This window comes from Plantactinospora sp. B5E13, from assembly GCF_039871775.1.
Taxonomy (GTDB): domain Bacteria; phylum Actinomycetota; class Actinomycetes; order Mycobacteriales; family Micromonosporaceae; genus Plantactinospora.
In genome coordinates this window covers 1-84016 of the sequence record NZ_JBDPLT010000032.1, presented here as the reverse complement: position 1 = coordinate 84016, position 84016 = coordinate 1, and the positions used below count along the sequence as shown (strand labels likewise).

Sequence of the window (84016 nt, the reverse complement as noted above, 5' to 3'; positions counted from 1 at the left end):
CCCCTGGACGACCGGCCCGCTGCCGGGGAAAGGAAGATCTTGGACAGCTACCTCTGGACGGTCGTGATCGCGGTCGGCGCGGCGGTGTTCGCGCTCGTCGTGGTGGAACTGGTCCACCGGATCGTGCGCCGGCTCGGCCGGCGCTCCGTACTGCTCGCCGAGTTGTCCGAGCACGCCCACCGTCCGTTCCAGGTGGCGGCCACCGTGGTCGCGCTGCAGTTCGGCATCCGGTTCAGCACCGGGTACGGCGTCGGCACACACTGGCGCCGGACCCTGCTGCACCTGCTCGTCCTGGCCGTCATCGCGACCGTCGCCTGGCTGGTCGCGTCGTTGCTGCTGGTCACCGAGGACACCGCGCTGGCCCGGTTCCGGATCGACGTGCCGGACAACCGGCAGGCGCGCCGGATCCGGACCCAGATCGTCATGCTGCGCCGGATCACCATCGCGGTCATCGTGGTGCTCACCGTCGGCGTCATGCTGATGACCTTCCCCGGGGTCCGGGGCATCGGCGCGAGTGTGCTCGCCTCGGCCGGGGTGATCGGCGCGATCGCCGCGCTGGCCGCGCAGAGCGTGCTCGGCAACGTCTTCGCCGGGGTCCAGCTCGCGTTCAGCGACGCGGTCCGGCTCGACGACGTGGTGGTGGTCGAGGGGGAGTGGGGGCGGATCGAGGAACTGACCCTCAGCTACGTCGTGGTGCAGATCTGGGACGACCGGCGGCTGATCCTGCCGACGTCGTACTTCACCACGAAGCCGTTCCAGAACTGGACCCGTACCCAGGCCGCCGTGCTCGGCACCGCCGAGTTCGAGGTCGACTGGTCGGTGGATGTCCAGGCGATGCGGGAGGAACTGCGTCGCCTGGTCGAGGGGACCGAGTTGTGGGACGGGCGGACCTGCGTACTGCAGGTCACCGACGCGGTCGGCGGTGTGGTCCGACTGCGGGCCCTGGTCAGCGCGGGTGACGCGCCGCGGCTGTGGGACCTGCGCTGCCTGGTCCGGGAGCACCTGGTCGGGTGGCTGCGTGACCAGCGGCCGACGGCGCTGCCCCGGCTGCGTACCGAGGTCGGCGACGCGTCCGGCCGGCTGCCCTGGCAGTGGACGCGGCCACCGGCCCCCACCTCGGCGCCGTCCGGACGCCAGCCCGCCGGACGGCGTACGACGGAACACGAGCCTCCGGACGACGCCCGCCTCTTCGGTGGCGACGACGACGGCGAGGCGCGCAGCAGTGCCTTCCTCGGTCCGGACGAACCGGCGGAGGCCCCGCCGCGCTGACCCGCCCCGCCGCGCCCGGTTCGCCGTACCACCCTTCCGACCTGCCCGATCAGCCGTCATCGGGCCGGTCCGTGGCGGACACTTACGACAACGGAACTCCGCGGGGCGGTCCGGACCGCCCCGGGCGAGGCGGAGCGGCGAACCGGGGGTGCCGGGTGTGCTGTCGGCACGCCGCCTCCCGGTCCGGACATCAGGATTGAACGGCGGGCGACCGGGGCATACACCCCAGGGACCGGATGAGGAGGACAGCATGGCTGATGTCGTACGCGATTCCGCCCGACCGGTCGCGGAGCAGTCCACCGCGGAACTGGTGCAGCGCGCGACCGAGCAGCTGTCGCGGCTGGTCCGCGACGAGTTGGCGTTGGCCCGGATCGAGCTCGCCGAGAAGGGGCGGCAGGCCGGGATCGGGGCGGGGCTGTTCGGCGGTGCCGGGGTGCTGGCCCTCTGCGGGCTCGGCGTGCTGGCCGCCGCCGCGGTGCTGGCACTCGCGCTGGTGCTGCCCGGTTGGGCGGCGGCGCTGGTGGTGGCGGGAGGACTGTTCCTGGTCGCCGGTGTGGTCGCGTTGACCGGGCGACGGCGGCTCCGTCGGGCGGTGCCGCCGGTGCCGACCGCGACGGCGGACAGTCTCCGGGCCGACGTACGGGTGGTCGCCTCCGCGGTGCGGGACAGGGGACAGGCATGAACCGCAGCAACGGAAGCGGCAATCCCGAGGCGCTACGGGCCGAGATCCGGCAGACCCGGGCCGAACTCGGCGAGACGGTGCAGGCGCTGGCGGCCAAGGCGGACGTCAAGGCGCGGATCAGGGGATCGGCGGCGCAGACCCGCGCCCGGATGCGACAGCGGGCCGCGCGGACCACGACGTCGGTCCGGACCTCCGTGCACGACGCCGGATCGGTGGCGCTGCGGCATCCGGTGCCCTGGGTGGTCGCCGCCGCCGGAGCGCTCGCGCTGGCGGCGTTGCTGCTGGTGGCCCGGGCAAGACGAGGGTGACCGGCCCGGCCACCGGCGGTTGAGGTATCCGACCGGCCCGGGCCCGTCGGATGAGGTATCCGACCGACGACCGGTCGGTCCGGGTGGGGCCTGAGGGAGGGCACGCGAATGAGCAGGACGGTCAGCAAGGTGGCCTACCGACCGGTGGGCATCCTGCTGGGCATGGCCGCCGGGGTGGCGGCCGGTGCGGTGTTCCGACAGGTGTGGAAGTTCGCCTCCGGCGACGGTGACGCCCCGGACGCCACGGACGAGCACCGGGGCTGGGGCGAGATCCTGGCCGCCGCGGCGCTGCAGGGAGCGATCTTCGCGGTGGTCCGGGCCGCCGTGGACCGTGGCGGCGCGGTCGGCGTCCGGCGGGTCACCGGTCGCTGGCCCGACTGACCGTCGGCGGCTCCACCGGTCGCTGGACCGGCCGACCGGGCGGTCGTGAGTACGCTTCGGCTATGCGACGATCCCTCGCGCTCGCCGGGGCGCTGTCCCTGCTGCTCGCCCTCTCCACCGCCTGCACCGGGGACCGGACGCCGGCGCCGGCCGGGGAGACCGGCGCCGCCTCCTCGCTGCCGCGGGCCGACGAACTGCTGACGGCCGCGGCGACCGAGTTGAGGACGGTGCGGAGCGCGCGGTTCACCATCACCACCGACGGCTCGGCCACCCTGCTCGACATCAGCTCCGCCGAGGGCGTGCTCACCGCCGACGGTGAGGCGGAGGGGACCGCACGGCTCAGCCAGGCGGGTGCGCCGCTGCGCCTGTCGTTCGTGGTCAAGGGCGACAGCCTGTACGTCAACGGCCTCACCAGGGGCTGGCAACGGGTGCCGTTGTCGGTCGCCGCCAGCATCTACGACCCCTCCGCGATCCTCTCCACCGACCGGGGGGTGGCCAACCTGGTGGCCACGGCCAGCGGCAGCACCGAGGCCCGGGAGAGCATCGACGGCGTACCGGCGTACCGGATCCGTGGCACCCTGCCCGGTGCCGCCCTCGCGACACTGGCCCCCGGGGTCGACGGCGACGTCGTCGGCACGCTCTGGATCGGCGTCGACCGGCCACTGCTGCACCGGGTCACGTTCCCCGGGCCGGGCGGGTCCGGCACGGTGACCGTGACCTTCTCGGACTACGACATCCCGGTGACCATCCGCACCCCACGGTGACCGTCGTTCCACCGTTTACCAGCAGCTTCGGCACGGGTTCGGCGGGCGTACGCCCTGCCCTCCGGTCGATGGCCGGCGGGCGTCCGACGGTCTTCTCAGGTCACATGTCGGAGAATTTCGTCGGGTAGGCTATGCGAAGTTTTTGCGTACGTGGTTTGCTGTTCCACGCTGTTGAGACAGTGTGGGTCGAGGGAAGTCCTCCTTCGTGGGGGCCGACTCAAGGCGCCGCTGCTCGAAAACGGCCAACCGGCCGCACGGCGTGCTCGGCCGCCAGTTTTAGAAGGAGATACACATGGCGCAGGGAACCGTGAAGTGGTTCAACGCAGACAAGGGCTTCGGCTTCATCACCGTCGACGGCGGGGGTGCTGACGTGTTCGTCCACTTCTCGGCCATCCAGACCAGCGGCTACCGCACGCTGGAGGAGAACCAGCGGGTGGAGTTCGAGATCGCTCAGGGCCAGAAGGGGCCGCAGGCTGAGCAGGTTCGCCCCATCTGATTCCGTGACGGCCGGTGCCCCGGCCTAGGGTGACGATTCATACGGATCCACGTCGAGCCCCGCAGGTGCGGGGCTCGACGCGTGTCCGGGGGCCGGATGTCCGGAGCCGGCCGGATCGTCCACTCAGGACGTGGAGCCCGGAAACGCCGAACCCCGGGACGGCGGACCGTCGGCGCGGGCGCGCAGGCCGACCCGGAGCAGGACCACCCCGGCGGCCACCAGCAGCGGGCCGACGACCGCCAGCACCGTCTCGCCGGTCAGCACACTGCCGGCCAGCCGGCCCAGCCCCTGCAGGGTCCAGAGCGCGCCGACGACGATCGCGAGCAGCCCCAGCGTGAGCGGGAGCCAGCCGCGCATCGTCGTCCCCTCTCCGGCCGGGGCGGGCCCGGCGTCCTCCGGCGTACTCACCAGCGGTGGTGGACCTGGGGGCGGATCAGCTCGTCGTAGACGTTCGCGACCGTCTTCACCGCCTCGGCCGGCAGTGGGGACAGGTCGGCGGCGGCCACGTTCGCCCGGGCCTGGTCGGCGTTGCGGGCACCGGGGATCACCACGGTGACGCCCGCCTGGTCGAGGATCCACCGGAGGGCGAACTGCGCCATCGTGGCGCCGTCCGGGACCAGCGGGAGCAGCCGGCGTACGGCGTCCAGCCCGGTCCGGTAGTCCACTCCGGAGAAGGTCTCGCCGACGTCGAACGCCTCGCCGTGCCGGTTGTAGGTGCGGTGGTCGTCGGCACCGAAGGTGGTGTTCTCGTCGTACCGGCCGGAGAGCAGCCCGCTGGCCAGCGGGACCCGGGCGATGATGCCGACCCCGGCGGCGGACGCGGCGGGCAGGACCCGCTCCAGCGGCTTGTGGCGCAGGGCGTTGAGGATGATCTGCACGCTGGCCACCCCGGGCCGGGCGATCGCGGCGAGCGCCTCGTCGCAGGTCTCCACGCTGACCCCGTACGCCCGGATCCGTTCCTCGGCGACCAGGGTGTCCAGGGCGTCGAAGACCGCGTCGGTGTGGAACACCGGGGTGGGCGGGCAGTGCAACTGCACGAGGTCGAGGACGTCGACGCCGAGGTTGCTTCGGGAGCGGTCGGTCCAGGCCCGGAAGTTCTCCAGCGTGTACGCCTCGGGGGTCTGCGGCACCCGGCGGCCCATCTTGGTGGCGACGGTGAGCCCGGCGTCGGGGCGCTGGCGCAGGAACCGGCCGATCAGTTGCTCACTGCGTCCGTCGCCGTAGACGTCGGCGGTGTCCAGGAAGGTGACGCCACCGTCGACGGCGGCGTCCAGGATGGCCAGGGCCTCGGATTCGCTGACCTGGCCCCAGTCGGCGCCGAGTTGCCAGGCGCCGAGTCCGACGACGCCGACCAGACGGTCCAGGCGTGCAAAGTTGCGTTGTTCCACGGCGGGAAGCCTATCCCGGGAGTGGTGCCGGACGGTCCGGGGCCGGACGGCGTACGCTTAGCAAGACGTACGTACGGTATGGCATGGTCCGGGAGCTGGGAAATCTACCGGCGCGGAGTGGAGGACGTCATGTGGGATCCGACCAGTTACCTCAGGTACGGCGACGAACGGTCCCGGCCGTTCCACGACCTGCTCGCCCGGATCGGGGCGCAGCGGCCGCGTACCGTCGTCGACCTCGGCTGCGGCCCCGGCAACCTGACCCTCACCCTGGCGGACCGGTGGCCCGGTGCCCGGGTCCTCGGCCTGGACTCGGCCCCCGAGATGATCGAGGCGGCCGTCGCCCGGAAACGGCCTGCCGCGTCCGCCGGTCGGATCGAGTTCTCCGTGGCCGACGTCCGGGACTGGGTGCCCGGCCCCGACGTCGACGTGGTGGTCTGCAACGCCGTGCTGCAGTGGGTTCCCGGTCACCGGGAGTTGCTGCGGCGCTGGGCCCGGGACCTGCCCGCCGGCGCCTGGCTCGCGGTCCAGGTCCCCGGCAACTTCGACGCCCCCTCGCACCGCACGCTGCGCACCCTCGCCGCCGAACCCCCCTGGCGCGACGTGGTCGCCCCGGTGCTCCGCCACGGTCCCGCCGGCGGGACCGGCCTGCCGGATCCGCACCCGCCGGTCGCCGTCGGATCCGGTGACCCGGTGGGGCGGGCGTCCGGATCCGACGGGCCGGTCGACGACGCGGAGGGCTACGCCACGCTGCTGACCGACGCGAACTGCCAGGTCGACGCCTGGGAAACTAACTACGTGCACCTGCTACCGGCTCGCGACGACGCCGTACACCCGGTCCTGAGCTGGTTGGAGGGGACCGGACTGCGGCCGGTCCGAGCCGTCCTCGACGACGCCGCGTGGACGGACTTCCGCCGCGTGCTCGGCGACCGGCTCTCGGCCGCCTACCCGGTCCGAAACGGGTTGGTGTCCTTCCCGTTCCGCCGTATCTTCTTCGTCGCCCGTACCGGCGCCCGATCCTAGGGAGAGATCTCCGTGACCGACCTGTCGGCCTTCATCGCCGGACTACCCAAGGCCGAACTCCACGTCCACCACGTCGGTTCCGCGTCGCCACGGATCGTGGCGGAACTCGCCGCCCGGCACGAGGGCCGGACCCGGGTGCCGGCCGATCCGGAGGCGCTCGCCGGCTACTTCGAGTTCCGGGACTTCGCCCACTTCGTCGAGATCTACCTCAGCGTCGTCGACCTGATCCGCGACCAGGACGACGTCCGGCTGCTCACCTTCGAGGTGGCCCGGGAACTGGCCCGGCAGCAGGTCCGGTACGCCGAACTGACCGTCACGCCGTACTCGCACGTGCACCGGGGGATCCCGGCGCCGGCGTTCTGCGAGGCGATCGAGGACGCCCGGGTCGCGGCCGAGGCGGAACTCGGCGTGGTGCTGCGCTGGTGCTTCGACATCCCGGGCGAGGCGGGACTTCCGGCGGCCGAGCAGACCCTGCGGATCGCCCTCGACGAGCGACCGGACGGGCTGATCAGTTTCGGGCTGGGCGGTCCCGAGATCGGCGTACCCCGGCCGCAGTTCAAGCCGTACTTCGACCAGGCGCGGGCGGCCGGGCTGCGCTCCGTACCGCACGCCGGCGAGACCACCGGGCCGGAGACGGTCTGGGACGCGCTGCGTGAGCTCGGCGCCGAGCGGATCGGGCACGGCATCTCCGCGGCCCGCGACCCGCGACTGCTCGAGTACCTCGCCGAGCGGCAGATTCCGCTGGAGGTCTGCCCCACCTCGAACGTCCGGACCCGGGCGGTGACCACGATCGAGAATCACCCGCTGCCCCGGCTCGTCGAGGCCGGTGTGCTGGTGACCATCAACTCGGACGACCCGCCGATGTTCGGTACCACCCTGAACGACGAGTACGCGGTCGCCGCCCACCTGCTCCGCCTGGACCCTGCCGGGCTGGCCGGGCTGGCCCGTAACGCGGTCACGGTGTCGTTCCTGCCGGAGCCGGAGAAGGCCAAGCTGACCGCCGAGATCGACGCCTACCTCGCCTCGGCCTGACGCCCGTTTCGACCGTCCTGGTCCGCCCTGCCGTCGGGAGGGGTCGCTTCCGCGTCGCCGGCCAGCGCCCGGCGCCAGGAAGGGCCCCTTCCCGGCACCGAACACGTAGGCTGGCCCGGCGCGGGGTGCTGCGGGCGGCCGCGCCGGGCCAGCGATCAGGGGGGCGACACTGCCCGTGGCGGCGGTCGGTGAACGACGCCGCCGGTGTGGTGCTGATCGCGCGCGGCGGGAACCTGGTGTGGGGGACCGTGTCCCCGCCGCGCGCGTGACTCCCCGGGCCGGGTTGGGGCGGACATCTGTGGGTTGTGGCCCGGTGGAGCGGGATGGGATCGCCTCTGATCGTGCCAGCGGGCGGGCCGGGGTGGTCCGTCGTTAAGCCAGTCCTAAGGAAGACTTGCGGCCAACCAGAACTTTGCTCGGTTCAACTGTCCGAGCCCTGCCGACCCCAGCGCCGGCGGGTGCCGGAATCCCGTTCCCGGGCGAGCCGTCCGACCAGCCCGAACCGGCTCACCTGGCGCGGCGCCGCGTCCGGATCGGCCAGCAGCATCACCACACTGGCGCCGCCGAGCCGGGCCCGGTCGATGCTGACCGAGCCGTGCGCCTGCTGGGCCACCCGGCGGGCGATGTCCAGCCCCAGCCCGGTCGAGCCCTGGTCGCTGGCGCCCCGGCGTAGCGCCCGGTCCGGATCCGCGATGCCCGGTCCGGCGTCGTCGACCCGGATCGCGACGTAGCCGTCCCGGCGGGAGACCGCGACCTCGAAGGCGGTGCCCTGCGGGGTGTACCGGAACACGTTGCCCAGCACCGCGTCCAACGCCGCCGCCAGCTCGGCCCGGGGGACCGGGACCGGGATCCGGGTGTGCGCGCCGAGCACCCGGTGGTCGCGGTTCTGGTCACCGGCGAGCGCGGACCAGAACACCATCCGGTCCCGGACCACCTCGCTGGCGTCGCAGTCACCCGGCGCCGCCTCCTGGGTGATCGTCTTGCGGGTCGTGTTGATCAGTACGTCGATCTCGCCCTCCAGCGTCACGATCGCCTGCCGGATCCGTCGGATGGTCCGTCGGCGGTCGAGTTCGGCGGCGCTGAACGAGCCGACACTGGTGTCGTCGGAGTCGAGCGCGTCGGCGTCGAGGCGCAGTACGGTCAGCGGCGTACGCAGCCGGTGTGACAGGTCGGCGACGAGTTCCCGTTCGTCGGTGCGGGAGACGACCAGCCGGTCGGCCATCCGGTTGAAGGCGTACCCGGCCTCGGCCAGTTCCCGGGGACCGCTGGGCTGGATCCGTACCCCGAGGTCACCGTTCCCGACCGCGAGTGCGGCCTGGACCAGCCCCCGGGCCGAGGCGACCGCCCGGGCGGCCAGCCGGTCCACCACGATCACCGAGGCCACCACCAGCCCGATCGCGACCAGGATCAGGATCAGCCAGGTGCCCCCGGTCCCCGCGGTCAGCGCAGCCTCGGTGACGAAGACCTCGACGACCAGGACCCGGCCGGCGACCGGCACCGGCTCCAGTCGGACCACCCCGCCCGGCACGTCCGCGACGACCGGGGTGCCCTCCCGGACCGCCCGGTCGACGTCGGCCGCCTCGGCGCGCGGGGTGCCGCCGGTGTCCAGGCCGTGCACGACCGGTGGGGCCGCCGCGTTGGCACCGGCGGTGCTGATCACCTGGCGTACCGCCGCCGGGTCGGCGCTGACCGACAACGCACCCCGGACCAGCGCGCTGCGTCGGGCCGCGTCGCCGAGCGCCTCCTGCCGGGCGTCGCGCTGCAACGCCGTACCGAGGGGGATCAGGAAGGCCAGTGCGACGATGGTGGTCATCCCGGCGCCGAGGTACGCCAGGGCGAGCCTCAGTCCGGTACCACCAACCGGAACCCGACCCCCCGCACGGTGCGCAGGTAGCGCGGCTTCGCCGCGGACTCGCCCATTTTGCGGCGGAGCCAGTACAGGTGCACGTCGATGGTCTGATCCTCGCCGACCGATGGCTGCCGCCATACCTCCTCCAACAGTTCCCGGCGGGACACGACGCGGCCGGGTCGGGCCGCGAGGTAGGCCAGCAGGTCGAATTCCTTACGGGTCAGGGCCAGCGGCACCCCGTCCAGGTGGGCGCTGCGTTCGCCGACGTCGACCCGGAGCCCGCCGACGGCGTGCACCGCCGGCTCCACCGTGCGGCTGGCCCGGCCGACCCGGCGCAGCACGGTGGTGATCCGCGCGTCGAGGTGCGCCCCGGTGAAGGGTTTCACCATGTAGTCGTCGGCGCCGGCGCGCAGCAGCCGGACGATCGCCTGCTCGTCGTCGCGGGCGGTGGCGATGATGATCGGTACGTCGGTGATGCCACGCAGCATGCGCAGCGCGTCGGCGCCGTCCAGGTCGGGCAGCCCGAGATCGAGGACGACCAGGTCGGGGGTCTGGGCGGCTACCCGGCGCAGGGCATCGAGCGCCGTACCGACCGCGTGCACCGCGTGCCCGCGGTCGGCCAGGGAGCGCAGCATCGCTCCGCGTACGACATGGTCGTCTTCGACCAAAAGCACCGTGGCCACCTGATGACCGTACTGCCCATGGCAAGTCGGGTGAATCGGCGGCCGGCGGGTCGGGGCGGTCCGGGGGCCGGCCCACCCCGACCGGCCCCCGGACCAGGGGCGACGCCCGGTCCGGGGCCCGGGTATCGACCCGGATCAGCCCAGACCGCAGGGCTGGCCGTTGAGCGTGACGTCGGTGGGCGGTGGGTTGACCCCGGTGTGGGTGCCGCTGAACCCGATCCCGACGGTGGCGCCGACGGCCAGGTTGCCGTTCCAGGACTCGTTCGTCGCGGTCACCGTCGTACCGGACTGGGACCACCGCGCCGACCAGCCCTGGACCATCCGCTGCCCGGTCGAGGGGAAGGTGAAGGTCAGGGTCCAGCCGGTGAGTGCGGTCGGGCCGGTGTTGCGGATCGTCACGTTCGCGGTGAACCCGGGATCCCACTGGTCGACCCGGAAGGTGACCTGGCAGGCCGGCCCGCCGGTCGTGGTCACGCTCGCCGTCGGCGAGGGCGCCGAGACGTTGCCGGCGGCGTCGACCGCGACCACCTGGAACTGGTACGTCGTCCCGGCAACCAACCCGGTGACCTGGTACGTCGTCCCGCTGGCGGTGCCGAGCAGGGTCTGGGTGCCGCCGCTGGTCCGGTACACCCGGTAGCCGGTGACGCCGACGTTGTCGGTGGCGGCCGGCCAGCTCAGGGTGGTGCCGGAGGCGGTGGTGCCGGTGGCGACCGGGGTGCCCGGAGCGGTCGGCGCGCTCGTGTCGACCGGCGGTTCGGGGTCGGAACCGCTGTCGTAGCCCAGCCCGAAGCCGTACGGGAAGAGCGGGGTCTTGCCGTCGCCGTCGTTGATCGGCTGCTGGCTGGCGCTCGTCATCCAGCTCACCGGCAGCCGGCCGGTCGGGGCGTACCCGCCGAAGAGTACGTCGGCGACGCCGGCTCCCTCGGTGCCGGGCAGCCAGGACGCGAGCAGGGCGGCCCAGTTCGGCACCTGCCCCGCGACGTCCAGCGGCCGGCCGGAGACCAGTACGACGATCACCGGCACCCCGGCGGCACGCAGTGTGTTCAGGGTGTTCAGGTCGGTGCTGTCCAACCCCATCCCGCTCGGCCGGTCACCACGCCCCTCGGCGTACGGCGTCTCGCCGACCACCGCGATCGCCGCCCGGTACGAGTTGTCGATCCCACTGCCGGAGCTGCTGTACGTGACCGTGGTCGACGGGTCGACCGCGTTGCGGATCCCCTGCAGGATGGAGGTGCCCGGGGTGATCGCCCCGCTGCCGCCCTGCCAGGAGATGGTCCAGCCGCCGCTGGCGTACCCGATGTTGTCGGCGCTCTTCCCGGCCACGAAGATCCGGTTGTCCGCCGGGTCCAGCGGCAGGATGTCGCCGTCGTTCTTCAGCAGCACCTGTGACCGGGCCACCGCCTCCCGGGCGAGTGCCCGGTGGGCGGCGCTGCCCACCGTCGGGGTGAACGACCGGTCGGCCAGCGGTCGTTCGAAGAGGCCCAGTTCGAACTTCTTCGTCAGGATCCGCCGGTTGGCGTCGTCGATCCGGGCCTGGCTGACCCGTCCGGCCTGCACCTCGGCCCGCAGCTGGGTGATGAACTGCCGCCAGCCGGTCGGCGCCATCACCATGTCGATGCCGGCGTTCACCGCCTGGCGTACCTCGGCGGCGGTGAAGCCGGTGGCGCCGTCGAGCTGGTCGATGCCGTTCCAGTCGGAGACGACGAAGCCGTCGAAGCCGAGTTCGCCCTTGAGCACGTCGTTGATCAGGTACGCGTGGCCGTGCAGCTTCTGTCCGTTCCAGCTGCTGTAGGAGATCATCACCGAGCCGACGCCCCGGCGGACCGCCTCGGCGAACGGCGGCAGGTGTACGGCCCGCAGTTCGGCCTCGGAGAGCTGGGTGTTGCCCTGGTCGGTGCCGTTGGTGGTGCCGCCGTCGCCGAGGTAGTGCTTGGCGGTGGCCAGGATCGAGCCCGGGGCGTCCAGGGTCGCGCCCTGCAGCCCGTCGACCACCGTGGTCATGGAGCTGACCAGGTCCGGCCGCTCGCCGAAGGACTCGTAGGAGCGGCCCCACCGGTCGTTGCGGACCACGCAGAGGCAGGGGGCGAAGGTCCAGTTGACGCCGGTGCCGGCGACCTCCTCGGCGGTGGCCCGGCCGATCCGGCGGACCAGGTCGGGGTCGCGGGTGGCGCCGAGGCCGATGTTGTGCGGGAAGATCGTCGCGCCGACCACGTTGTTGTGCCCGTGCACGGCGTCGGAGCCGTAGATCATGGGGATGCCCAGCGGGGTCGCCAGCGCGGCGTTCTGGAACCGGTCGTACATCTCCGCCCAGCTGGTGGCGGTGTTCGGGGTCGGTGCGGAGCCGCCGCCGGAGAGCACCGAGCCGAGCCGGTAGGTGGTGATGTCGGCCGGGGTGACCGAGGCCCGCTCGCCCTGGGTCATCTGGCCGATCTTCTCGTCCAGGGTCATCCGGGCCAGCAGGTCGTCGACCCGGTCCGGCACGGCGCGGCCCGGGTCCTGGTACGGCAGGGCGGCGGCGTCCGCCGGCGGGGCGGGTACGCCGACCCCGACCAGGGTCAACGCGGTGACGATCAGCAGGAGGCGGGGGAGCGCGACGGTTCGCGGGCGCACGGGAGGTCCTCTCGGGCGGGCGGGTTTCCGCACGTCCGGCGCCGCTCCCCGTCGTACGGGACCGCATGGATCGACAACTGTCGTTCGACCGGCTCGGACCGACCATATTCGGGAGCGCTCCCAGGGTCAACTGGGGTGTCGCCCGCCCGCCGCGGCCCCTGGCCCGGGCCGGCCGGTCACCGGGCCGGCGGCAGTTGCAGCACCCAGCGGTACGCCTGGACCAGTCCGGTGTCGAAACCGGCCGCCGAACCCCAGAGGAAGAGCCGGAACCGCCGGTACAGCGGCTCGCCCCAGCGTCGGGCGATCTCGTCCCGGGCGTCGTCCAGCCGACGCGCCCACTCCCGGCACGTCAGGTAGTAGTTGTGCCGGTCGTCGACCAGGCTCAGCAGCTCGAACGGGGAGTGCGCCACGTGCCGCAGGTACTGGTGCAGCAGCAGCGGGGCGGAGGCGCCCGGATAGACGTACCGCTTCATGAAGGTCGAGACGACGTGCTTGCGGCGCATCGCCAGCGCGTCGAGGTAGACCCGGCCGCCGGGACGGAGCAGTTCGGCGTACTTGCGCAGGGTGGTCCGGTAGTCCGGCAGGTGCTCGGTGACCCCCATGTTGACGATCGCGTCGTACCGTTCACCGGGCGAGTAGTTGAAGATGTGCTGCCGTACCACCTGGACCGGCAGCCGCTCCCGGGCGAACAGGTCGACCAGGTAACGCTCCGACTCCGCCGCCAGGGTCGTGGTGGTGACCCGGATGCCCCTGCGGGCGGCGTGCTCGGCGAAGGCGCCCCAGCCACCGCCGACCTCCAGCACGTGGTCGCCGGGCTTGACCCCGATCGCCTCCAGCGCGAGGTCCATCTTTCGGGTCATCGCGTCCTCGAGCGGCTCGTCATCCGAGGCGAACACCCCCTCGGTGTAGCACCGGTGCCGTCGGTCGAGGAAGGTCAGGAAGAACTCGGAGTCCTCGTCGTAGTGGTGGGAGATCGACCGTCGGTCGTCCTCCCGCCGGCCCCGCACCAGCGCCGGGACGAACCGGCCGAGGAAGGCGATCGGGTGGCGGTCGCTGAAGAAGGACCGGATCCGCAGCGCGGCGGCGAGGTCGCCGTCCACGTCCAGCGAACCCTGCAGGTATGCCACCGCGACCGCGAACTGGTCGAGCGCGGCCAGCGCCTTCGCGCCACGTTCGTCCTTGATCACGATGGTGAACTGGGGGTCGCCGGTGCCGAGGGTCCGGGCCGGCCCGCCGGCCGGGGCGACCGCGAACGGCACCCCGGGCTGGCTGGCGAAGAAGGTCTCGTATCTGCGTTGCAGCGCGCTGATGGCGTCCACGGCGGTCACGGCGTCAATCTAACGCCGAGGTCACGGTGCCGGCAGGAGGAAAACGCAGGACCGATAGCATCTCCCACAGCCGGGGAACCGGTGTGGTCCGATTCGTCCAGATCGAAGGAGCCGTCGTGTCCGAAGCCCGTACCCCTGTCGTGGCCGACCCCGTCGTCGTCGCGGCCGGGACGACGGCGGCCGACGCGGTGGCCGCGGCCGGACTGCCGGCCAGCGGCCCCGGAGCGATCGTGGTGGTCCGCGACCCGGAGGGAAACCTTCGCGATCTTGACTGGATCCCGGACGTCGACACCCCGGTCGAGCCGGTCCGGCTCGACTCCCCGGACGGCCTCAACGTGCTGCGGCACTCGACCGCGCACGTGCTCGCCCAGGCCGTCCAGGACATCTTCCCGGAGGCGAAGCTCGGCATCGGGCCGCCGATCGACAACGGCTTCTACTACGACTTCGACGTCGACCGGCCGTTCCAGCCGGACGATCTCGGCAAGCTCGAAAAGCGAATGCAGGAGATCATCAAGTCCGGCCAGCGGTTCCGGCGGCGCCGGTTCGACAGCCTGGAGGAGGCCCGAACCGAACTGGCCGACGAGCCGTTCAAGCTCGAACTGATCGACATCAAGGGCGCCGGTGACTCTACCGGTGGCAGCGGGCTCGACGCCGGCGAGGTGATGGAGGTCGGCGCCGGCGACCTCACCATCTACGACAACCTCGACGCCGACAGCGGCAAGGTCTGCTGGTCCGACCTGTGCCGGGGACCGCACCTGCCGAACACCCGACTCATCGGCGCGTTCAAGCTGATGCGCTCCGCCGCCGCGTACTGGCGGGGCAACGAGCGAAACCCGCAGCTGCAGCGGGTCTACGGCACCGCGTGGCCGACCCGGGACCAGCTCAAGGCCTACCTGAAGCTGCTGGAGGAGGCGGCCCGGCGCGACCACCGCAAGCTCGGCGCCGAGCTGGACCTGTTCAGCTTCCCCGACGAGATCGGCTCCGGCCTGGCGGTCTTCCACCCCAAGGGCGGCATCATCCGCCGCGAGCTGGAGAACTACTCGCGGATCAAGCACGAACAGTCCGGGTACGAGTTCGTCAACTCCCCGCACATCACCAAGGCCAACCTGTTCGAGACCTCCGGCCACCTGCCGTACTACGCCGACACCATGTTCCCGCCGATGAAGCTGGAGGGTGCGGAGTACTACCTCAAGGCGATGAACTGCCCGATGCACAACCTGATCTTCAGGGCACGCGGGCGGTCGTACCGGGAGCTGCCGCTGCGGTTCTTCGAGTTCGGCACCGTCTACCGGTACGAGAAGTCCGGCGTGGTGCACGGCCTGACCCGGGTACGCGGACTCACCCAGGACGACTCGCACATCTACTGCACCCGGGAGCAGATGCCGGGTGAGCTGACCACGCTGCTGGCGTTTGTCCTCGACCTGCTCCGCGACTACGGCCTCGACGACTTCTATCTGGAGCTGTCGACCCGCGACGACTCGCCGAAGTTCATCGGCTCCGACGCCGACTGGACCGAGGCGACCGAGGCGCTGCGGACCGCCGCCGAGGCGTCCGGACTGGAGCTGGTCCCGGACCCGGGCGGCGCGGCCTTCTACGGGCCGAAGATCAGCGTCCAGGCCAAGGACGCGATCGGGCGGACCTGGCAGATGTCCACCATCCAGGTCGACTTCAACCAGCCGGCCCGGTTCGGCCTGGAGTACCAGGCCGCGGACGGCACCCGGCAGCAGCCCGTCATGATCCACCGGGCGCTCTTCGGCTCGATCGAACGCTTCTTCGGCGTGCTGACCGAGCACTACGCCGGCGCCTTCCCGGCCTGGCTCGCCCCGGTCCAGGTGGTCGGCATCCCGATCCGTGAGGAGCACGGGGCGCACCTGGCCGAGTTCGTCGCCGCGCTACGCGCCGAGGGGATCCGCGCCGAGGTCGACACCTCCGACGACCGGATGCAGAAGAAGATCCGGACCGCCCAGCAGCAGAAGATCCCGTTCATGGCGATCGCCGGTGACGCCGACGTGGAGGCGGGCGCGGTCTCGTTCCGCTACCGGGACGGGTCGCAGCGCAACGGCGTACCGCTGGCCGAGGCGGTGGCGCACGTGGTCGAGGTGGTCCGGTCCCGGACCAACTCCGGCCCCAGCGCCGAGCCGGTGGTGGCCGCCGACGTGTGCGCCGGGCCCGGGGCGGGTGGTGGGGGTGGGGGGGGGCGGGGGGGCCCCGCTCTGGGCGGTCAGGCTTGATCCCGACGCGGGTCACCCGGCCCCGCCCCGGTTCCGGCTCGGCGGTGGGCGCCGGGCCGGGGTGAGTCGCCGATCCGAGGGCGGTCGTAGGATCGTCGGCGTGACAGGCGCGGCGCCCCACGCGGAGATCGGCACAGCCGACGGACTCGACCGGCTCTGGACCCCGCACCGGATGACCTACATCGCCGGTGACGACCGACCGGGGGAGGGGCACGAGAAGCCGACCGGCTGTCCGTTCTGCCTCGCCCCGGAACGGGAGGGCGACGACAACCTGGTGGTGCACCGGGGCGAACGGGTCTTCGTGGTGCTCAACCTCTATCCGTACAACCCGGGGCACCTGCTGGTCTGCCCGTACCGGCACGTCGCCGACTACACCGAGCTGGACGTCGCCGAGACGGCCGAGCTGGCCGCCTGCACCCAGACCGCGATGCGGGTGATCCGACAGGTCAGCAACGCCCACGGGTTCAACCTCGGGATGAACCAGGGCGGGGTGGCCGGCGCCGGAATCGCCGCCCACCTGCACCAGCACGTGGTGCCGAGGTGGGGCGGGGACGCCAACTTCATGCCGGTGATCGGTCGTACCAAGGTGCTGCCGCAACTGCTGGCCGACACCCGTACGCTGCTCGCGGCCGCCTGGCCCGCGCGGGTCGACTGACAGCGCGGCTGCCGGACGGCCACCCCGGATCGGTCATTCGGGCCGGATCCGCGCGATCCGGTGACACGGCACGCAGCCGTCACAGCCGCTGCCTCCGTCCTCGGCTCCGCCGTCTCCCTGGCCGGAGTCAACCCGCGCAGCGCCGGATCACCGCGGAGTTCGAGGCGCGCGGCGCCCGGGACCCGCGCGGTCCGGACCATCCTCGGAGCGCGTGCTCACGGCCTCGCCAGGGACAACCGATCCCTGGACGGGCCGCACCTGGTTACCGGTCAACCCTGGTGCGACCGTGGGCTCCGCAACGAAGGAAACATCGTCCAGCAGGGAGTTGTTGTGAAGGACGTGACCGTACCCGATCTGACCGGGAAGCTCGCCGTGGTGACCGGCGGCAGTGACGGACTCGGGCTGGGGCTGGCGAGGCGGCTCGCCCAGGCCGGTGCCGAGGTGGTGCTTCCGGTTCGCAACCCGGACAAGGGGGCAGCGGCTGTCGAAAAGGTGCGCGCGGTGGTGCCGGGGGCGGAGATCTCGACGCGGAGCCTCGACCTCGCCTCACTCGCCTCGATCCGGGCATTCGCCGACACCATGCACGCGGAGGGCCGTCCAGTCCACCTCCTGGTCAACAACGCCGGAGTGATGGCACCGGCTACCCGGCACACCACCCAGGACGGCCTGGAGCTGCAGTTCGGGACGAACCACGTGGGCCACGTCGCGCTCACCGCCGGCCTGCTGCCGCTGCTGAGCGCCGGGCAGGCCCGGGTCACCACGATGTCGAGCAGCGCCGCCCGGTTCGCGAAGATCGACTGGACCGACCTGCAGAGCGAGCGGAAGTACTCGGCGGTCCGGGCATACAACCTGTCGAAGCTGGCCACCCTGCACTTCGGCCTCGAACTGGACCGACGCAGCAGGACCGCCGGCTGGGGCATCAGCAGCAACGTGGCCCACCCCGGCACCACCCTGACCAACCTGTACGCCTCCGGCCCCAACCTGGGCCGGTCCCGGCCCTCCCGGCAGGAGGCCGTCATGCGACGGCTGCTCCGCTGGGGCCTGTTCGTGCAGGACGTGGAGGCTGGTCTGCTGCCCGCCCTCTACGCCGCGACCAGTTCGCGGGCGCGAGGCGGCAGGTTCTACGGCCCGGACGGCCTCGGACAGTTCACCGGAGGGCCGAAGGAACTGGCCCTCTACCGTTCCGCCCGGGACGAAGCCGAGGCGGCCCGGCTCTGGGACGTCTCGGAACGACTGGCCCAGGTGGAGTTCGTCCGCTGACACACGGAGCCGAAGGAGCGATCATGGAGCGTGAACGTCTCGCCGAGTTCCTCCGGACTCGACGTGAGGCCCTGCAACCGGAGGATGTCGGGCTGCCCCGGGGACACCGGCGGCGGCGTACCGGCGGGCTGCGTCGCGAGGAGGTTGCCGCGCTCAGCGACATGTCGACCGACTACTACAGCCGGATCGAACAGCAGCGCGGTCCGCACCCCTCCGAGCAGGTGCTCGCCGGGATCGCCCGTGGCCTACGGCTCTCGCTGGAGGAGCGGGACCACCTGTTCCGACTCGGCGGGTACGCCACATCGCGCCGGGTGCGCCGCGCCGACCACGTCAACCCGGGGATGATGCGGATCTTCGACGGGCTCGACGGCGCCGCCGCCCAGGTGGTGAGCGATCTCGGCGAGACGCTCCGGCAGACCCGCCTGGCCCGCACGCTGCTCGGCGACGAGACCGGCTACTCCGGTATGGCGCGCAGCCTGCACTACCGCTGGTTCACCGACCCGGACGCCCGTCGGAGTTACCTTCCAGAAGACCACGCCGCGCACGGTCGACTGCTCGCCGCGGACCTGCACCGGGCGTACACCCGGGACGGGGCGAGCTCGGCGGCGGCCGCCGTCGTCGGGACGCTGCTCGCCGCGAGCCCGGAGTTCGCCGAGCTCTGGCAGAAACATCCGGTACCGGGCCCGTACTGCGGTCCGAAACGCATCCACCACCCTCAGGTCGGCCTCCTCGAACTGCACTGCCAGGTGCTGGTCGACCCCGACCAGTCCCAGCTGCTGCAGGTCTTCACCGCCACACCGGGAACCGAGAGTCACGAGAAACTCCAGCTCCTCTCGGTCGTCGCCGGCCAGCAGATCTGACCGGCCGGAGCGGATCCACGCCCGGCCGGGTGGCGACCTGGTCGGAGGAGGGCCCGAGCACGGGAACGGCCGCCGAGAGGATCCCGACGGCCGTTCCGAGCGACAGCTTCCGGGTCAGCGCTTCGTCCCGAACACCTTCCGGTTATCGCCGAGGCGGAGGAAGACCGTTTCCCCGGTCGCGTCCTGCACGGCGTCGTTGTCGGTGATCGCGTACACCCGGCCGTCGCCGGCCACGGTCAGTCCCTCCAGCTTCTCCTGGGTCCAGCCGTTTGTCGCCCGCAGGTCGGGCAGGACGTCGTAGGCCAGGGTCTTCGGCAGCACCCGAAGCGGACCGGGCGCCGCCGCGGTGCGCGGCAGTCCCACGGTGTAGATCCGCTTCAGCTTTGCGGCCGGGCCGTTGAGCTTGTCCCGTTCGATCACCGCGAGCCGGTCGCCGACCACGGTGATCTCGGAGAGGCCGATCCAGTCGCCCGGCGTGGTCGTGCTCTCCAGCCGGTAGCCGTACCAGCTCCAGGTACCGGCCGCCACGTCGTAGCGGCCGAGCCGGACCACCCCGGTCGGGTCGCCGGCGACCTCGCGCTGCAGCGCCACCCAGACGATCTCCCGGCCCCGGCTGTCGGTGGTCGCGGTGACGCCCTCGAGGCCCTGCTTGCCGAGGCCGGCGGCGACCTCCGCCGGCAGTGCCACGACCTGCCGGGTCATGCCGGCGGCGTCCAGCCGGACCAGCTGGTTGCCGGCGCCGGTGGCACCCTCGACCGCGAGCCAGAACCCGCCCTGCGGCCGGGTGAAGATCCCTTCCGCGTCGTAGCCGACCGGGGTGCCGTCCGCCGCCTTCACGGTCAGCTCGCCGATGATCCGCGCCGGCTCCCGCCTCGGGTCGACGGTCAGGATCCGGGTCGGTGAGTACGCCGCGTCGGTCACGCTGTGCAGCAGGTGCGGCTTGCCCGGTACGGCGGAGAGCGCGCCCAGCGCACCCCAGCCGATCGGCACCCCACCCCGGGGCGTCGGCTCCGACACGATGGTCGGGAAGCTCGGCGCACCCTTGCCCAACCGGTAGAGCGTCACCGAGGCCCGGACGTTGACCGAGGCGTCGTCCTCCTCGCTGGAGACCGCGAGCAGGTTCCGGGACGGGATCGGCAGCAGCCCCTCCGGGCCGTTGGTCGCCGGCAGGACCTGCCGGAACACCGGCGCGGTCGGCCGGCTCAGGTCGTAGACGGCCACGAAGTTGCTCCGCTCCGAGCCGACGAAGGCGTACCGGACACCGTTGAACTCGGCGACCGCGATGCCCTCCGGTTCGGTGCCCTTCTTGCCCGACCGGTCCTCGTTGAAGAGGCCGTACTCGACCGCGAGCCGTTCGAAACCGTTGCCGGCGTCCCATACGACTCGGCCGGTCCGGCTGTCGAAGACCGACCAGCCGCGGCTGCCGCCCCGCCAGTCGCCCTCGTTCGCGGTGGCCAGGTAGCGGTCGTCGATCCAGGCGACCGCGTCCGGTTCGCGCGGCATGTCGGTGATCGAACCGGTCAGGTTGATTCCGCCGTCGTCCTCGGTGTCGATGCCCCGGACGGTGGCGGTGCCGGCCCCGAAGACCGTGGTGATCCGGCCGCTGGGCAGGTCGACCAGGGCAACGCCGTTGTTCTCCTGCAGGGTCACCGCGAGTTGGTTCCGGTTGTTGATCGAGACGTACTCCGGCTCCGGGTCGGTCGGTCCGGCCAGCCCGGCGGCGGTCAGCGCCGGCAGCGCGGTGCCGTCCGGGTTGGTCAGCGCCACCTTCCGGGTACGCCAGCCCGTCGGCGTACCGCCGGTCAGGTCGACGATCTGCACGAAGCCGGCGGGCGCCTGCGGCAGGTCGCCCTCCTCGCCACCGGCCGGGGTCGCTTCCTCGTCCCGCTCGTTCTCGATCGCGATCGCGGCATACCGCCGGTCGTGGCTGATCGCGATCGAGTCGGGCTGACCACCGAGGTCGAAGCTGGTCACCCGCTTGCGGTCGGCGAGCCGGATCACATCGAGCCGACCGGACGGGTCGGTGTAGTCGGCGCTGGTGTTGACCACCACCAGGACATACGGCCCGACCACCGCGACGGAGGTGGGCTCGTCCTCGGCGTCGCCGAGTTCGGTCAGGGAGAGCGTGCCGAGGCCGCGCGGCCGGTCCGGATCGGTGATGTCCAGGAAACCGATCCGCCGGGCCAGCGCGTCGGTGTAGATCAGGGTCCGCCCGTCGGCGCTGACCGTGGAGATCTCCGCGACGGTCGGGCTGGCCGGGTCTTCGCCCGCCGGCCGGTTTTGGAACACCGGGTAGGTGGCCGTCCGGTCGAAGGCGAGCTGCGGAGCCGGGTGGTGCTTGCCGGCGGGGGCGGTGCCGGCGCCGGCCACGGTGGTGGTGGCGCCGGCCATGGTGCCGGCGGCGACCGCCACCGCGGCCAGCGCCCCGTATCTCTTCTTCGAGGGCATCACTTCTCCGTTGACGTTGGGCTTCCGGCTCGGAAGGTGACACGGAGGAGCGAGCGGCAGCCGGCCGTGAGATGAACGGCAAGCAAAGATCAACAGCGGGGCGCGGGGCGTCCCCGGTTGGCGCAGGGAATCAGGCGGCGAGTCCGGGACGTGGCCGGTGGCGGCCGGCACGCAGCCCGGACCGGATGGTCCGGGTGATCTCGGGTTGGCCGAGCCCGGCCCGGTACGCCGCGTCGGCGAGCACAACGGCGATGCTGTGCTCGTCCAGCAGCCGTGCCGCGGCGAGCTGGCCGAGGTGGAAGGCGGCCCGGAACAGCGTGGTGTTCCGGGTACCGACGGCCGCGCCGGCGACCAGCTCGGCCTCGGCGACGAGCGCGGCCTGGGCGTACCGGTCGGGTCGGCAGAGTTGTGGAGCACGACCGCCGGGTCCCCCGTCAACAATCCGGGGCGGTGGCCGCAACAGGGCGGCCAGCGGTGCGGGGCAGTCGGGCAGCGGCGGGGTCGGCCGGCGTACCCAGCGGTATCGGGCCCCGCTCGCGTGCCGGGAGGGCGGCGCGACGACGTACCCGCCGGAGCCGCGCCAGTCGACGCCGGGCAGCAGGGCGGTCCGGTTGCCGGCGCCGGTCGGACGCAGGTAGAGATGCCAGCCGCCGGAACCGGTACGAACCAGGGGTCCGGCGACCGGTGCGTCCCGGAGCAGCTTCCGCAGCCGGGGCACGGCCTCCCGCGCGTCGACGTCGCAGACGTCGAACCGGATGCCGGTGCGGAGTCCCACGTTGGCCCCGGGCCACCGGGCCCACCACCGCTGGATCATGTCGGGTCGGGTCGTGGCGTCGTGCAGTCCGTGTCGGAGCAGGGTGTGGTGCCAGCGGGGATGCTTGCCGGGCCGGTCACAGCCGGGCCGGCCGCAGCTGCACCCTGCCGCGCCGACGCTGTGCAGGGGGAGCACGGGTACGCCGTCGGCGGCGTACGCCAGCGCGGCACGCAGCAACGGTGACATGCGCCCGACCTCCGGCAGCGAGGGTGGAGCAGGCGGCTTCCTCCCTCACGCCTCCTTGCGAATCTGGTCGGCGAGCTGCGGTGGCATCGGCTCGTAGCGGGCGAACGACCGGCGGAAGGTACCGCCGCCGGAGGTCATCGAGCGCAGCTCGACGGCGTACCGGAGCAGTTCGGTGGCCGGCACCTCGGCCCGGACCAGGGTGTGGTCGGTGCCCTCCGGGTCCGGCTCGGTGCCCAGCACCCGGCCCCGCCGACCGGACAGGTCGCTCATCACCGCGCCGACGCTGGCGTCCTGCACCCGGATGACCACCTCGTCGACCGGTTCGAGGAGGATCACCTGGCCCTTGTCGGCGGCGTCCCGCAGCGCCAGCGAACCGGCGGTCTGGAACGCGGCGTCGGAGGAGTCGACGCTGTGCGCCTTCCCGTCGACCAGGGTCACCCGTACGTCGACCACCGGGTAGCCGGCGACGATGCCGCGCTCCATCTGGGTCCGTACGCCCTTCTCCACCGACGGGATGTAGTTGTGCGGTACGGCGCCGCCGACCACCCGGTCGGTGAACTCGAAGCCGGCACCCCGGGGCAGCGGCTCCACCTCGATGTCGCAGATCGCGTACTGGCCGTGCCCGCCGGACTGCTTCACGTGCCGACCGTGCCCCTTCGACGCGGCCGCGAAGGTCTCCCGCAGCGCCACCCGGACCGGCTCGGTCTCCAGGTCGACCCCGCCGCCCCGGAGCCGGTCCAGTACCACCTCGGCGTGCGCCTCGCCCATGCACCAGAGCACCAGTTGGTGGGTCTCCGGGTTTCGCTCCAGCCGCATCGTCGGGTCACCGGCGACCAGTCGCGCCAGGTTCTTGGCCAGCGCGTCCTCGTCGGCCCGGCTCTTCGCCACGACCGCGACCGGCAGCAGCGGCTCCGGCATCTCCCAGGGGGCGATCAGCAGCGGCTCGTCCCGGCCGGAGATCGTGTCCCCGGTCTCCGCCGTACCCGACTTGGTGATCGCGCAGATGTCGCCGGCCACGCAGTACGGCACCTCGCGCAGCGCGGTGCCGAGCGGGCTGTAGACGTGCGCGATCCGCTCGTCGGCGTCGTGGTCCGGATGGCCGCGTTCGGCCATGCCGTGTCCGGAGACGTGCACGACCTGGTCTGGCCGGAGCGTGCCGGAGAAGACGCGGACCAGGGAGACCCGGCCGACGTGCCGGTCGATGGTGGTCTTGACCACCTCGGCGACCAGCGGCCCGTCCGGGTCGCAGGTCAGTGGCGGCCGGGGCGAGCCGTCGACGCCGGTGACGGTCGGCAGGTCGTGCTCCTGCGGAGTGGGGAAGGCCGAGGTCAGCACCTCCAGCAGCGCGTCGATCCCCAGCCCGGTCTCGGCGCAGACCGGCACCACCGGATAGAAGTGGCCCCGGGCGACGGCCGTCTCCAGGTCGTCGATCAGGACGTCGACCTCGATCTCCTCGCCCTCCAGGTAGCGGTCGAGCAGGGTCTCGTCCTCGCTCTCCGCGATGATCCCCTCGATCAGCTCGTTACGGGCGTCGGCGATGGCCGGCACGTGCTCGGGATCGGGGTCGCGGACCACCGCCGGCAGCCCGGCGGAGTAGTCCAGGATCCGGCGGGTGATCAGGCCGATCAGCCCGACCACGTCGGTACCCTCGTCGTTGAGCATCGGCAGGTAGAGCGGCTGTACGTTGTCGCCGAAGACCCGCTGGCAGAGCGCCACCGTCTCGTCGAGGTCGGCCCGCTGGTGGTCGAGCCGGGTCACCGCGACCGCCCGGGGCATGCCGACGGCGGCGCACTCCTGCCACAGCGCGGCGGTCGCGCCGTCCATCCCGTCGACCGCGGAGACCACGAAGAGCGCGGCGTCCGCCGCCCGCAGGCCGGCGCGCAGCTCACCGACGAAGTCGGCGTAGCCCGGGGTGTCGAGGAGGTTGACCTTCACGTTGTCGTGCACCAGCGGGGCGCAGCAGAGGTTGATCGACCGCTGCTGGCGTACCGCCGCGGGGTCGTGGTCGCAGACCGTGGTGCCCTCGGTGACGGCGCCGGGTCGGGAGATCGTCCCGGTCGCGGCGAGCAGCGCCTCGACCAGGGTCGTCTTTCCCGCCCCGGAGTGGCCGACGAGCACCACGTTGCGCACCCTGCCGGGCTCGTCCACCACCGGCGCCGGGCCGGTGAGCCCCTTCTCGTGATTCTTCTGCGCCATCGGGCGCACCTCCCTAAGCCGGTGGATGGTGGCGACCGCCGCGCGCGACGGGGGAGCTGCCCTGGCGACTCCGCGGCGATATCCTCGGGTGGCCTTCCGTGCGTCGGGGACGTGCCGGGTTGCGGAGTGAGCGGCGTCACGTCCCCTGCCCCGATCTCACACCCGGACAAGACCTGACACAAGCCCGTGGCGGGAAGTGTGCGCCACCGGGCGTACCGCCTCCGTACGCCGCCCGTTATGGTGGGACCGCCATGGCGAAGATCTTCCAAGTGTCGGCCCGGGCCGGCATGACCCGCGTTGTCGAACCGATCGCCCGGACCCTGCTGCGGGTCGGGGTGACGCCCAATGCCGTCACCGTCACCGGCACCCTCGGGGTGCTGGTCGGCTCGATCGTGCTCGGTGCCCGGGGTTACCTGGTCGCCGGTGCACTGGTGGTGACCTTTTTCGCGCTGACCGACCTGCTCGACGGCACGATGGCCCGGATGAGCGGCGGCTCCACCCGGTTCGGCGCCTTCCTCGACTCAAGCATGGACCGGGTCTCCGACGGCGCCGTCTTCGGCGCCGTCGCCTACTGGCTGGCCACCCGCGACGACCACGTCGGGGTCACCGCCGCGCTGATCTGCCTGGTCGCCGGTGGGCTCGTCTCGTACGTCAAGGCGCGCGCCGAGGGACTCGGGATGACCTGCAACGTGGGGATCGCCGAGCGGACCGAACGGCTGCTGATCGTCGGGGTCGGCGGGCTGCTCACCGGCCTCGGGGTCAGCTGGGCGCTGGTCACCGCACTCTGGCTGCTCGCCGCCGTCTCGCTGTTCACCGTCGGCCAACGGATGGCACACGTCTACCGGCAGGCGCAGGCCACCAGTCTGGGCGTGGACGCGTGAGGCCGGGCGACCGGCGGTGGGCGCCCCGGTGACTCCGGTCGAGTTCGCCTACCTGGCGGGCTGGCGCCTGGTGCGTGCCCTGCCGCGGCCGGTCGCCGTGGCGGCGTTCCGGGCCGCCGCCGACCGCGCGTACCGCAGACGCGGGCGGGGCACCACCCGACTCGCCGGCAACCTGCGCCGGGTGGTCGGTCCGGAGCTACCCACCGACGAGTTCGAGCAACTGCTGCGTCGGGCGATGCGGTCGTACGCCCGCTACTGGCTGGAGATGTTCCGGCTGTCGTCGCTGAGCCGGGCACAGATCCGGCAGCACTTCCGGCTGGACGGCGCCGACCTGCTGGCCGCCGAGATGACCACCGGCCGGGGCGCGGTGGTGGCCCTCCCGCACGCCGGCAACTGGGACGCCGCCGGTGCCTGGGTCGCCGCGATGGACTGGCCGATCGCCACCGTCATGGAGCGACTCAAGCCGGAAGGGGTGTACGAGCGCTTCCTCGCCTTCCGGCGCCGGCTCGGCATGGAGATCCTGCCCACCCACGGGGGTGAACGGGCCCCGTTCGACGTACTGGCCGAGCGGCTCGGTGCGGGTTACCTGGTTCCGCTGCTCGCCGACCGGGACCTGTCGGCGCGCGGCATCGAGGTGCGGTTCTTCGACGGGCGGGCCCGGATGCCGGCCGGTCCGGCACTGCTCGCGATCCGGACCGGCGCCCCGCTGTACGTCGCCAACATGTGGTACGAACCGGACGGCCCCCGGGGGCGGCTGGTCGGCCCGCTGCCGGTGCCGGATCCGGACAGCGGTCCGCTCGTCGACCGGGTACGGATCCTGACCCAGGCGATCGCGGACGAGTTGGCCGCCGGGATCGCCGCCCATCCGGAAGACTGGCACATGCTGCAGCGGGTCTGGATCGACGAGCCGTCGGCCGGCGGGTCGGAGACACCGGCGGGTCCGTCGACCCCGGCCGGGCTGGTCTGAGGGGAGGGCCGGTGCGGATCGGCATCGTGTGTCCGTACTCCCTCGACGTGCCGGGCGGCGTGCAGAACCACGTGATGGATCTCGCCGAAGCGTTGATCGGACTCGGACACGAGGTCAGCGTGCTGGCGCCCGCCGACGACGACGCGCCCCTGCCGCCGTACGTCGTGCCGGCCGGCCGGTCGGTGCCGTTTCCGTACAACGGCTCGGTCGCCCGGATCACCTTCGGCCCGGTCTCCACCGCCCGGGTCCGGCGCTGGCTGGCCCGGGGCGAGTTCGACGTCCTGCACGTGCACGAACCGCTGGCGCTCAGCCTGTCGCTGCTCGCTGTGCTCTCCACCCGGGGACCGGTGGTGGCCACCTTCCACACCGCGATGACCCGGTCACGGGCGTTGGCGGTCGCCCAGGGGGTGCTTCAGCTGGTGCTGGAGCGGATCACCGCCCGGATCGCGGTCAGCGCGCTGGCCCGCAAGGTGCAGGTGGAACACCTCGGCGGTGGGGCGGTGGAGATCCCCAACGGGGTGGCGGTGGCGAAGTTCGCACACGCCGAGCCGCTGCCGGGCTGGCCCGGGCCGTCCGGCCCCGGCCGGGGCGGCACGCTCGGCTTCCTGGGCCGGTTCACCGAGCCGCGCAAGGGGTTCGGGGTGCTGCGGGAGGCGTTCGTCGCGCTCGCGCCGCGGCGTCCGGGGCTGCGGCTGCTGGTCGCCGGCCCCGGTGACCTGGCCGATCTGCACGAGGGCGTCCCGCCGGAGTTGCGGGACCGGATCACCTTCCTCGGTCGGGTGACCGAGGAGGAGAAGGCGCGGATGCTGCGCAGCGTCGACCTCTACGTGGCGCCGAACATCGGCGGCGAGTCGTTCGGCATGATCCTCACCGAGGCGATGGCGGCCGGCGCGGCCGTGGTCGCCAGCGACCTGGACGCCTTCCGGCGGGTGCTGGACGGCGGACGGGCCGGTCAGCTCTTTCCCACCGGGGACGCGGAGGCGCTGCGGCGTACCCTCGACACGCTGCTCGACGACCCGGTCCGCCGCGCCGAGCTGTCCGCCTGTGCGCGCGAGGTGGTCGCGGCCTTCGACTGGCCGACGGTCGCCCGCCGGGTCCTCGAGGTCTACGCGACGGCGATCGAGGCCACCGACGGCCGGGTGCTGGACGAGGAGTGGACCGGCCTGCCCTGACCACCGTCGGTGCCGTGCCTGCCGCCCGGTGACCGGATCGACGCCGGTGACGCGCCAGGGGGCCCGCAGCACGACCGCACTACGATGCCGGGCATGTGGTGGGTGGTGGGCGCCGTCGCCGCGGCCGTCCTGGTAACGGTGTACCTGACCTGGACCGCGGCCCGGGTCGACCGCCTGCACTCCCGGGTGTGGTCGGCGGCCCGTGCGCTCGACGCGCACCTGCTCCGCCGGGCGGCGGCCGCGGCGGTGCTGGCCGAGGAGCGGTATTCGGTGGAGTTGTACGCCGCGTCCCGGATCGCGCTCGACGCCGAGGGCGACGAGCGGGAGGCGGCGGAGAACGACCTCACCCGGCAGTTGCGGCTGACCCCGCTCGATTCGGACGATCCGGCCACGGAGGCGGTGATCGGGGCGAGTCGCCGGCTCGCCCTGGCCCGCCAGGTGCACACCGACCTGGTCCGCGACGCCCTCTCGGTACGGCGTCGTCGGCTGGTCCGCCTGCTCCGACTGGCCCGCAAACACGAACAGCCGCGCTACTTCGACATCGACGATCCGACCCTGAACACCCGGCCGGGGCTCTCCGTCGGCTGACAGAGGCGAGGTGAGCCCGGCCACAGGGCAGACCACCCGGGGTCTGATTGGCTGTCGGTGTGGCGTTGCATTCCGCGTAGCATCGAATGCGACTTCAGCCACCCGAACGTGTCGAGGAGCGAGAACACCGTGTCCGAATCCACCATCCAGTCCGGTTCCGACCCGTCGACCGAGTCGCAGGCCGCCGCTCCGGTGGTCGGCACCGCGCGGGTGAAGCGGGGTATGGCCGAGATGCTCAAGGGTGGCGTGATCATGGACGTGGTCACCCCCGAGCAGGCAAAGATCGCCGAGGACGCCGGCGCGGTCGCCGTGATGGCGCTGGAGCGGGTCCCGGCGGACATCCGCGCCCAGGGCGGGGTATCCCGGATGAGCGACCCCGACATGATCGACGGGATCATCAACGCGGTCTCCATCCCGGTGATGGCCAAGGCCCGGATCGGCCACTTCGTCGAGGCGCAGGTCCTGCAGGCGCTCGGCGTCGACTACGTCGACGAGTCCGAGGTGCTGACCCCGGCCGACTACGCCAACCACATCGACAAGTGGGCCTTCACCGTGCCGTTCGTCTGCGGCGCGACCAACCTCGGTGAGGCGCTGCGCCGGATCACCGAGGGCGCGGCGATGATCCGCTCCAAGGGCGAGGCCGGCACCGGTGACGTCTCCAACGCCACCACCCACATGCGGAAGATCCGGCAGGAGATCCGTCGGCTCAGCTCGCTGCCGGCCGACGAGCTGTTCGTCGCGGCCAAGGAGCTGCAGGCGCCGTACGAGCTGGTCAAGGAGGTCGCCGAGACCGGCAAGCTGCCGGTGGTGCTGTTCACCGCGGGCGGCATCGCCACCCCGGCGGACGCGGCGATGATGATGCAGCTCGGCGCCGAGGGCGTCTTCGTCGGCTCCGGGATCTTCAAGGCCGGCAACCCGGCCCAGCGGGCCGCCGCGATCGTCAAGGCGACCACCTTCCACGACGACCCGGACGTGCTGGCCAAGGTGTCGCGTGGGCTCGGCGAGGCGATGGTCGGGATCAACGTCGACGACATCCCGGTGCCGCACCGGCTCGCCGAACGGGGCTGGTGAGCCTTGGCGGAGGTGACCATCGGGGTCCTCGCGCTGCAGGGTGACGTACGGGAGCACCTGGCCGCGCTGACCGGTGCCGGTGCGACCGCGGTGCCGGTGCGCCGTCCGGAGGAACTGGAACGGGTCGACGGCCTGGTCGTACCGGGCGGCGAGTCGACCACGATCAGCAAACTGGCCGAGGCGTTCGACCTGCTGGACCCGATCCGCAAGCGGATCGGCGCGGGCCTGCCGGTGTACGGCTCCTGCGCCGGCATGATCACGCTGGCCACCGAGGTCCTGGACGGCCGTCCCGACCAGCAGAGTTTCGGCGGGATCGAGATGACCGTCCGGCGCAACGCCTTCGGTCGGCAGGTGGACTCCTTCGAGGCGCCGGTCGAGCTGGCCGGCGTGCCGGGGCCGAGCTTCCACGCGGTGTTCATCCGGGCGCCGTGGGTGGAACGGGTCGCCGACGGTGTGGAGGTGCTCGGGCGGGTGACCGAGGGGCCGGCGGCCGGTCGGATCGTCGCGGTCCGGCAGGGCAACGCGGTCGCCACCGCCTTCCACCCCGAGCTGACCGGCGACCGCCGGCTGCACCGGTGGTTCGTGGAGCTGGTCCGGGGCGCCGCCGATCCCGTCGGATAACGCTGGTCCGGGGCGCTGCCGACCGAGCCGGGTGCCGGCCGCCGCCGAGCCGTCCGGGAGCACCGGTCCGGCGGACGGACGGGACGGTCGGGCCCGAACCGGCCGTCCGTCCGGTGCCGGGTGTGAACGGACGGCGACGGCGTCGGTAGGATTGGCGCCGGTTCGGCGGTTCTTCGTCCACATCCGGTGCGCGGTGTTTCCCCGCACCCACCGGGTGGTGATGGCGGGTGGTCGACGCAGACGGCGGGTAGTAACGGAGGTCAGGTATGTCCGGCCACTCAAAGTGGGCGACGACGAAGCACAAGAAGGCGGTCATCGACGCCAAGCGCGGCAAGATGTTCGCCAAGCTGATCAAGAACGTCGAGGTCGCGGCGCGGACCGGCGGCGGTGACCCGGCCGGCAACCCGACCCTCTACGACGCCATCCAGAAGGCGAAGAAGAACTCGGTCCCGAACGACAACATCGACCGGGCGGTGAAGCGCGGCTCCGGCCTGGAGGCCGGCGGTGCCGACTGGCAGACCGTGATGTACGAGGGATACGGTCCGGGCGGGGTTGCGCTGCTGATCGAGTGCCTGACCGACAACCGGAACCGCGCCGCGACCGAGGTCCGGACCGCGTTGACCCGTAACGGCGGTTCGCTGGCCGACGCCGGTTCGGTGTCGTACATGTTCTCCCGCAAGGGCGTGGTGATCGTCCCGAAGGCGGGGCTCTCCGAGGACGACGTGCTGCTCGCCGTCCTCGACGCCGGTGCCGAGGAGGTCAACGACCTCGACGAGGCGTTCGAGGTGATCTCCGAGCCGGGTGACCTGATCGCCGTCCGGACCGCCCTGCAGGACGCCGGCATCGAGTACGAGTCGGCCGAGTCCTCCCTGGTCCCCAGCGTCACCGTGCCGCTGGACGAGGACGGCGCCCGCAAGGTGTTCAAGCTGATCGACGCGCTCGAGGACTCCGACGACGTGCAGAACGTCTACGGCAACTTCGACGTCTCCGACGAGATCATGGCGGCGGTCGGCTGAGGCTCACCAGCGGGTGATATACGCGCCTCCCGGGTATATATTTGTCCGGGAGGTGTTTCTCGTGGCGAAGACGCTGTTGGATCTTGATGAAGAGCTGCTTGCCGAGGCGACTGCGGCCCTCGGCACCTCCACCAAGCGGGAGACCGTGACGGAGGCCCTCAGACAGGCGGTCGAGTCCAGCCGGGAGCGCCGGCAGCGTGCGCTGGCGGATCTCCAGGAGGTCGCCGACGAGGGGGGCTTCCAGTTCGACCGACTTGACGAGCTGGACCGATGAAATACCTGGTCGATACGAGTGCGCTTGTCCGCATGGTGCGCCGGCAGGTTGATCCCCAGTGGTCCGAACTGGCGACCCGCGGCCTGATCGCCCTGTGTGACCCCGTGCTCGTGGAGACCCTGAGCATCGCCGACGCCAAGGCGTACGACCGGGTCGAGCGCGGACTACGGGATCTGTACCCGTGGGTTCCGGTTCCCGACGATGCCTGGCAGGTCGTGCGGGCGGTGCGGCACGAGCTCGCCAGCCAGAGCGCCCATCAGGGATTGTCCGTCGCCGACCACCTGGTGATCGCGACCGCCATCCGACTGAAGCTCGTGGTACTCCACCAGGACGCCGACTTCGAGACGGTGGCCCGGCTCGTGCCGCAGCTGAGCGAGGAACGGATCGGATGACGCCCGGGGGAGTGGCATCGGCGGTCGGGGTGGTCCGGGAGTTCGACGCCGACCGGGGCTGGGGCGTGATCGACGCGCCGGAGACGCCCGGCGGCTGCTGGGTGCACTTCTCCGCGATCGTGGCGCCCGGCTACCGGCGGCTGGTCGCGGGCCAGCAGGTCTCCTTCCGGGCCGAGCGGGCGGAGCAGGACGGCTTCGGCTACCGGGCGGTGAGGGTTTGGACCGACGGGGCCGCCGAACCGCCCGACCCGGTGCCGGACCCCTCGACCTCGGCGGCGTACCACAGCACACTGACGCTGACCTTCGACGACCCGGAAGCTTCCGGGGTTCCCGCCGGGCCGGCGGTCGGGTCCCGCACCGACGGCTGACCGAGGGGCCGGTCCGTTCAGCGTTCGGTGTCCCGGTCGAGGACCGGCTTGACATCCACGACCGGGGTGCCGTCCAGCGCCTCCAGGTCCCGTACCCGGACCCGCAGGCCGTCCACCTCGACGATGGTCACCCGGTGCAGCCCGACCGGGTTGGGCCGGTCCGGGGACCGGGTGCTGAACACCCCGGTCGGCGGCCGGGTCGGTTCACCCCGGGGACGCACCACCAGGACGTCCCGGTGTGCCCGGTCGAGCCAGGTCAGCAGCAGCACGTCGGTGCCGACCCGAAGGTCGCGCAGCCCGTCCCGGACGTCGGGCTCAAAAACCAGCCACGCCTCGGGCGCCCCCTCGTCGCCCTGCCGGGGCGCGCTGGCCCGGTCGACCAGCGGCGACTCCACCCGGCCGATCGGCCGGACGACGTACCGGTCCGCTCCGGACAGGATCGTTCCGGGACGGTCGTCCGAACTGGAATCCTCAGTCATGATCCGCTCCCTCCGGGCTGCCGGATGAGCGTAGCGAGCGGGCCGCCGCCCTGCTGCCCGGTCGTCGACCGGTGGGGGACGGGCGGCTCAGCGGGTCCAGTGCAGGAACCGGTCGAACAGCTCCGCCGGGGTGGCGTCGGGCAGGTCCCGGGCGGCGTCGTAGACCCAACCGGCGGCGTGCTGGGCCAGGTCGAGCCGGTCGATGGTGAGCAGCAGCAGCGTACGGGCGGTCGGGCAGGGCCAGCGGCCAGCCCCGCAGCTGCAGCTCCACTGCGGACGTACGGCGGCGTGCCCGATCGGTGTGGCACCCTGGACAGCCATCAGCCTCCTGCCTCACGCCTCGACGGCACGGGGGAGGGCCGGGCACCAGTGTGCCGTACCGACGTCCCTCTGGTTGACTTCCTCGCCGCCGGATCGCGTCCGTGTCGTCGCCTGCCGAACTCAACGAGGCGCCGGGGCACGGCGACGTCGGTAGAACTTCCATATCTGCCGAGGTCACCCGATCGTGCCGACGGCACCTCCGCCGAGGGGACCGGGTGGCCGCCACATCGGCCACAGTGGCGGACCGCCGTCGGGCAGCGGGAGGCAGCCGTCCGGGTGGTAGCCGTACCGTTGGAGTGCGTCGCGGCTCCACTCGTTGTCGGTCACCAGGTACCCGGGCAGCCGGGCGGCGTCGAGTAGCCGGTGGTGGTGTGCCAGCAGCGCGCCGGCGAGTCCCTGGCCGCGTCGGGCGGGGCGTACCCCGAGGTGGGCGAGGTGGTGGTGGGCGCCGCCGGGGTGGTAGGCGGACAGTAGGTGGTCGAGCAGCTCGTACCGGCCGGCCCAGCGTCCGGTCGCGGCACGCAGCCGGTCCCGGTACGCCGTCGGGTCCGCCGCCGGCCGAATCCGGTCCCGCCACACCGCGACCCCGGCCAGGTCGTCGGTGACCTGCACCAGCCCGCCGGGTACGGCGGCGCCGAGGACCACCGTGAGCAGGTCGCGGTTGACCGCCAGTCGCTCGTCCGGATCGGGTACGAGCCAGCCCGCCACCGGGTTGGCCTGGTACGCCTCGGCGAGCACCCGCGCGAGCCAGTCGACCTCGTCCGCCCGCGCCGGCCGTATCCCGGGAACCGGGGTGACGGTGTCCGCACTGGGATATGACTCCACTGGAATTCTCCCTTTGGGACGTCGAGAATTGGGGGGTTACTTTCTGGTCCATTGCAGGAATCGTTGGAACAACTCCGCCGGAGTGAGCTCGGGAAGGTCCCGGGCGGCGTCGGTCATCCAGTTGGCCGCGTACATCGCGAGGCTGATCCGATCGACGGTGAGCAACAGCAGTTCCCGGGCCCGGGGGCACGGCCACCGTCGGTCGCCGCAGCTGCAGTGCCAGGTGGGACGTACCGGGGAGTGGTCGTCGGGCGTCGCGGTGTGCGCGGCCATCAGCATCCGACCCTTCAATTTTGGGACGTTACAAAATGGAAATGATGGGCCGGGGCGGGGGTCGGAACGAGGTTGCCGGAGGCTTTACCCCCGCCCCGGCTTTCGCCACCGCCGAGGGGAAACGGCGGCGTGCACATGATGCTGACTTTCCCTCTGGCCGTTCGCAATACTGCGCGGGAGGATCGTGGACCAAGGGATGAGGTGCCTTACGCGACGACAGAACGGGAGATGACGTGGAGGAGACGGGGAGTACCGTCCCGCGTAGGCAACTGGGGAGATATCTGAGAGACCTTCGGGAACACGCGCATGTCACCGTGGTCGCCGCCGCCCGCGAACTCGAGTGGTCGGCACCGCGGATCTGGCGTTACGAGACCGGCCAGGTGCCGATCCATCCGAACGACGCGGAGGCGATGTGCCGGCTCTACGGCGCCTCGGCGGAGACCATCCGGACCATGCGCAAACTGGCCCGGGAGACGAAGGCGCGCGGCTGGTGGCACAGCTACGGCGAGGCGATCAAGGAGTGGTTCAAGCTCTACATCGGTCTGGAGTCCTCGGCGACCCGGATCCGGACGTACGAGCCGAACGTGGTGCCGGGCCTGCTCCAGACCTTGGACTACGCACGGTCGATCGTCGCTATGGACCAGCCGCAGATGTCCGAGGCGGACCGGGAGGCGAAGGTCGAGGTCCGGGTGCGCCGGCAGGGCCTGCTGGCCCGGGTGGTCCCACCGGCCCCACTGCTCGAGGTGATGCTGAACGAGGCGGTGCTGCGCCGTCCGCCACGCAACCGGGTGACGATGGCCCGGCAGCTCGACCACCTGGTCAGCGCCAGTCGCCGGCACAACGTCCGGCTCCGGGTGCTGCCGCTGGCCGCCGGGCTGCACCGTTGGGCAGTGGCTGGTGGCTTCACCATGCTGGACTTCCCGCAGGAGAACGTCCGGGAGCCGGAGCCGACCACGATCTACATGGACGGGCCGTGCGGAGCAATCTATCTGGACAAACCGCACGAGATCGAGGTCTACGAGGATGCCTGGCGCTCGCTCAGCGAGCTGGCGCTGGACGAGGATGGGTCCCGGGAGCTGATCACGGCGATTGCGAAGGAGATGCATGGTGCGGAGTGACGGGAGCTGGCGGACCTCCAGCCGGTCCGGCGGCGAGGGAAACTGCGTCGAGGTGGCCTGGTCGCCCGGTGCCGTCCGGGTACGCGACAGCAAGGATCGTTCCGGTCCGGTGTTGACCTTCGCCGAACCGGCCTGGCGGGCCTTTGTCCGGACCACCCGACCGGAGAGCTGACCCCGGCGGACCGGACCGTTGCCCCGGCCGGCGTACGCCGGCCGGGGCACGTCGGCTGCCTGCCCTTTTCGAATGAAGACCTGCCGTCAGGCATCACGGTGACTGCGTGGCGCCCGTCGGGGGCCGGGCGGTGGGCCCGCCAACGGGTTATCGCGGCCGGTCGGCTCGATCGCCGGGCGGCGAGAGTGGCCAGTCCAGCGCTGGTCGGATGCTCGTGACGATCATGTCGTGCAGGTCGACCGGCTCCAGCGCCGCGCGGGAGGCCGAGAACATCAGGGCCGCTTCGCCGCACCCCTGCCACGGACTCAACGACGCCGCGCCGCCCCGGCTCACCCGGGGACCCGGACCAAGGTACGGCCGCCCGTCGTCGCCCGCGCGGCGGTGGTCGGGCCGGTAGGTGTCGGCACACACCTCGAAGACGCAACCCATCGCCGCCACTCCGAACGGGTTCTCGTGTGCCTGGATCGTGGCCTCGTCACCGAACACCCGCAACAGGTCTGTCCGCTGGTCCGGTGGACGATTGCCGCGCCAGGTCAGGGTGGTGGTGCCGGCGCGGGCGGCGTACTCCCACTCGGCCTCGCTCGGCAGTCGGAAGGGCATCGCGGCCAGCATCGCCTCCAGCGACCCGGTGCTGTACATCGTGGCGGCGGTGTGCTCGTCCGCGCAGCCGTACTCGTCGCGGTAGCCGGGCCGGAACGACCGTGCCTGGGTGATCGTCAGCGGGTGCCGGGCCAGCAGGAACGCATCGAGGCGCACCGTCCGGACGGGCCGGGAGCGGTCGGCGTACTCGTCGTACCACTCCAGGTTCGCGCCGCTGACGAGGGTGTCGATCGCGGCCAGTTCCTCGTCGGAGAATCCCATTTGGAACACTCCGGCCGGGATCAGCCGGAACACCACCCCGGACCGGTCGTGCCGCCACGCGGGCCGTCCCGCCACGACCTCCTGGCTGAACCCGGGGTGCACGGTCTGATCCACGGTTGCGAACCGTACCCACATCCGGCAACCCGGTCAGCCGCATGAGGCCGCTTGCTCCCCGATCGGCTCGTTCCGGTGGGGCCGGTACGCCCGGACCAGTGGTCACGGGCGAGGTACGGCTCCGGCTCGTCGGAAGCCGAGCACGGCGACGACGAGTACGGCCAGTCCGACGGTGGCGAGTCCGGACGCGAACAGCGTGCCCGCAGCGCCGAGCAGTGCCACCAGCGGACCGCCGAGCGCAGCGCCGAGCGGGGTCGCGGCGGTGGTCACCGCGCTCCGGGCGGCGAGCACCGACGGCAGGTCGGCCGGCGGTGCCGCGTTCTGGAACAGGGCGAAGGTGAACGCCGGGAACGGTCCGTAGGCCAGCCCGCCCAGGGCGAAACAGGTCAGGGTGAGCCAGGTCGACGTGCTGAAGCCGAACGGCAGCAGGACCAGACCCCAGCCGGCGATGACCGCGACGGTGACCGTCCACTGCCGCGCCTCGGTGAGCAGCCCGCCGAGCAGCCCGCCGAGCACCGCGCCGCAGCCGAACACCGTCCAGTACGCGCCGAGCAGGCCGGCGCCGGCGGCCAGTTCGTCGGCGACGTACAGCGGCAGGGCGACCTCGACCGGGCCGTACAGGAAGAAGAAGACGGCGGTGACCCCGACCAGGCCGAGCAGTGCGGGTCGCCGGGCGAGGATCCGGAAACCGGTACCGGTCCGGCGGGTCTGCCGGTCGGCGGCCCCGGTCGTCGGTGGCGGCTCGACCCGGGCCGCCTGGACGGCCAGCACCAGGTAGCTCAGCGCGTCCAGGCCGAGTACCAGCGCCGGGTGGAGGACCGCGACCAGCAGACCGGCCAGCGCCGGTCCGGCGATGAAGGACACCTGCTGGCTGGTGTTGACCAGAGCGTTCGCCGGCAGTCGACGGTCCGGCGGAAAAAGTTGACTGATCAGGGTGTAGGTGCCGGCGCTGCCCCAGGCGGCCAGCAGCGACGAGACGGCCAGCACCGCGACGTACCGGCCGGCGGTGAGTTCCCCGCTCAGGTGCAGGCCGACGACGGTGCCGAGGGCGACCGCCCGCAGCGCGGCGTTCGCGACGACCAGCCGGCGGGCCGGGACCCGGCCCAGCCAGCGCGCGAACAACAGCGCTCCGACGGCGGCCGGCAGGGTGTACGCGGCGAGCGCCGCGCCGATGACCAGGCCGGCCCGCTCCGGCGGGGCGAGCCGCAGGGCCAGCCAGGCGACGCCGACCATGCTCATCCCGTTGCCCAGGTGCGAGATCACCAGCCCGCCGAGCAGCTGTCGGAACGCAGGTACGGCGAGCGTCGTACGGTAGGTCGCCGGCACCACCCGGGTCAGCGTCATCACCCGCAAACGGTGCCAGTTGAAGTCGGGTTGAGGTCAACAGCGGGAGGACGGACGCTGTCGATCGAGGCCGTGCTGCTGGGCTGGCGGGGCGGTCGAGGCGGGGATCCCGACCCTGCTGGTGCCACCGTTGACCAACTCGACCGAGCGGCGTCTGCGTCTGGTGCTGGCTGCCTGCGGCCTCGCCGGCTGATTATTCCCGTCGGCGGGCCGTCGGTGAGTCGACTCACAATACGATACGAGACGGTGCCGTTTCGGTTCTCTTCTCGCTATCGTCGGTGCGGTCAGAACACCTCCCGCGCGCCAGACCCACTGGCCGGACGCGGGATTTCGGGGGGACACAAAGGCATGCAGTTAACCCAGAACACCGGACACCCGAGGCGCTGGGCCATCCTCGGGGTCCTCGTCGTCAGCCTGCTGGTTGTCGTACTGGACAACACGGTCCTCAACGTCGCACTGCGGACGCTCGCCGACCCGGTGCACGGACTCGGCGCCAGCCAGGGTGACCTCGAGTGGTCGATCAACTCGTACACCCTGGTCTTCGCCGGTCTGCTCTTCACCTTCGGAGTGCTCGGCGACCGCTACGGGCGCAAACTCTTCCTGCAGGCGGGCCTGGCCATCTTCGGCCTCGCCTCGCTGCTCTCCGCCTACGCGCAGAGCCCGGGACAGCTGATCGGCACCCGGGCCCTGATGGGCCTCGGCGCCGCCGCCGTGATGCCGGTGACGCTGTCGATCATCTCGAACGTCTTCGACCCCCGGGAGCGGGGTCGGGCCATCGGCATCTGGGCCGGCGCGGTCGGCCTCGGCGTGGCGATCGGCCCGGTCCTCGGCGGCCTGCTGCTGGAGCACTACTGGTGGGGCTCGGTCTTCCTGATCAACGTTCCGGTCGTGGTGCTCGGCATGATCGCCGCGGCGATCCTGGTACCGGACTCGAAGGACCCGAAGCCGGGCCGGATCGACATCGTCGGCGTACTGCTGTCAGTGGTCGGCCTGGTCGCGCTCTCGTACGGGATCATCGACGGCGGCGACCACGGCTTCGGCCGGCCGATCGTCTGGGTCGGCATCGTCGGCGGCCTGGCGGTCCTGGCCGGGTTCGTCCTCTACGAGCGGCGGATCGAGTTCCCGTCCCTGGACGTACGTCTGTTCAAGGTGCCCCGGTTCGCCGCGCCGGTCGCGGTGATCGGCCTGGTCTTCTTCGCCGCCATGGGCGTGATGTTCTTCAGCGCCTTCTACCTGCAGCTCGTCCGCGACTACAGCCCGCTGGAGACCGGTCTGCTGATGCTGCCGTTCGCGGTCGCCCAGCTGGTCTTCGCCCCGCGCAGCGCGGCGATGGTCAAGCGGTACGGCGGCAAGGCGGTCGCGACGGTCGGTCTGCTGCTGACCGCCGGGGCGCTGGCGATGTTCGCCTTCGCCGGCACCGACTCGCCGATCTGGTTCATCGAGGTGATCTTCTTCATCCAGGGCGTCGGAATGGCGAACATCATGCCGCCGGCGACCGAGTCGATCATGTCGTCGCTGCCCCGGGAGAAGGCCGGGGTGGGCTCGGCGGTCAGCAACACCGTCCGCCAGGTGGCCGGCGCGCTCGGCGTCGCGGTGCTCGGTTCGGTGCTCTCCGGCGTCTACCGCGACCAGATCGCCCCGGCGGCCAAGGCCCTGCCCGAGCCGGCCTCAGACGCCGTCCGTGAGTCGATTTCCGCAGCGTACGGGGCTGCCGAGCGGCTCGGTCCGGCCGGTGTGTCGGTGATGAACGCGGCCAACGACGCCTTCGTCAACGCCATGCACTGGGCGGCGGGCATCTCGGCGGTCATCGCCGCGCTCGGCATCGTGGTGGTGCTGCGCTGGCTGCCCGGCCGGTCGGCCGAGGACCAGGTGCTGCCCCCGACGCCGGCGGTCGACCCGGATCCCGAGTTGGTCGCTGCGTAACGGCAGCGGAACAATGGTTGACATGACCGACACGACGGATGCTCCGCGGGCGCCAGGGCGACCGCGGAGCATCCGCGCGGACGAGGCGATCCTGGAGGCCGCGCTCGACCTGCTCGCCGAGGGTAGTGCCGTCGAGACGCTCTCCATCGAGTCGATCGCCAGCCGGGCACAGGTGGGCAAGGCGACGATCTACCGGCGGTGGTCGGGCAAGGAGGCGCTGCTGCAGGACGCGCTGCGCCGCCTGAAGCCGCCACCGCCGGAGCCGCCCGGCGACTCCGTCCGCGAGGACCTGATCATGCTGGTCAGTCCGACCGCCCAGAACGCGGACCCCCGGATCGGCCAGATCATGCCGTGCATCATGCCGACGCTGAACCGCAGCCCGGAGCAGTACCGGCTCTACCAGGACGTGGTCGAACCACGCCGGCGGATGCTCCGGGAGGTGCTGCGCCGCGGGATCCGGCTCGGCGAGATCCGGGCCGACATCGACGTCGAGCTTGTCGTGTCGCTGCTCACCGCCCCACTGGTCATGCAGCGGGTGCTGCGGGCCAACCCACACCTCGACGAGACCGACCTCCCGATCCGGATCGTCGACACCGTCATCGCCGGGATCGCCGCCCGCTGACGCCCGGGTACGCCGTCGCCTGCTGCGCGGTCGGCCGGCGCCCGGGTACGCCGGCCGCCAGCCGGTCACGCCGGCCGGTCAGCCCGGCCGCTGGTGGTCACGCAGCCGGTGCAGCCGCAGCGCGAGCTGCACCTCCAGCGCCCGCTCCGGCTTCTGCCACTGCGGGCCGAGCAGCTGCCCGACCCGCTCCAGTCGCTGGGTCACCGTGTTGACGTGGACGTGCAGCAGCTCCGCCGCCCTCGCCAGGCTGCCACCGACCCCGAAGTACGCCTCCAGGGTCCGGACCAACGCGGTGCCCCGCCGGGCGTCGTAGTCGACGACCGGCCCGACCGTGTCGGCCAGGAACCGGGTCACGTCCCGGTCGGAGCCGTCCTCCACCGCGCCGAGCAACAGCCCGACAAAACCGAGCTCGGCGCTGCTCGCCCCCTCGCCGGGCCGGCCCAGCGCCCGGAGCGCGGTCAGACACCGGTCCGCCTCCCGCGCCGCCTCGGCCAGTCTCGCCGGCCCGGTCGACGGTCCACCGGCACCCGCGGTCACCGGCCGGCCGGTCACCCGGGACAGGTCCCGGACCACCGCCCGGGCCGCCCCGCCCGCGTCGTCGCCGGGCAGCATCAGCACCACCCGCCCGTCCCGGGCCGCGGCCAGACCGCCCTGGGTCGAGGCGTACGTCGCGGCCCAGGAGACGATCCGCTGGCGTACCGAGGCGCTGTCCGCCATCGGATCGTCGACGACCGCGACCACGACGTGCGGGGCGTCCAGGTCCACCCCCAGCCGACGGGCCCGGGCCCGCAGCGCGGCCGGATCCTGCACCGGCCGGGCGATCAGGTCGTCCAGCAGCTCCCCCCGGACCCGCCCCTCCGCCTCGGCGACCGACTGCCGGAACAGCAACAGCAACGCGGTGACCAGCGCGGCCCGCTCCAGGATCCGCTGGTCGGCGTCGACCAGTTCCTCGTCCGGCCGGAGCACCAACGTGCCGAGGTTCTCCGCGCCGGCGACGACGGCGGCGTACCAGAGCTCACCCCGGCGCACGCTGCGTCCCTCGGTGCGGGACGCGGCCACCGCCTCGTGCCGGGCCGCCCGGTCCGGCTCGTCGAGGTGTCCGACCTGGGCCAGGACCCGACCCTCGGCGTCCAGCGCCAGCAGGGCACCGCCCAGCACCCCGGTCACCGCCGCCGCGACGTCCTCCACCCCGCCGCCGCGCAGCACCAGCGCGGTCATCCGGTCGTGCGCGGCGGCGGCCCGCTCCACCGAGGCGCTGTGCGCCCGGATCGTGGCGTTCGCGGCGGAGAGCTCGGCCAGCGCCGCCCGGGTCTCGGCGAGCAGCCGCGCCGTGTCGATCGCCACCGCCGCGTGCGCGGCCAGCGACAGCAGCAGGGACACCTCCTCGCGGGCGAACGGCCGGGCCGACCGGTTGGCCGCGTAGAGCACCCCGATCACCCGCGCGCCGAGTCGCAACGGAACGCCGAGGATCGCGACCAGCCCCTCCTCGCCGACCCCGGCGTCGATCTCGCCGGTGTGGTGGAACCGGTCGTCCTCTGGATAGTTCGCGGTGGCGTACGGGCTGCCGGTCTGCGCCACCAGCCCGCCCAGGCCGGCACCCATCGGCAGCCGCAGCCCCTGGAACCGGGCCGAGACCGAACCGTCGGTGACCCGCATGTACGTGTCACCCCGCTCGTCGTCGACAAGCGTCATGTACGCCACGTCGGTGCCGAGCAGGTGTCGCGCCCGGCGCACGATCGCCCGCAGGACGGCGTCGGAGTCCCGCAGCCCGGCGAGGTCGTTCGCGGTGTCGTACAGGCCGGAGAGTTCCGCCTCGCGCCGCCGCCGCCGTTCCAGCAGCGCCCGGACCCGCAGCGCCACCACCTTCGCCTGTTCCAGCTCGCCGAGCCGGTCGGCGGCCAGCCCGGCCTCCCGGGCGGCGACCAGCGGCCCCTCGAACTCGACCGGCGCGGCCTCCCGCTCCAACAGTTCCAGGAACTCGATCGGCGACGACACGGCGTCCATTCTGCGCGACCGGTCGGCTCAGTTCGCCGTCCAGCCCCCGTCGAGCGGGATCGAGGCGCCGGTGATGAACGCGGCGGCGGGGGAGCAGAGGTAGGCGAGCAGCTCGGCCACCTCCTCCGGCTCGATCAGGCGCTTGACCGCCGCCCGGGCCAGCATGATCTTTTCGACCACCTCGTCCTCGGGGATGCCGTGGTGGGCCGCCTGGGCGGCGATCTGGCCCTCCACCAGCGGGGTACGCACGTACGCCGGGTTGACGCAGTTCGCGGTCACCCCGTGCGCCGCGCCCTCCAGGGCGACCACCTTGGAGAGTCCCTCCAGCGCGTGTTTCGCCGACACGTACGCCGACTTGTACGCCGAGGCACGTAGCCCGTGCACCGAGGAGATGTTGACCACCCGGCCCCAGCCGCCCGCGTACATGTGCGGAAGCGCCCGGCGGACGAGCCGGAACGGCGCCTCCACCATCACCCGGTGCAGGTGGGCGAAGCGGTCCGGCGGGAACTCGTCGACCGGGGCGACGTGCTGCAGTCCGGCGTTGTTGACGACGATGTCGACCTCGGCGTCGATCCCGTCGACCGCCCCGGGGTCGGACAGGTCGGCCCCGACCGCCCGGCCGCCGATCTGTGCGGCGACCGCCTCGGCCCGGTCGGCGTCCAGGTCGACCACGGTGACCGCCGCGCCGGCCGCGGCCAGCCGTACCGCGCAGGCCCGACCGATGCCGCTGCCACCGCCGGTGACCAGTGCGGTCCGCCCGGACAGGTCCAGCCGCACCACGTCCGGGACACCTGCGGCGACACCCGCCGCGAGCCGCGTCGTCGGGCCGTCGGTCCCGCCCGGATCCGTCGCCTCGGGCCGCTGCGTGGGCTGGCCGTCCCGCCCGGGTTCTACCGTCATGGCGCAAGAAGCTACGAGTTCGCCGGTCGGTCGCACATGGGCGTCGGACACATACTCCGGTCCCTGGCTATGTGGTGGATCCGGCGGTGCGGCAGGGTGTCGGGTGGTGACCGTGGGGCGGGCGTGTCGGCGTTCCGGCCGTCGGTGCCGGCGATTAGGGTGTCGAACACACGTACGTGTCGGGGGCAGGGGAGGGGGCGGCGTGCGGACGGACGGTGTGGCGGCAGGCGACGTACGGGCAGCCAGCGGCCCCCGGAGCAACGGTGCCCCCCGGGCGACCGCTGTGCGGGTGCTCGGCATCGACCCGGGACTGACCCGGTGCGGGGTCGGTGTGGTCGAGGGGATGCCGGGGCGCCCCTGCACGCTCGTCGCCTACCACGTCGTCTACACCGACCCGGAGGACGAACTGCCGCTGCGCCTGCTGCACCTGGACACCGCGCTGACCGCGCTGGTGGCCGAGCACCGGCCGCACAGCGTCGCCGTGGAGCGGGTGTTCAGCCAGCACAACGTGCGGACGGTGATGGGGACCGCCCAGGCGAGCGCGGTGGGCGTACTGGCCGGTGCCCGGGCCGGTCTGCCGGTGCAGACGTACACCCCGAGTGAGGTGAAGGCGGCGGTGACCGGGTCGGGTCAGGCCGACAAGGCGCAGATGACCGCCATGGTCACCCGGCTGCTGCGGTTGGACGCCCCGCCCCGGCCGGCGGACGCGGCGGATGCCCTGGCCCTGGCCATCTGCCACATCTGGCGGGGCGGCACCCGGGCCAGACTGTCGGCCGCGGCGAGCGCGGCCCGGCGCGGGTCGACGACGAGGCGGCCGGGGGGCCGGCGGCAGGGAGGAGCGGCATGATCGCCAGCGTGCGCGGAGTGGTCGCCGGGTTGTCCCCGGACAGTGCGGTGATCGAGGTCGGCGGCGTCGGGCTCGCGGTGCAGTGTGCGCCGGGCACCCTGGCCGGGCTGCGGGTCGGTGCACCGGCCCGGCTGGCCACCAGTCTGGTCGTCCGGGAGGACTCACTCACCCTGTACGGCTTCGCCGACGACGACGAGAAGCAGCTCTTCGAGTTGCTGCAGACCGCCAGCGGGGTCGGTCCCCGGCTCGCGCAGGCGGTGCTCGCCGTACACAGCCCGGACACGGTGCGCCGGGCGATCGCGGGCGGTGACACCGCCACCCTGACCCGGGTGCCGGGGATCGGCAAGAAGGGCGCCGAGCGGCTGGTCCTGGAACTGCGGGACCGGATCGGGCCGGTCCCGGTCGGCCCGGACGGCACGGCCGGGGTCACCGCCGGGGCCTGGACCGAGCAGGTACGCCAGGCGCTGGTCGGGCTCGGCTGGACCGCCGCCCAGGCCGACCAGGCGGTGGCCGCGGTCGCCGAGACCCTCGACGGCGAGGTCCCGCCGGTTCCGGTGCTGCTCAAGCAGGCCATCCGACTGCTCGGTAAGACCCGATGACGGGGCAGGGGGAGTACGTCGAGCCGGGTGAGGGGCTGGTCTCGGCGTACGCCAGCGACGCGGAACGGGACGCGGAGGTCAGCGTCCGTCCGAAGCGGCTCGCCGACTTCATCGCCCAGCACCGGGTACGCGACCAGCTCGACCTGCTTTTGCAGGGCGCGATGGGTCGCGGCACCCCACCGGACCACATCCTGCTCTCGGGCCCACCCGGCTTGGGTAAGCCGGTTTCGGTCGAGGCGCTGGTACTGCTCGCCGACGGCACACGCCGACGGCTGGGGGAGATCGTTCCGGGGGACCGGGTGATCACCCGTACCGGGCAGCCCGCTCTTGTCGAGGCGGTCCACGAGCAGGGAGAGCTCGACTGCGTGCGGATCCGGACGGCGACCGGCCGGGAGGTGGTGGCGGCACCGGACCACCCGTTCTGGACGGCCGAGGGTTGGGTCAAGGCGGGTGATCTGACCGACCGGGACGTGCTGGCGAATGTGCTGTGCCCAACACTGACCCCGGACGGGACCGAGTCGAGTGACGAGTTCCGGCTGGCCGGATATCTCATCGGGGACAGCTGCACGTCGAACCAGGTCACCTTCACGAGCGGCGACCCGGACGTCCTGGCCGACTTCCGGTCGACGTGTGACCGGATGGGGCATCGGCACACCACCCGGGCGAACAGCGCGGGTAGCTCGCTTGTGCGAGTGTCAGGCCTGCGGGACTGGCTCGCCACGCACCAGTTGCTGGGTAAGACGGCCTGGCTGAAACGGGTGCCGGAATTCGTCTACCAGGGCGACGCCTGGCAGGTCAGCGCCTTCCTCGGGGCCTACTTCGCCGGTGACGGTACGGTGAGCCGCCGAGGGCGAGACCGCTACGACGTGGTGGTGGAGTTCTACAGCGTCTCGCACGGCCTACTCCAGGACGTGCAGCACCTCCTCCTGCGGCTCGGCATCCAGTCGCGTCTCAAGCTCAAGCGGGGCCGCTACCAGGGCCGACCGCACGAGTCCTGGCGGCTGAGCGTCACCAGTCAGGACGACGTGGCCAGATTCGTCGAGCGGATCACGGTCATCGGTGAACGTGGAAGGCGTCTGGCGGAGTGGGCGCCGCGCCGGGACCGGTTCGAGGAGTCCCTCGCCGCCGATCGGGTCGTCTCGGTTGAGCCGGCCGGACTACATGAGTGTCGATGCCTCACCGTCGCCGACGACCACACCTTCACCGTCAACGACCTGGTCGTACACAACACGACCCTGGCGAACATCGTCGCCGCCGAGCTGGGCGCGGGGATCCGGGTCACCAGCGGTCCGGCGATCGAACGGTCCGGCGACCTGGCGGCGATCCTGACCAGCCTCGCCGAGGGTGACGTGCTGTTCATCGACGAGATCCACCGGATCGCGAAGCCGGCCGAGGAACTGCTCTACAGCGCGATGGAGGACTTCCGGGTCGACGTGGTGGTCGGCAAGGGGCCGGGCGCGACCGCCATCCCGCTGGACGTGGAGCCGTTCACCCTGGTCGGCGCCACCACCCGGTCCGGGCTGCTCACCGGGCCGATGCGGGACCGCTTCGGTTTCGTGGCGCACCTCGACTTCTACACCCCGGACGAGTTGGACGTGCTGCTGCAGCGGTCGGCGCGGATCCTCGGGGTGCCGATCACCCCGGACGGTTCGGCGGAGATCGCCGGCCGGTCCCGGGGCACGCCCCGGATCGCCAACCGGCTGCTGCGCCGGGTGCGGGACTTCGCCGAGGTCCGGGCCGACGGCACGGTCACCCGGGAGACCGCGCGGGCGGCCCTGCGGGTGTACGACGTCGACGAGCTGGGGCTCGACCGGCTGGACCGGGCCGTGCTGACCGCGTTGGTCGACTCGTTCCGGGGCGGCCCGGTGGGGCTCTCCACCCTGGCGGTGGCGGTGGGGGAGCAGCCGGACACCGTGGAGGAGGTCTGCGAACCGTTCCTGGTTCGGGCCGGGCTGCTGGCGCGTACGCCACGGGGGCGGGTGGCGACCGCAGCCGGTTGGCGTCACTTGGGGCGTACGCCCCCGAATGGTACATTTGGTGCTGACGTGCCGGCGACGCCCGACCTGTTCACCGCCGGGTCCTCCGAGGTGTGACCGGAACGTGATCCGTACCGCATTCGGTGATTCTCAGCCGCAGGGACTAGACTCGCCGCGGTTTGACAGGACGTGAGATCCTGCCTCCGCTCCGGCATTCCCATGTCGTGACGAGGCCGATGGGAAGGTCATAAACAGTGCCAGTCGTGGCAGCACAATCCAGTGGCGGCGGGCTCGGCGGTCTGATGCCGATCCTGATGATCGTCCTGCTCTTCGGTGTCATGTACTTCATGATGATCCGGCCGCAGCAGAAGCGGCGCCGCGAGGCGGAGACCATGCAGTCCTCGCTCTCCGCCGGCGACGAGGTGGTCACCATCGGCGGCCTCTACGGCACGGTCACCGGGGTCGACGACGAGACCGTGATGATCGAGGTCGCCCCCGGGGTGCAGACCCGGTACGCCCGTCCGGCGATCGCCCGGGTCGTCAAGCAGGTGGAGCGGATCGAGCAGGTGCCGGACGAGGTCGAAGCCAAGGAGTGACCGACCCGGACGACGGGGCACCTTGGCATCGAAGATAATAGATAACCGTGCCGGTGGGACCTCCTGCCGGTGCGGTACGCATGTCGCCGGACAGGCCGGCGCCCGACCCGCCGCCCACAACTAGCGGCCGAACCGCGCAGGGAGACAGGACAACCGTGGCACCACCTCAGGGACAGATGCGACCCGGGCGGCAGATTGCCGTGCTCGGTTTCATCTTCGTCGTCCTATACCTTCTGGTGTTCTTCGCCGCAGGCGCCCAGGGCAGTTGGACCGACCGGCTCCATCCGAAGCTCGGCCTGGACCTGGTCGGCGGGACCCGGATGACCCTGGAGGCGGCCACCGAGGCCGGCCAGGCGCCCCCGGCGGAGTCGCTGGAGGAGGCGCGGCAGATCATCCAGGCGCGGGTCGACGGCCGTGGCGTCGCCGAGGCCGAGGTCGTCACCGAAGGTAACCGCAACATCGTGATCTCGGTGCCCGGTCAGAACGCCGACCTCGGTGACATCGGCACGCCGGCGGAACTCCGGTTCCGCAAGGTGCTCAAGACCGCCGACGGTGGCGGTCCGGTGACCCCGCCGACCCCGGGCGCCACCGGCAGCCCGGCCCCGTCCGGCAGCCCGACACCGTCCGGCAGCGCCTCCCCCTCCGGCAGCCCCAGCCCGGCGGTGACCGGGTCGCCGGGCGCCGGTGGCCAGGGTGGTGGCGCCCCCGCCTCTCCGACGCCGAGCGCCCCGGCCTCCCCGACGCCGACCGCCTCGGCGAGCACGCCGGCCGCCGCCCCCGCCGACCAGACCCTGGAGCAGCAGCGGGCCGCGGTGGAGCAGAAAATCGGCGCGGAGGCCTGGGCCGCGGCCAACGGCCTGCAGGCCCCGGCGGACTTCAGCGCCGACCCGGCGCTCGCCGAGAAGCTCAAGCCGTTCGCGGACCTGACCCCGGCGGAGGTCCGGGTCCTGCCGGCGAACATCCAGTTCAACGTCCCGACCATCACCTGCGCGAAGCTGGACCAGCGGGCACCGGGTTCGATCAAGGACGAGAAGCAGCAGGTGGTGGCCTGCGAGGGCGGCCAGATCAAGAACTTCCTGGACGTCGCGAAGGTGCTCGGCACCGACGTGGCGGACGCCGACGGCGTACTCGACCAGCAGACCAGCCAGTGGGTGGTCAGCCTGGACTTCACCGGTGACGGTCAGACCAAGTGGACCAACCTGACCCGGGAGGCCTTCAACAACGACGGCGGGGCCTGCGACCAGGCCGCGCTCGGCGACGAGGGGCGCTGCCGGGTGGCCGTGGTGCTGGACAACAGCATCATCTCCTCGCCGGAGATCCAGGGCGTGCTCACCGGTGACTCGCAGATCACCGGCAGCTTCAACGCCGCCAGCGCGAACGACCTGGCCAGCCAGCTCCGCTACGGCGCGCTGCCGCTGACCTTCCAGCCGCAGGAGGCGCAGAACATCACCGCCACCCTCGGCACCGAGCAGCTGCGGGCCGGTCTGCTCGCCGCCGGCGTCGGCATGCTACTGGTCATCATCTACGCGTTCTTCTACTACCGGCTGCTCGGCTCGGTGATCTTCTTCAGCCTGCTGCTCTCCGCCGTGCTGGTCTTCGGCGCGCTGGTGTTGCTCGGCCGGCAGATCGGCTTCACCCTGACGCTGGCCGGAATCGCCGGCTTCATCGTCTCGCTCGGTGTCGCCGCCGACTCCTTCGTCATCTACTTCGAACGTCTGAAGGACGAGATCCGGGAGGGCCGGACCCCGCGTAGCGCGGTACCCCGGGCCTGGGCACGGGCCCGCCGGACGATCATCTCGGCGAACGCCATCTCGATCATGGCAGCCGTGGTGCTCTACCTCGTTTCGGTCGGCACCGTGAAGGGCTTCGCCTTCGCGCTCGGTCTGGCCACCATTCTCGACCTGGTTGTCGTCTTCCTGTTCCGGCACCCGATCATGACGATGTTCGCGCGGACCCCGGCGTTCCTGTCGCCGCGGGTCAGCGGACTCGGCCGGGCGCTGCAGTCCAGCGACGACGAGAACCAGACCGGCACGTCGCGCGTGAAGGAGGCCTGAGATGAGCAGGAGTGGTCTTGCCAGCCGCTTGTACCGCGGTGAGGCCGGTCTCCAGATCGTCCCCCGCCGCAAGCTCTGGTTCAGCATCTCCGGCGGCCTGGTGCTGCTGGCGGTACTGAGCTTCGTGCTGCAGGGGTTCAGCCTGGGCATCGAGTTCAAGGGCGGCAACGAGTTCCAGGTGCCGACCAGTGTCGGCACCATGGAACGGGCCGAGACGGCGGTGCACGACGCGCTCGCCGACGAGCAGACCCCGGACGGGCCGGCCGACGTGGTCTCCAGCCAGCAGGTCGGCGACGCGACGTACCTGTTCCGGACCTCGCCGCTGGACCAGCAGCAGGCCGACCAGGTCCGGGCCGAGATCGCCCAGGAGTTGGGCGTCGGGGTGGACCAGATCAGCGACAGCCGGGTCAGTTCCGCCTGGGGTGGTCAGGTCACCCAGCGGGCCCTGATCGGTCTGGCGATCTTCCTGGTCCTCGTCGCCGCGTACCTGGTGGTCCGGTTCGAGATCCGGATGGCGGTCGCCGCGATCGTCGGGCTCGGCCTCGACCTCGTGCTCACCGCCGGTATCTACTCGGCGATCGGCTTCGAGGTCACCCCGTCGACAATCGTCGGCTTCCTCACCATCCTCGGTTTCGCCCTGTACGACACGGTCGTGGTCTTCGACAAGATCCAGGAGAACACCCGGGGCATCTTCGGGGGCAGCACCCAGACGTACTCCGAGGCGTCGAACCTGGCGCTGAACCAGACCCTGATGCGGTCGATCAACACCTCCGTGGTGGCGTTGCTGCCGGTCGGGGGTCTGCTCTTCATCGGTGCCGGTCTGCTGGGCGCCGGAACGCTCAAGGACCTCGGTCTGGTGCTCTTCGTCGGTATGGGTGCCGCGTTCTTCTCGTCGATCTTCCTGGCCACGCCGCTGCTCGTCACCCTCAAGGAGCGGGAGCCCCGGGTCCGGACGCACACCCAGCGGGTTCTCGCCCGCCGGGCGGGCGGCGGACGCGACGGCGCGGTACGTCGTCCGGCGCGTCCGGCCGGCCAGCCGCGCCCGGCCGACTCGGCCGACGCGTCGGCGGAGGAGCCGGCCACGGCCGACGGCGCGGCGGAGACCGACCAGGACGCGCTGGCCGCGGCCGCGCCGAAGGTGGGCGCCCGTCCCACCGTGGGCAAGCGGTCCGGCTCCGCCGGGACACGTGGTGGTCGTTCCGGCGGCGGTAACCGGCCGGGCGGCAAGCGGCGCTGAGCCGAGCGCGGTGATTGCGTCGTCCGACGCGGGTCACCGCGACCGGCCGGCGGCGAGCGGGATGCGACATCATGGCGTCCGTCGGGCCTCTGGTGGCCCGGCGGACGCCTTCGTATGAAAGGACACACCCGTGACGGAGACCCCCAGCGAGGCACGCGGCGACAGCGGTCCCCTGACCGCACAGTTGGTGGCCAGCCGGGTCCTGGACGTGCCCGACTTCCCGAAACCGGGCATCATGTTCAAGGACCTGATGCCGCTCTTCGCCGACGGGGCGGTGTTCCGTGAGGTGATCGACGGCATCGTCGAGTACCACGGCCGCGACTCGTTCGACACGGTGGTCGGGATCGAGGCGCGAGGCTTCGTGGTCGCCGCCGCGATCGCGTACGCGACCGGGGTCGGCGTGGTGCCGGTGCGCAAGGCCGGCAAGCTGCCCCGCCCCGCCTACGCCGCCTCGTACGCGCTGGAGTACGGCGAGGCGACGCTCGAGGTGCACCAGGACGCCTTCACCGCCGGACACCGGGTACTGGTGGTCGATGACGTACTCGCCACCGGTGGCACCGCCCAGGCGACGCTCGACCTGGTCGAACGGGCCGGCGGCACGGTCGCCGGCTTCACCGTGCTGCTCGAACTGAGCTTCCTGAAGGGTCGGGACCGGCTGGCGCCGAGACCGGTCCACGCCCTGCTCACCGTTTGATCCACTGGACCGCCTCGACCGATCCGTACGTCCGGAGGACGGTAGCCGGGTCGGTGGGACGGGTACGATTGCCGTTCGTGGTCGAGCGCCGTGCAGTGCGCCCGGCTGGTGCGGGACGGGGTTGACCAGTTACGGTCGGCTCGTTCCCGGCGAGGTGTTGAGGAGGCCGGTGTCCCACGATGTCGCCCCTCCGGCGGAGGGTACGGTGCGTCCCACCAACGAAGCTGATGGTCCTGTCGACGCCGTGACCAGCACGGACGGTGCCGCCACACCGGCACCCGGTCCGGTGCGGCCCGGTATCGGCTCCACCGCTGTGTCCGGCGCGGCTCCGGTCGACGCGGACGCCGCTGTCGACTCGACAACCGACCCGGCGAGCGGCCCCGCCGACGGCGCCGCCTCCGGCGGGTCCGATGGTGGTTCGCCCGGCTCGGCCAGCTCCGCTGTCTCGGATGCCCGTCCGGCCGCTTCCGGTGGGCCCGCTCCCGCTTCGTCCGGTCCGGTCTCAGCCGGTCCGGTTTCGACTGCTCCGGTTTTGCCTGCTCCCGTCTCGCCTGGCCGGGCCTCGTCTGCTCCGGTTTCGTCCGCTTCCGTCTCGGCCGGTCCGACGGGCACCGGCGTTTCGGTGACCGGTTCCGGTGTGTCAGGCGCCGGTTCGACGGCGGCTGGGGTGTCGGGCGGTGGCGCGACCGGCAACGGAACGGTGCCGACCGGGGTCAGCCGCAACGGCAGCCCGGCGCCGGTCCGTCCGGGTGCCGGCGGCGAGGTCGTGGGCGCCGCGACGGGCAGCCCGTCGTCGTCCGCCACGGGTTTCGGGTTCGCCAACGCCCCGACCGGTCGACGGGTTCGTGCCCGGCTGGCCCGGTTCAACGCCCCATGGCAGACGCCGCAGGTGAGCGAGGTGCTGGAGCCGCTCATCGCCACCCACCGGTTCGCCCACCCCAAGGCCGACGCCCGGCTGCTGCAGCGGGCCTTCGACACGGCCGCCCGGTGGCACTCCGGGCAGTACCGCAAGTCCGGTGACCCGTACATCACGCATCCGCTGGCGGTGGCGACCATCCTGGCCAACCTGGGGATGGACACCACCACCCTGGTGGCGGCGCTGCTGCACGACACGATCGAGGACACCGACTACGGCCTGGACCAGATGCGGGCCGACTTCGGTGCCGAGGTCGCCCTGCTGGTCGACGGCGTCACCAAGCTCGACAAGGTGAAACTCGGCGACGCGGCCAAGGCGGAGACGATCCGCAAGATGGTGGTCGCGATGGCCAAGGACCCCCGGGTCCTGGTGATCAAGCTGGCCGACCGGCTGCACAACATGCGTACCCTGACCTTCCTGCCGGTGACCAAGCGGGAGCAGAAGGCCAAGGAGACCCTGGAGATCCTCGCCCCGCTGGCCCACCGGCTGGGTATGAACACCATCAAGTGGGAGCTGGAGGACCTGGCGTTCGCCAACCTCTTCCCCAAGCGGTACGAGGAGATCAACCGGCTGATCGGCGAGCACCAGCCGCAGCGGGAGGCACTGCTCCGACAGGTGACCCAGAAGGTCCAGGTCGACCTGCGGTCCGCCAAGATCAAGGCGGAGGTGACCGGGCGACCGAAGCACCTCTACTCGATCTACCAGAAGATGATCGTCCGGGGTCGCGACTTCAACGACATCTACGACCTGGTCGGCGTACGCATCCTGGTCGACACGGTGCGCGACTGCTACGCGGCACTCGGTGTGATCCACGCGAACTGGCAGCCCGTTCCGGGCCGGTTCAAGGACTACATCGCGATGCCGAAGTTCAACATGTACCAGTCGCTGCACACGACGGTCATCGGGCCGAGCGGCAAGCCGGTCGAGATGCAGATCCGGACGTACGCCATGCACCGCACGGCCGAGTTCGGCATCGCCGCGCACTGGAAGTACAAGGAGAAGAAGGGCGAGACGGTCGTCGGCCCGCCGGCCCACATCGACGAGATGACGTGGCTGCGGCAGTTGCTGGACTGGCAGCGGGAGGCCGCCGACCCGAGCGAGTTCCTCGACGCGCTCCGCTTCGACCTCTCCAGCCAGGAGGTCTACGTCTTCACCCCCAAGGGGGACGTGATCCCGCTGCCGACCGGCTCCACGCCGGTGGACTTCGCCTACGCGGTGCACACCGAGGTCGGGCACAAGTGCATCGGCGCCCGGGTGAACGGCAAGCTGGTGCCGCTGGAGTCGACGCTCTCCAACGGCGACGTCATCGAGATCTTCACCTCGAAGTCGGACACCGCCGGCCCGACCCAGGACTGGCTCGGCTTCGTCAAGAGCCCACGGGCCCGGACGAAGATCCGGCAGTACTTCAACAAGGAACGCCGCGAGGAGGCGATCGAGGCCGGCAAGGACGCGATCGTCAAGGCGATGCGCAAGCAGGGCATGCCGTTGCAGCGGATGCTGACCACGGACAACCTGATGACCATCGCCCGGGACCTGCACCTGGCCGACGTCGCCTCGCTCTACGCGGCGGTGGGGGACAGCCAGGTCTCCGCCCAGTCCGTGGTGCAGAAGCTGATGGCCGGATACGGCGGCGAGGAGGGCGCGGCCGAGGACCTCGCCGAGACCGCCGTCGCCACCCGTCCGCCGCGCCGCAGCGGCGGGGGCGGGGACCCGGGTGTGGTGGTCCGCGGCGTCAGCGACGTCTGGATCAAGCTCGCCCGGTGCTGCACCCCGGTGCCGCCGGACTCGGTCTTCGGTTTCGTCACCCGGTCCGGCGGGGTGAGTGTGCACCGCGACGACTGTGCCAACGCCGAGGAACTGCGGGTGCAGAGCGAACGGATCGTCGAGGTCAGCTGGCGGCTCACCTCCGCGTCCACGTTCCTGGTCGCGATCCAGGTCGAGGCGCTGGACCGGCACAAGCTGCTCGCCGACGTCACCCGGGTGCTCTCCGACGAGCGGGTCAACATCCTCTCCGCGACCGTCACCACCACCCGGGACCGGGTGGCGGTGAGCCGGTTCAGCTTCGAGATGGCCGACCCGAAGCACCTGGGGCACCTGCTCGCTGCGGTACGCAAGGTCGACGGGGTCTTCGACGCGTACCGGGTCACCTCCGGCGCCTGACAACCGGGTCGGGCTCAGTGAGGCGGTAGCAGCGGACCGCCGTCGAGCAGCCGCAACGCGGTCCGGGCCGCCTCCGCGACGGTGCCGGCCCGGGGGTTGACGCCGGCCTCCGGCACGGGGGTTGACGCCGGCCTCCGGCACGGGGGTTGACGCCGGCCTCCGGCCCGGCGCCACCCGCTGGTGGGGTCGGCGGGGGGCCCGTACCGCTGTCGGGTCCTCGGCCAGCAGGGTGCGGGCGGCGGCGAACTCCTCGTCGGCCTGGCGCGCCGTCTCCGGCCCGACCGCGCTCGGCGGCTCGACGCCGCCCGGATTCTGTGACTCCCCGCTCAGCAGTGCCCACAGCAACTGGTCCCAGCGGGCCAGGCGACGGCGTCGGCGAACGGCCGGTCGGCGAGGACCGCGAGCGCGGCCCGCGCCGGGGTAGGTCGTCGGCCAGTGCCGGATGCCCGGGCAGGTCTCCGCCCTCCGGAAACGGAAGCGCCCGGCGCAGCGCACGCGGCGCCGGGCGCTTCCCGAACGAGCTGGTCAGCCGACCGGTGCGCCCATGGTCAGGCTCTTGATCACAACTTCCTTCTTCGGGTGACCGCCGCCGGCCTGCTGGGCGAAGGCGCCGTCGTCACCGGCCGCGCCCACCTGCGAGACCAGGTCCAGACCCTGGGTGACCGTGCCGAGCACGGTGTACTGGGCCGGCAGTTCCGAGTCGCCGTAGACGATGAAGAACTGGCTGCCGCTGGTGCCGGGCTGGCCCGAGTTGGCCATCGCGATGACCCCGGCCGGGTACGGCGGCCGCTTCTCGGTCGGCAGGTTCTCCTCGGCGAACCGGTACGACGGGCCGCCGGTGCCGTCGGTCTCCTTCCAGCCGCTGCCGGCGGCGACGCTCGGGTCGCCGCACTGCAGCACCTGGAGTCCCTGGGTGACCAGTCGGTGGCACTTGGTGTTGTCGAAGAACTTCTTCTCGGCCAGGTGGGTGAAGCTGGCCGCGGTGCACGGAACCTCGTGCAGGTTCAGCTTGGCGGTGATCGGGCCGAGGTTGGTGTCGATCGTCATGATCTGGCTGCCGGTGCTCTTCGCCGTGGTCGGCGGCAGCCCCACGTCCTTGGTCGTCGGGCTGCGCTGCTCGGCCGGGATCTCGGTCCAGTCGCAGGTGGCGCCGGCCGCCTGGGTCCCGCCGGTCTTCGTGTCGTCGCCGAGACTGACCACCAGCCACACGGTGCCGGCGACCACCAGCAGCAACGCCACGCCCGCACCGATACTGGCCTGGAGTTGCCGGCGCTTGCGGGCCGCGGCGGCCCGCTCGGCCATATCCCGTTCCAGCTTTGCCCGCGCCGCGGCGCGTTGCCGCTCTCTGGTGGACGTCACGGTGGCTCCTCCTGGACTATGTGCAGCTGCGCGGTGGGCGTCCGCGGCTGGGTGGTCTGGGGCGGTCTGGGGATGCTCAGGAAACTCCGGCAGCCGTCGGGCTGGCCGAGGGTGACGCCGGCGGTGTGGTCGCCGTCGGCGGCACCGCCGTCGGGTCGGCCGAGGACGGCTCGCCGACGGTGAGGCTCTGGATTACCACGTCGGTCTTCGGCTTCACCTTGCTGCCGGAACCATTGTCCACGGTCTCCAGGGCGCCGATCTTCTTGATCACGTCGAGTCCGGCCGTGACGGTGCCCACCACGGAGTACTTCGGCTCGGTGGTGGCGAAGTCCTTGAAGAAGATCAGGAACTGACTGCCGTTCGCTCCCGGCGGGTTGCCGATCATCGCCACCGTGCCGGCCGGGTAGTGGGCGGTCGCGGCGGTCGCCGACGGGCTCGGCTCGGGACTGCCGGACGGGCTCGCCGACGCGGTCGTGGTGGGCGTCCCGGACGGCTCGGCCGACGGCGGCGTCGAGGGGTTGTCCGACGAGCCGGCCGGAACGTTCTCGTCGAAGAAGGTGTACGTCGGACCGCCGAACCCGGTGTCGGTCGGGTCGCCGCAGCGCACCGCCCCCTCGGTGGTGATCTCGCTGCACTTGGTGTTGTCGAAGAAGCTCTTGCCGGCCAGGTGGGTGAAGCTCGCGGCGGCGCACGGCGCCGAGGCGAGATCCAACTGCACCGTCACCGGCTCGCCCTGGTTCGTGGTGATCGTCATGGGGCGGGTGCCGGTGGTCGGCAGGTCGCGGGTCGGCGGGGTGCCGACGTCCTTCAGGTTCGTGTTGACCTGGCTGTCCTGCTTCGTCCAGGCGCAGATCTCCATGGCGGTCGGGTCGTCGGCGGGCTCGGAGTCGAAGCCGCCGAGAGCCCAGAACGACCCGAGGGCGATCAGCAGCAGCGCGACGGCGGAGCCGACACCGGCCCGGATCTGCCGCTTGCGCCGGGCGGCGGCCGCCCGTCGGGCCAGCTGGCGGTCGAGCTTGGCCCGCGCCAGTTTGCGCTGCCGGTCCTTGCTGGAAGCCACCCGAGCTCCCCTTTCATGTGCCCCTGGTCGTCGCCGACCTCTGGTCGCCGTACCCGATGGTGTTCTGGCCGACGGCGCGCTCCGCCGTCGTGGCGTCAAGTGCGCCACGCCACACGCCCGCCAGAGTGTACGGGTACCGACTGGGAAAGTGTTGTACGAGGTCACCCCCGAAACCATCGGAGATTATCACTGCCCCGCTGGCGGCCTTCCGGCTGGTGGATATGGTCGCGTCCCGGCGACCGACGACGGATAGGGTGGGCGGGGCCAACCGTGGAGTGGAGGGAGCGGACGTGCTCGTCGCCGGCTTCCCGGCGGACGCCTTCGGCACCAACTGTTACGTGGTGGCGACCGCGCCCGGGGAACAGTGTGTCGTGGTCGACCCCGGCATCGGGGTGATTGATCAGCTCGACGCGCTGCTGGCCGAGCATCGACTGCGGCCGGCCGCCGTCCTGCTCACCCACGGACACCTCGACCACACCTTCTCGGTCGCCCCGGTCTGCGGCGCCCGGGGGATCACGGCCTACGTGCACCCGGGGGACCGGGAGCTGCTCGCCGACCCGGCAAAAGGGCTCTCCGCGGACCTGACCAGCCTCTTCGGCGGACGACTGCCGTACGCCGAACCGGAGGACGTCGCCGAGCTGACCGACGGCGCGACGCTGTCGCTCGCCGGGTTGGAGATCACCGTCGACCACGCGCCCGGCCATACCGGCGGGTCGGTGCTGTTCCGGCTGCCGGGCGTGGGCCCGGCCGTCCGGTCCGACCTGCCCCTTCCACCTGGCGTGGACTGGGCGGCGGAGCAGATCTGCCTGGCGGGCGATGTCCTGTTCGCCGGTTCGATCGGCCGCACCGACCTGCCGGGCGGCAGCCTGCCGGCGATGCTGACGAGCCTGCGGGACAAGATCCTCCCGCTCGCCGACGACACCGTCGTGCTGCCCGGCCACGGCCCCGCGACCTCCATCGGCCGCGAGCGGACGAGCAACCCGTACCTGATCGAGGTGGCTGACCTCGACGGGCCGCAGCGTGCGCCGTCCGCCCGAGGCTGGTAATCCCCACTCGCGCCCGTTGCGCGAGATCTGACAGGAGCACCGAGCATCATGAGTAAGCCACGACCGATCTCCGGCTTTCCCGAGTGGGCACCGCCACAGCGGATGATCGAGCAGTACGTCCTGGAGCGGCTCCGGACCAGCTTCGAGTTGTACGGCTTCGCGCCGCTGGAGACCCGCGCGGTGGAACCGCTGGACCAGCTGTTGCGTAAGGGGGAGACCTCGAAGGAGGTCTACCTGATCAGCCGGCTCCAGGAGGAGGCGGGGGCCTCCACCGGCGAGGGCGGCCTCGGGCTGCACTTCGACCTGACCGTGCCGTTCGCCCGCTACGTGCTGGAGAACGCCGGCAAACTGCAGTTCCCGTTCCGGCGCTACCAGATCCAGAAGGTGTGGCGTGGGGAGCGTCCCCAGGAGGGCCGCTACCGGGAGTTCCTCCAGGCCGACATCGACATCGTCGACCGGGACACTTTGCCCCCGCACTACGAGGCCGAGATCCCGCTGGTGATCGGCGACGCGCTCGGTGGGCTGCCGATCGGCGGCGGCGCCGACGGACGGTTGCCGATCCTGATCCAGGTCAACAACCGCAAGGTCCTGGAGGGCTTCTACCGGGGCGTCGGGCTCGCCGACCCGCTGGCCGCGCTGCGTGCGGTGGACCGGCTCGACCGGGTCGGCCCGGACGGGGTGGCGAAGCTGCTGGCCGAGACCGCCGGGGCGACCGACGCCCAGGCCAAGGCGTGTCTGGCACTGGCCGAGATCTCCGCCCCGGACCCGTCGTTCGCCGACGCGGTCCGTGCTCTCGGGGTGACCGACCCGCTGCTCGACGAGGGTCTCGCCGAACTGGTCGCGGTGATGGAGAACGCCAGCACGTACGCCCCCGGGCTCTGCGTGGCGGACCTGCGGATCGCCCGTGGCCTCGACTACTACACCGGTACGGTCTACGAGACCCAACTGCGCGGTTTCGAGCGGTTCGGCTCGGTCTGCTCCGGTGGCCGGTACGACAACCTGGCCAGCGACGAGAACAACCGGTTCCCCGGGGTCGGCATCTCGATCGGGGTGACCCGGCTGCTCGGGCTGCTCTTCGGGGCGAATGCGCTCACCATCTCCCGGAGCGTGCCGACCTGTGTGCTGGTCGCCCTGGCCGACGAGGAACGGCGGGCGGAGAGCAACCGGATCGCCGACGCGCTGCGCCGGCGCGGCATCCCGACCGAGGTCTCCCCGTCCGCCGCCAAGTACGGCAAGCAGATCCGGTACGCCGAGCGGCGCGGCATCCCGTACGTCTGGTTCCCCGGCAACGAGGGCACCGGCGACGAGGTGAAGGACATCCGTTCGGGTGAGCAGGTCGGCGCGACGCCGGACGTCTGGCAGCCGCCGGCGGCCGACCTGCGCCCGACCATCAGCGGCTGACCGGCGCGGTTCCGACCGTCGTATCGCGACGGCCGCCGCGTCGTACGGCGGCGGCCGTCGCCCGGCAGCGGTCAGCTGGCGGGGCAGTCGGCGTGGCGCGGGCGCGTCACGCGATCGGCGTCACCGGTCCAGCGTCGGACCCACGAGACCTGCTCGGTCAGGCCGGCGGCGAGTCCCTTCCGGCTCCGGACCCGGTGGCCCTCGGCGGGCAGGAGGACCAGCCGGCTGGCCGTGCCCAGCGCGGTCAGCGCCTGGAACAGCAGGGATCGCCTGCTCTGGCGGTGTGGCCGGGTTCCGGTCCTGCTGGCCGTGCAGGATGAGTATTGGACGCGTGATCGACGGTGCCGCGAGAACGGCGTCGAGGTCCCGGTAGACCCGCTCGGCCTCCCACAGGGTGCGTCGCTCGTGCTGGAAGCCGAGCGGGGTCAGCCAGGGCAGATGCTCGGCGGTCGGCATCGGCCCGCCGGCAGACGGGGGCGTGCGCCGCGACGGCCGGGCACGATCGACACGACGGTGGCCGTGGGCTGCCCACCGTCGACGGGCACGCCCGGATCAGGACGCTGTTCGCCGGCCGTACGGTGCTGCTGATCTCGCACCGGTTCTCGGGCGTCTGGTACGCCGACCACATCTACGTGCTCGAGTCCGGCCGGGTGACCGAGCACGGCAGTCACGACACACCGATGACGCTCGATGGTACGTATGTCGAACTGTATCTGACCCAGGCTTCCGCGTACCTCGACGTCCCGGCGGCGGCCGCCGTCCGACCGAGCTGACCCGCGCGTCCGTGGTGACCACGCCCGGGGGTGGCCGGTCACCGTGAACCAGCGCTTCCGCGGCGCACCCTGGCCTCCTCAGGGGCATCGATGTTAACGTCCGCAAGTCGCCTCCACATGCGAAAGTGTCGGTCCTCGACCGTCTCGATGTGACCGTCAACATCGGTCGGTGGCGGCATGGCGCTCGTCTGGTGCCGCCACCGTGGTCGCGGGCTGGGCTCGCGGCGAGGTGGACGGGTGCCGGGCGGTCTCGGCGCTGTGCCGACGAACGAGGTTGACCACAATTCATGAGATGTCTCTGACCCGTGTCGCTTACTCCGCGCCGTCGGCCGGTCCCAGGAGCACGGATTCTGCCGGAGTTGGCCGTTGACGTTACGCGATGGAAACCTCTAACGTCTGATGTCTGAACGCGTGACCATGCACCCCACGCCACCCCGTGTTTCGGAGGGATTGCCATGTCCCGTCCATCCCTCACCCGTCGCCGACTGCTTGCCGCCCCCGGTCCGACCGAAGATCCCAGGACGCCGGGTGCGACACCCACCCCCGGAGCGCGGCCGAAGCGCTGGACCGGGGATGGCGGCGCCAACCCGTGGTGGATCGTCACCGCCGACTGAACCCAGTGGCGTCCGATGTGTGCGCCGCACCCGGGGCCTGGTCGCGGCGACCCGTCGTCGGACGACGTCGCAGATATGGAGAAGCAATGATCAATCGGAGAGCTCTGCTGACCGCGGGGCTGACGATGGTGCTCGGCGTGTCGGTCAGCCTCACGGCCGGCTGCGGTGACGGCACCGCACCGGGCGGTTCCCGACTGCTCGTCGGTGTCGACTATCCGCGCTCCGACACGGACTTCTGGAACTCGTACATCAGGTACGTGCCGCAGTTCGCGGACGAGCTGGGCGTCGAACTGAAGACGACCAACTCGCAGAACGACATCGCGAACCTCATCTCCAACGCCCAGACCTTCATGAGCCAGGGCGTCAAGGGCGTGGTGATGGCGCCGCAGGACACCGCGGCGATCGCACCGACCCTGGCGCAACTGGACTCGAAGAAGATCCCGGTGGTCACCATCGACACGAGGCCGGACACCGGCAACGTCTTCATGGTGGTGCGCGCCGACAACCGCGCCTACGGCATCAAGGCATGCCAGTTCCTCGGCACCAAGCTCGGCGGCAAGGGCAAGGTCGTCATGCTCCAGGGCGGCCTCGACTCGATCAACGGCCGGGATCGTACCGAGGCCTTCAACGAGTGCATGCGCGACAAGTTCCCCGGGATCACCGTCTTCGGCGAGGCCACCGACTGGAAGGCGGACGTGGCGGCGGCGAAGCTGCAGACCCGCTTCGCCTCGGACCCGGACATCAAGGGTGTCTACATGCAGTCCTCGTTCGCGCTGTCCGGCACCCTCCAGATCCTCAAGCAGCGTGGCCTGCAGGTGCCGCCGAGCGACCCCAAGCACGTGTTCGTCGTCTCCAACGACGGCATCCCGGAGGAGCTGAAGAACATCGGCGAGGGCCTGATCGACGCCACCGTCAGCCAGCCGGCCGACCTGTACGCCAGGTACGGGCTCGAGTACGTGAAGGCGGCGATCGAGGGCAAGACCTTCCAGCCCGGCCCGACCGACCACGGCAGCACCATCATCCAGATACGGGAGGGGCTGCTCGAGGACCAGCTTCCGGCGCCGCTGGTGACCCTGGACGGTGCGCCGGTCGCCAGCGAGCCGACCCTGAAGTTCGACGACGCGTCGCTGTGGGGCAACAACGCATGAGGACCGCCCCACCGGGCCCGGTCGACGGGCCGACCGGCGACGGCCGGCCCGTCGTCGAGGCCGTGAACATCACCAAGCGGTTCGGATCCACGGTCGCCCTGGCCGACGCGGGCATCGTGGTCCGCCCCGGTGAGACACACGCCCTGGTCGGACGCAACGGCGCCGGAAAGTCGACGCTGGTCAGCATCCTCACCGGGTTGCAGGCCGCCGACGACGGTGCCGTGGCGTTCGACGGCCGTCCGGCGCCGCCGTTGGGTGACCGCGACGCCTGGCGGCAGCGGGTGGCCTGCGTCTACCAGAAGTCGACGATCATCCCCACCCTCACCGTGGCGGAGAACCTGTTCCTCAACCGGCACGCCCGGGGCCGGGGCGGACTGATCCGCTGGTCGGCTCTGCGCCGCGAGGCCGAACAGCTGCTGGCGGCGTGGTCGGTCGAGGTCGACGTACGCCAGCCCGCGTCGACGCTCTCGGTCGAGCAGCGGCAGTTCGTGGAGATCGCCCGGGCGCTGTCCTTCGGTGCCCGGTTCATCATCCTCGACGAGCCGACCGCCCAGCTCGACGCGGCCGGGATCAACCGGCTGTTCGACCGGATCCGGGACCTGCGCGCCCAGGGGGTGACGTTCCTGTTCATCAGTCACCACCTCCAGGAGATCTACGAGATCTGTGACCAGGTGACGGTCTTCCGCGATGCCCGGCACATCGTCACCGCTCCGGTCGCCCAGCTGAGCCGTCCGGCGTTGGTCGCGGCGATGACCGGTGAGGACGTGACGATGCCCGAGGCCGAGCACCGGCCCGTGGCGTCGGACGCTCCGCTGCTGCTGGCCGTACGCGACCTGGTCACCTCCTCCGGTGCCGAGTTGTCGATGGAGGCCCGGGCCGGTGAGGTCGTCGGCATCGCGGGCGGCGGCGGCAGCGGCAAGATCGAGGTCGCCGAGGCGATCGTCGGCCTGGCGCCCCGGGTGGGCGGGACCGTCGCCGTCGACGGCCGCGTACTGCGTCCGGGCAGTGTCCCCGACGCCCTCGACGCCGGCGTCGGCCTGGTGCCGCAGGACCGGCACCGGGAGGGGCTGGTGCCGCTGCTGTCCATCGCGGAGAACGTCACGATGACCGTGCCGGACCGGATCGGGCGGCGTGGTCTGATCTCGCCGGCCCGGCGTGACGCCCTGGCCCGGGACACCATTGCCGGTCTGGCCATCAAGGCGTCCGGGCCGCGGGTGCCGGTCTCCGACCTGTCCGGCGGCAACCAGCAGAAGGTGGTCATGGGTCGGGCGTTGGCCAGCGATCCGAAGCTGCTGGTGCTCATCACGCCGACCGCCGGTGTCGACGTGCGGTCCAAGCAGACCCTCCTCGGTGTCGTGGAGGACGTACGCCGTCGCGGTACGACCGTCGTGGTGGTCTCCGACGAGCTCGACGATCTGCGGATCTGTGATCGCGTGCTGGTCATGTTCCAGGGCCGGGTCGTCGGCGAGATGGCCCACGGCTGGAGCGACAACGATCTGGTAGCCGCCATGGAAGGGGTGGATCTCCACCGTGTCTGAGACGCTGTCCACCACCACGCCGCCGTCCGTGACGCCGCCCTCGCGGCCGTCGCGGTCGCCGTCCTCGTCGCGGACCCTGGCGGTCGCCCGGCTGCGGGACCTCGCCCTGGTGCCGGCGATCATCGCGGTCGCGATCGTCGGATCGATCGTCAACCCGGTCTTCCTCAGCTCCGACAACATCATCAACGTGCTGCAGAGCATGTCGGAGATCGCCATCCTGGTCCTCGCCCAGACCATCGTGCTGATCACCGGCAAGATGGACCTGTCGCTGGAGTCGACCTTCGGGCTCGCGCCCGGCATCGCGGCCTGGCTGATCGTCGACCCCGCCCTGACCCGGGGTCTGGGACTCGACGTGCTGCCGGAGGCCTGGGCGGTGCCGGTGGCCCTGCTCGTCGGCGCCCTCATCGGTGCCTTCAACGGGCTGCTCATCGTCCGGTTCGGCCTCAACGGCTTCATCGTCACGTTGGGCATGCTCATCGTCCTGCGTGGACTGCTCACCGGGATCTCCGGCGGCCAGACCTTCTTCGCGCTGCCGGAGTCGATGACGTACCTCGGCTCCGCCGTCTGGTTGGGGGTGCCGGCCTCGATCTGGCTGTCGCTGCTGCTGTTCGCCGCCGGGATCGTGGTCCTCGGCTACACCCGCGCCGGTCGGGCGTTGTACGCGATCGGTGGCAACGCCGACGCGGCCCGAGCGGCAGGTATCCGTACCGACCGGGTGCTGTGGATCGCCCTCGTCGTGGCCAGTGTCCTCGCGGCCCTCGCCGGCCTGCTGATCAGCGGTCGGCTGGCAGCGGTGCCGGCGGCCCAGGGTAGCGGTGCGATCTTCCAGGTCTTCGCGGCGGCGGTGATCGGCGGGGTCAGTCTCAACGGCGGCAAGGGCAGTGTCTTCGGCGCCTTCACCGGCGTACTGCTGCTGTTCATGATCATCAACGTGCTGACCCTGGCCGGAGTACCCGCGCAGTGGACGAACTTCCTCAACGGCACCGTCATCCTGGTGGCCCTGGTGGTCTCCCGCATCACCGGAGGCAGGGCGCAGACATGAGTCGTCCGGCCCGCCGGGCGGGCCACCGCGAGGCCGGACCGGCAGGTCCGGGTACGACCAGGCCCGCCGTTCGATCCCCCAGGAGTTCCGGTGAGTGAGCGCATCTCGTCCGTAGAGACCATCGACGTACGGTTCCCCACGTCCCGGCACCGCGACGGGTCGGACGCGATGAATCCGTTCCCGGACTACTCCGCCGCCTACATCCTGCTGCGCACCACGACCGGGGCCGAGGGGCACGGGTTCGTCTTCACCGTCGGCCGGGGCACCGAGATCCAGGTCGCGGCGGTGCGGTCGCTCGCCGCGATGGTGATCGGGCAGTCCGTCGACGAGGTGACCGCCGACCCGGGGGCGCTGGCCCGCCGGCTCGTCGGCGACAGCCAGATCCGCTGGCTGGGCCCGGAGAAGGGCGTCGTGCACATGGCCGCCGGCGGTCTCGTGAACGCGGTGTGGGACCTCGCCGCCCGGCGGGCGGGCAAGCCGCTGTGGAAGCTGCTCGCCGACCTCAGCCCGGAGCAGCTCGTCGCCCAGGTCGACTTCCGCTACCTGCGCGACGCACTCACCGAGGAGGAGGCGCTGGCGTTGCTGCGGGCCGCCGAGGGCGGGCGGGCGGAACGCGAGCGGTTGCTGCGGGCCGAGGGCTACCCGGCGTACACCACCACCCCGGGCTGGCTGGGCTACGACGACGAGAAGCTGGCCCGGCTCTGCACGGAGGCGGTCGAGGAGGGGTACCGGCTGATCAAGCTCAAGGTCGGCGGAAGCCTGGCCGACGACGTACGGCGGATGGCCATCGCCCGGCAGGCCGTCGGACCCGACGTCCGGATCGCGGTCGACGCCAACCAGATCTGGGGCGTACCCGACGCGATCCGGTGGATGCGCGAGCTGGCCGCGTTCGACCCGTACTGGATCGAGGAGCCGACGTCGCCGGACGACGTGCTCGGGCACGCCGCCGTGCGCAGGGTCCTCGCCCCGGTCAAGGTGGCCACCGGCGAGCACGTGCACAACGCGGTGATGTTCAAGCAGCTGCTCCAGGCCGACGCCGTCGACATCGTGCAGATCGACGCCTGTCGGGTCGCCGGGGTCAACGAGAACCTCGCGATCCTGCTGCTCGCCGCGAAGTTCGGGGTTCCGGTGTGCCCGCATGCCGGTGGGGTGGGGCTGTGCGAGTTGGTGCAGCACCTGGCCATGTTCGACTTCGTCGCGGTCAGCGGCAGCACCGCCGACCGGGCCATCGAGTACGTCGACCACCTGCACGAGCACTTCGTCGACCCGGTACGGATCAGCGACGGGCGGTACCTCGCACCCGCCGCCCCGGGCATGAGCGCGGAGATCCTGACCGCGTCGTTGGCCGACTACCGGTTCCCGGACGGCCCACGGTGGACGGCCGCGTCGGTGGGGGCGGGAGCGCCGACACGATGATCATCGGGCGGGACGGCACTCGACGGGTTGGATCCGGAACATCTGATGTCTGGTTCGGATCCCTCGCCGGCACTGCCGGGTGTGCCCACCGTCCGGCCCGGCGGGGCCGGGACGGCTCGCGACGCACGCACGGTCCGGACGGAGCCGACCCCCTGCTACCTCTCCGCCGCCTGGGCGGCGAGCACCGTACGAAGCCACGCTTCGGAGGTGTTGACGTGCATCAGCGCGCTGGCGTGGGCGAGCAGTTGGTCGCGCGAGCGCAGGGCGAGGTAGATGGCGTGGTGTTCGTCGATCGTCTTGTGCGCCGCGTTGCCCTCTATCAACCCGCGCCACACCCGGGCCCGCAGCGTACGGCTGGACAGCCCGTCCAGCAGCGAGGTGAGGGTCTCGTTGCCGGTGGTCGCGACGACGGTGTGGTGGAAGGCGGTGTCGAACTGGATCAGCTTCTCGGCGTCGTCGGCCGCCGCCCGCATGTCCTCCAGGATCTGGGCGAGTTCGTCGAGCTGGGTGTCGGTCATCCGCAGCGCCGCCATGCCGGTGGCCACCGGCTCCAGCATGCGGCGCACCTCCATCACCTCCAGCAGCGTGTCGTCGCGCAGCAGTTCCACCGCGACGCCCAGCCCCTCCAGCAGGAGCCGGGGCGCGAGGCTGGTGACGTACGTCCCGTCGCCGCGCCGCACGTCGAGGACCCGGGCCGACTCCAGCACCTTCACCGCCTCCCGGACGCCGCTGCGGGACAACCCCATCTGTGCGGCCAGTTGCGGTTCCGGTGGCAGTCGGGCGCCCGGTGGCAGCTCGCCGCTCTGGATCATGCTTCGGAGCTTCGCGATCGCGTCGTCGGTCAGTGCCATCCATGCCCCCTTCGGACCGGTCCGCCCTGTGCCGCCGCCGTGGGACGGTCGCCCGGGCCGGCTGCCGGTAGCCCTCACCACTATAGAGACATCGGACGTTTGCTGTCGTCGAGGTCTGCCCAGCAAGGTTGCGCTGCCGTCGGTCCGGTCGACGGTGGCCGGCTCGGGGCCACTGAGAGGAGGGCTGTCCCGTGCGGACCGCCGTGAGTCGGGTGGACGAGCTTCCTGCCGTCCTGGTGACAGATGACGCCATCCGTGCCGTCGTCGCGTTCGAACTCGCCTACCGCGAACTGTCCCCGGGGCAGCGGCGGTTGCTCCGGTATCTCGGTCTGCACCCGGGGCCGGACTTCGACGTGTACGCCGCCGCGGTCCTGGGCAATCTGACCGTCGTGCACGCCCGGCAGGGCCTGGGGAAACTGTGCGAGCGCCGACTGGTCGTCCAGGACGGCATCCGCTACCGCCTCCCCGAGCAGGTCGCCGAGCACGCGCGCCGGCTCGTCGCGAGGGATCCCGCCGCCAGCCGGGAGGTTGCCCTCGGCCGGCTCCGCGACCATCTCTGGCCGCCGGGTGAGCGCGGCCGTCGCGGTACGGGGCGTGGCAGGGGCCCGGGGCCGGCGGACCGGACGCGTCGGGGTTGACCCCGGCGAGAGTCCTGGCAGCATCAACACATCTGATGTATCAGTGCAGCGTCGAGTGCGGTCCGGATCTCGCGCAGTGATCCGTCGGGCTGGCCCAGGCTGGTCGGGCGGTCGCTGACCGCCGGCCTTGTTTGGCGGAGCCTTGATCTGGCTGGGATTAGGCGGGCCGAGCGGGGCGGGCGACGGGCGACGGCTGCCGCCTATCGACTATTGCCTATTCCGTCGCGCGGGAGTAACCTTCGCGAAACACATCAGATGTCTGGCGACGTGAGGGCTGTCGGTGGCCCACCCCGGTGGGCCGGGGGCGCACGTCGCCGAGCGACTCGTTGATCGGCTTCCGTAGTTCTCCCACGTCTCGAGGTGACCGGATCGGCCACCGGTTGGAGGATCGATGTCAGACCTGACCCGACGACAGGTCCTCAAGTTCGGCGCGGTCGGCGCCGGCGGCGCCCTGCTGCCACTGCCGTGGACCGCCGCGGCCCGGGCGGACTCGGCGGCGCCACCGCAGGTGCTGGCGGCCGGCGATCTGGCGCTCTGGTACGACGAGCCCGCCGGCACCGACTGGCTGCGGGCGCTCCCGATCGGCAACGGCAGGCTCGGGGCGATGGTGTTCGGCAACGTCGACACGGAACGCCTGCAGCTCAACGAGGACACGGTCTGGGCCGGCGGCCCGCACGACCCCAGCAACCCGAGAGGGCAGGCGGCGCTGGCGGAGATCCGGCGGCTGGTCTTCGCGAACCAGTGGACCCAGGCCCAGGATCTGATCAACCAGACCATGATGGGCAACCCGGGCGGGCAGTTGGCCTACCAGACGGTCGGCAACCTCCGACTGGCCTTCCCCTCGGGTGGGGCGTCGCAGTACGACCGGCAACTGGACCTGACCACCGCGACCACCTCCGTGACGTACGTGGTGAACGGGGTGCGCTACCAGCGGGAGGTCTTCGCCAGCGCGCCCGACCAGGTCATCGCGATGCGCCTGACCGCCGACCGGACCGGGTCGATCACCTTCACCGCCACCTTCGACAGCCCGCAACGCACCTCGGTGTCCAGCCCGGACGGCAGCACCATCGCCCTCGACGGCGTCTCCGGCAACCAGGAGGGCGTCACCGGGGCGGTCCGGTTCCTCGCCCTGGCCAACGCCACGGTCAGCGGCGGCACCGTGACGAGTTCCGGTGGCACGCTCAGGGTCACCAACGCCAACAGTGTGACCCTGCTGGTCTCGATCGGCTCCAGCTACGTGAACTACCGCAACGTCAGCGGCGACTACCAGGGCATCGCACGGTGGCACCTCACGGCCGCCCGGGCCAGCAGCTACGACCAGCTCCGCAGCCGGCACGTGGCCGACTACCAGGCGCTGTTCGGGCGGGTCAGCCTCGACCTCGGCCGCACCTCGGCCGCGGACCAGCCGACCGACGTCCGGATCGCGCAGCACAACAACGTCAGCGATCCGCAGTTCTCCGCGCTGTTGTTCCAGTTCGGCCGGTACCTGTTGATCTCGTCGTCGCGTCCCGGCACCCAGCCGGCCAACCTCCAGGGCATCTGGAACGACTCGCTGACCCCGGCGTGGGACTCGAAGTACACCATCAACGCGAACCTGCCGATGAACTACTGGCCCGCCAACACGACCAACCTGGCCGAGTGCCACAGTCCGGTCTTCGACATGATCAGGGACCTCTCGGTCAGCGGTGCCCGGACCGCCCAGGTCCAGTACGGCGCCGGCGGCTGGGTCACCCACCACAACACCGACGCCTGGCGGGCGACCGCCGTGGTCGACGGCGCGTTCTGGGGCATGTGGCAGACCGGTGGCGCCTGGCTGGCCACCATGATCTGGGACCACTACCTGTTCAACGGCGACGTCGAGTTCCTCCGCGCCAACTACCCGGCGATGAAGGGCGCCGCACAGTTCTTCCTCGACACCCTGGTGACCGAGCCGACCCTGGGCTACCTGGTGACGAACCCGTCGAACTCGCCGGAACTCAGCCACCACTCGAACGCCAGCGTGTGCGCCGGGCCGACCATGGACAACCAGATCCTCCGGGACCTTTTCGACGGCTGTGCCCGGGCCAGCGAGGTCCTCAACGTCGACAGCACCTTCCGGACCCAGGTCCGGGCCGCCCGGGACCGACTCGCCCCGATGAAGGTCGGTTCGCGGGGCAACATCATGGAGTGGCTCTACGACTGGGTCGAGACCGAGCGGACCCACCGGCACGTCTCACACCTCTACGGGCTGGCCCCGAGCAACCAGATCACCCGGCGCGGCACCCCGCAGTTGTTCGAGGCGGCCCGGCGGACCCTGGAGCTGCGCGGCGACGACGGCACGGGCTGGTCACTGGCCTGGAAAATCAACTTCTGGGCGCGGATGGAGGAAGGCAACCGGGCCCACGACCTGATCCGTTACCTCGCCACGCCCGCGCGCCTCGCCCCGAACATGTTCGACCTGCACCCGCCGTTCCAGATCGACGGAAACTTCGGCGCCACCGCCGGCATCGCCGAGATGCTGCTGCACAGCCACAACGGTGAACTGCACATCCTGCCCGCGCTGCCGGCGGCCTGGCCCAACGGGCGGGTGAGCGGGCTGCGGGCCCGGGGCGGGCACACCGTGGGCATCACCTGGACCGGCGGCCAGGCGACCGAGATCCTCGTCCGGGCGGACCGGACCGGCGCCGTCCGACTGCGCGGCCGGCTCTTCACCGCCAACCACGCCGTCGTCGATACCACCGACGGCACCCCGGCCCGGACCACGCGGATCGAGACCGACCTCGTCGAACTCGCCGTGCAGGCGGGGCGCACCTACCGGGCCAGCGGATCGGTCGCCACCACCCCGACCCTGGAACAGAGCTTCACCAACGTCAGCACCACCAACGACACCAACACCGGGGCCGGGAACTTCGACGGCGGCGGGGCCACCCTCTCCGCGCAGGCCCTGGCCCAGGCCGGGGTCACCCCGGGCAGCACGGTGAGTCGCAACGGGGTGAACTTCCGCTGGCCCAACGTTTCCCCGGGCGGCGCCGACAACGCCATCGCCTCGGGGCAGGCCATCAGCGTGACCGGTACGGGTCGCACGCTCAATTTCCTGCTGACCGGCACGTACGGTGCCGTGTCGGGAACCGCCGCCGTGGTCTATGCCGACGGGACCCGCCAGACGTTCACGCTCGGCGCCCCCGACTGGTACGGCGGTCCGCACGCCGGTGGTACCGCCGCGATCGTCACCGCGTACCAGAACCGGCCCGGCAACCAGCGGCAGAATGTGGCCGCCTGCATCTACCAGGTGGGCGTGGCCATCCAGAGCAAGCCGGTGGCCCGGGTGGAGCTGCCGAACATCAGCGCCGGGCCGGCGACGAACGTACCGACCATGCACGTCTTCGCCATCGCGATCGGGAGCTGACGGCCGAGGTGACTGACAAGGCGAAGGAGTGTCCGTCAGTCCGGTAAGGGCTCCTCCAGGAGGACGTGTCGTGCGGACAGCGCGTTGCGGCGTACCGTCACCGGTGCCCGGCGGCGTTTGGGCGGGGTCGTGACCGGCTGGCGTTCGGTCAGACGTCCGTGCCAGCCAAGGTACGGGTGAAGCGTTCTACGGAGTGCGGCGGCCAGAGCGGCTGTCGCACTCCGGCCCTCGTGCGCCGTAGCCACCGCGACCAGGTTCGTCCTTTCCTTGTCCAGCCATCCGAGGGCCTCGACCATCGTGGCGAAGCTCCTCCCGCCGGCGGCCCGGTCGGCGTCCAGCGGTGGCGGCGCCTCCGGCCAGAGCACGGCGACGGCTGCTCCCGCCGATGCCAGGTAGTAGCGCAGCGCACGTTGAAGAGCCGAGTCCAGGTCTTTGGCGTCCGGAGTCCCCTGACAGAGCTCCCTTGCATAGGTTCGGAGAAGGTCGGGCAACCGGTAGCGGTTGACGGTCGGCGTTTCGGCGAGCCCGAGGTCGACCAGGAACTCCAGGTCGGCACGGACTTCGGAGGCGGGCCGGTCGAGCATCGCGGCTATGGCAGCGAGGTCGGGTTGCGGCACGTTGAGCAGCCCGAGTAGGCGGAAGACCCGGGCCGCCCCGCCAGCCTGCTCCTGCTTCAGGATGCCGTAGTGGGCGGCGAAGGCGGCACGCAGGTCGAGATCCGCCACGGTCAGCGCGTCGAGCCGTTGCCGTTCGTCGTCGAGCAGGTCCGCGAGGTCAGAGGGATCCCAGCCGGGGCGACCCACGAGCTTCGCGCCGGCGATGGCGAGCGGTAGCCGAGCGCAACCGTCGACGAGCCGGGCCATGCCGTCGGGGTCGGCGGCGGCCCGTTCGACGCCGATGGCGGTGGCGACCAACCGGATCGCTTCGTCCGGCTCGAGGACGTCGAGGTGTACGTACCGGGCAGCCGGAAGGGCGGCCAGGCTCCTCCGGGTGGTGGCGATGACGACAGATTGCGCGCTTCCCGGCAGGTACGGACGCAGTTGGGTGGCGTCCTCGGCATCGTCGAGGACGATGAGGACGCGTCGGCGGGCGAGCAGTGAGCGATAGGTGGCAGCCACCTCCTCGACGCTGTCCGACGCCGGCACCGACCCGCCGAGTGCCCGTAGGAAGTGAGTCAGTGTCGCCAGGTGGTCGACCGGTGTCGACGGCTCCGCCCGTCGTAGACTGGTGTAGAGCTGCCCGTCCGGAAACCGGTCCGACAGCATGTGCGCGATGTGGACCGCCAGGGCCGACTTACCCACCCCGCCGGTGCCCGTGATCACCGTGGCGGCTGGGCGGGTATCCGGCGATGACGTCAACTCACGTAGCACCAGTTCCACCTGGCGTCCGCGGCCCACGAAGGCGGGCACGTCGGCGGGAAGTTGCCGAGGCGCTTCGACCGACGTGCCGATGGTCCACCGAGTGACCCGGCGAGGTGGACGTTGGTCGGATGGAATGGCAGTTACCAGCGCGGGATCCCGATTCAGGATGGCGCGATGCAGCCGGTTCAGCTCCGGCCCGGGGTCAACCCCCAGTTCGTGACGTAGCTGCTCACGGACGTTCTGATACGCGTTCAGGGCGCCGACGGTGTCTCCGCAGCGATACAGCGCGGTCATCAGCGCGGCGTGTGCCGGCTCATGGAGGGGGCGCTCGGCGATGATCTGTCGGAGCAGGACGGCTGCCTCTTCGGCCAGACCGAGACCGAGGCAAACCTCGACGCCGTGCTCCAACAAGGTCTGCCGTTCCTCTTCGAGTTGTCGGGCATGCCGACCCAGCAGCGGCCCATGGCCGACATCGCACATCGCCCGGCCGCGCCAGGTTCCGAGCGCCTGCCTGAATGTCGTCAGCGCCGCCTCGGCGTCGCCGCTCGCCCGGGCCGCCTGACCGTCGGCGACCAGCGCACGGAAGACGTCGACGTCCCGCGCCTGGGTAGCCAGTTCGACGAGATAGCCGGCGCGGGTCGCTCGGACCACACGGACGCCGGGGGCGTCCAGTTGCTTGCGTAGCCCCGCCACGTACGTCCGGACGTTCGCCTTGGCCGAGCCGGGTGGCTGTGCTCCCCAGACTTCTTCGATGAGGTGGTCGATGCTGACCGGCCGGTTGGCCTCGGCGACCAGGCAGGCGAGAAGCGTACGTGGCTTGAGCGCGTTTACGGTGACCGGCCGCCCGCCGGGTTGGATGAGCATGGGACCGAGTAGGCCGTACTGCATCGCTACATCACCACCTCTCGATGCTTCCAAATGATCGACATCGTATAGCGCCTCTTCGGCATCGGCTTTCCCTGGTGATCAAAACATTGCAAGGCGTGACGGATCGCCTCGCTGTGCCTCTGCTAGGGGGTACGCATGAAAGCTGGCCGCTCGTTGTATCTCCGATATGCCTGCACTGTGCGTCCTGCTGTGCGCACAATCCGTACCTTGTCTGGAAGCCAGTAACAGGCCGGTCGCGACTACCGGGTCGGCTGATCGACCCGGTGGAGAGCGCCCTAGCCGCTGGTCGTGCCGAACGGGGAGGCAGGGCATGTTGAGGATTCGACGTCCGTTCACCACACCCCCGAAGCGGGGGAAGCATCTCGGTCGCCGTGGAAGAACACCATGGCTGCTGGGGGCGATGCTGCTCTGCGCGGCCCTGCTCGCCAACACCGCCGAGCCCGGCACCCGGACCGCACTCAACTCGCCGTCCAGGCCGGCGGCCGACCGCGTACACCGTGCTGAATCAGCACCGGACCAGCGATGGGGTTCGGCCGATCTGGAAGACCACATTGTCGAGGGTCCTGCCAACCGGACCGTCCCACAGTCACTACGGGGGCGTTACCCACTGACCAAGCCGTCGGCTCCTCCGGCCATCCGTCAGAACCGGGCCGAGGTGGTCACGCCGCCGGTCGCCGCTGTCCGTGGTTTCGACGAGGAGACCAGCCGGGAGCTCACGCACCGGCGCGATGCCCACCAACGCGCCTACACGAATGCGGACGGCACGGAGACGACGGAGATCTCCTCGACGCCGCTGCACTATCAACAATCGGACGGCACCTGGGCCGACATCGACCTGACGCTGGTCCCGGGCGGATCCGGATGGCGGTCCCGGGCCGACTCGGTCGACCTGAGGATCGCCCACCGGGCGGATGCGCCGGAACTGGTGCGGTTGGCCCTCGACGAGCAGCACGTCATCGCGTACGGACTCGCAGAGGCTCTGGCGGTTTCCGGCACGGCCCATGGCGAGACGGCGACGTATCCCGGGGTGCGGCCGGGGGTCGACCTGGAGTTGCGGGCCCAGGCGGGCGGGGTGAAGGAGACGCTCGTACTGCACTCGGCCGACGCGCCGCACCGGTTCCTGTTCCCGATGCGACTGACCGGACTCACCGCCGTGCTTGACCGCGACCGGATCGTGCTGCGTGACGGTGCCGGGGTCCAGCGGGCAGTGATTCCGGCCGGATACATGATGGATGCGAAGGGCGTGGTCTCCACCAGCGTCGCCTACCGGCTGGTTCCGGACGCGACCGGAACGGCGATCGAGCTGACCGCTGACCCTGCCTGGCTGCGTGATCCAGCACGGGCGTTCCCGGTCCGGGTCGACCCGTCGGTGGCCAACGGCGCCGCCGACGAGACGATGGTGGTGCAGGGCAACGGGTCACGCATCGACCGGGACGAGCTGTTGGTCGGCCGGCCGGGTAGCGGCGGCGCCGCCGCGTCGTACCTGAAATTCGACGGTCTGGCGGACCGGTTGCGCAACCACACCATTTTTGGCGCCCAGTTGCAGGTGGTGAACTTCGATTCGGCCTCGTGCAGCCCGCGTCGGGTGACCGTCCACCCGGTGACCGGATCCTGGACAGCCGGCTCCGGGTACTCCTATCCCGGTCCCGCCGTCGGTCCGGCGCTGACCAGCCAGTCCTTCGCGTACGGCTACGTCGGAATCGGCCAGGCCGCGTCGTCCTGCCCGATCAGGGGAACGCTGTTCGACCTGGGTACCAAGGGTCGTGACCTGATCCAGGGGTGGGCTGACGGTGACCCCAACCACGGGCTGTCGCTGCGCGCCTCGGACAGCGACAGCGTGGCATGGAAAAAGTTCGCCGGCACCGGCACCGCCAACCCGCCCCGGTTGTACGTCACGCACACGCCGTACAACGCCAGCTACACCATTCCCAAGCCGGTTCCTGAGCCTCCGGTCCTGCAGAACCAGGCCGGCAAGGTCAAGATCACGGTTACCAACCTCAGTGCCGAATCCTGGACGCCGGGCGCCTACTACCTCGCCTACCGGGCCTACCGGGTCTCCGACGGCACGGCGATGGGGCAGCGGCGGGCGGCCGATCTGACCACCACCGTGGCCCGCAAGGGACGGGTGACCTTCGACGCCACCATCCAGCCCCTGCCGCCGGGCCGGTACTTCCTCGACTTCACCATGGTACGGACCGGCGGACCGGTCTTCACCGACCAGCAGATCCCGCCGGGCCGGATTGTCCTGGAGGTCTTCGACATCCCGCCGGTGCTGGACGAACTCCAGCCGCCGAACGGTTACGCCACCCCCACCCTGACTCCGCAACTCTGGGCTCGGGCGACCGACATCGACGCGCCTCCGGGATCCACCCTGCGGTTCAACTTCGAATACTGCGAACGTGACGCCGCAGGAGCCCGGGTCAACTGTGCCAGTTCCGGCTACCAGACGGGTCAGGCGTGGACGGTACCGGCCGGCCGACTCGTCTGGAGCAAGACCTACGAGTGGCGGGCCGGCATCAGGGACGCCGGCAACGAGGTGTTCTCCGACTGGCAGACGATGCTGTCGGCGGTGCCGCAGCCGGAGATCACCTCCCGGATCGCCAACGCACCGTACGGCAGCCAGGAGCGTGACTTCGATCCACAGGTCGGTAACCTCACCACCGGAGCCGTCGACGCGGCCGTCTCCAACATCGGGCCTCCGCTGCGGGTGGTGCGTACCTACAACAGCCTGGATCCCCGACGTGACCTGTTGTTCGGTGCGGGCTGGATGACCCAGTTCGACATGCGGTTGTTGCCCGACGACGACGGCTCCGGAAACGTCGTCATCACCTACCCGGACGGGCAGCAGGTCCGGTTCGGCCGTAACCCGGACGGCAGTTTCGCCGCGCCGATGGGACGTACCGCCCAACTCAGCGTGACGAACGGGCTCTACAAGCTACTCGACCGGGCCGGAACCAGCTACGAGTTCACCGGCTCGGGCCGGCTCCACAAAATCAGCGACGCCTGGTTCAGGTCGATCCAGCTCAGCCACGACCCGAACAACGGCAGGTTGGTGAAGGCACAGGTGATGCCCGTCCCCGGGGCCACCTACGGTCGGTCGCTCACCTTCACCTGGACCGGCAACCACATCTCCAGCGTCTCCACCGACCCGGTCGGCGGCCGGCGTCTGACCTGGACGTACACCTACACCGGCGACCTCCTCACCCGGGTCTGCGCGCCCGACCCGGCAATCTGCACGAGCTACACCTACGCCGCAGGCTCCCACTACCGCAGCGCGGTGACGGACAGCGGGCCCGACTCGTACTGGCGGTTGGGCGAGGCCGAGGGCGGGACCGCCGGCAGTGAGGTCGCCACCAACCTCGGCAAGGACGCCGGCATCATCCGCAACGTCATCCTCGGCGTTCCGGGTGCCCTGGCCGGCACCAGCAACACCGCGGCCACCTTCAACGGCACCAGCTCCCAGATCGAATTGACCAAGGGGACCCTGAAGAAGAACCGCGACGCGACCATTGAACTGTGGGTTAAGATCTCGCCGAACCAGACCGGCGGGCCGCTGCTCGGATACCAGGACAAGGCGCTCGGCGAAACCGCGACCAACGGTCAGCCGTTGCTCTAGGTGGGGCTCGACGGGCGGTTACGCGGGCAGTTTGCCGGCGGCACGGTCAGCCCGATCACCAGTACCCGGGACATCCGGGACAACCAGTGGCACCATGTTGTCCTGTCCGCCATGGGCAACACCCAGACGCTCTATGTCGACGGCGAGTTGGCCGGCACCCGGACCGCCTCGATCGAGCACAGCACGCTCACCTTCAACCAGATCGGCGCGGGGTACGCGACCATTCCGGCATCCTGGCCACAGTGGGGAAGTTCGGCCCGACGCTTCTTTTCCGGCAGCATCGACGAGGTCGCCACGTACGCCCACCCGCTCGGGCCGTCGGCGGTAAAGGCGCACTTCGCCCAGGCGGCAGCGGCCGACCAGCTCACCAGGGTCACGCTGCCCAGCGGCAAGAACTCGTCCGAGGCGGTCTACGACACCGAACGGGACCGGATCAAGGAATTCACCGACGGCAACGGGGGCACCTGGAAGATCGGCGCCCCGGCGGTCTACGGCGGGAACAACGACCTCCGTCGGAGTGTGCAGGTGCTCGACCCGGCCAACCGTCCCTACCTCTACGAGTACGACGCCCTGGCCGGCCGGGTACTTCGCACCGGGACTCCGGTCGGAGTCGACACCCGCGAGGAGGATCGGCCGGACTACCGGTCGCCGTCGCCCACCCCGAGTCCGTCACCGACCGAGGTCTGTACCTCGCCCGACCCGAGCGACCCGGGTTTCTGCACCGTCATTCCCGGTGATTCCGGTGGGCCGATCTTCGAGGAGCACGAACTGACCGGTCTGGTCATCCGCTCGTTCGGCTACAACGACAAGGGATATCAGAGCGAGATCACCAACGAGAGCGGCGATAAGGTCCAGCTCACCTTCGACGACCGGGGAAACGTCACCTCACGCCGGACGTGTCGCACCGCCACCGAATGCCACACCTCCTACACCTCGTACCCCACAACGGTGACGAATCCATTCGATCCCCGTAACGACCTGCCGACCGAGACCCGCGACGCCCGGTCCAGCAGCGCGACCGACAACCGCTACCGGACCACCTACCAGTACACCTCCAACGGAGACGTACTACGGGAAACCGGCCCGGACGGCTTCCTCCTCGCGCACACCTACACCGACGGCAGCGGCGGCTCAGTCGGCCATCCGGACCCGACTCCACCCGGTCTGGTCCGCACCACCACCGACACCCGTGATGCGACGACGCGGTACCAGTACAACCGGCAGGGCGACTTGGCTGTGCTGATCACCCCGTCCGGTATGCGGGTCGAGTACACCTACGACGAACTCGGACGGCAGATCGCGGAGAAGGAGATCTCCGACACCTATCCGGCCGGCGTTGTCACCACCACCAGCTACGACGACCTGAACCGGCCGGTCACCAGCACCGGCCCGGTCACCACGGACGAGGTGAACGGCACCCGCCACCAACTGGTGACCACCACGACGTACGACGTAGATGGCAACGTGACCCGCGTGGAGAGCCGGGACGTGCTCAGCGACGCCCCGGCGCGGGTCACCACCACCGAGTACGACGAATTCAACCGGCCGGTACGTACCGTGGACCCGGAAGGCAACGAAGAGTCCCAGGGCTACGACCAGTTTGGCAACCGGACCTTTGTCATCGACGCCAACGGCAACCACTACGAGTACGCGTACACCGCGCGAAACGCGTTGGCGGAGGTCCGGCTGCGGGACTGGAACGGCGACCCTGAGCAGAGTGGGGCTCCACCGGACGGTGGCGACTACGTCGTGCTCAACTCGTACGCCTTCGACTATGCCGGCCGGATGGTGCTGCAGGTCGACTCGATGGGTCGGCGGCAGGAGTACACCTACTACAAGGACGATCTGCTCCACAAGATCGTGCTGAAGGGCTTCCGCAACCCGGACGGCAGCACCCGCGACTACGTGATGGAGGAGAACGCCTACGACGCGGCGGGCAACCTGACCCGGAAGGTCACCGGCAACGGGCTGTCGGTCACCGAGCACAGCGTGAACGCGATGGGGCGGATCACCAGTACCGTGCTCGACCCGGGCGGGCTGGCCCGGCGGATCAGCTACACCTATGACAGCGGCGGCAACGTGCTCCGCACCTCGTACTCGGGAATGCCGAGCAACGTGCCGTGGCCGACCAGCACGACCGGCAACGTGGTGGAGAACGTCTACGACGCGTCCGGCCGACGCACCCAGGAGAAGGTCGTCTCCGACAACGGGGCGCTGGTCACCTCGTACACCTTTGACCAGCGTGGTCTGCCGACCACCGTCACGTCCCCACGGGGCAACGTGGCCGGGGCCGACCGGACCGCGTACACCACGACGCTGCGGCACGACGAACTCGGCCGGCAGATCTCCGCCCGGGCCCCACCGGTCACGGCGGAGAGCAACGGCGGACCGGCCGCCGTCGTCCACCCGACCGTCTCCACCGGCTACGACGCCTTCGGACAGGTGGTGGCGACCCGGGACGCGCTCGGCAACGTCCGACGCAGCACCTACGACCGACTGGGGCGGGTGGTCAGCGCCAGCCAACCGATCTACGCCCCGCCCGGGATGCCCGTCCTCCCGACCGCGCCCACCACCACGACCAGCTATGACGCGCTCGGGAACCCGACCGAGATCGTCGATCCCCGAGGCAACGTCACCCGCCTCGGCTACGACCGGCTGAACCGGGTGATCACCCGGGATCAGCCGGGTTCGACCAACGAGCAACGGGCGGTCTGGCGCTACACGTACACCCGGACCGGAGAGGTGCTCTCGACGACCAGCCCGACCGGCGCCCGGACCGAGACCACCTACGACGACCTCGACCGGCCGGTCACCACCACCCAGATCGAGCGGTACCCGGTGCCCGACAGCTTCACCACCCGGTACCGCTACGACGACGTTGGTAACCTGGTCGAGACCGTGTCACCGGCCGGGGTCCGGACCACCGCCGCCTACAACACCGCCGGTGAGGTCGTCTCCAACACCAGCGCCGCCGGCGTGACCACCCAACTCGGCTACGATCTGCACGGCAACCAGGTGCGGGTGACCGACGGGCTGGGCCGGACAACCCGGACCGAGTTCGACGGCTTCGGCCGGGTCGCCCAGGAGTCGGACCTGGACGCCGCCGGCACCGTCCTCCGCTCTGAGAAGTTCGAGTACGACGCGGACGGCAACGTCACCGCCCAAATCAATGCCCTGCAGAAGCGGGCGACCTTCGAGTACGACGCGCACAACCGACTCGTCCGCCAAACCGAGCCGGTATCCGCCACGAAGAACATCGTCACCTCGTTCGGCTACGACGCGGCGGGTAACCGGACCCGGTACACCGACGGACGCAACAACGATGTCATCTACACCGTCAACTCACTGGGCCTGCCCGAGTCGGTGATCGAGCCCCCGACCGCGGGTCATCCGGATGCCGCCGATCGCACCTGGACGGTCGGGTACGACCGGGCCGGCAATCCGGAGCGTCTCGTCGCGCCCGGCGGCGTCGTCAGGATCAGGGCGTACGACGCGGCGGGCCGGCTGACCACGGAAACCGGCAGCGGTGCGGCCGCCGCCACCCGCGGCATCGGCTACGACCTGGCGGGCCGGGTCGTCTCGGTGAACGCCCCCGGCGGAACCAACACCTACGACTACAACGACCGGGGCGGGCTGCTCGGCGCTGTCGGGCCGGCAGGAGACGCGAGCTACACCTACAACCGGGACGGGCAGCTCGTCGCCAGGACCGACGCCTCCGGGACCGCCACGTTCGGGTATGTCAGGGGGCGGCTCGCGACACTGCAGGAGGACACGGGTGGGGTCACCCAGACCCTCGGCTACGACGCCGCCGGGCTGCCGACCACCGTCGACTACGGCTTCGGTCGGGTGCGGACGTACAGCTACGACAATCTCGGCCGGGTCAGTTCGGACGTGCTGCGCAACGCCTCCGGTGACGAGGTTGCCAAGATTTCCTACCAGTACGACGCCGACGACCGGTTGACGGTCAAGGAAACGACCGGCACGGCCCAACCGGGCCGGAACAGCTATGGCTACGACGACGCCGCCCGGCTCGTCTCCTGGACGTCGCCGACCGGCACCGTCGGCTACGAGTGGGACGATTCCGGCAACCGGATCGTGGCGGGCGACAAAACCTCCAGCTACGACGCCCGCAACCGGTTGCTCTCGGACGGCGACTACACCTACCAGTACACGGCGCGTGGCACGCTGGCCAGCCGGACCAGTTCGGGACTGGTCGAGGAGTACTCCTTCGACGCGTTCGACCGGCTGGTCGGCCAGGACGAGGAGACCTACCAGTACGACGGCCTGGACCGTGTCGGGATTCGTAACGGCACCAGCTTCAGCTACGCCGGTTTGAGCCCGGAGGTGGTCGCGGACGGCGCCGAGCGCTACAGCCGGGGTCCCAACGGGGAGCTGTTGGCCGTCGCCGAGGAGGCAGACTCCCGGGTCGCGCTCACGGACGAACACGGTGACCTGGTCGGCGCGTTCGACGGGGCAGACGGCACGATGGCCGCGCTCGCCGGGTCGACCGCCTACGACCCGTTCGGTGAGCGGATCGGAGTCAGCGGGGAACAGTCCAACCTGGGCTACCAGGGCGACTGGACCGACCCGGAAACCGATCAGGTCAACATGGGTGCCCGCTGGTACTCACCCGGCACCGGTTCCTTCATCTCTCGCGACTCGGTCACCTACGCCCAGGGCGCGTCGATCCTGGCCAACCGCTACACGTACGGCGCCGGCAATCCGCTGGCCAACACCGACCCGGACGGGCACTGGGCGTGCGGCTGGTGCGCGCGGGCGGCGAAGGCTGTTGGCGGCGCGGTCAGCAGCGCGGTCAGCAGCGGCTACCGAGCCGTCGTCAGCGCCGGCGGATACGTCAACCAGTACGCCCGGGCGGCCTGGTCGGGTCTGAAGCGGGGCATCACCATCGGCTTCGACATGGCGAAGAGAGGGCTGCGGGCGCTCGCCGACGGAATGAAGGCGGTCGGCAGAGGCTTGAACAGCCTCTACAACAAGTATGCGAAGCCTTACGTCGACCGGGGCAAGCAGTGGTTGGCGCAGAAGGCCGCAGCGGTGCAACAGCGGGCGGTGCAGATCCGTGCGGTGGCGCGCCAGGCGATCAAGTATGCGGTAAAACACACCCCGGTCGGCAAGATCGCGGCAGCGGCGAGGCCGTTGATCGCCGGCCTCGGCAAGATCGTCGTCACCGCGGTCACCCAGCCGGCCGCGCTGGTCTCCGCCATGCAGAACGTCGTGGCGGACAGCGCCAAGGCAGCGGCAGACCTCTACAACCAGGCGATCGCGGCCCGGGACGCGGTGATCGGTGGCCTGACCACCGCGTTGGACGCGGCCGGGAACTGGGTCGTCGAGCACAAGGCCGCGATCGCCGGAGCGGTGGCGGGTGCGGTCGTCGGCGTGGGGTGCGGGGTGGCGGTCGGGTGGACCGGGGTCGGCGCGGTCGGCTGCGCGGCGGCGGCTGGTGCGGTCGGATCGCTGGTCAACGACCTCGTCGAGGGCGGCAAGGGCTGGCAGGAGATGACCGCCAACGCGCTGATGGGCGCCGCATTCGGCGCGGTCACCGGCCCACTGTCCACCGTGGCCGGATCCGCGGTGGGCGCGGGCGTGCGGGCCGTGATCGGCGGAGCCGGCCGGTCGGCGTTCTCGGCGGCGGGCACTGCCGCGATGTCGACCGCGAAGGGCTTTACCAACCTCCGTCCTGGCGGCCTGGTCGGCCGGGCTCTAGACAGGCGGGCGCCGGTCCGGATGGGCGGCGGATGTACCGGGTCCGGAGTGTCGAACAGCTTTGTTCCGGGCACCGCCGTTCTGATGGCCGACGGTGGCCGTAAGCCGATCGAGGACGTCCGGGTCGGTGACGTGGTGTTGGCGACCGACCCGACGACCGGCGAGACGGGGCCCAGGAAGGTCACCGACCTGATCGTCGGCCAGGGCGAGAAGGAAATCGTCGAGGTCACCATCGACGTGGATGGTGACACCGGAGACCACACCGCTTCGGTCCAGGCCACCGCCGGCCATCCGTTCTGGGTACCGGATTCCGGCACCTGGCTCGACGCCTCGGAGCTGCATGCCGGTTCGCTTCTGCGTACGTCGGCTGGTACCTACGTACAGGTCACAGCGGTCAAGCGATGGACTGCGCAGGACCAGCGCGTCCACAACCTCACCGTCGATGGCCTGCACACGTACTATGTGGTTGCCGGCAGCATTCCGGTCCTGGTCCACAATTCAGATGTCGGTGCCAGATTTGTTTGTCCGACAAATGGTCGGATAACCGATTTGGCGCCTGAGCGAGGGACTCGCGGGGGAACAGGTGAACTCGAATTCGAACCGCCGTTGTTTCGTAGTAGCCCGGCCGGTGGATGGGATCTTGAGGATCAACTCGTTGAGGCGCAGGGTATGGTGTCCGAGGCGGTGCACGCGGCTACTGGTGTGGCGAAGACGAAGACCTGGGTCGGTGCCGTGAATCTCCGTACCGGAGAGATTGCGGTCAGCTGCTCTGGTCGTGGTAACTGTGCTGAGCCAAATGTATTGATCGGAACGGACTGGGACCATGTGGATGTGATCTTCACCAAGGCTTTGAAATGGCAGAACTTCAGAGATGGCGTAGGGCGCGCGGTGCAGGAAAAGGAAGTTTGCTCGGTCTGTCAGGGTCTATTTGGTGAAGGCAACTTCGTCTCAGGGGTATTTTGGGGTTGAGGGGGTCGCTGATGTCTTCGAATAAGTTGTTTTCTGCGGAGCTGGACAGGTATGACTGGAGTCGGTTTCGGTGTGGCTGTCGAGGCACGGCAGAACATGTGCCCGCGTTGTTTCGATCGCTGATCGATGTCGAGGATCCTTCGGATGTCTATGGCGTGACCTTAGATGGACATCTGGAGGTGGATGGAAATCTGTTCGAGGTTGCTGTTCCGGCAATCGGAGTAATCCTCGCGGCAATGACTGGAGACTTGTTGCCGTCTTCCCGGCTGGAGCTTCTGGAGGCATTGTGGCGTGTGTTGGCTGGAGAATCGCATTCTACTGAAAGGTCCATCGGGCGTGGGCGATTGGGGGATGAGTGCCGGCATAAGGCGCGTGAAGGTATTTGGGTGATTCTGCAGGAGGGTTTTGGCAAGCATGGTGAAATCGTGGGTGAGATCCTGGAGTTGATCGATCTTGATGATGCGCGACTCGCTTACTATGCTGAGATCCTAAAGGCTTCCCGTAAAAGGACTAGGCGCTCACGTTCGACCGATTAGGTTTCCCGGTTGGCTGGCGGTGGCTTCCTGGGGCGCGCTTTTTGTTGATTGACTTCCTGGATTACCCAATCTCGGAAGAGGTCTGTCGTTCCGTGGACGTTGGCGGCTGGTCGGATGCGTGTGACTAGGGTCAAGCAGATTGTCGAGGTGTAGCTACCCTCCAAAGTTGTACGACAATGATTGGAGAAAGGTGTATCCAACTTGGGTTCGGCCTGGCCTGCGGCCGAAAGCTTCACGTGCTGCTGGCCTAGTTCTTGTGGTGTTGGCGGCGTTGCTCAGTGTGCCGGCCGCGCCTGCCTCGGCGGCGATCACCCCGGCGGCCGGGGTACACATCCAGGTATCGCACACCAATCTGTGTATGAACGTCCAGGGTGGCGGTACGGCCAACAGCGCGAAGATCGTCCAGTATCCGTGCAGCGCCACAAATACGAACGACGACTGGAAGGCCGTTTCGCAGGGCGACGGCACCTATCACATCGTCGCCATTCACAGCAACAAGTGTCTGAACGTCCAGGGTGCCTCGACGGAAGTCGACATCAACATCATCCAGTACACCTGCGATGCCACCAACAAGCACGACAACTTCCGGTTCCGGCCGGTGCCCGGGTCGCACACCTTCCAGATCGTTGCCGAACACAGCGGCAAGTGCCTGCACGTCTCCCGGAACTCGCTCGAGACGAGTGCTCCTGTCGTCCAATGAGGTGATCTCAGCAAGGATCCGGGGGCGGTTCGGGATGACACGGGCGTACCGTCCATAGCGGACAGCTTTTGATAAGGACGTGGAGCCATCGGTAGACAGGTTCTTGCGACGGAATCGG

At 70.9% G+C, this 84016-nt stretch carries 67 protein-coding genes and 3 pseudogenes; 49 read left to right on the top strand and 21 right to left on the bottom strand.

What is annotated here, in order from left to right; translation table 11 throughout:
* The first annotated feature begins 39 nt into the window (after positions 1 to 39).
* The 6 genes from ABGB05_RS25015 (at position 40) to ABGB05_RS24990 (ending at position 3900) form a co-directional block, all read left to right on the top strand.
* Positions 40 to 1269, top strand: a complete 1230-nt coding sequence (locus tag ABGB05_RS25015) for a mechanosensitive ion channel family protein (RefSeq protein ID WP_347655978.1) — start codon at positions 40 to 42, stop codon at positions 1267 to 1269.
* A gap of 250 nt (positions 1270 to 1519) precedes the next feature.
* Positions 1520 to 1951, top strand: coding sequence for a phage holin family protein (locus tag ABGB05_RS25010; protein WP_347655967.1), 432 nt, complete (start codon positions 1520 to 1522; stop codon positions 1949 to 1951).
* On the top strand, positions 1948 to 2259 hold the full coding sequence (locus tag ABGB05_RS25005; RefSeq protein ID WP_347655966.1) for a DUF3618 domain-containing protein: 312 nt from the start codon (positions 1948 to 1950) through the stop codon (positions 2257 to 2259). Before ABGB05_RS25010 ends, ABGB05_RS25005 begins: the two co-directional genes overlap by 4 nt.
* 108 nt (positions 2260 to 2367) lie before the next feature.
* Positions 2368 to 2640: a DUF4235 domain-containing protein gene (locus ABGB05_RS25000; protein WP_347655965.1), complete on the top strand. Its 273-nt coding sequence runs from the start codon at positions 2368 to 2370 to the stop codon at positions 2638 to 2640.
* Positions 2641 to 2702: 62 nt separating this feature from the next.
* Positions 2703 to 3404 (top strand): LppX_LprAFG lipoprotein, encoded by a 702-nt coding sequence (locus tag ABGB05_RS24995; RefSeq protein ID WP_347655963.1) that lies wholly within the window; start codon positions 2703 to 2705, stop codon positions 3402 to 3404.
* Positions 3405 to 3696: 292 nt separating this feature from the next.
* Positions 3697 to 3900, top strand: a complete 204-nt coding sequence (locus ABGB05_RS24990) for a cold-shock protein (RefSeq protein WP_007075740.1) — start codon at positions 3697 to 3699, stop codon at positions 3898 to 3900.
* Between the two features lie 123 nt (positions 3901 to 4023).
* Here ABGB05_RS24990 and ABGB05_RS24985 read toward each other — a convergent pair whose 3' ends face one another.
* Complete coding sequence (locus ABGB05_RS24985) at positions 4024 to 4257, bottom strand: hypothetical protein (protein WP_347655977.1); 234 nt, start codon at positions 4255 to 4257, stop codon at positions 4024 to 4026.
* Between the two features lie 47 nt (positions 4258 to 4304).
* Positions 4305 to 5288 (bottom strand): aldo/keto reductase, encoded by a 984-nt coding sequence (locus ABGB05_RS24980; RefSeq protein ID WP_347655959.1) that lies wholly within the window; start codon positions 5286 to 5288, stop codon positions 4305 to 4307.
* A 129-nt stretch (positions 5289 to 5417) separates the two neighbouring features.
* On the opposite strand from ABGB05_RS24980, the gene ABGB05_RS24975 reads away from it, so the two are divergent.
* Both ABGB05_RS24975 and ABGB05_RS24970 read left to right on the top strand, forming a co-directional pair.
* Positions 5418 to 6308 carry a methyltransferase domain-containing protein gene (locus tag ABGB05_RS24975; RefSeq protein WP_347655958.1) on the top strand — a complete coding sequence of 297 codons (891 nt, stop codon included), beginning with the start codon at positions 5418 to 5420 and terminating at the stop codon, positions 6306 to 6308.
* A gap of 12 nt (positions 6309 to 6320) precedes the next feature.
* Positions 6321 to 7340 (top strand): adenosine deaminase, encoded by a 1020-nt coding sequence (locus ABGB05_RS24970; protein WP_347655956.1) that lies wholly within the window; start codon positions 6321 to 6323, stop codon positions 7338 to 7340.
* Between the two features lie 421 nt (positions 7341 to 7761).
* Here ABGB05_RS24970 and ABGB05_RS24965 read toward each other — a convergent pair whose 3' ends face one another.
* From ABGB05_RS24965 to ABGB05_RS24950, 4 genes are all read right to left on the bottom strand, one after another.
* Complete coding sequence (locus ABGB05_RS24965) at positions 7762 to 9153, bottom strand: HAMP domain-containing sensor histidine kinase (protein WP_347655955.1); 1392 nt, start codon at positions 9151 to 9153, stop codon at positions 7762 to 7764.
* A 29-nt stretch (positions 9154 to 9182) separates the two neighbouring features.
* Positions 9183 to 9872, bottom strand: coding sequence for a response regulator transcription factor (locus ABGB05_RS24960; RefSeq protein ID WP_331217042.1), 690 nt, complete (start codon positions 9870 to 9872; stop codon positions 9183 to 9185).
* Positions 9873 to 10007: 135 nt separating this feature from the next.
* Complete coding sequence (locus tag ABGB05_RS24955) at positions 10008 to 12482, bottom strand: glycoside hydrolase family 3 N-terminal domain-containing protein (RefSeq protein WP_347655953.1); 2475 nt, start codon at positions 12480 to 12482, stop codon at positions 10008 to 10010.
* Positions 12483 to 12658: 176 nt separating this feature from the next.
* Positions 12659 to 13810 (bottom strand): class I SAM-dependent methyltransferase, encoded by a 1152-nt coding sequence (locus ABGB05_RS24950; RefSeq protein ID WP_347655952.1) that lies wholly within the window; start codon positions 13808 to 13810, stop codon positions 12659 to 12661.
* 116 nt (positions 13811 to 13926) lie between these two features.
* On the opposite strand from ABGB05_RS24950, the pseudogene thrS reads away from it, so the two are divergent.
* The 4 genes and pseudogenes from thrS to ABGB05_RS24930 all read left to right on the top strand — a co-directional run.
* Positions 13927 to 15945 (top strand): annotated as a pseudogene (gene thrS / locus ABGB05_RS24945) (threonine--tRNA ligase); the annotation flags it as partial.
* Between the two features lie 268 nt (positions 15946 to 16213).
* Positions 16214 to 16696: an HIT domain-containing protein gene (locus ABGB05_RS24940; RefSeq protein WP_347655975.1), complete on the top strand. Its 483-nt coding sequence runs from the start codon at positions 16214 to 16216 to the stop codon at positions 16694 to 16696.
* Positions 16697 to 17026: 330 nt separating this feature from the next.
* Entirely contained in the window at positions 17027 to 17956 is a 930-nt protein-coding gene (locus tag ABGB05_RS24935; protein WP_347655950.1) for an SDR family oxidoreductase, read from the top strand.
* 23 nt (positions 17957 to 17979) lie between these two features.
* Positions 17980 to 18816, top strand: coding sequence for a helix-turn-helix transcriptional regulator (locus ABGB05_RS24930; protein WP_347655949.1), 837 nt, complete (start codon positions 17980 to 17982; stop codon positions 18814 to 18816).
* Between the two features lie 114 nt (positions 18817 to 18930).
* Here the strand turns inward: ABGB05_RS24930 and ABGB05_RS24925 are convergent, their stop codons facing one another.
* The 3 genes from ABGB05_RS24925 to ABGB05_RS24915 all read right to left on the bottom strand — a co-directional run bounded on the left by ABGB05_RS24925 (position 18931) and on the right by ABGB05_RS24915 (position 24460).
* Positions 18931 to 21264 (bottom strand): esterase-like activity of phytase family protein, encoded by a 2334-nt coding sequence (locus ABGB05_RS24925; RefSeq protein WP_347655947.1) that lies wholly within the window; start codon positions 21262 to 21264, stop codon positions 18931 to 18933.
* A gap of 130 nt (positions 21265 to 21394) precedes the next feature.
* Positions 21395 to 22264 (bottom strand): bifunctional DNA primase/polymerase, encoded by an 870-nt coding sequence (locus ABGB05_RS24920; RefSeq protein WP_347655945.1) that lies wholly within the window; start codon positions 22262 to 22264, stop codon positions 21395 to 21397.
* Between the two features lie 45 nt (positions 22265 to 22309).
* Complete coding sequence (locus ABGB05_RS24915) at positions 22310 to 24460, bottom strand: elongation factor G-like protein EF-G2 (protein ID WP_347655944.1); 2151 nt, start codon at positions 24458 to 24460, stop codon at positions 22310 to 22312.
* A 251-nt stretch (positions 24461 to 24711) separates the two neighbouring features.
* Here ABGB05_RS24915 and pgsA point away from each other — a divergent pair, with 251 nt between their 5' ends.
* From pgsA to ABGB05_RS24865, 10 genes are all read left to right on the top strand, one after another.
* Complete coding sequence (gene pgsA, locus ABGB05_RS24910) at positions 24712 to 25341, top strand: phosphatidylinositol phosphate synthase (RefSeq protein ID WP_347655942.1); 630 nt, start codon at positions 24712 to 24714, stop codon at positions 25339 to 25341.
* 28 nt (positions 25342 to 25369) lie between these two features.
* Positions 25370 to 26308 (top strand): phosphatidylinositol mannoside acyltransferase, encoded by a 939-nt coding sequence (locus tag ABGB05_RS24905; protein WP_347655940.1) that lies wholly within the window; start codon positions 25370 to 25372, stop codon positions 26306 to 26308.
* An 11-nt stretch (positions 26309 to 26319) separates the two neighbouring features.
* Entirely contained in the window at positions 26320 to 27480 is a 1161-nt protein-coding gene (locus ABGB05_RS24900) for a glycosyltransferase family 4 protein (protein ID WP_347655939.1), read from the top strand.
* Between the two features lie 84 nt (positions 27481 to 27564).
* Positions 27565 to 28068 carry a hypothetical protein gene (locus tag ABGB05_RS24895; protein ID WP_347655937.1) on the top strand — a complete coding sequence of 168 codons (504 nt, stop codon included), beginning with the start codon at positions 27565 to 27567 and terminating at the stop codon, positions 28066 to 28068.
* Between the two features lie 144 nt (positions 28069 to 28212).
* Entirely contained in the window at positions 28213 to 29139 is a 927-nt protein-coding gene (gene pdxS / locus ABGB05_RS24890; protein WP_347655974.1) for a pyridoxal 5'-phosphate synthase lyase subunit PdxS, read from the top strand.
* Positions 29140 to 29142: 3 nt separating this feature from the next.
* Positions 29143 to 29760, top strand: a complete 618-nt coding sequence (gene pdxT / locus ABGB05_RS24885) for a pyridoxal 5'-phosphate synthase glutaminase subunit PdxT (protein ID WP_347655936.1) — start codon at positions 29143 to 29145, stop codon at positions 29758 to 29760.
* 266 nt (positions 29761 to 30026) lie between these two features.
* The gene (locus ABGB05_RS24880) at positions 30027 to 30776 is read left to right on the top strand and encodes a YebC/PmpR family DNA-binding transcriptional regulator (protein WP_347655934.1); all 750 of its coding nucleotides are present in this window, start codon (positions 30027 to 30029) and stop codon (positions 30774 to 30776) included.
* Between the two features lie 61 nt (positions 30777 to 30837).
* Positions 30838 to 31050 carry a type II toxin-antitoxin system VapB family antitoxin gene (locus ABGB05_RS24875; RefSeq protein WP_347655933.1) on the top strand — a complete coding sequence of 71 codons (213 nt, stop codon included), beginning with the start codon at positions 30838 to 30840 and terminating at the stop codon, positions 31048 to 31050.
* Complete coding sequence (locus tag ABGB05_RS24870) at positions 31047 to 31442, top strand: PIN domain-containing protein (protein WP_347655931.1); 396 nt, start codon at positions 31047 to 31049, stop codon at positions 31440 to 31442. Before ABGB05_RS24875 ends, ABGB05_RS24870 begins: the two co-directional genes overlap by 4 nt.
* Complete coding sequence (locus tag ABGB05_RS24865; RefSeq protein WP_347655930.1) at positions 31439 to 31810, top strand: cold shock domain-containing protein; 372 nt, start codon at positions 31439 to 31441, stop codon at positions 31808 to 31810. The genes ABGB05_RS24870 and ABGB05_RS24865 overlap by 4 nt, the downstream gene beginning before the upstream one ends.
* A gap of 17 nt (positions 31811 to 31827) precedes the next feature.
* Here the strand turns inward: ABGB05_RS24865 and tsaA are convergent, their stop codons facing one another.
* From tsaA to ABGB05_RS24845, 4 genes are all read right to left on the bottom strand, one after another.
* Positions 31828 to 32289: a tRNA (N6-threonylcarbamoyladenosine(37)-N6)-methyltransferase TrmO gene (gene tsaA / locus ABGB05_RS24860; RefSeq protein ID WP_347655928.1), complete on the bottom strand. Its 462-nt coding sequence runs from the start codon at positions 32287 to 32289 to the stop codon at positions 31828 to 31830.
* Positions 32290 to 32376: 87 nt separating this feature from the next.
* Positions 32377 to 32610, bottom strand: coding sequence for a hypothetical protein (locus ABGB05_RS24855; protein WP_347655927.1), 234 nt, complete (start codon positions 32608 to 32610; stop codon positions 32377 to 32379).
* 174 nt (positions 32611 to 32784) lie between these two features.
* Positions 32785 to 33435, bottom strand: coding sequence for a GNAT family protein (locus tag ABGB05_RS24850; RefSeq protein WP_347655925.1), 651 nt, complete (start codon positions 33433 to 33435; stop codon positions 32785 to 32787).
* A gap of 36 nt (positions 33436 to 33471) precedes the next feature.
* Positions 33472 to 33726, bottom strand: coding sequence for a hypothetical protein (locus tag ABGB05_RS24845; protein WP_347655924.1), 255 nt, complete (start codon positions 33724 to 33726; stop codon positions 33472 to 33474).
* A gap of 215 nt (positions 33727 to 33941) precedes the next feature.
* On the opposite strand from ABGB05_RS24845, the gene ABGB05_RS24840 reads away from it, so the two are divergent.
* Both ABGB05_RS24840 and ABGB05_RS24835 read left to right on the top strand, forming a co-directional pair.
* Positions 33942 to 34826: a helix-turn-helix transcriptional regulator gene (locus ABGB05_RS24840; RefSeq protein ID WP_347655923.1), complete on the top strand. Its 885-nt coding sequence runs from the start codon at positions 33942 to 33944 to the stop codon at positions 34824 to 34826.
* Positions 34813 to 34998, top strand: a complete 186-nt coding sequence (locus ABGB05_RS24835) for a DUF397 domain-containing protein (RefSeq protein WP_347655921.1) — start codon at positions 34813 to 34815, stop codon at positions 34996 to 34998. The genes ABGB05_RS24840 and ABGB05_RS24835 overlap by 14 nt, the downstream gene beginning before the upstream one ends.
* A gap of 147 nt (positions 34999 to 35145) precedes the next feature.
* Here ABGB05_RS24835 and ABGB05_RS24830 read toward each other — a convergent pair whose 3' ends face one another.
* The gene (locus ABGB05_RS24830) at positions 35146 to 35973 is read right to left on the bottom strand and encodes an SUMF1/EgtB/PvdO family nonheme iron enzyme (protein WP_347655920.1); all 828 of its coding nucleotides are present in this window, start codon (positions 35971 to 35973) and stop codon (positions 35146 to 35148) included.
* 102 nt (positions 35974 to 36075) lie between these two features.
* Positions 36076 to 37317: an MFS transporter gene (locus tag ABGB05_RS24825; RefSeq protein ID WP_347655972.1), complete on the bottom strand. Its 1242-nt coding sequence runs from the start codon at positions 37315 to 37317 to the stop codon at positions 36076 to 36078.
* 348 nt (positions 37318 to 37665) lie between these two features.
* Here ABGB05_RS24825 and ABGB05_RS24820 point away from each other — a divergent pair, with 348 nt between their 5' ends.
* Together ABGB05_RS24820 and ABGB05_RS24815 are read left to right on the top strand one after the other, a co-directional pair.
* Positions 37666 to 39240 (top strand): MFS transporter, encoded by a 1575-nt coding sequence (locus ABGB05_RS24820; RefSeq protein WP_347655918.1) that lies wholly within the window; start codon positions 37666 to 37668, stop codon positions 39238 to 39240.
* Between the two features lie 22 nt (positions 39241 to 39262).
* A complete protein-coding gene (locus ABGB05_RS24815; RefSeq protein ID WP_347655916.1) occupies positions 39263 to 39862 on the top strand; it encodes a TetR/AcrR family transcriptional regulator in 600 nt (199 codons plus the stop codon).
* 78 nt (positions 39863 to 39940) lie between these two features.
* Here ABGB05_RS24815 and ABGB05_RS24810 read toward each other — a convergent pair whose 3' ends face one another.
* Together ABGB05_RS24810 and ABGB05_RS24805 are read right to left on the bottom strand one after the other, a co-directional pair.
* A complete protein-coding gene (locus ABGB05_RS24810; protein WP_347655915.1) occupies positions 39941 to 41866 on the bottom strand; it encodes a helix-turn-helix domain-containing protein in 1926 nt (641 codons plus the stop codon).
* A gap of 18 nt (positions 41867 to 41884) precedes the next feature.
* Positions 41885 to 42757 (bottom strand): 3-hydroxybutyrate dehydrogenase, encoded by an 873-nt coding sequence (locus ABGB05_RS24805; protein ID WP_347655913.1) that lies wholly within the window; start codon positions 42755 to 42757, stop codon positions 41885 to 41887.
* 283 nt (positions 42758 to 43040) lie between these two features.
* Between ABGB05_RS24805 and ruvC the strand changes: the two genes are divergently transcribed.
* The 10 genes and pseudogenes from ruvC to ABGB05_RS24755 all read left to right on the top strand — a co-directional run bounded on the left by ruvC (position 43041) and on the right by ABGB05_RS24755 (position 53836).
* Positions 43041 to 43604, top strand: coding sequence for a crossover junction endodeoxyribonuclease RuvC (ruvC, locus tag ABGB05_RS24800; protein WP_347655971.1), 564 nt, complete (start codon positions 43041 to 43043; stop codon positions 43602 to 43604).
* On the top strand, positions 43601 to 44203 hold the full coding sequence (gene ruvA / locus ABGB05_RS24795) for a Holliday junction branch migration protein RuvA (protein WP_347655912.1): 603 nt from the start codon (positions 43601 to 43603) through the stop codon (positions 44201 to 44203). The genes ruvC and ruvA overlap by 4 nt, the downstream gene beginning before the upstream one ends.
* Positions 44200 to 44424 (top strand): annotated as a pseudogene (locus ABGB05_RS24790) (hypothetical protein); the annotation flags it as partial. The gene ruvA and the pseudogene ABGB05_RS24790, both read left to right, overlap by 4 nt.
* A 417-nt stretch (positions 44425 to 44841) precedes the next feature.
* Positions 44842 to 45240: pseudogene (locus tag ABGB05_RS24785) on the top strand (LAGLIDADG family homing endonuclease); the annotation flags it as partial.
* 9 nt (positions 45241 to 45249) lie between these two features.
* Positions 45250 to 46296 (top strand): Holliday junction branch migration DNA helicase RuvB, encoded by a 1047-nt coding sequence (gene ruvB, locus ABGB05_RS24780; protein ID WP_347655970.1) that lies wholly within the window; start codon positions 45250 to 45252, stop codon positions 46294 to 46296.
* A gap of 185 nt (positions 46297 to 46481) precedes the next feature.
* Complete coding sequence (gene yajC, locus ABGB05_RS24775; protein WP_347655968.1) at positions 46482 to 46775, top strand: preprotein translocase subunit YajC; 294 nt, start codon at positions 46482 to 46484, stop codon at positions 46773 to 46775.
* Between the two features lie 155 nt (positions 46776 to 46930).
* A complete protein-coding gene (gene secD / locus ABGB05_RS24770; RefSeq protein ID WP_347655911.1) occupies positions 46931 to 48829 on the top strand; it encodes a protein translocase subunit SecD in 1899 nt (632 codons plus the stop codon).
* Between the two features lies 1 nt (position 48830).
* Positions 48831 to 50066: a protein translocase subunit SecF gene (secF, locus tag ABGB05_RS24765; RefSeq protein ID WP_347655909.1), complete on the top strand. Its 1236-nt coding sequence runs from the start codon at positions 48831 to 48833 to the stop codon at positions 50064 to 50066.
* A 130-nt stretch (positions 50067 to 50196) separates the two neighbouring features.
* Positions 50197 to 50760 carry an adenine phosphoribosyltransferase gene (locus tag ABGB05_RS24760; protein ID WP_347655908.1) on the top strand — a complete coding sequence of 188 codons (564 nt, stop codon included), beginning with the start codon at positions 50197 to 50199 and terminating at the stop codon, positions 50758 to 50760.
* A gap of 622 nt (positions 50761 to 51382) precedes the next feature.
* Complete coding sequence (locus ABGB05_RS24755; RefSeq protein WP_347655907.1) at positions 51383 to 53836, top strand: bifunctional (p)ppGpp synthetase/guanosine-3',5'-bis(diphosphate) 3'-pyrophosphohydrolase; 2454 nt, start codon at positions 51383 to 51385, stop codon at positions 53834 to 53836.
* Between the two features lie 525 nt (positions 53837 to 54361).
* Here ABGB05_RS24755 and ABGB05_RS24750 read toward each other — a convergent pair.
* Together ABGB05_RS24750 and ABGB05_RS24745 are read right to left on the bottom strand one after the other, a co-directional pair.
* Positions 54362 to 55195: a peptidylprolyl isomerase gene (locus ABGB05_RS24750; protein WP_347655906.1), complete on the bottom strand. Its 834-nt coding sequence runs from the start codon at positions 55193 to 55195 to the stop codon at positions 54362 to 54364.
* A 76-nt stretch (positions 55196 to 55271) separates the two neighbouring features.
* On the bottom strand, positions 55272 to 56255 hold the full coding sequence (locus ABGB05_RS24745) for a peptidylprolyl isomerase (RefSeq protein WP_347655905.1): 984 nt from the start codon (positions 56253 to 56255) through the stop codon (positions 55272 to 55274).
* Between the two features lie 290 nt (positions 56256 to 56545).
* Between ABGB05_RS24745 and ABGB05_RS24740 the strand changes: the two genes are divergently transcribed.
* The 7 genes from ABGB05_RS24740 (at position 56546) to ABGB05_RS24710 (ending at position 65233) form a co-directional block, all read left to right on the top strand.
* Complete coding sequence (locus tag ABGB05_RS24740) at positions 56546 to 57301, top strand: MBL fold metallo-hydrolase (RefSeq protein WP_347655904.1); 756 nt, start codon at positions 56546 to 56548, stop codon at positions 57299 to 57301.
* A 48-nt stretch (positions 57302 to 57349) separates the two neighbouring features.
* Complete coding sequence (hisS, locus tag ABGB05_RS24735) at positions 57350 to 58702, top strand: histidine--tRNA ligase (RefSeq protein WP_347655903.1); 1353 nt, start codon at positions 57350 to 57352, stop codon at positions 58700 to 58702.
* 578 nt (positions 58703 to 59280) lie between these two features.
* A complete protein-coding gene (locus ABGB05_RS24730) occupies positions 59281 to 59475 on the top strand; it encodes a hypothetical protein (RefSeq protein WP_347655902.1) in 195 nt (64 codons plus the stop codon).
* A gap of 700 nt (positions 59476 to 60175) precedes the next feature.
* Positions 60176 to 61237 (top strand): sugar ABC transporter substrate-binding protein, encoded by a 1062-nt coding sequence (locus tag ABGB05_RS24725; RefSeq protein ID WP_347655901.1) that lies wholly within the window; start codon positions 60176 to 60178, stop codon positions 61235 to 61237.
* On the top strand, positions 61234 to 62775 hold the full coding sequence (locus tag ABGB05_RS24720) for a sugar ABC transporter ATP-binding protein (RefSeq protein WP_347655900.1): 1542 nt from the start codon (positions 61234 to 61236) through the stop codon (positions 62773 to 62775). Before ABGB05_RS24725 ends, ABGB05_RS24720 begins: the two co-directional genes overlap by 4 nt.
* Positions 62768 to 63817, top strand: coding sequence for an ABC transporter permease (locus ABGB05_RS24715; protein WP_347655898.1), 1050 nt, complete (start codon positions 62768 to 62770; stop codon positions 63815 to 63817). Before ABGB05_RS24720 ends, ABGB05_RS24715 begins: the two co-directional genes overlap by 8 nt.
* A gap of 90 nt (positions 63818 to 63907) precedes the next feature.
* A complete protein-coding gene (locus ABGB05_RS24710) occupies positions 63908 to 65233 on the top strand; it encodes an enolase C-terminal domain-like protein (protein ID WP_347655897.1) in 1326 nt (441 codons plus the stop codon).
* Positions 65234 to 65388: 155 nt separating this feature from the next.
* Here ABGB05_RS24710 and ABGB05_RS24705 read toward each other — a convergent pair whose 3' ends face one another.
* Positions 65389 to 66084: a FadR/GntR family transcriptional regulator gene (locus ABGB05_RS24705; protein ID WP_347655895.1), complete on the bottom strand. Its 696-nt coding sequence runs from the start codon at positions 66082 to 66084 to the stop codon at positions 65389 to 65391.
* A 191-nt stretch (positions 66085 to 66275) separates the two neighbouring features.
* Here ABGB05_RS24705 and ABGB05_RS24700 point away from each other — a divergent pair, with 191 nt between their 5' ends.
* On the top strand, positions 66276 to 66722 hold the full coding sequence (locus ABGB05_RS24700; RefSeq protein WP_347655894.1) for a hypothetical protein: 447 nt from the start codon (positions 66276 to 66278) through the stop codon (positions 66720 to 66722).
* A gap of 391 nt (positions 66723 to 67113) precedes the next feature.
* Positions 67114 to 70107, top strand: coding sequence for a glycoside hydrolase family 95 protein (locus tag ABGB05_RS24695; RefSeq protein WP_347655892.1), 2994 nt, complete (start codon positions 67114 to 67116; stop codon positions 70105 to 70107).
* Positions 70108 to 70142: 35 nt separating this feature from the next.
* Here ABGB05_RS24695 and ABGB05_RS24690 read toward each other — a convergent pair whose 3' ends face one another.
* Positions 70143 to 72332 carry a BTAD domain-containing putative transcriptional regulator gene (locus ABGB05_RS24690; RefSeq protein ID WP_347655890.1) on the bottom strand — a complete coding sequence of 730 codons (2190 nt, stop codon included), beginning with the start codon at positions 72330 to 72332 and terminating at the stop codon, positions 70143 to 70145.
* Positions 72333 to 72666: 334 nt separating this feature from the next.
* On the opposite strand from ABGB05_RS24690, the gene ABGB05_RS24685 reads away from it, so the two are divergent.
* The 4 genes from ABGB05_RS24685 to ABGB05_RS24670 all read left to right on the top strand — a co-directional run bounded on the left by ABGB05_RS24685 (position 72667) and on the right by ABGB05_RS24670 (position 83898).
* On the top strand, positions 72667 to 75972 hold the full coding sequence (locus ABGB05_RS24685) for a DNRLRE domain-containing protein (RefSeq protein ID WP_347655889.1): 3306 nt from the start codon (positions 72667 to 72669) through the stop codon (positions 75970 to 75972).
* Positions 75973 to 82662, top strand: a complete 6690-nt coding sequence (locus tag ABGB05_RS24680; RefSeq protein ID WP_347655888.1) for an RHS repeat-associated core domain-containing protein — start codon at positions 75973 to 75975, stop codon at positions 82660 to 82662.
* Between the two features lie 98 nt (positions 82663 to 82760).
* A complete protein-coding gene (locus tag ABGB05_RS24675; protein WP_347655886.1) occupies positions 82761 to 83198 on the top strand; it encodes a hypothetical protein in 438 nt (145 codons plus the stop codon).
* Positions 83199 to 83457: 259 nt separating this feature from the next.
* Positions 83458 to 83898 carry an RICIN domain-containing protein gene (locus ABGB05_RS24670; RefSeq protein ID WP_347655885.1) on the top strand — a complete coding sequence of 147 codons (441 nt, stop codon included), beginning with the start codon at positions 83458 to 83460 and terminating at the stop codon, positions 83896 to 83898.
* Positions 83899 to 84016 lie beyond the last annotated feature (118 nt).

Bases quoted from the DNA above. Each gene is read 5' to 3' on its own strand.
- ABGB05_RS25010 (WP_347655967.1), top strand. From the start codon at position 1,520: ATGGCTGATGTCGTACGCGATTCCGCCCGACCGGTCGCGGAGCAGTCC.
- ABGB05_RS25005 (WP_347655966.1), top strand. From the start codon at position 1,948: ATGAACCGCAGCAACGGAAGCGGCAATCCCGAGGCGCTACGGGCCGAG.
- ABGB05_RS25000 (WP_347655965.1), top strand. From the start codon at position 2,368: ATGAGCAGGACGGTCAGCAAGGTGGCCTACCGACCGGTGGGCATCCTG.
- ABGB05_RS24995 (WP_347655963.1), top strand. From the start codon at position 2,703: ATGCGACGATCCCTCGCGCTCGCCGGGGCGCTGTCCCTGCTGCTCGCC.
- ABGB05_RS24990 (WP_007075740.1), top strand. From the start codon at position 3,697: ATGGCGCAGGGAACCGTGAAGTGGTTCAACGCAGACAAGGGCTTCGGC.
- ABGB05_RS24985 (WP_347655977.1), bottom strand. From the start codon at position 4,257: ATGCGCGGCTGGCTCCCGCTCACGCTGGGGCTGCTCGCGATCGTCGTC.
- ABGB05_RS24975 (WP_347655958.1), top strand. From the start codon at position 5,418: ATGTGGGATCCGACCAGTTACCTCAGGTACGGCGACGAACGGTCCCGG.
- ABGB05_RS24965 (WP_347655955.1), bottom strand. From the start codon at position 9,153: ATGACCACCATCGTCGCACTGGCCTTCCTGATCCCCCTCGGTACGGCG.
- ABGB05_RS24940 (WP_347655975.1), top strand. From the start codon at position 16,214: ATGACCTACATCGCCGGTGACGACCGACCGGGGGAGGGGCACGAGAAG.
- ABGB05_RS24930 (WP_347655949.1), top strand. From the start codon at position 17,980: ATGGAGCGTGAACGTCTCGCCGAGTTCCTCCGGACTCGACGTGAGGCC.
- ABGB05_RS24925 (WP_347655947.1), bottom strand. From the start codon at position 21,264: ATGCCCTCGAAGAAGAGATACGGGGCGCTGGCCGCGGTGGCGGTCGCC.
- ABGB05_RS24920 (WP_347655945.1), bottom strand. From the start codon at position 22,264: ATGTCACCGTTGCTGCGTGCCGCGCTGGCGTACGCCGCCGACGGCGTA.
- ABGB05_RS24915 (WP_347655944.1), bottom strand. From the start codon at position 24,460: ATGGCGCAGAAGAATCACGAGAAGGGGCTCACCGGCCCGGCGCCGGTG.
- pgsA (WP_347655942.1), top strand. From the start codon at position 24,712: ATGGCGAAGATCTTCCAAGTGTCGGCCCGGGCCGGCATGACCCGCGTT.
- ABGB05_RS24895 (WP_347655937.1), top strand. From the start codon at position 27,565: ATGCCGGGCATGTGGTGGGTGGTGGGCGCCGTCGCCGCGGCCGTCCTG.
- ABGB05_RS24880 (WP_347655934.1), top strand. From the start codon at position 30,027: ATGTCCGGCCACTCAAAGTGGGCGACGACGAAGCACAAGAAGGCGGTC.
- ABGB05_RS24870 (WP_347655931.1), top strand. From the start codon at position 31,047: ATGAAATACCTGGTCGATACGAGTGCGCTTGTCCGCATGGTGCGCCGG.
- ABGB05_RS24865 (WP_347655930.1), top strand. From the start codon at position 31,439: ATGACGCCCGGGGGAGTGGCATCGGCGGTCGGGGTGGTCCGGGAGTTC.
- tsaA (WP_347655928.1), bottom strand. From the start codon at position 32,289: ATGACTGAGGATTCCAGTTCGGACGACCGTCCCGGAACGATCCTGTCC.
- ABGB05_RS24855 (WP_347655927.1), bottom strand. From the start codon at position 32,610: ATGGCTGTCCAGGGTGCCACACCGATCGGGCACGCCGCCGTACGTCCG.
- ABGB05_RS24835 (WP_347655921.1), top strand. From the start codon at position 34,813: ATGGTGCGGAGTGACGGGAGCTGGCGGACCTCCAGCCGGTCCGGCGGC.
- ABGB05_RS24825 (WP_347655972.1), bottom strand. From the start codon at position 37,317: ATGACGCTGACCCGGGTGGTGCCGGCGACCTACCGTACGACGCTCGCC.
- ABGB05_RS24820 (WP_347655918.1), top strand. From the start codon at position 37,666: ATGCAGTTAACCCAGAACACCGGACACCCGAGGCGCTGGGCCATCCTC.
- ABGB05_RS24815 (WP_347655916.1), top strand. From the start codon at position 39,263: ATGACCGACACGACGGATGCTCCGCGGGCGCCAGGGCGACCGCGGAGC.
- ABGB05_RS24810 (WP_347655915.1), bottom strand. From the start codon at position 41,866: ATGGACGCCGTGTCGTCGCCGATCGAGTTCCTGGAACTGTTGGAGCGG.
- ABGB05_RS24805 (WP_347655913.1), bottom strand. From the start codon at position 42,757: ATGACGGTAGAACCCGGGCGGGACGGCCAGCCCACGCAGCGGCCCGAG.
- ruvA (WP_347655912.1), top strand. From the start codon at position 43,601: ATGATCGCCAGCGTGCGCGGAGTGGTCGCCGGGTTGTCCCCGGACAGT.
- yajC (WP_347655968.1), top strand. From the start codon at position 46,482: ATGCCGATCCTGATGATCGTCCTGCTCTTCGGTGTCATGTACTTCATG.
- secF (WP_347655909.1), top strand. From the start codon at position 48,831: ATGAGCAGGAGTGGTCTTGCCAGCCGCTTGTACCGCGGTGAGGCCGGT.
- hisS (WP_347655903.1), top strand. From the start codon at position 57,350: ATGAGTAAGCCACGACCGATCTCCGGCTTTCCCGAGTGGGCACCGCCA.
- ABGB05_RS24725 (WP_347655901.1), top strand. From the start codon at position 60,176: ATGATCAATCGGAGAGCTCTGCTGACCGCGGGGCTGACGATGGTGCTC.
- ABGB05_RS24720 (WP_347655900.1), top strand. From the start codon at position 61,234: ATGAGGACCGCCCCACCGGGCCCGGTCGACGGGCCGACCGGCGACGGC.
- ABGB05_RS24705 (WP_347655895.1), bottom strand. From the start codon at position 66,084: ATGGCACTGACCGACGACGCGATCGCGAAGCTCCGAAGCATGATCCAG.
- ABGB05_RS24695 (WP_347655892.1), top strand. From the start codon at position 67,114: ATGTCAGACCTGACCCGACGACAGGTCCTCAAGTTCGGCGCGGTCGGC.
- ABGB05_RS24690 (WP_347655890.1), bottom strand. From the start codon at position 72,332: ATGCTCATCCAACCCGGCGGGCGGCCGGTCACCGTAAACGCGCTCAAG.
- ABGB05_RS24685 (WP_347655889.1), top strand. From the start codon at position 72,667: ATGTTGAGGATTCGACGTCCGTTCACCACACCCCCGAAGCGGGGGAAG.